This is a genomic window from Bacillus sp. JJ1533, from assembly GCF_036965045.1.
GTDB lineage: Bacteria > Bacillota > Bacilli > Bacillales > Bacillaceae_L > Ferdinandcohnia.
Genome location: NZ_JBALOV010000038.1, coordinates 1 through 103,217, shown reverse-complemented (window position 1 = coordinate 103,217; position 103,217 = coordinate 1). Strand labels below are relative to the sequence as shown.

At 37.5% G+C, this 103,217-nt stretch carries 108 protein-coding genes, 1 pseudogene and 5 riboswitches; of the genes and pseudogenes, 91 read left to right on the top strand and 18 right to left on the bottom strand.

Going from position 1 to position 103,217, the window contains the following annotated elements; genetic code table 11:
* Positions 1-274 precede the first annotated feature (274 nt).
* Complete coding sequence (locus V7138_RS20635; protein ID WP_077619272.1) at positions 275-424, bottom strand: YuzL family protein; 150 nt, start codon at positions 422-424, stop codon at positions 275-277.
* Between the two features lie 248 nt (positions 425-672).
* Between V7138_RS20635 and V7138_RS20630 the strand changes: the two genes are divergently transcribed.
* From V7138_RS20630 to V7138_RS20360, 55 genes are all read left to right on the top strand, one after another.
* Positions 673-3,057 carry a 3-hydroxyacyl-CoA dehydrogenase/enoyl-CoA hydratase family protein gene (locus V7138_RS20630; RefSeq protein ID WP_335401063.1) on the top strand — a complete coding sequence of 795 codons (2,385 nt, stop codon included), beginning with the start codon at positions 673-675 and terminating at the stop codon, positions 3,055-3,057.
* A gap of 86 nt (positions 3,058-3,143) precedes the next feature.
* Positions 3,144-4,322: an acetyl-CoA C-acetyltransferase gene (locus V7138_RS20625; RefSeq protein ID WP_335401062.1), complete on the top strand. Its 1,179-nt coding sequence runs from the start codon at positions 3,144-3,146 to the stop codon at positions 4,320-4,322.
* A 61-nt stretch (positions 4,323-4,383) separates the two neighbouring features.
* Positions 4,384-6,168: an acyl-CoA dehydrogenase family protein gene (locus V7138_RS20620; RefSeq protein WP_335401061.1), complete on the top strand. Its 1,785-nt coding sequence runs from the start codon at positions 4,384-4,386 to the stop codon at positions 6,166-6,168.
* A 180-nt stretch (positions 6,169-6,348) separates the two neighbouring features.
* Complete coding sequence (locus V7138_RS20615; protein WP_335401060.1) at positions 6,349-6,705, top strand: arsenate reductase family protein; 357 nt, start codon at positions 6,349-6,351, stop codon at positions 6,703-6,705.
* A gap of 105 nt (positions 6,706-6,810) precedes the next feature.
* Positions 6,811-7,194: a glycine cleavage system protein GcvH gene (gcvH, locus tag V7138_RS20610; protein ID WP_335401058.1), complete on the top strand. Its 384-nt coding sequence runs from the start codon at positions 6,811-6,813 to the stop codon at positions 7,192-7,194.
* Between the two features lie 148 nt (positions 7,195-7,342).
* Positions 7,343-7,588: a YusG family protein gene (locus tag V7138_RS20605; protein ID WP_335401056.1), complete on the top strand. Its 246-nt coding sequence runs from the start codon at positions 7,343-7,345 to the stop codon at positions 7,586-7,588.
* Positions 7,589-7,755: 167 nt separating this feature from the next.
* The gene (locus V7138_RS20600) at positions 7,756-8,091 is read left to right on the top strand and encodes a toprim domain-containing protein (RefSeq protein WP_438824390.1); all 336 of its coding nucleotides are present in this window, start codon (positions 7,756-7,758) and stop codon (positions 8,089-8,091) included.
* 81 nt (positions 8,092-8,172) lie between these two features.
* Entirely contained in the window at positions 8,173-8,478 is a 306-nt protein-coding gene (locus tag V7138_RS20595; RefSeq protein WP_335401052.1) for a thioredoxin family protein, read from the top strand.
* A gap of 99 nt (positions 8,479-8,577) precedes the next feature.
* The gene (locus V7138_RS20590; RefSeq protein ID WP_335401050.1) at positions 8,578-9,855 is read left to right on the top strand and encodes an MFS transporter; all 1,278 of its coding nucleotides are present in this window, start codon (positions 8,578-8,580) and stop codon (positions 9,853-9,855) included.
* 148 nt (positions 9,856-10,003) lie between these two features.
* Positions 10,004-10,106, top strand: a riboswitch (SAM riboswitch).
* Positions 10,107-10,185: 79 nt separating this feature from the next.
* Positions 10,186-11,508, top strand: a complete 1,323-nt coding sequence (locus V7138_RS20585) for an O-acetylhomoserine aminocarboxypropyltransferase/cysteine synthase family protein (RefSeq protein ID WP_335401049.1) — start codon at positions 10,186-10,188, stop codon at positions 11,506-11,508.
* A 110-nt stretch (positions 11,509-11,618) separates the two neighbouring features.
* Positions 11,619-11,724, top strand: a riboswitch (SAM riboswitch).
* Positions 11,725-11,845: 121 nt separating this feature from the next.
* Positions 11,846-12,871 carry a methionine ABC transporter ATP-binding protein gene (locus V7138_RS20580; protein WP_335401047.1) on the top strand — a complete coding sequence of 342 codons (1,026 nt, stop codon included), beginning with the start codon at positions 11,846-11,848 and terminating at the stop codon, positions 12,869-12,871.
* Positions 12,864-13,568, top strand: a complete 705-nt coding sequence (locus V7138_RS20575) for a methionine ABC transporter permease (protein WP_335401045.1) — start codon at positions 12,864-12,866, stop codon at positions 13,566-13,568. The genes V7138_RS20580 and V7138_RS20575 overlap by 8 nt, the downstream gene beginning before the upstream one ends.
* A 14-nt stretch (positions 13,569-13,582) precedes the next feature.
* Positions 13,583-14,425, top strand: a complete 843-nt coding sequence (locus V7138_RS20570) for a MetQ/NlpA family ABC transporter substrate-binding protein (RefSeq protein ID WP_335401043.1) — start codon at positions 13,583-13,585, stop codon at positions 14,423-14,425.
* A gap of 269 nt (positions 14,426-14,694) precedes the next feature.
* Positions 14,695-14,847, top strand: a complete 153-nt coding sequence (locus V7138_RS20565) for a hypothetical protein (protein ID WP_335401041.1) — start codon at positions 14,695-14,697, stop codon at positions 14,845-14,847.
* A 395-nt stretch (positions 14,848-15,242) separates the two neighbouring features.
* Positions 15,243-16,028 carry a Fe-S cluster assembly ATPase SufC gene (sufC, locus tag V7138_RS20560; protein WP_335401039.1) on the top strand — a complete coding sequence of 262 codons (786 nt, stop codon included), beginning with the start codon at positions 15,243-15,245 and terminating at the stop codon, positions 16,026-16,028.
* Positions 16,029-16,045: 17 nt separating this feature from the next.
* Positions 16,046-17,353: a Fe-S cluster assembly protein SufD gene (sufD, locus tag V7138_RS20555; protein ID WP_335401038.1), complete on the top strand. Its 1,308-nt coding sequence runs from the start codon at positions 16,046-16,048 to the stop codon at positions 17,351-17,353.
* Positions 17,353-18,573, top strand: a complete 1,221-nt coding sequence (locus V7138_RS20550) for a cysteine desulfurase (RefSeq protein WP_335401037.1) — start codon at positions 17,353-17,355, stop codon at positions 18,571-18,573. Before sufD ends, V7138_RS20550 begins: the two co-directional genes overlap by 1 nt.
* Positions 18,563-19,009, top strand: coding sequence for a Fe-S cluster assembly sulfur transfer protein SufU (gene sufU / locus V7138_RS20545; RefSeq protein WP_335401035.1), 447 nt, complete (start codon positions 18,563-18,565; stop codon positions 19,007-19,009). Before V7138_RS20550 ends, sufU begins: the two co-directional genes overlap by 11 nt.
* Before the next feature lie 57 nt (positions 19,010-19,066).
* Positions 19,067-20,464 (top strand): Fe-S cluster assembly protein SufB, encoded by a 1,398-nt coding sequence (sufB, locus tag V7138_RS20540; RefSeq protein WP_335401034.1) that lies wholly within the window; start codon positions 19,067-19,069, stop codon positions 20,462-20,464.
* 389 nt (positions 20,465-20,853) lie between these two features.
* The gene (locus tag V7138_RS20535) at positions 20,854-22,155 is read left to right on the top strand and encodes an MFS transporter (protein WP_335401032.1); all 1,302 of its coding nucleotides are present in this window, start codon (positions 20,854-20,856) and stop codon (positions 22,153-22,155) included.
* Between the two features lie 58 nt (positions 22,156-22,213).
* On the top strand, positions 22,214-23,410 hold the full coding sequence (locus V7138_RS20530) for a M24 family metallopeptidase (RefSeq protein ID WP_335401030.1): 1,197 nt from the start codon (positions 22,214-22,216) through the stop codon (positions 23,408-23,410).
* 628 nt (positions 23,411-24,038) lie between these two features.
* A complete protein-coding gene (locus V7138_RS20525) occupies positions 24,039-24,752 on the top strand; it encodes a FadR/GntR family transcriptional regulator (RefSeq protein WP_335401028.1) in 714 nt (237 codons plus the stop codon).
* Positions 24,753-24,791: 39 nt separating this feature from the next.
* The gene (gene meaB / locus V7138_RS20520; RefSeq protein WP_335401027.1) at positions 24,792-25,733 is read left to right on the top strand and encodes a methylmalonyl Co-A mutase-associated GTPase MeaB; all 942 of its coding nucleotides are present in this window, start codon (positions 24,792-24,794) and stop codon (positions 25,731-25,733) included.
* 21 nt (positions 25,734-25,754) lie between these two features.
* On the top strand, positions 25,755-27,461 hold the full coding sequence (locus V7138_RS20515; RefSeq protein ID WP_335401025.1) for an acyl-CoA mutase large subunit family protein: 1,707 nt from the start codon (positions 25,755-25,757) through the stop codon (positions 27,459-27,461).
* 37 nt (positions 27,462-27,498) lie between these two features.
* On the top strand, positions 27,499-27,903 hold the full coding sequence (locus V7138_RS20510; RefSeq protein ID WP_335401023.1) for a cobalamin B12-binding domain-containing protein: 405 nt from the start codon (positions 27,499-27,501) through the stop codon (positions 27,901-27,903).
* Positions 27,904-27,960: 57 nt separating this feature from the next.
* Positions 27,961-29,352 (top strand): phenylacetate--CoA ligase family protein, encoded by a 1,392-nt coding sequence (locus V7138_RS20505; RefSeq protein ID WP_335401021.1) that lies wholly within the window; start codon positions 27,961-27,963, stop codon positions 29,350-29,352.
* 71 nt (positions 29,353-29,423) lie between these two features.
* Positions 29,424-30,161, top strand: coding sequence for a 3-oxoacyl-ACP reductase FabG (fabG, locus tag V7138_RS20500; protein WP_335401019.1), 738 nt, complete (start codon positions 29,424-29,426; stop codon positions 30,159-30,161).
* Positions 30,162-30,251: 90 nt separating this feature from the next.
* A riboswitch (cobalamin riboswitch) is annotated at positions 30,252-30,443 on the top strand.
* Positions 30,444-30,583: 140 nt separating this feature from the next.
* Positions 30,584-31,327 (top strand): sigma-70 family RNA polymerase sigma factor, encoded by a 744-nt coding sequence (locus V7138_RS20495; RefSeq protein WP_335401017.1) that lies wholly within the window; start codon positions 30,584-30,586, stop codon positions 31,325-31,327.
* A 102-nt stretch (positions 31,328-31,429) separates the two neighbouring features.
* A riboswitch (cobalamin riboswitch) is annotated at positions 31,430-31,631 on the top strand.
* A 160-nt stretch (positions 31,632-31,791) separates the two neighbouring features.
* Positions 31,792-32,814, top strand: coding sequence for an ABC transporter substrate-binding protein (locus tag V7138_RS20490; protein ID WP_335401016.1), 1,023 nt, complete (start codon positions 31,792-31,794; stop codon positions 32,812-32,814).
* Complete coding sequence (locus tag V7138_RS20485; RefSeq protein WP_335401014.1) at positions 32,777-33,841, top strand: FecCD family ABC transporter permease; 1,065 nt, start codon at positions 32,777-32,779, stop codon at positions 33,839-33,841. Before V7138_RS20490 ends, V7138_RS20485 begins: the two co-directional genes overlap by 38 nt.
* 4 nt (positions 33,842-33,845) lie before the next feature.
* Positions 33,846-35,315: an adenosylcobinamide amidohydrolase gene (locus V7138_RS20480; RefSeq protein WP_335401012.1), complete on the top strand. Its 1,470-nt coding sequence runs from the start codon at positions 33,846-33,848 to the stop codon at positions 35,313-35,315.
* 55 nt (positions 35,316-35,370) lie between these two features.
* Positions 35,371-36,729, top strand: a complete 1,359-nt coding sequence (locus tag V7138_RS20475) for a cobyrinate a,c-diamide synthase (protein WP_335401010.1) — start codon at positions 35,371-35,373, stop codon at positions 36,727-36,729.
* A gap of 54 nt (positions 36,730-36,783) precedes the next feature.
* Positions 36,784-37,329, top strand: a complete 546-nt coding sequence (locus V7138_RS20470; protein WP_335401009.1) for a cob(I)yrinic acid a,c-diamide adenosyltransferase — start codon at positions 36,784-36,786, stop codon at positions 37,327-37,329.
* 47 nt (positions 37,330-37,376) lie between these two features.
* Positions 37,377-38,210, top strand: a complete 834-nt coding sequence (locus V7138_RS20465) for a cobalamin-binding protein (protein WP_335401007.1) — start codon at positions 37,377-37,379, stop codon at positions 38,208-38,210.
* 64 nt (positions 38,211-38,274) lie between these two features.
* The gene (locus V7138_RS20460; RefSeq protein WP_335401006.1) at positions 38,275-38,859 is read left to right on the top strand and encodes a cob(I)yrinic acid a,c-diamide adenosyltransferase; all 585 of its coding nucleotides are present in this window, start codon (positions 38,275-38,277) and stop codon (positions 38,857-38,859) included.
* Positions 38,860-38,939: 80 nt separating this feature from the next.
* Complete coding sequence (gene cbiB, locus V7138_RS20455) at positions 38,940-39,902, top strand: adenosylcobinamide-phosphate synthase CbiB (protein ID WP_335401004.1); 963 nt, start codon at positions 38,940-38,942, stop codon at positions 39,900-39,902.
* Positions 39,877-40,953 (top strand): threonine-phosphate decarboxylase CobD, encoded by a 1,077-nt coding sequence (cobD, locus tag V7138_RS20450; RefSeq protein ID WP_335401002.1) that lies wholly within the window; start codon positions 39,877-39,879, stop codon positions 40,951-40,953. Before cbiB ends, cobD begins: the two co-directional genes overlap by 26 nt.
* Positions 40,935-41,513 (top strand): bifunctional adenosylcobinamide kinase/adenosylcobinamide-phosphate guanylyltransferase, encoded by a 579-nt coding sequence (locus tag V7138_RS20445; RefSeq protein ID WP_335401000.1) that lies wholly within the window; start codon positions 40,935-40,937, stop codon positions 41,511-41,513. Before cobD ends, V7138_RS20445 begins: the two co-directional genes overlap by 19 nt.
* Positions 41,510-43,015 carry a cobyric acid synthase gene (locus tag V7138_RS20440; protein ID WP_335400998.1) on the top strand — a complete coding sequence of 502 codons (1,506 nt, stop codon included), beginning with the start codon at positions 41,510-41,512 and terminating at the stop codon, positions 43,013-43,015. Before V7138_RS20445 ends, V7138_RS20440 begins: the two co-directional genes overlap by 4 nt.
* Positions 43,015-43,806: an adenosylcobinamide-GDP ribazoletransferase gene (gene cobS, locus V7138_RS20435; protein WP_335400996.1), complete on the top strand. Its 792-nt coding sequence runs from the start codon at positions 43,015-43,017 to the stop codon at positions 43,804-43,806. The genes V7138_RS20440 and cobS overlap by 1 nt, the downstream gene beginning before the upstream one ends.
* Positions 43,764-44,390 (top strand): histidine phosphatase family protein, encoded by a 627-nt coding sequence (locus V7138_RS20430; RefSeq protein WP_335400995.1) that lies wholly within the window; start codon positions 43,764-43,766, stop codon positions 44,388-44,390. The genes cobS and V7138_RS20430 overlap by 43 nt, the downstream gene beginning before the upstream one ends.
* Positions 44,342-44,779, top strand: a complete 438-nt coding sequence (locus V7138_RS20425) for a bifunctional adenosylcobinamide kinase/adenosylcobinamide-phosphate guanylyltransferase (protein WP_335400993.1) — start codon at positions 44,342-44,344, stop codon at positions 44,777-44,779. The genes V7138_RS20430 and V7138_RS20425 overlap by 49 nt, the downstream gene beginning before the upstream one ends.
* 1 nt (position 44,780) lies before the next feature.
* Positions 44,781-45,275, top strand: a complete 495-nt coding sequence (locus V7138_RS20420; RefSeq protein WP_335400991.1) for an ECF transporter S component — start codon at positions 44,781-44,783, stop codon at positions 45,273-45,275.
* Positions 45,272-45,994 (top strand): ATP-binding protein, encoded by a 723-nt coding sequence (locus V7138_RS20415; protein ID WP_335400989.1) that lies wholly within the window; start codon positions 45,272-45,274, stop codon positions 45,992-45,994. Before V7138_RS20420 ends, V7138_RS20415 begins: the two co-directional genes overlap by 4 nt.
* Entirely contained in the window at positions 45,991-46,650 is a 660-nt protein-coding gene (locus tag V7138_RS20410; protein ID WP_335400987.1) for a histidine phosphatase family protein, read from the top strand. The genes V7138_RS20415 and V7138_RS20410 overlap by 4 nt, the downstream gene beginning before the upstream one ends.
* Before the next feature lie 173 nt (positions 46,651-46,823).
* On the top strand, positions 46,824-47,672 hold the full coding sequence (locus tag V7138_RS20405; RefSeq protein ID WP_335400986.1) for a DUF72 domain-containing protein: 849 nt from the start codon (positions 46,824-46,826) through the stop codon (positions 47,670-47,672).
* A 31-nt stretch (positions 47,673-47,703) separates the two neighbouring features.
* Complete coding sequence (locus V7138_RS20400; protein ID WP_335400984.1) at positions 47,704-49,107, top strand: bifunctional metallophosphatase/5'-nucleotidase; 1,404 nt, start codon at positions 47,704-47,706, stop codon at positions 49,105-49,107.
* 111 nt (positions 49,108-49,218) lie between these two features.
* Entirely contained in the window at positions 49,219-49,521 is a 303-nt protein-coding gene (locus tag V7138_RS20395) for a YunC family protein (RefSeq protein WP_335400982.1), read from the top strand.
* 93 nt (positions 49,522-49,614) lie between these two features.
* Complete coding sequence (yunB, locus tag V7138_RS20390) at positions 49,615-50,373, top strand: sporulation protein YunB (RefSeq protein ID WP_335400980.1); 759 nt, start codon at positions 49,615-49,617, stop codon at positions 50,371-50,373.
* 133 nt (positions 50,374-50,506) lie between these two features.
* Positions 50,507-50,690, top strand: a riboswitch (Lysine riboswitch).
* 120 nt (positions 50,691-50,810) lie between these two features.
* Positions 50,811-52,394 carry a Na+/H+ antiporter NhaC family protein gene (locus V7138_RS20385; protein ID WP_335400978.1) on the top strand — a complete coding sequence of 528 codons (1,584 nt, stop codon included), beginning with the start codon at positions 50,811-50,813 and terminating at the stop codon, positions 52,392-52,394.
* 364 nt (positions 52,395-52,758) lie between these two features.
* Complete coding sequence (locus tag V7138_RS20380) at positions 52,759-53,964, top strand: ABC transporter substrate-binding protein (protein ID WP_335400976.1); 1,206 nt, start codon at positions 52,759-52,761, stop codon at positions 53,962-53,964.
* 139 nt (positions 53,965-54,103) lie between these two features.
* The gene (locus V7138_RS20375) at positions 54,104-54,979 is read left to right on the top strand and encodes a branched-chain amino acid ABC transporter permease (protein ID WP_335400974.1); all 876 of its coding nucleotides are present in this window, start codon (positions 54,104-54,106) and stop codon (positions 54,977-54,979) included.
* 9 nt (positions 54,980-54,988) lie between these two features.
* On the top strand, positions 54,989-55,924 hold the full coding sequence (locus V7138_RS20370; protein ID WP_335401075.1) for a branched-chain amino acid ABC transporter permease: 936 nt from the start codon (positions 54,989-54,991) through the stop codon (positions 55,922-55,924).
* 1 nt (position 55,925) lies between these two features.
* A complete protein-coding gene (locus V7138_RS20365; protein WP_335400972.1) occupies positions 55,926-56,714 on the top strand; it encodes an ABC transporter ATP-binding protein in 789 nt (262 codons plus the stop codon).
* On the top strand, positions 56,707-57,411 hold the full coding sequence (locus tag V7138_RS20360) for an ABC transporter ATP-binding protein (RefSeq protein WP_335400970.1): 705 nt from the start codon (positions 56,707-56,709) through the stop codon (positions 57,409-57,411). The genes V7138_RS20365 and V7138_RS20360 overlap by 8 nt, the downstream gene beginning before the upstream one ends.
* A gap of 98 nt (positions 57,412-57,509) precedes the next feature.
* Here V7138_RS20360 and V7138_RS20355 read toward each other — a convergent pair whose 3' ends face one another.
* Positions 57,510-58,484, bottom strand: coding sequence for a M23 family metallopeptidase (locus tag V7138_RS20355; protein WP_438824389.1), 975 nt, complete (start codon positions 58,482-58,484; stop codon positions 57,510-57,512).
* Between the two features lie 251 nt (positions 58,485-58,735).
* On the opposite strand from V7138_RS20355, the gene lipA reads away from it, so the two are divergent.
* The gene (gene lipA, locus V7138_RS20350; protein ID WP_335400968.1) at positions 58,736-59,635 is read left to right on the top strand and encodes a lipoyl synthase; all 900 of its coding nucleotides are present in this window, start codon (positions 58,736-58,738) and stop codon (positions 59,633-59,635) included.
* Positions 59,636-59,809: 174 nt separating this feature from the next.
* On the opposite strand, the gene V7138_RS20345 is transcribed toward lipA, so the two are convergent.
* Positions 59,810-60,607: a YhcN/YlaJ family sporulation lipoprotein gene (locus tag V7138_RS20345; protein ID WP_438824387.1), complete on the bottom strand. Its 798-nt coding sequence runs from the start codon at positions 60,605-60,607 to the stop codon at positions 59,810-59,812.
* 108 nt (positions 60,608-60,715) lie between these two features.
* On the opposite strand from V7138_RS20345, the gene V7138_RS20340 reads away from it, so the two are divergent.
* Entirely contained in the window at positions 60,716-60,991 is a 276-nt protein-coding gene (locus tag V7138_RS20340; protein WP_335400966.1) for a YutD family protein, read from the top strand.
* 35 nt (positions 60,992-61,026) lie between these two features.
* On the opposite strand, the gene V7138_RS20335 is transcribed toward V7138_RS20340, so the two are convergent.
* Positions 61,027-61,260 (bottom strand): cytosolic protein, encoded by a 234-nt coding sequence (locus V7138_RS20335; RefSeq protein ID WP_438824388.1) that lies wholly within the window; start codon positions 61,258-61,260, stop codon positions 61,027-61,029.
* Positions 61,261-61,372: 112 nt separating this feature from the next.
* A complete protein-coding gene (locus tag V7138_RS20330; RefSeq protein ID WP_335400962.1) occupies positions 61,373-61,639 on the bottom strand; it encodes a DUF3055 domain-containing protein in 267 nt (88 codons plus the stop codon).
* Between the two features lie 156 nt (positions 61,640-61,795).
* Between V7138_RS20330 and hepT the strand changes: the two genes are divergently transcribed.
* Positions 61,796-62,233, top strand: coding sequence for a type VII toxin-antitoxin system HepT family RNase toxin (hepT, locus tag V7138_RS20325; RefSeq protein WP_335400960.1), 438 nt, complete (start codon positions 61,796-61,798; stop codon positions 62,231-62,233).
* Between the two features lie 14 nt (positions 62,234-62,247).
* The gene (locus V7138_RS20320; RefSeq protein ID WP_335400959.1) at positions 62,248-63,018 is read left to right on the top strand and encodes a TIGR01457 family HAD-type hydrolase; all 771 of its coding nucleotides are present in this window, start codon (positions 62,248-62,250) and stop codon (positions 63,016-63,018) included.
* 327 nt (positions 63,019-63,345) lie between these two features.
* On the opposite strand, the gene V7138_RS20315 is transcribed toward V7138_RS20320, so the two are convergent.
* On the bottom strand, positions 63,346-63,846 hold the full coding sequence (locus V7138_RS20315) for a phosphatidylglycerophosphatase A family protein (protein WP_335400957.1): 501 nt from the start codon (positions 63,844-63,846) through the stop codon (positions 63,346-63,348).
* Between the two features lie 141 nt (positions 63,847-63,987).
* Here V7138_RS20315 and yutH point away from each other — a divergent pair, with 141 nt between their 5' ends.
* From yutH to thrB, 5 genes are all read left to right on the top strand, one after another.
* Positions 63,988-64,992: a spore coat putative kinase YutH gene (gene yutH / locus V7138_RS20310; protein WP_335400956.1), complete on the top strand. Its 1,005-nt coding sequence runs from the start codon at positions 63,988-63,990 to the stop codon at positions 64,990-64,992.
* Positions 64,993-65,043: 51 nt separating this feature from the next.
* Positions 65,044-66,033, top strand: a complete 990-nt coding sequence (locus V7138_RS20305) for a 2-hydroxyacid dehydrogenase (protein WP_335400954.1) — start codon at positions 65,044-65,046, stop codon at positions 66,031-66,033.
* A 223-nt stretch (positions 66,034-66,256) separates the two neighbouring features.
* Positions 66,257-67,555 carry a homoserine dehydrogenase gene (locus tag V7138_RS20300; RefSeq protein ID WP_335400952.1) on the top strand — a complete coding sequence of 433 codons (1,299 nt, stop codon included), beginning with the start codon at positions 66,257-66,259 and terminating at the stop codon, positions 67,553-67,555.
* Positions 67,552-68,619, top strand: coding sequence for a threonine synthase (thrC, locus tag V7138_RS20295; protein WP_335400950.1), 1,068 nt, complete (start codon positions 67,552-67,554; stop codon positions 68,617-68,619). Before V7138_RS20300 ends, thrC begins: the two co-directional genes overlap by 4 nt.
* Positions 68,609-69,526, top strand: a complete 918-nt coding sequence (gene thrB, locus V7138_RS20290; RefSeq protein ID WP_335400948.1) for a homoserine kinase — start codon at positions 68,609-68,611, stop codon at positions 69,524-69,526. Before thrC ends, thrB begins: the two co-directional genes overlap by 11 nt.
* A 176-nt stretch (positions 69,527-69,702) precedes the next feature.
* Here thrB and V7138_RS20285 read toward each other — a convergent pair.
* A pseudogene (locus V7138_RS20285) lies at positions 69,703-70,012 on the bottom strand (NifU family protein).
* Positions 70,013-70,142: 130 nt separating this feature from the next.
* Here V7138_RS20285 and V7138_RS20280 point away from each other — a divergent pair.
* Complete coding sequence (locus V7138_RS20280) at positions 70,143-70,472, top strand: YuzD family protein (RefSeq protein WP_335400946.1); 330 nt, start codon at positions 70,143-70,145, stop codon at positions 70,470-70,472.
* Positions 70,473-70,595: 123 nt separating this feature from the next.
* On the opposite strand, the gene V7138_RS20275 is transcribed toward V7138_RS20280, so the two are convergent.
* Positions 70,596-71,663: an NAD(P)/FAD-dependent oxidoreductase gene (locus tag V7138_RS20275; RefSeq protein ID WP_335400944.1), complete on the bottom strand. Its 1,068-nt coding sequence runs from the start codon at positions 71,661-71,663 to the stop codon at positions 70,596-70,598.
* 178 nt (positions 71,664-71,841) lie between these two features.
* Between V7138_RS20275 and V7138_RS20270 the strand changes: the two genes are divergently transcribed.
* From V7138_RS20270 to V7138_RS20250, 5 genes are all read left to right on the top strand, one after another.
* Positions 71,842-72,078 carry a YuzB family protein gene (locus V7138_RS20270; protein ID WP_136381291.1) on the top strand — a complete coding sequence of 79 codons (237 nt, stop codon included), beginning with the start codon at positions 71,842-71,844 and terminating at the stop codon, positions 72,076-72,078.
* A gap of 248 nt (positions 72,079-72,326) precedes the next feature.
* On the top strand, positions 72,327-72,692 hold the full coding sequence (locus V7138_RS20265; protein ID WP_335400941.1) for a HesB/IscA family protein: 366 nt from the start codon (positions 72,327-72,329) through the stop codon (positions 72,690-72,692).
* Between the two features lie 344 nt (positions 72,693-73,036).
* Positions 73,037-74,263, top strand: a complete 1,227-nt coding sequence (locus V7138_RS20260; protein ID WP_335400939.1) for an NAD(P)/FAD-dependent oxidoreductase — start codon at positions 73,037-73,039, stop codon at positions 74,261-74,263.
* Between the two features lie 159 nt (positions 74,264-74,422).
* On the top strand, positions 74,423-74,749 hold the full coding sequence (locus V7138_RS20255; protein WP_335400937.1) for a YuiB family protein: 327 nt from the start codon (positions 74,423-74,425) through the stop codon (positions 74,747-74,749).
* A gap of 153 nt (positions 74,750-74,902) precedes the next feature.
* Complete coding sequence (locus tag V7138_RS20250; RefSeq protein ID WP_438824386.1) at positions 74,903-75,586, top strand: 3D domain-containing protein; 684 nt, start codon at positions 74,903-74,905, stop codon at positions 75,584-75,586.
* A 28-nt stretch (positions 75,587-75,614) separates the two neighbouring features.
* Here V7138_RS20250 and V7138_RS20245 read toward each other — a convergent pair whose 3' ends face one another.
* Complete coding sequence (locus V7138_RS20245; protein WP_335400935.1) at positions 75,615-76,085, bottom strand: divergent PAP2 family protein; 471 nt, start codon at positions 76,083-76,085, stop codon at positions 75,615-75,617.
* 487 nt (positions 76,086-76,572) lie between these two features.
* Here V7138_RS20245 and V7138_RS20240 point away from each other — a divergent pair, with 487 nt between their 5' ends.
* Positions 76,573-78,078: a leucyl aminopeptidase gene (locus V7138_RS20240; protein WP_335400933.1), complete on the top strand. Its 1,506-nt coding sequence runs from the start codon at positions 76,573-76,575 to the stop codon at positions 78,076-78,078.
* A 185-nt stretch (positions 78,079-78,263) separates the two neighbouring features.
* A complete protein-coding gene (locus V7138_RS20235) occupies positions 78,264-79,601 on the top strand; it encodes a Na+/H+ antiporter family protein (RefSeq protein ID WP_335400931.1) in 1,338 nt (445 codons plus the stop codon).
* 38 nt (positions 79,602-79,639) lie between these two features.
* Here the strand turns inward: V7138_RS20235 and V7138_RS20230 are convergent, their stop codons facing one another.
* Positions 79,640-80,251 carry a biotin transporter BioY gene (locus tag V7138_RS20230; RefSeq protein ID WP_335400929.1) on the bottom strand — a complete coding sequence of 204 codons (612 nt, stop codon included), beginning with the start codon at positions 80,249-80,251 and terminating at the stop codon, positions 79,640-79,642.
* Positions 80,252-80,556: 305 nt separating this feature from the next.
* On the opposite strand from V7138_RS20230, the gene V7138_RS20225 reads away from it, so the two are divergent.
* Both V7138_RS20225 and V7138_RS20220 read left to right on the top strand, forming a co-directional pair.
* Positions 80,557-81,324 carry a sulfite exporter TauE/SafE family protein gene (locus V7138_RS20225; RefSeq protein WP_335400928.1) on the top strand — a complete coding sequence of 256 codons (768 nt, stop codon included), beginning with the start codon at positions 80,557-80,559 and terminating at the stop codon, positions 81,322-81,324.
* Between the two features lie 117 nt (positions 81,325-81,441).
* The gene (locus V7138_RS20220; RefSeq protein WP_335400926.1) at positions 81,442-81,900 is read left to right on the top strand and encodes a helix-turn-helix domain-containing protein; all 459 of its coding nucleotides are present in this window, start codon (positions 81,442-81,444) and stop codon (positions 81,898-81,900) included.
* A gap of 149 nt (positions 81,901-82,049) precedes the next feature.
* Here V7138_RS20220 and V7138_RS20215 read toward each other — a convergent pair whose 3' ends face one another.
* From V7138_RS20215 to V7138_RS20205, 3 genes are all read right to left on the bottom strand, one after another.
* On the bottom strand, positions 82,050-82,211 hold the full coding sequence (locus tag V7138_RS20215) for a hypothetical protein (protein ID WP_335400924.1): 162 nt from the start codon (positions 82,209-82,211) through the stop codon (positions 82,050-82,052).
* A gap of 110 nt (positions 82,212-82,321) precedes the next feature.
* Entirely contained in the window at positions 82,322-82,753 is a 432-nt protein-coding gene (locus V7138_RS20210) for a hypothetical protein (protein ID WP_335400922.1), read from the bottom strand.
* A gap of 80 nt (positions 82,754-82,833) precedes the next feature.
* Positions 82,834-83,688, bottom strand: coding sequence for an oxidoreductase (locus V7138_RS20205; protein ID WP_335400920.1), 855 nt, complete (start codon positions 83,686-83,688; stop codon positions 82,834-82,836).
* Positions 83,689-83,804: 116 nt separating this feature from the next.
* Here V7138_RS20205 and V7138_RS20200 point away from each other — a divergent pair, with 116 nt between their 5' ends.
* The 4 genes from V7138_RS20200 to V7138_RS20185 all read left to right on the top strand — a co-directional run bounded on the left by V7138_RS20200 (position 83,805) and on the right by V7138_RS20185 (position 86,332).
* Positions 83,805-84,407: a DedA family protein gene (locus V7138_RS20200; RefSeq protein ID WP_335400919.1), complete on the top strand. Its 603-nt coding sequence runs from the start codon at positions 83,805-83,807 to the stop codon at positions 84,405-84,407.
* Between the two features lie 15 nt (positions 84,408-84,422).
* Positions 84,423-85,484, top strand: coding sequence for a PQQ-dependent sugar dehydrogenase (locus V7138_RS20195; protein WP_335400917.1), 1,062 nt, complete (start codon positions 84,423-84,425; stop codon positions 85,482-85,484).
* A 24-nt stretch (positions 85,485-85,508) separates the two neighbouring features.
* Entirely contained in the window at positions 85,509-85,892 is a 384-nt protein-coding gene (locus V7138_RS20190; protein ID WP_335400915.1) for a hotdog fold thioesterase, read from the top strand.
* A 230-nt stretch (positions 85,893-86,122) separates the two neighbouring features.
* The gene (locus tag V7138_RS20185) at positions 86,123-86,332 is read left to right on the top strand and encodes a hypothetical protein (protein WP_335400913.1); all 210 of its coding nucleotides are present in this window, start codon (positions 86,123-86,125) and stop codon (positions 86,330-86,332) included.
* A 100-nt stretch (positions 86,333-86,432) separates the two neighbouring features.
* Here V7138_RS20185 and V7138_RS20180 read toward each other — a convergent pair whose 3' ends face one another.
* Positions 86,433-87,002 carry a hypothetical protein gene (locus tag V7138_RS20180; protein ID WP_335400911.1) on the bottom strand — a complete coding sequence of 190 codons (570 nt, stop codon included), beginning with the start codon at positions 87,000-87,002 and terminating at the stop codon, positions 86,433-86,435.
* Between the two features lie 122 nt (positions 87,003-87,124).
* Here V7138_RS20180 and V7138_RS20175 point away from each other — a divergent pair, with 122 nt between their 5' ends.
* Positions 87,125-87,682, top strand: coding sequence for a DUF5366 family protein (locus V7138_RS20175; protein ID WP_335400909.1), 558 nt, complete (start codon positions 87,125-87,127; stop codon positions 87,680-87,682).
* Positions 87,683-87,702: 20 nt separating this feature from the next.
* On the opposite strand, the gene V7138_RS20170 is transcribed toward V7138_RS20175, so the two are convergent.
* On the bottom strand, positions 87,703-89,565 hold the full coding sequence (locus tag V7138_RS20170) for a transglycosylase domain-containing protein (RefSeq protein WP_335400907.1): 1,863 nt from the start codon (positions 89,563-89,565) through the stop codon (positions 87,703-87,705).
* A 366-nt stretch (positions 89,566-89,931) separates the two neighbouring features.
* Positions 89,932-90,783, bottom strand: coding sequence for an AraC family transcriptional regulator (locus tag V7138_RS20165; RefSeq protein WP_335400905.1), 852 nt, complete (start codon positions 90,781-90,783; stop codon positions 89,932-89,934).
* Between the two features lie 220 nt (positions 90,784-91,003).
* On the opposite strand from V7138_RS20165, the gene V7138_RS20160 reads away from it, so the two are divergent.
* The 8 genes from V7138_RS20160 (at position 91,004) to V7138_RS20125 (ending at position 97,975) form a co-directional block, all read left to right on the top strand.
* Entirely contained in the window at positions 91,004-91,354 is a 351-nt protein-coding gene (locus V7138_RS20160; RefSeq protein WP_335400903.1) for a Rieske (2Fe-2S) protein, read from the top strand.
* Between the two features lie 43 nt (positions 91,355-91,397).
* Positions 91,398-92,474, top strand: coding sequence for an amidohydrolase family protein (locus V7138_RS20155; protein WP_335401067.1), 1,077 nt, complete (start codon positions 91,398-91,400; stop codon positions 92,472-92,474).
* Between the two features lie 64 nt (positions 92,475-92,538).
* Positions 92,539-93,303 carry an ABC transporter ATP-binding protein gene (locus tag V7138_RS20150; RefSeq protein WP_335400901.1) on the top strand — a complete coding sequence of 255 codons (765 nt, stop codon included), beginning with the start codon at positions 92,539-92,541 and terminating at the stop codon, positions 93,301-93,303.
* Positions 93,293-94,000 carry an ABC transporter ATP-binding protein gene (locus V7138_RS20145; RefSeq protein ID WP_335400899.1) on the top strand — a complete coding sequence of 236 codons (708 nt, stop codon included), beginning with the start codon at positions 93,293-93,295 and terminating at the stop codon, positions 93,998-94,000. Before V7138_RS20150 ends, V7138_RS20145 begins: the two co-directional genes overlap by 11 nt.
* Positions 94,001-94,012: 12 nt before the next feature.
* Positions 94,013-95,251 carry an ABC transporter substrate-binding protein gene (locus V7138_RS20140; protein WP_335400897.1) on the top strand — a complete coding sequence of 413 codons (1,239 nt, stop codon included), beginning with the start codon at positions 94,013-94,015 and terminating at the stop codon, positions 95,249-95,251.
* A 25-nt stretch (positions 95,252-95,276) separates the two neighbouring features.
* Positions 95,277-96,137 (top strand): branched-chain amino acid ABC transporter permease, encoded by an 861-nt coding sequence (locus V7138_RS20135; protein WP_335400894.1) that lies wholly within the window; start codon positions 95,277-95,279, stop codon positions 96,135-96,137.
* Positions 96,138-96,142: 5 nt separating this feature from the next.
* On the top strand, positions 96,143-97,147 hold the full coding sequence (locus tag V7138_RS20130) for a branched-chain amino acid ABC transporter permease (protein ID WP_335400892.1): 1,005 nt from the start codon (positions 96,143-96,145) through the stop codon (positions 97,145-97,147).
* 57 nt (positions 97,148-97,204) lie between these two features.
* Complete coding sequence (locus V7138_RS20125; RefSeq protein ID WP_335400890.1) at positions 97,205-97,975, top strand: alpha/beta fold hydrolase; 771 nt, start codon at positions 97,205-97,207, stop codon at positions 97,973-97,975.
* Positions 97,976-98,228: 253 nt separating this feature from the next.
* Here V7138_RS20125 and V7138_RS20120 read toward each other — a convergent pair whose 3' ends face one another.
* The gene (locus tag V7138_RS20120) at positions 98,229-99,449 is read right to left on the bottom strand and encodes an MFS transporter (protein ID WP_335400888.1); all 1,221 of its coding nucleotides are present in this window, start codon (positions 99,447-99,449) and stop codon (positions 98,229-98,231) included.
* Positions 99,450-99,687: 238 nt separating this feature from the next.
* On the opposite strand from V7138_RS20120, the gene kapD reads away from it, so the two are divergent.
* Both kapD and V7138_RS20110 read left to right on the top strand, forming a co-directional pair.
* On the top strand, positions 99,688-100,311 hold the full coding sequence (kapD, locus tag V7138_RS20115; RefSeq protein ID WP_335401065.1) for a 3'-5' exonuclease KapD: 624 nt from the start codon (positions 99,688-99,690) through the stop codon (positions 100,309-100,311).
* 125 nt (positions 100,312-100,436) lie between these two features.
* Positions 100,437-101,768 carry a C40 family peptidase gene (locus V7138_RS20110; RefSeq protein ID WP_335400886.1) on the top strand — a complete coding sequence of 444 codons (1,332 nt, stop codon included), beginning with the start codon at positions 100,437-100,439 and terminating at the stop codon, positions 101,766-101,768.
* Positions 101,769-101,811: 43 nt separating this feature from the next.
* Here V7138_RS20110 and V7138_RS20105 read toward each other — a convergent pair whose 3' ends face one another.
* The gene (locus V7138_RS20105) at positions 101,812-102,195 is read right to left on the bottom strand and encodes a kinase-associated lipoprotein B (protein ID WP_335400884.1); all 384 of its coding nucleotides are present in this window, start codon (positions 102,193-102,195) and stop codon (positions 101,812-101,814) included.
* 132 nt (positions 102,196-102,327) lie between these two features.
* On the opposite strand from V7138_RS20105, the gene V7138_RS20100 reads away from it, so the two are divergent.
* Complete coding sequence (locus V7138_RS20100; protein WP_335400882.1) at positions 102,328-102,537, top strand: hypothetical protein; 210 nt, start codon at positions 102,328-102,330, stop codon at positions 102,535-102,537.
* Between the two features lie 16 nt (positions 102,538-102,553).
* Entirely contained in the window at positions 102,554-102,814 is a 261-nt protein-coding gene (locus tag V7138_RS20095; protein WP_335400880.1) for a DUF1871 family protein, read from the top strand.
* Positions 102,815-103,217 lie beyond the last annotated feature (403 nt).

Below are 103,217 nucleotides of genomic sequence, written 5' to 3'. Positions count from 1 at the left end.
ATGAAGACCAAAGTGTGGTTTGCCATGGAACAAAGATGTCTTCATCGAGGTTATGAAGACCGAAACGCAGTTTGATTTTGAACGAAAAGGTCTTCATCGGGGTGATGAAGACCAAAGTGTGGTTTGCCATGGAACAAAGAAGTCTTCATCGAGGTTATGAAGACCTTGAAACTGCTGCGATAAGTCCTTCACCATGGTTATGAAGACTCGTTCGTTCTTAAAACTTGATCCATAGGGTCTTTCAACAAGCTCGTTCACATTCATGGAATTCGACTTATTCTTCTCCACCCGTATTATGCGCCCCGTATTGTTGGTTGGTAGATTGTGTTTTTCCGCTACGAGCTCTTGTATCTGGCCCTGCATTTCCTTTTACACTAGCTGCACTAACAGCGCGTTTAGATGGGTTTTTATCAACTTTCGCCATTTGGATTGTCACCTCCGTTTTATAGAATCCCCTCTATGGCTGTTTAAATGCGAATTTACAATAAAAAGAAAAATTGTTTCGTGAATATATTGCGAAAATTTAAATATTGGTTTATATTAAGTTGTAAAGGAACTCATTCTTTTTGAGGTTCCCAATTCAATGACTTGGAAATCGAATAGGGATATTTTTTTTGAAGCAAAAATGAATGAGTGTTCATTCAAAAAAAGAATCGAAGGGGGAAACTGTGAATGGTCCAAAGCATTAAAAGAGCTGCAGTTCTTGGTTCAGGGGTTATGGGCTCAGGTATTGCTGCCCATTTAGCAAACATCGGAATACCTACCTTACTATTAGATATTGTTCCTCGTGAACTTTTAGAAGCAGAAAAAAAGAAAGGGCTTACACTTGAAGATCAAGAAGTCCGAAATCGATTAAGCAATACAGCAGTTCAAAAGTTGTTAAAACAGAAGCCGGCCCCACTTACTTCAAAGGAAAACATTGCTCTTATTACAACTGGAAACTTTGAGGATGATTTAACAAAGCTTTCAGAAGTAGACTGGATTATTGAAGTAGTTGTTGAAAACCTTGAAGTGAAGAAAAAGGTATTTAGTCAAATCGATGAAGTTAGAAAGCCGGGCAGCATCATAAGCTCCAATACATCTGGTATCTCAGTTGAAGCAATGGCTGAAGACCGTTCAGAAGATTTTCAAAAGCACTTCTTAGGAACCCACTTCTTTAACCCACCACGTTACTTGAAGCTCCTAGAAGTGATTCCAACAAAAAAAACAAGCTCAGAAGTACTCTCTTTTATGAAAAAGTTCGGTGAGGACGTACTTGGAAAAGGTGTCGTTGAAGCAAAAGACACACCTAATTTTATCGCAAACCGAATTGGAACATATGGACTGCTGGTAACCGTTCGTGAAATGCTGAAAGGCGGATATAGCATCGGTGAGGTAGACTCGGTTACTGGTCCTATGATTGGTCGACCGAAGAGTGCAACTTTCCGTACCCTTGATGTTGTTGGACTTGATACCTTTATTCACGTGGCTAACAATGTTTTCGAGCAAGTTGAAGGAGAAGAAAAAGACGTATTCAATGTTCCTGAATTCATGAAGAAAATGCTGGAAAAAGGTTGGTTAGGAAGTAAATCAGGTCAAGGCTTTTTCCTGAAAAAGGGTAAAGATATTCTTGAGTTAAACCCTGAAACACTTGAATACGAAGCACGTAAGAAACTACAAACACCTGTTACAGCCTCTATTAAACAAGTAAAAGGTACTGCGAATAAGCTAAAAACCCTTTTGTACGCGGATGATCGTGCTGGACAGCTTTTATGGAATATTACAAGCCCGGCTCTTGTCTACTCTGCGAATCTTCTAGGCGAAATTGCGGATGATATTGTCGCCATTGATGAGGCAATGAAATGGGGATTTGGCTGGCAATTAGGTCCATTTGAAATGTGGGATGCAATCGGAGTTGAAAAATCTGTCACAAGGATGGAAGCAGAAGGTGTTAAACTTCCAGGCTGGATTAAGGATATGCTGGCAAACGGTAATATCTCTTTTTATAAAAATGAATATGGCTCTGTTTCGTATTACCATAACGGTGAATATAAAGCCGTTAAGGTCAATCCAAAGAACATCCATCTTAAAACGTTAAAAGAAATAAAAGGCGTCATTAAGAAAAACAGTGGAGCTAGTTTAATAGATTTAGGAGATGATGTCGCATTATTGGAATTTACATCACCAAATAATGCAATCGGTTTCGATATTATTCAGATGATCAATTACTCGATTGAAGAAGTGGCGAAAAACTACAAAGGCCTTGTCATCGGTAACCAAGCGAAAAACTTCTGTGTTGGTGCAAACCTAGCAATGATTTTAATGGAAGCACAGGATGACAATTTCTATGACATTGAACTAGTCGTACGCAATTTCCAACAAGCAATGATGAATATCAAATACAGTGAAAAACCAGTCGTAGCAGCACCATTTGGAATGACCCTTGGTGGAGGTGCAGAAATCTGCTTACCTGCTGAGAAGGTTCAAGCTTCAAGTGAAACGTATATGGGTCTAGTTGAAGTAGGTGTTGGTGTAATCCCTGGCGGGGGTGGGAATAAGGAGCTTTATCTCAACCATCTTCAAGGTATGCCGACTGGAGTAGAAGTGAATCTTCAGAATGTCGCCAATAAAGTATTCGAAACAATTGCAATGGCGAAGGTTTCAACTTCGGCTGATGAGGCACGAACCAATAACTTCTTAACAAATGAGGACAGTGTTAGCTTCAATGGTGATCACCTCATCTATGATGCAAAACAATCAGTATTGGCATTATCAGCACAAGGTTATAAAGCACCAGTAAGGAAGAAGGTGCCAGTGGTTGGTGAAACAGGCTATGCAAATCTTCTTTTAGGCGCACAAGCGATGAAATATTCCGGCTATATTTCAGACCATGATCTTAAAATTGCGAAAAAGCTGGCATGGGTGATTGCGGGTGGCAATGTTCCATATGGTACTGAGGTAGATGAGCAATACTTATTAGATCTCGAGCGTGAAGCATTTTTAAGTCTTGTTGGTGAGCCAAAAACACAGCAAAGAATGCAACACATGCTTGTAAAAGGAAAACCATTACGTAACTAAAGTTTCATAAATAAAAGGTTAAAAGTGAGGATGAAGGATTCGAAAGAGATTTATCCGAACTTTTACCTACTTGGGAGGGAATGTGGTTGAGAGAAGCAGTCATCGTTGCCGGAGCAAGAACTCCGGTTGGAAAGGCGAAAAAAGGCACACTTGCAAATGTAAGACCTGATGATTTAGGAGCATTAGTTGTAAAGGAAACATTAAAACGTGCAGGAAATTACGATGGGAATATCGATGATTTAATCATAGGATGTGCAATGCCTGAGGCAGAACAAGGTTTAAACATGGCAAGAAATATTGGTGCGTTAGCAGGTCTTTCGCATACAGTTCCTGCAATTACGATCAATCGTTACTGTTCTTCTGGACTCCAATCCATTGCCTATGCAGCAGAAAAAATTATGCTAGGGCATTCGGATACAGCCATTGCGGGCGGAGCGGAATCTATGAGTCTTGTACCAATGATGGGTCATGTTGTCCGACCAAATGCAAGGCTTGCAGAAACAGCACCTGAATATTATATGGGAATGGGTCACACCGCTGAGCAAGTTGCAGTCAAGTACGGTATTAGCCGTGAAGATCAAGATGCTTTTGCGGTAAAAAGTCATCAAAAAGCTGCAGCTGCGATTAAGGCAGGTAAGTTTGTAGATGAAATTGTACCTGTCGATGTCACTTTTCGTCATGTCGCTGAAAACAATAAATTAGTTGAAAAGCATGTCCGATTCTCACAGGATGAAGGGGTTCGGGAAGATACAAATCTTGAAGTCTTGGCGAAATTAAGACCTGCATTCTCAGTAACTGGTTCAGTGACTGCAGGGAATGCCTCACAAACGAGTGACGGAGCAGCAGCGGTAATGGTAATGGATCGTGAAAAAGCGACTAGCTTAGGCTTAACTCCATTTGTGAAATTTAGATCGTTTGCTGTAGCAGGGGTACCACCTGAAGTAATGGGGATCGGTCCAGTAGCAGCCATTCCGAAGGCACTTAAAATGGCAGGTCTTGAACTTTCTGATATCGGATTATTTGAATTAAACGAGGCTTTTGCATCGCAATCGCTTCAAGTGATTCGTGAACTTGGACTGGATGAAGAAAAAGTAAATGTAAATGGCGGTGCAATTGCACTTGGGCATCCGCTTGGATGTACGGGAGCAAAATTAACACTTACACTGATGCATGAAATGAAGCGTCGCAACGTACAGTTCGGTGTAGTAACAATGTGTATCGGCGGCGGAATGGGTGCAGCTGGTGTATTTGAACTACTGGCATAGGTAAAAGATGCTTACCACTGGTGGTGAGCCTCAAATGAAAACTTTCTTAGGGGGAAACAATATGTCAAATGCAACTGATAAAGTCGTTTTAGGTGGGGGCTTTTTAATCGAAGATCTTGAAGCAGATCGTGTCTTTACACCGGAGGATTACACAGATGAACATAAAATGATTGCAAAAACAACAGAGGACTATGTAGCAAACGAGGTTCTTCCACAGGTTGAACATCTTGAAAATCATGAGTTTGACATTTCCGTAAACTTATTAAAAAGCGCAGGAGAACTTGGACTATTAGGTGTAGACGTACCAGAAGAGTATGGTGGTTTAGGACTAGACAAAGTAAGCTCTGCATTAATAGCTGAAAAAATGGCAAGAGCGGGTGGCTTCTCCATTTCTCACGGAGCACATGTTGGAATTGGGTCACTTCCAATTGTTCTTTTTGGTAATGAAGAGCAAAAGCAAAAATATCTGCCAAAATTGGCAACAGGTGAGTTACTAGCGGCATATGCGTTAACAGAGCCAGGTTCAGGATCTGACGCACTTGGTGCAAAGACAACTGCTAAATTAAATGCTGAAGGAACTCATTATGTTCTAAATGGTGAAAAACAATGGATTACAAACGCTGGTTTTGCTGATGTATTCATTGTATATGCCAAAATCGATGGAGATAAATTCTCGGCATTTATTGTGGAGCGTGAATTCCCTGGAGTTTCTACAGGTGCTGAAGAAAAGAAAATGGGAATTAAGAGCTCATCAACTCGCACATTAATTCTTGAAGATGCACAGGTACCTGTAGAAAATCTGTTAGGTGAAGTAGGCAGAGGTCACATAATCGCATTTAACATACTAAACATTGGTCGTTATAAGCTTGGTGTAGGTGCGGTTGGTGGAGCTAAGAGCGCGTTCGAACTTGCGGTTAAATACGCAAATCAGCGTCAACAATTCAAAACACCAATCTCAAAATTTGGATTAATTCAAGAGAAATTGGCGAACATGGCGGCAAAAATTTATGCTGCTGAATCCAGCGTGTACCGTACAGTTGGATATTTTGAAGACCGCATGGGCCAATTATCTGAAGAGGAAGTGAACAATGGTAAAGAAGTTGCTAAGTCCATTGCTGAATATGCAATTGAATGCTCCATTAATAAATTTTTCAACACAGAAGTTTTAGATTATGTTGTAGACGAAGGCGTTCAAATCCATGGTGGATACGGATTTATGCAGGAGTACGAAATTGAAAGAGCCTACCGTGATTCACGGATTAACCGAATTTTCGAGGGAACAAATGAAATCAATCGCCTATTAGTTCCTGGAACATTTCTTCGAAAAGCATTAAAAGGAGAATTACCATTACTTGAAAAAGCTACACAGCTTCAAGAAGAACTTATGATGCTGATGCCTGAAGAAGTGGGTGAAGGCGTACTTGAACAAGAAAAATACCTGGTTCGTAATGCGAAGAAGATTGGATTAATGATTGCAGGACTTGCGGCTCAAAAATTCGGTCCAAAGCTTGAAAAAGAACAAGAAATCCTAGCCAATATTGCAGATATTGCAGCAAATATCTATGCGATGGAGTCAGTTGTTCTTCGGACAGAAAAAGCCATCAAAAAAGCAGGGGAAGATAAGAATCAGCAAAAAATCCTTTATACACAAGTTTTTGTGCAAGAAGCATTCAATGAAATTGAAGCCCATGCAAAGGAAACTCTTGTTGCAACAGAAGAAGGCGATTTGTTACGTATGATGACCTCAGCATTGCGTAAATTAACTCGTTTTACGCCGGTTAATGTCATTGCGAAGAAACGTGAAATTGCTGCAACTCTAATCGAAGCTGAAAAATATACTGTTTAATACTGTGAAGAAGCCCCTTATGGTCAGGGGCTTTTTCCCTTGTAAAAAGGGTATTTCGCGTATTAAGCAGGAAAAGTTAAAGATAAGTCGAAATGTATCAGAGGTTCATTCGAATCAATTTTATTTCAATTTGTTATATGATAAAATATTTCTTGGTAGAATGATTAAGGTGGTGAGAATATGGCATTAACATTTTATTGGTATCCGAAATGTGGAACCTGTCGAAAAGCAAAAAAATGGTTTGAAGAGCATCAGGTTGCTTTTGAGGAAGTACATATTGTTGAGAATCCACCTTCAAAAGAGCAATTAAGAGAAATGTACGAGAAAAGTGGATTAGAATTAAAGAAATTCTTTAATACAAGTGGTCAAAAATACCGCGAACTTAGTTTGAAGGATAAAGTGAGTACTGCGTCAGAGGATGAGTTACTGGACCTACTTGCATCTGATGGAATGCTGATTAAGCGCCCACTCACTACAGACGGCAACAAGGTAACGGTTGGATTCAATGAAGCGAAGTTTGAAGAAACTTGGGCATAGGATGAAAGCCCTTTTTAGGGTTTTACATAACCATTTTGCTGGGGAAACTCAGGTGAAATGAGGAAGTAAATATTTTCATAAAATTGAATTGATGGAGGTTATCAAATGAGCACACCTAAAGAATTACGTTATTCAGAGGAACACGAATGGGTGAAAGTTGAAGGGGATAAAGTACGTATCGGAATTACAGATTTCGCACAATCTGAATTAGGTGATATCGTATTCGTTGAACTTCCAGAAGTTGGTGACGAGATCCAAGCGGACGAGCCATTCGGAAGTGTTGAGTCAGTTAAAACTGTATCTGAGCTTTATGCACCAATTAGTGGTAAAGTTGTCGAAATTAACGAAGACCTTGATGATAGCCCAGAATTCGTAAACGAATCTCCATATGAAAAAGCATGGATGATTGTGATTGAACCTGCAAATGCTGGAGATGTAGAAAACCTCATGACTGCTGAGCAGTATGAAGAAATGATCAAAGAAGACTAATTTACAACGAGAGAGCCAGTAAAAGGTGAATTCCTACTCTGGCTCTTTTTTTCTTGGTAACATAACCAATACAGAGCACCCCCCAAGCCGAATGAAGTTAGTCGTAATGGACATTCTAAAAGTAAATACCAAGGGAAGGGTGTTTATCATGGTATTGAAACATACTCGAATTGATGTGACTGACCGAGTAGTGGGTAAGCTTGGAAATAACGAAATGAATTTATTTGTAGAGAAAGAACCTATTGGTAAAATTCGCTTTACGAACGAAGGAGCTCAATTTGATTTAAAGCAGGGATATGAGAAGGAACAAAGTAAAATTTTCACATATGCCGATGTCCCTACTTCCCCAGATATGAAATATGTGGATTGTGATGATGAAAATGGTTGGTGTTGAAGACAGTGGCGACCCACTGTCTTTTTTCCTTAACTTTTCCAGTATCTATCACCAAAATGAATCTTTGCGATAAAATGAAGGAAAAGCAGTTGTACACATCGAATAAAGGGATAAAGCAGAAAAATGTACACATAAAGTAAGGTGATGAAATGGTGGCTTTTGATGATATGGAAAAAGTAATCATTGTTGAGGGGAGAACGGACAAGAAGAAGGTCGAAACGGTTGTGAATGAACCAGTAGAAATCATTTGTACAAATGGAACGATCGGCCTTTCAAAGCTTGATGATTTAATTGAACATTTATTTAATAAAGATGTTTATATATTAGTGGATGCTGACAGAGCGGGTGATAAGCTAAGAAAACAGTTTAAACGCGAATTTCCTGAAGCACGGCATTTGTTTATTGATAAAACCTATCGCGAGGTTGCGACAGCACCTGAACATCACATTGCAACCGTACTTCTTTCCGCAAATATTGATGTTCATGCAGAATTTTTATTGTAGGAGGATAAACATAATTCCGATGTTTATGTAAAAATCATGATACAATAAAATTCAATGAAGAAGGAAAAGGTTGTTGGAGACATGAAGGAATGGAAAGATCATGAAATTGACGCTCAAATTGCCAATACGGAACAGTTTTGGCTTTATTTATATACACCGATGTGTGGAACCTGCCAAGTAGCATCAAAAATGATTTCAGTGGTAGATGAATTACTTCCAAATGTAATCATCGGAAAAAGCGATCTAAATTATTTACCTCAAAAAGCAATCGAATGGCAAATCGAGAGTGTTCCTTGTTTGTTGCATGTGCAAGACGGAAAAGTTTCAAAGAAATACTATGCTTTCCACTCGGTACCATATTTGCTTGAAATAATATCAAATGACTAAACAACGCGCGAATTTGGCGTTGTTTTTTTATTGCTTTTTTTCTGAAAAGTTGTATGATATTTAGGGAGTCGAAACAATAAAAACATCACTGGAGCGCATATGAGTAGCATAGTTACTGGGTGGAAAACACAATACAAATCATACAATCAAAATATTAAACTATTCATTCTTACGACTATTTTTACACAGTTAGGCATGGGTATGTTCACAATCATGTATAACTTCTATGTACGAGAACTTGGCTATTCTGAGCAAACAAATGGAACAATTATTGCCATGACAGCTTTGGCGTCCGCCATCATCCTTGTACCTGCAGGTCTCATGAGTGACAAGTTTGGAAGAAAAAAAGTGATGGTACTAGGTGTGGCTGTTTCAACAATCTCTTTCTTTGCGAGAAGTATTTTAGATGTAGAACAGCTACTAGTAATGACAGCCTTTTTAACAGGTTTGTCGACGGCGTTTATTCAAGTTTCTGGTGTCCCATGGTTAGCGGAAAACTCAACGTCTGCACAAAGGGTTCATCTCTTTAGTTTTCATTCTGCCATCATGATGGTCGCCCAAGTAGTTGGAAACATCGCAGGTGGGGCATTGTCTGATGCCTTCCAATATATTTTTCATATGAGTGGACTTTGGAGTGTGAGAATCACGCTTCTAATCGCAACGATTATCTATGTTGCAGGAATTCTACCAATCATTAAAATGAATGAACAACGCAGGAAACGACCAGATAATAATAGAGTAGAATCATTTGGTCAAAAATTAAAAGCGAATAAATCACAAATTAAATTAATCGCGATGTTTGCTTTTGCACAGATGATTATCGGCTTTGGTTCCGGATTAGTTATCCCGTATTTAAATTTGTATTTTGCAGATCGCTTTCTAGCTAGTAATACAATAATCGGTATCATACTCTCTTTGGGACAAGCAGCAACTGCAGTTGCAATGATTATTGGCCCCTACATTGTCAGTAAGGTAGGAGAGGTTCGTGCAGTGGTTTATTTGCAATTATCGTCCCTTCCATTCCTATTACTTACAGGGTATACCGAAAATCTTTACATAGCAGCCATTGCCTTTTTATTTAGACAGGCATTAATGAATGCGGGGAACCCGATTCAAGCATCTCTAGTTATGGGACGTGTGAACGATTCGATGAAGGGTCTAGCCAATTCAGTGAATCAAATGGTGTTTTCATTAGGATGGGCATTAATGGGACCTGTATCGACATCAATTGTGATGATCCATGGGGCTTATTGGGGCTATGCTTATGTATTTACAATCACATCTGTCTTATATTTAATTGGGTCCCTTTATTTCCTAATTGTTTTCAGTAGAAAGTCCTTTCGTGATGAAGAAAAAACTTTCGCGAAAATATCATAATAGGTAAACTAGAAACAGTTCATTTAAAGTTGTCGAAATAAAGTATGAAATTTTGAATTCCCCATTTTTTCTAAAAATACAGTTGACTTGTAATTGAAAAAGAGTTAACATCAATTTAAAGTATTAGTATAAAAACTTCATATCGATAATCTTATCAAGAGTGGTGGAGGGAATGGCCCTATGAAGCCCGGCAACCGGTAATTTACACGGTGCTAATTCCAACAGACAATTTTTTGTCTGAGAGATAAGGAGAGAAACCATACATACACCTCTTCTTATCGAAGAGGTTTTTTAATTTGTATAAACAAAAAGGTAGAGGAGAGATTTCAAATGAGTGAAAAACAAAAAAACTATAGACCAGAAACAATCGCAATACATGGTGGCCTTGAAGCAGATCCTGTAACAGGAGCAAGAGCTGTACCAATCTACCAATCAAATGCATATAAATTTAATACTACAGAGCATGCAGCAAATCTATTTGGGCTAAAAGAAAATGGTTATATTTATACTCGTATCCATAATCCAACTACAACTGTTTTTGAAGAAAGAGTAGCACAATTAGAGGGTGGAGTTGGTGCATTGGCAGTTTCAAGTGGAATGGCTGCAATTACAACAGCAATTTTGAATATCGCGGGTGCTGGAGATGAGATTGTATCTGCTTCTACACTTTACGGTGGAACTTATAACCTATTTGCTAACACACTACCTAAATATGGAATTAAGACCCATTTGGTAGAACCAACAAATCCGGAAAACTTCCGTCAAGCGATTACTCCGAATACAAAAGCAATTTTTGCTGAAACAATCGGAAACCCAAGTTTAGATATCCTTGATATTGAGGCTGTTGCAACGATTGCTCATGAAGCTGGAATTCCGTTAATTATTGACAATACATTTGCAACACCATACTTATGTAGACCAATTGAGCATGGGGCAGATATTGTTGTACATTCTGCTACAAAGTGGTTACTAGGGAATGGAACAACGATGGGTGGAATTATTGTTGATGGTGGTAAATTTGATTGGAATTCACCAAAATTCCCAGGATTTACAACGCCAGACCCAAGCTACCATGATTTAGTCTTTGCCGATGCTTTAGGACCTGTTGCTTATATCATCAAAGCGAGAGTTCAACTTCTTCGCGATCTAGGTCCAGCTTTGAGTCCTTTTAATTCATTCCAGTTTAACCTGGGTCTTGAGACATTACATGTTCGTATGAAGGAACATATCGCAAATACGAAAAAAGTTGTTTCATATCTTAAAAATCATCCTGGGGTTGAATGGGTATTGTATCCTGGTGAAGACGATCACCCTAACAAACAATTAGCAGATAAATACCTGCCAAAGGGTGCTGGATCTGTTGTTGTATTCGGTATTAAAGGCGGAAAAGAAGCTGGAGAGAAATTAATCAATAATGTGGAGCTTTGGTCACATGTTGCAAACGTTGGCGATGCGAAGAGTTTAATCATCCACCCAGCTAGCACTACACACCAACAATTGAGTCCAGAAGATCTAAAATTATCAGGTGTTTCAGAAGACTTAGTTCGCTTATCGGTTGGAATTGAGAATATAGAAGATCTTTTAGAGGATTTAGAGCAAGCCATTAAAGCAGCAAATGGAACTAGTTCAGTTACACCTTTACCAACAATCTAACGAATTAACATTGGTACATTAGTCATGTTTTTCCATTGACACCTTACCTTGCAGGTGATAAGATAACCTTCGAGTTGTTTAGTACGATAAAAAGTAAATAAATATGATTACTCTTATTTAGAGTGGTGGAGGGATGTGCCCGATGAAGCCCAGCAACCGTCAACATCTGTTGAAAAGGTGCCAATTCACACAAAGCAAAGCTTTGGAAGATGAGAGGAAGGAATCAGATAACGGTGCCTTTCTGCTCTTTTAATTGCAGAAAGGCTTTTTCAATTAGTAATTACTTTTTATATCGTATAAACTAAACATAGTTCTCTTTAGATAGAAGGTGAATTACGTGATAACACTAAAAAATGTGAAGAAGATTTATAAGACGAAAAACAATTCTGTTACAGCAGTTAATGATATTAACTTGGAAATCAATGAAGGTGAAATTTTTGGCATTATCGGGTACAGTGGTGCTGGTAAAAGCTCACTTATTCGTTTGCTGAATGGTCTCGAAAATCCAACTGAAGGTACAGTTTCAGTTGCTGGCCATGATATCACTTCTATAAAAGGAAAAGCTTTGCGTGACGCACGTCAAGAAATAAGCATGATCTTTCAGCACTTCAACCTTTTATGGTCGCGAACAGTGAGAGAAAATATATCATTTCCACTTGAGATCGCGAAAGTTCCGAGAGCCAAACGTGAAGAACGAGTGACAGAGTTGATTAAGCTAGTCGGATTAGAAGGAAGAGAAGATGCTTATCCTTCACAGCTAAGTGGCGGTCAAAAGCAAAGGGTAGGTATCGCACGAGCACTAGCTAATAACCCGAAGGTTTTGCTATGTGACGAGGCAACATCTGCATTAGACCCGCAAACGACTGACTCAATCTTAGATTTGCTTGTAGATATCAATGAACGATTAGGATTAACGATTGTATTAATTACCCACGAAATGCACGTTATCCGTAAAATTTGTCACCGTGTTGCCGTTATGGAAAATGGCGCAATTGTTGAGCAAGGAAAGGTGCTTGATGTGTTTAAAAAGCCACAAGCTCAAATAACTAAACGTTTTGTGCAGCAAGTGACAGAGCCTGAGGAAACAAAAGAAATGATTGAGCATTTGCTTGAGCGTTATCCAAATGGAAGAGTCGTTCAGCTCACTTTTGTTGGGGAAGATGCAGAAAAACCATTAATCACTTCTTTAATCCGAGACTTTAATGTTGAAGTGAATATTTTACAAGGAAAGATTTCACAAACCCAAAATGGATCTTATGGTACATTGTTCATTCATCTTGCTGGTGGACTGAATGAGGTTACTTCAGCCATTGAATTTATTCGGAAACAACGAGTAGAAGCTGAGGTGATTGAAAATGTTTGAACAATTCCAGGAACTTCTTAAATGGGAAAAACAGGTTAAAGATTATCAAGCATTAAATTGGGGAAATCTCTGGGAAGCAACCCAAGAAACCTTATATATGACTGGGATTTCGGTGCTTGCAACCTTTATTATAGGTCTGTTTTTAGGATTGGTCCTCTTTTTAACGGATAAAGGGAATGCCTGGGAAAATTCTGTGGTAAATCGAATTGTGTCTGCACTTGTTAATATTTTTCGATCCATACCATTTATTATCCTTATTGTATTATTAATACCTTTTACGAAAATTGTAATGGGTTCAATGCTAGGACCGAATGCGGCATTACCGTCCTTAATTATAGGGTCGGCACCGTTTTACGCAAGAATGGTTGAAATTGCTTTACGTGAAATAGATAAAGGTGTAATTGAGGCTTCTCATTCAATGGGAGCAACTAATTCGACCATTATTTTTAAAGTATTAATTCCAGAATCCCTACCAGCCTTAATCTCAGGGATTACAGTGACTGCGATTTCATTAGTAGGCTTCACTGCTATGGCCGGTGTTATCGGTGCTGGTGGATTAGGTCATTTTGCCTATCTATATGGCTTCCAAAGTAACAAACCAGTCATTACATTTATTGCCACAATTGCAATATTAATTTTGGTATTTATCATTCAATTCGTGGGTGATTACTTTACAAAACAAACAGATAAGAGATAACAGGAGGAACACAAATGAAAAAATTTCTTTTTGTATTATTAATTGGATTATTTTCCCTTACATTAGCTGCTTGTGGGTCAGGTGATAAAACAGATGAGGGTGGCAACACAAAAGAAGCTGAAGGCAATAAAGAATTAATCGTTGGTGCATCAGCAGTTCCACATGCCGAAGTGCTTGAAGAAGCTAAACCTTTATTAAAGGAAAAAGGAATTGACCTTAAAATTGAAGTGTTTACTGATTACATTTTGCCAAACGTAGCCCTTCATGAAAAAGAGCTTGATGCAAACTACTTCCAAACACCTGGTTATTTAGAGTTACAATTAGAGGAAAATCCGGACTTTGATTTTGTAAGTGTTGGAGAAATCCATAAAGAGCCAATTGGAGTATATTCTAAAAAATATAGTAGTTTAAAAGAGCTTCCTGATGGTGCAAAAATCATCATGAGCAATTCATTTAGTGACCACGGTCGTATTTTGCCGATTTTTGAAAGAGAAGGTGTCATCAAACTTAAAGAGGGTGTTGGTAATCAAGCAAGGGTTGAAGACATCGTTGAAAATCCAAAAAATCTAGATTTTTCAACTTTAATTGAAGCGAAACTTCTTGCTACTTCATTTGAAAATGGTGAAGGAGACGCGGTTGTTATTAACACAAACTATGCACTTGAGGGTGGAGTAAATATCGCAGAGGATGGCATTGCCTTTGAAGGAGATGATGTGGTCCCTGCAAACTTAGTCGTTGTTAACAAAGGTGACGAAGACCGTGAAGAAATCAAGGCATTAGTTGAAGTATTGAAATCTGAAGAAATTCAGAATTTCATTGAAGAAAAATATGCTGGTGCGGTGACTACAGTAAAATAATAAATGAGAAGAAGCTTGCCATTTGGTAAGCTTCTTTTCATTTATTGATTATTTGGGAGGAATATAAAGGAATTTGCCTTAATTCTTTATCTCGTGTTGATCATAATCCCAGACAGCAAAATTAGAATAGGTAGCTTAAAATATTGCATTTTCTCGTGATTGTAGTAAAACGTTGCCAGTGGTACCATTATAACCGTGTTAAGAAAAACACATAAAAAAGAAGGGATTGATTCATTATCAATCGAATCCGTTTAAATTATACGGGCGAAATGGAAAAGGCAATGCATCAGGCACATGGGATTGGCTATGAGGATTACTGTCGAAAGTTCAAGGAACGGTTACGGGTGGAAAAAAACCGTGAACAAGAATATAAACAAGGTCGAATGATTGTTGCTCAAATTGATGGTAGAATTCATACTTAAACAAAAAGAATAGTGATTAGACCCAGTGCCCTCACACTGGGTTTTTAATATGGATACTTTATTATAGAATGAATTCATTTAATGTGAGAAAAATAAACGGGAGCTAAAAGGCTATAAATATGCATAAATCCCCTTCATCCTTACATATCTTAGTAAATTATGTTATCTTAGTGATGGACAAGTTTTAGGATAATCATTCTCAGAGTACGCTTGAAAATTCACGGTAAAAATTAAACCATCTCGTTGCCAAACGTGTAATCTTATAAGCAATGTGTAAAGGTTGATATCACTTTGAATTTGTTATAAGATTGTAATGAGAATAAAGTGAGAATAAAGTTTTGACTTAATTAGTCATTACTATACAAAATATTTTTTGTCTAATGGAGGTAGTAGTTATGGCAGGATCTACTTTAGTAATAAAGGATCTTCATGTCGAAATCGAAGGCAAGGAGATTTTAAAAGGAGTAAACCTTGAAATAAAAGGCGGAGAAATTCACGCAATCATGGGACCAAATGGTACAGGTAAATCAACTTTATCATCTGCAATCATGGGTCATCCTAAATATGAGGTTACAAGTGGTAGCGTTACTTTAGATGGTGAAGATGTATTAGAAATGGAAGTTGATGAGCGTGCTCGCGCTGGTCTTTTCCTAGCTATGCAATATCCAAGTGAAATCAGTGGTGTTACAAATGCCGACTTCCTTCGTTCTGCAATCAACGCACGACGTGAAGAAGGCGATGAAATTTCATTAATGAAATTCATCCGTACAATGGATAAGAACATGGAATACCTAGAAATGGATCCTGATATGGCCCAACGTTATCTAAACGAAGGCTTTTCAGGTGGAGAAAAGAAACGTAATGAAATCCTGCAATTAATGATGATTGAGCCTAAGATTGCAATCCTTGACGAGATTGACTCAGGACTTGACATTGATGCATTGAAGGTTGTTTCTAAAGGAATCAATGAAATGCGCGGCGAAGAGTTTGGTTGCTTAATCATCACTCACTACCAACGCTTACTAAACTATATTACACCAGATAAAGTACATGTTATGATGCAAGGACGTATTGTGAAATCTGGTGGTCCAGAGCTTGCTCAACGTCTAGAAGCAGAAGGATATGATTGGATCAAGCAAGAACTAGGAATTGAAGATGAAACTGTAGATCAAGAAGCGTAAGCGTTAGGAGGATTATTATGACAATCGATACGAAATTACCATTTGATAAAGATTATGTCAGAGGTTTTTCGTCTACTCTTGGTGAACCAACCTGGCTACAGGATCTTCGCTTACAAGCTCTTGAAAAAGCAGAAGACCTTCCGATGCCAAAACCAGATAAAACCAAAATTGATAAATGGAACTTTACTCAATTTGCAAAGCATGTTGTGGAAAGTGCTCCATATACTTCATTGGACGAATTACCTGAAGAAATCAAATCATTAATTCATGTTGAAGAGGAAAAGAATATATATATTCAACGTAATAATACACCAGCTTTTATTTCTCTTACAGAAGATGTAAAAGCAAGTGGCGTTATTTTTACAGATATTCATACAGCTGCTCGTGAACATGGTGATCTTCTTCAAAAATATTTTATGACAGAAGCTGTTAAGGTTGACGAACACCGTCTTACTGCACTTCATGCTGCACTCGTTAATGGTGGTGCTTTCGTATATGTTCCTAAAAATGTTGAAGTATCAGTTCCATTACATGCAGTATTTATTCAAGAAAACGGAGAAGCGGCTACTTTTAACCATGTAATTGTTGTTGCTGAAGATAATAGTTCTGTTACGTATGTTGAAAACTATATCTCAACAACTAACTCTGTGAATACAGTTGTGAATATTGTGTCAGAAGTTATTGCAGGCAGTAATGCGAAGGTAACCTATGGTGCAGTAGATGCATTGGCAACAGGAAATACTACCTACGTAACTCGTCGTGGTGTAATCGGCCGTGATAGCAAAATCGAGTGGGCTCTAGGTCTCATGAATGATGGCGACACAATCTCAGAAAATATCACGAATTTAGTTGGTGATGGTTCTCTTGCTGATACAAAGACAGTCGTTGTTGGCCGTGGCGAACAAAAGCAAAACTTCACCACAAGAATTACTCACCATGGTAAAAATTCAGAAGGCTATATTTTGAAACATGGTGTTATGAAAGACAGCGCAAGCTCAATCTTTAATGGTATTGGGCATATCGAACATGGCGCTTCGAAATCAAATGCAGAACAAGAATCAAGAGTATTAATGCTTAGCGAAAAAGCTCGTGGAGATGCAAACCCAATTTTACTTATTGATGAAGATGATGTTACAGCAGGTCACGCTGCATCTGTTGGTAGGGTTGACCCAGTACAATTATATTATTTAATGAGCCGTGGTATTCCGCAGAAGGAAGCTGAACGCTTAGTGATTCATGGATTCCTTGCACCAGTTGTTAACCAACTTCCAATTGAAGGTGTTAAAAAGCAACTAGTTGAGGTAATCGAAAGGAAAGTAAGATAATGAATATCCAAGATATTCGTTCCATGTTCCCTATCTTAGATCAAGAGGTTAATGGAAAACCTCTTGTCTATTTGGACAGTGCTGCAACATCTCAAAAACCTGTTACTGTTATTGAAACGCTTGATCGCTACTATCGTGAATATAATTCAAATGTACACCGAGGGGTTCATACTCTTGGTACAAAAGCTACTGATGCTTATGAAAATGCTCGTGAAAAGGTTCGCAAATACATCAATGCATCCTCTATTCAAGAGGTTATTTTTACCAGAGGAACAACAACTGCAATTAATACAATTGCGGAAAGCTATGGGCGTGAACATCTTAATGAGGGCGATGAAATTGTTATTACCTACATGGAACACCATGCTAATATTATTCCTTGGCAGCAAATTGCAAAACGTACTGGTGCGAAATTGAAATATATTCCTCTACAGGAGGATGGTTCAATTGATGTAAAGGATGTTGAAGCAACTGTTACAAATCAAACTAAGATTGTATCAGTCGTAATGGTTTCGAACGTGCTAGGAGCAATAAACCCTATAAAAGAGATTACCGAAATAGCACATCGTAATGGAGCAATCATGGTTGTTGATGGTGCACAAGCCGCTCCACATATGAAAATTGATGTGAAGGACCTTGATTGTGATTTCCTTGCTTTTTCAGGTCATAAAATGTGTGGACCAACAGGTATCGGTGTGTTATATGGCAAGAAAGCCTTACTTGAAAAAATGGAGCCAGTTGAAACTGGCGGTGAAATGATTGATTTCGTTGACCTTTACGAATCAACATGGAAAGAGCTTCCTTGGAAATTCGAAGCAGGAACGCCAATTATCGCTGGAGCCATTGGATTAGGTGCTGCAATTGACTTTTTAGAAGATATTGGGCTTGATCAAATCCTTGAGCATGAGCACAATTTAGCAAATTATGCAATGGAACGATTATCGGAAGTCGAGGGTCTAACGATATATGGACCTAAACATCGTGCAGGACTTGTAACCTTCAATATTGATGATGTTCATCCACATGATGTTGCGACAGTCTTAGATGCAGATGGTGTTGCTGTAAGAGCCGGTCATCACTGTGCACAACCATTAATGAAATGGTTGAAGGTTTCAGCTACCGCTCGTGCAAGTTTTTACCTCTATAATACCGAAGAAGAAATTGATAAACTAGTTGAAGGACTCATTAAAACAAAGGAGTATTTCAGCAATGGATTCTAACATAAATCTTGATACCTTGTACCGACAAGTGATTATGGATCACTATAAAAAGCCTAGAAATCGTGGGGTCATTCAAGAAGGTGCATTAACAATTGACATGAATAACCCGACTTGTGGAGACCGTATTCATCTTACTCTAAAAGTGGAGGATGGTGTCGTTCAAGACGCTAAATACGACGGTGAGGGATGTTCCATCTCGATGTCATCGGCATCCATGATGACTCAAGCGATTAAAGGAAAGAATATTGAAGATGCATTAAAAATGTCAAAAATCTTCTCAGAAATGATGCTAGGAAATGAATATGATGATAGCATTGATTTAGGAGATATTGAAGCACTTCAGGGCGTTTCAAAATTCCCAGCACGTATTAAATGTGCAACATTAGCTTGGAAGGCAATGGAAAAGGGATTTAAGAACGAGCAAAATGAATCGTGAGTGAACTCTCGCAGATAGTATGACGGGTGTTCCTTACAAAGAATGGAGTGAAGTTAAATGGCAAAGAAAATGCCTGAGATTGGCGATTATAAATATGGCTTTGCAGATAAAGACGTTTCTATCTTCCGTTCAGAACGTGGTTTAACAAAGGAAATTGTTGAAGAAATCTCTCGCATGAAGGAAGAGCCTCAGTGGATGTTAGATTTCCGTCTAAAATCCTTAGAGCATTTCTATAACATGCCTATGCCACAATGGGGTGGAGACTTAAATAGCTTAAACTTTGATGAAATTACGTATTATGTAAAACCATCTGAGAAATCTGAGAAGTCTTGGGATGAAGTTCCTGAAGAAATCAAAGCTACTTTTGATAAATTAGGAATTCCTGAAGCAGAGCAAAAATACCTTGCGGGTGTTTCTGCTCAGTATGAGTCAGAGGTTGTATACCATAATATGAAGGAAGAACTTACAAATCTGGGAATCGTATTTAAGGATACAGATTCAGCTCTTAAAGAAAATGAAGACATTTTCCGTGAGCACTGGGCAAAAGTAATTCCTCCAACCGATAACAAGTTTGCTGCATTGAACTCAGCAGTTTGGTCTGGTGGATCATTCATCTATGTACCACCAGGTGTCAAGGTTGATACACCACTTCAAGCATACTTCCGTATCAACTCTGAAAACATGGGTCAGTTCGAGCGTACATTAATTATTGTGGATGAAGGTGCAAGTGTACACTATGTTGAAGGATGTACAGCCCCTGTTTATACAACAAACTCACTTCACAGTGCGGTTGTTGAAATCATCATTAAAAAGGATGCTTATTGTCGTTATACAACGATCCAAAACTGGGCAAACAATGTGTATAACCTAGTTACTAAGCGTGCAGTTTGTGATGCAAATGCAACAATGGAATGGGTCGATGGCAACATTGGTTCGAAATTAACAATGAAATACCCTGCTGTTATCCTTCGTGGTGAAGGGGCTCGTGGTATGACACTTTCTATCGCAATCGCGGGGAAAGGCCAACACCAAGATGCAGGTGCGAAAATGCATCACCTTGCGCCAAATACAACATCATCGATTGTTTCGAAATCAATTTCAAAACATGGTGGTAAAGTAACATACCGTGGTATCGTTCACTTTGGACGTAAAGCGGATGGTGCTCGTTCAAATATCGAATGTGATACATTAATTATGGATAATCAGTCAACCTCTGATACAATTCCATATAATGAAATCCTGAACGACAATATCTCATTAGAGCACGAAGCAAAGGTTTCAAAAGTATCTGAGGAACAATTATTCTATCTGATGAGCCGTGGTATTTCTGAACAAGAAGCTACTGAAATGATTGTAATGGGCTTTATTGAGCCATTTACAAAAGAACTTCCAATGGAATACGCAGTTGAAATGAACCGTTTAATCAAGTTCGAGATGGAAGGTTCGATTGGATAAATTTTTAAAACCCTTGTCACAACAATAATTGTGGCAAGGATTTTTTTTGTTTCTATTCATGTATTGCTTTATTTGAATCCTACAATCCCAGTCTCCTTATAAATTTATCGTTGAAACCCTGATAGCAAAAAAAATTATTATAAGCTAAAACCTTGGTGGATGTAGTTTTCGAAATATACAATCAAATCAGTCAATTGAATACTCAGAAAATATTGACAAGTCAAATATTTAAGACTATAATTAGCTTTGAAATGTTTGACTATTTGTCAGACAAACCTGCAAATTCTTTCAAAGAAAGTTGATTCATTGCAAATTAATTTTAAAGGGGGCGGTAGTGAAAAGGTTCGGCTAGACAAATTTTAATTTTGTTAAGGGGAGTGTTTTTTTATATGGAAGTGAAAGCGCATACACCCAGAAACAACTTAGAACCTGAAAGGAAATTTAAAGCACGCTGGATTATTATGATTTTGATATTTATTAGTACAATTCTTGCTTACACCGATCGTTCTAACATATCAATCGTAGCTGTACCTATTATGGAGGAATATGGTTGGAATGAACAACAATTCGGGCTATTAGCCTCCGCGTTTTTTGCAGGATATTTATTGCTTGGTATACCTGCGGGTTGGTTGTCAGATAAGTATGGAGGAGTGAAATTATTAGGGCTTGGAGTTATTCTCTGGTCTGTATTTACAATGGCTACTCCACTTGCCTGGGGATTAACATCGATGTTAATCATTCGATTTCTTCTTGGAGTCGGAGAAGCAATTAATTTCCCTTCACACACCTCAATTGTCTCAAGATGGTCACCTATCAGTTCCAGGGGTCGCTGGCAGGGCCTGAATATGTCCGGGATGGCTCTGGGAGTTGCGATAGCTGCACCTATTACCGCATGGATTTCGTCTGATTTTGGCTGGCAATCATCATTTTATTTGTTCGGTGCATTGGGGATTATTTGGGGAGTTATATGGTTTATAACTGCTACTGATAAACCTGAAAAAAACCGTTTTATTACTAAAAAAGAGTTAGAAGAATTGGAAATTGCAGAACAGACCAGCAAACCTAAATCAGATGAGGTAGTTAAAATTCAATGGAAAAAGTTATTCCGGACAAAAGAGGTTCTAGGTATTACTATAATTTACTTTTTCCAGAATTATAATTGGTATTTATATTTGACATGGCTCCCAGCATATTTCATGAATGAAAGAGGTTTTACTCTTTTAGCAACAGGAATGTTCGCAGTTTTCCCATATTTAGGGGCATTTCTTTCAATGAATTTAACAGGATTATTTTCCGATAAACTTTCAAAAAGGGTCAGTTTAACACAAGCAAGAAGAATACCAATATATATTTCATTTATTGGTACAGGAGTATTTATGGCACTAGGTGCATACACACCTAATGAATGGGTAGCACTTGCCTATATTACTTTATCTGTAACATTCCTTGGGATGAACTTCTCCTCATTTTGGACATTGCCTATTGATATCGGTCCTAAAAGTGCAGGAACACTATCAGGTATAATGAATACCTCCGGAACTGTTGCAGGTATTATTGCACCAACCTTGACGGGTGTTCTTATCGTAGCATTTGGTTCATGGGAATTTGTTTTGTTTACGGGTGCAGGTCTTGCTATTCTAGGTGCATTATTAACCCGTGTTATGATTTCTGCTAAACAAGTTTTAGAATAATTGGTTTTAACTTTATTAATGAAATTGATATCGCTTTCATTAGTATGGAGGTCTAATAATGACTAATAATCCAACCTTGTTACATGATCGAATTCATTATTTACAATCTCAACTACAAGAAGAGGGGATTTTTGCTGCTCTTATTCAGAAACCTAGAAATTTGTATTACTATGCACAGACAAGTCAACCAAGTAATTTATGGGTTCCAGCGGAAGGTGAACCTATTCTATTCACTAGAAGAGCACATGAATTTACTCGTGAACAAACACATATTAAAAATGTAATAAATGCAGGTAATTTAAAGGAAATGAAAGCGTATTTAATTGGTTTGGATATGTTTCCATCCTTTAACCATTACATTGGCGCAGAAATTGATTTTTTACCCTATAACTTAGTAAAAAAGTTAGAAAGTACTATTGATACTGGCAAATTGATAAACATTACAAATATTATTATGGAACAGAGATTAGTAAAATCTGATGATGAAGTGCAAAAAATCCGTAATTCAGCAAAATTGTGGAAGTTGTCCCATGAAGCTATTTTAGAACATGGAAGAGCAGGACAAAAGGAACATGAAATAGCCGCTATCTTTGAGTCGGAAGCAAGAAAGAATGGCGGTGATGGTTTAGTATGGTTTCATCGATGGGATGCCTGTTTGCCAGGTGGAGGCATAGTAGCGTCGGGGGAGAATTCCTGGGTTATTTCAGGTCATGCTATGACAGTGACTGGCGTGGGGTTAAGTAATGCATTACCTTGGGGTTCCTCAAACCGCCATTTGAAAAATGGTGACCTGATGGTGTTGGATTATGGGATTTCCAAAGAAGGCTACCATAGTGATATGGCTAGAACATACTCGATAGGAAAAGCATCAATTAAACAGATAGACTTATGGAATAAATTATTAGATGTTCATTTTCAAGTAATTGATAAAGTTCGCCCAGGCATCTCGGGAGCTGAATTATATGAATTTGCTCTAAATCTCGTAAAGCAAAGAAACATGGAAGAGTTTTTTATGGGCATCGGTGATAATCGAGGTGAATATATAGGTCATTCTATAGGTTTAGAACTAGATGAATTTCCTGTAATTGGACCTAAAGCCAAAGAGCCTTTTAAAGAAAATACAGTTATCACACTAGAACCGAAATTTATGGTTCCTGAAATAGGTTCGGTAATGGTAGAAGATGATATTTTAATTACTCCAAACGGACATGAAATTATTGGGGAAGTAGGCCATGAATTATTTGAGATTAATTAGTTTTCTTTAATTTAATGCGATATTTAAGTATCGTAACCTATTAATCTAGCTGCTGGATTAAACAGCACACCCTTGAGCTAAATAAAAGATCAGCATTAGACATCATGTATCAAGAAACAAATCGTATGTTATATAAAGCTAATTTGCTTCACTCCCTTAAAACATATCAGTTTGTCATTTTTGGATACATACCTTTAATCACTATATGAGAGGGTTGTATTGATCAGAGTAAAATACATGATCGTCAGCTTTTTTTAGGTGTGTATCCCTGATATGTTTCAGCAGTGATGTCACAAGAAGAATTTTAATTTTTGAAAAATTCTGTTGACTCAGTGAACACTATTCCTTTAAGATATAATTAACAAACAAAAGATTGTCTGACAAACATACTTTTGAAAATTCCAGAAAATGCCCCTTTGTAATGAAAGCGTTTTTAAAATTTAATTAGGGAGTCTCAGTCATTCAATAATTACATTGGCGTAATATTAGATTTTTTACACTATAACTTAAAAAAAATAAAAATCATAATTCTGGGTAAAAACATTAAGAGCTTTTTTAAAAATACAATAAGTCAGACAAACATACAAACATACAATCATGTAAATAAATGTCTTAAAGGGTGTGAACCATGTTTAAGGAATTAAAAAAGAAGAAACGATTTGAAGAAATCATAGATCAAATCAAATATCTGCTTCTAAATAAAGAGTTGAAACTTGGGCAAAAATTACCTAACGAACTCGAACTTTCAGAATCTATGGGAGTTAGTCGTTCCTCGCTGAGGGAGGCATTAAAGGTTCTGAGTATCCTTGGAATTATCGAATCAAAGTCCGGTGAGGGTACTATTATAAAACAAGCGCAGCCTGAAAACTTAAAAGAGATTATGTCATTAGTAGCCGTTTCAGGAGGTTTGGATACACTTGAATTATTTGAGGCTAGAAGGATTCTTGAAAAAGCAACTGTTAGTATCGTTGCAAACCGACGAACAGAAGCTCATTTAAATCAAATTGAAAATATATTAAAAGAAATGGATAAACACTATGTAGATAGTGAGGAAGAAATGCAATCCAATTTTGATTTCTTATTTCATAAGTCAATCGTGGAAGCTTCTGAAAATAGGATGCTAGTCATTATCATTGGCGTGATTTCGGATTTACTTAGGGAACAAATACGTACCACAAGAAGTGAGTTAGCAACAACTCCACAAATATTAAAACGCTTTCAAAAGGAACATTGGGAAATATTTAATGCTATTAAAAATAAAGATCCAAATGAAGCTAGCAGGCTTATGGATGCCCATTTAAGTAATGCCCAATTAGAATTGGATTCTTTAAAAAATAAGTAAATTTAAAACTTCATTAATTAGGGTGAAGGAGGTGTTTTCTTGAAATCTATAGTCGATTCTTTTAATACGAAGGACGATGTATCATTAGGGAAATTTCTAAAGGAGGTGGAAAATAATACTCCGTTAAGTGTAGAAATTCTTAAAGAAAGTTACATTCGAAAAGGTAAAGCTCATATCATAGGGATCACAGGACCACCTGGAGCGGGTAAAAGTACTTTAGTCAGTAAAATGTGTAAGGTATTAGCCAAACAGGGGCTTTCAATAGGTATAGTTTGTGTGGACCCAACCAGTCCATTTACTCAAGGGGCATTACTAGGTGATCGAATTAGAATGCAGGAATTATCTAAATTGCCTAATGTGTTTACAAAAAGCTTGGCAACCCGAGGAAACCTTGGTGGTTTAGCCGCTTCAACTGCCGATATTGTAAATGTAATAGATGCATATGAAAAAGACGTTATTTTGGTTGAAACGGTTGGAGTAGGCCAAGTGGAATTTGAAATCATGAAAGTAGCTGACACCGTAGCCTTAGTTAATGTCCCTGGTTTAGGTGATTCATTACAAACATTAAAGGGAGGGATTATGGAGATTGCCGACCTTTATGTAATAAATCAGGCAGATAGACCGGGAGCTAATGAAAGTGTCAGAGACCTAAAAATGATGGTTAGAGAATTAGGAAAAACAGATTGGCAGCGACCCGTTCTTAAAACGATTGCTACGAGTGAAGAGGGTATTGAAGAATTAATTGAAAAAATCCATGAACACAGAGAGTATCTACAAAACTCAGAATTGTGGAAGAATAAACGAGAAGATCGAAATATTACTATATTAAAAAATATCGTTTTAGGTTTGCTCTCAGATGAAGCAAGGGAAATGATTCAATCAAATAAAGAACTGCAAGCAAAAATTGAAGAAGTTAAATACGGCAGGCTCGATCCAATTACAGTTTCTCATGAGATTGTCAATAATTTAGTTTCTAAATAAATTCAGTGGAGGTAAATTTATATGACTATTAATAATGTGGATCAGAAAGAAGCACTTTTTAATGAGGAAGTAATTAAGGAAATTGAAACTCAAAAAGAAAAATGGGCCAAGAAAACACTAAAAGACAAAGCTGGTGAAGGAGAATATTACTCCGATTCTGGTATTCCTATTAATCTACTATATACTCCAGATGATATTAAAGATATCGATTATTTAAAGGATATCGGTCTCCCTGGAGAGGAACCTTTTGTAAGGGGAGTATACCCTAATATGTACCGCGGTAGGTTATTTACAGTTCGACAAATAGCTGGATATGGGACTCCAGAGGACACCAACGAACGTTTTAAATTCCTACTTAAAAATGGTGCAACAGGTACAAGTGTTGTTCTAGATTTACCAACGATTCGTGGGTATGATTCTGATGATCCAGAAGGGGAAGGACATGTAGGAGCAGCAGGAGTAGCCATTGATTCATTGGAGGATATTGAAGCACTATATGAAGGTATCCCTATTGATGAAATTTCAAGTAATATTGTAACACACTTGCCAAGTACAACCGTAGTTGTGATGGCTATGTTTGTTGCGATGGCAGAAAAGAAAGGTATTCCATTAGAAAAACTATCAGGTACAAACCAAAACGACTTTTTAATGGAAACGACAATTGGCAGCTCTCTTGAAGTATTACCACCGAAGGCATCATTCAGATTACAATGTGATGCAATTGAATATGCTAGCAAAAATTTACCAAGATGGAACCCGGTAAGTTATAACGGCTATAACTTAAGAGAAGCGGGAACAACAGCTGTTCAAGAGGTAGCATGTGCAATAGCAAACGCAATTGCTACTACAGAGGAGTTAATTAGAAGAGGAAATAAAGTTGATGATTTTGCCAAAAGATTATCATTCTTTTGGAACTTGTTTAATGACTTTTTTGAAGAAATAGCAAAATGTAGAGCATCAAGACTTGTTTACCATGATGTAATGAAGAATCGCTTTAATGCTCAAGAACATAAATCTCAATTAATGCGTTTCCATGTCCAAACAGCTGGAATCACTTTAACTAAAGTTGAGCCACTAAATAATATTGCTCGCTCAGCTATTCAAGGTCTTGCTGCTGTACTTGGTGGCGCCCAATCTCTACACATTGATTCTTATGATGAGGCCTATTCCGCTCCAACAGAGGAGTCTGCATTAATCTCTATTAGAACACAACAAATCATTCAAGCTGAAACAAATGTGGTCAATACGGTAGATCCATTGGCTGGTTCGTATTTTGTAGAAAAATTAACTCAAGAAATGGCTCAGCGAATTCGAGATTATATCGAACTAATCGAATCCAAGGGTGGCTTAGTATCAGTAGTGGAATCAGGTTGGCTGCATAGAGAAATTTCAGATTTTGCGTACAAAACTCAACAGGATATTGAGAGTGGTAAATATAAAATAGTAGGTCTGAATTACTTTCCTACTGAAAACAGTAAAACCGATGTGGAAGTCTTTAGATATCCTGAGAATGCTGAAAAGATACAAAAAGAAAAATTAAAAAACCTTCGCCAAAAAAGGGATAATGAAAAAGTTCAGGAACTTTTAGCTCAATTGAGAGAGAAATGTCACCAAGATGTAAACTTAATGCCGTATATAAAGGAAGCTGTATTGGCTTATGCAACATTAGGTGAAATCGAAGAGGTATTCCGTGAAGAATTCGGACTATGGCAGTTCCCTCTAGTTTAATCGGACTAAAAAAACAACAATATTGGAGGTTTTCTGTATGCAAATAAAAGTAGTGATGGCTAAATTGGGTTTAGATATTCATTGGCGTGGAGCACTTGTAGTATCAAGAATGCTTAGGGATGAGGGAATGGAAGTTGTATATCTCGGAAATCAATTTCCAGAGCAAATCGTTGATGCCGCAATCCAAGAAGGAGCAGATGTAATTGGATTAAGTACTTTAGGAGGCAATCATTTAACATTAGGACCTAAAGTTGTTGAAATAGCAAAAGAAAAAGGCCTAGATGATGTTCTTATCATAATGGGGGGAGTTATTCCTGATGATGATATTCCTTTACTAAAGGAAGCTGGTATAGCGGAAGTATTTGGACCAGAGTCAAGAATAGAAGTTATGGCAAATACGATTCGAGAAAATGTCAAAAGAAAAGCATATGAGGCTAAGTAGAATCTTCACTAGCTATTTTCTTAAATCTTTATTTAAGTCGAAAAATGGAGGGATAAAATGCTGAAAAGTTCTATGATAAAGCAATGGCCACCAATGTATGACAATGATTATATTCCGGATAAAGATGAGATATATTGGGACAGAGAAATTGAAACGGCAACTAAAGAGGAACTTGATGAATTAGTACTCTATAAAATTAAGAATGTATTAAATTACGCTTACGAAAATTCCGGTTTCTATCAAAGAAAATGGAGGAAAGCAGGTTTTCTTCCTAGTGATGTTAATAGTTTAAAAGACTTTGAACATGTGCCTATTACAACTAAAGATGAGATAAGAGAAGATTTGCAGATGTACCCGCCATTTGGTTCTAATGTTTGTATCCCACGCTCAGAGGTTCACCGTATTCAGGGAACCTCTGGCACTACAGGAAAACCGACTGTCTTTTCTTTTGGTAAAGATGATTGGGATCGGATAGCTTACCAGCATGCACGTATCATGTGGAGCTTTGGTGTACGTCCTAGTGATTTAGTATTTATCGGATCACCACTTAGTTTATATATTGGAAGCTGGGGCGCTCTTATTGGCGCAGAACGTCTTGGGGCACAGACATTTCCGTTTGGGGCTGGGCAAGCAGGCCAAACAGAGAAAGCCGTTTCATGGTTAAAAGAAGTAAAGCCTACAGTGTTTTATGGCACGCCATCCTATGCTTTGTATCTAGCTGAAAAAGCAAAGAGCCTAGGAATTGACCCAAAAGAGTTCGGATTTAGAATCTTATTCTTCTCTGGAGAACCAGGTGCAGGAGTACCATCAACGAAGAGGAAAATTGAAGAGGTATTCGGTGGGATTTGCATAGACTCGGGTACAATGGCGGAAGTAACTCCTTGGATGAGTAATTCAGAATGTGAGCATCGTCAGGGAGTGCATTTATGGCAAGACGTTGTTTATACAGAAGTAGTGGATAAGGATACTAAAAAACGTGTCCCGTTTGGTGGTGAGGGAGTACCTGTTTATACCCCTCTAGAGAGGACATCCCAACCAGTAATCCGCTACTGGTCAGGTGATCTAACTACTTGGACTGATGAGCCTTGTTCATGTGGTCGTGTCTATCCACGTTTACCAAAAGGAATATATGGACGTATTGATGATATGGTAACAGTCCGAGGAGTAAATGTTTACGCTAGTTTAGTTGAAAATGTGATTAGAAGGATTGAAGGAATCGGTGATGAATTTGTCATGATTGTAACTCGTGACAATATTATGGATGAAGTAACGGTACAGTGTGAAACAATTGGAACACTTAGTGACCAGGAATTGGAAGGAAGGATCTCCAGGGAACTAAAAAAAGAGACAGGTGTGACGATTAACATTGAATTACTCCCTCTTGGAACGCTCGAAAGAACACAGTTTAAAGCAAAACGCGTAATCGATAAACGACAATTTAAAGAATAAAAAAATTATAAGGATACAGCGCTGTACATTCAAATTCTCTAAGCTTCTAAACAAGTTGGGAGTGTTAATTAATGAAATTAGATGGAAAAGTAGCACTTATTACCGGTGGTGCCAATGGAATAGGGAAAATAACTGCTAAGAAGTTTTTAGAAGAAGGTGCAAAGGTAATAATTAGCGATGTTAATGAACAAGCAGGTAACAAAACAATAGATGAACTAACTAAATACGGAGAGGTTAGCTTCTGCCGAGCGGATGTTTCAAACTCAGAAGAAGTGAACTCGATGGTTCAAGAAGTAGTAAATACTTATAAGAAAATAGATATACTCATCAATAATGCAGGAATCACTATAGACGGATTTCTCACAAAAATGGAAACAGAAGATTGGGAGAAAGTAATTGGCGTTAATTTGACTGGAGTGTTCCAATGCACAAAAGCTGTAGCTCCGTATATGATGGAACAGAATTCAGGTGTAATCCTTAACGCTTCTTCTGTGGTAGGAATATACGGTAATGTGGGACAAACCAATTATGCTGCTACAAAATCAGGTGTTATTGGGATGACCAAGAGTTGGTCAAAGGAATTTGGGCCAAAAGGAATCAGAGTTAATGCGGTGGCACCAGGTTTTATTGTAACAGATATGACCTCCAAAATGCCACAAAAGATACTGGATATGATGAAGGATAAGACACCTTTACGAAAACTTGGTAAACCAGAAGATATAGCTTCAGCATACCTATTTTTAGCTTCTGATGAAGCCAGTTTTATAAACGGTACAATACTTAGTGTTGATGGTGGTCTAGTAATGTAGGCTTTAAAATTAAGTTAACTTACTATTTTTTATAAAATATTTACAAAAACATAGGATGCTAAGTGTGAAGACTAGATGATATGAGTCTTTCATAAAATATATAAATAAGGTGTAAAGAAACTTAAAAAGGAACCTGGTGTGAATCCAGGACTGCCCTCGCAACTGTAAGTGCTGATGAAATGAGAAAACCACTGTGTAAAAATGCTGTAAGGCATTTACACGGGAAGGCTCAAAGTAGGTTGAAGCACAAGTCAGGAGACTTGCCTTGTTTATGTTTCACACTCTACGGGGGTGGAGTAGATGAACGGTACATAAAAATTTGTAGTATTATAATTTTTAATAAATTGTGCTGTTTCTAAGGTCCACCTTTAATGAAGAGTATTTTATCAGTGCGCTCAATAATTAAAGGTAAGGGGATTCTTATGATTTTAAAAGAAAAGGACACTTTGTTTAAAGCTAAGAATGACATCGATTTTATGGATGATTTATTAAGAAGTGCGGAAGCTGAAAAATTCATTAAGTATGTTATTAAATCATATACCAAAAACCCAGCCGTTTTTATGCTGCAGAACAAAGTGGAATGGGAAGATTTATACCAAGCTTGTTTAATAGGATTATTCAATGGTCTAAAAAAATTAGATTTAGACCGTGATCCAAGTGAATGGGTTAGATATTTATATTTAAGTATACAAGGAGAAATTAGAAACTTTTCGCGTTCTAACCAATCAAATTCAATTGTTATAAGTCAAAAAATTAGAATGCTGTATCCTAAATATATGACTTTTTATCACTTCTTTCGAGAAAAGTTTGGAAAAGACCCAACTATAAGTGATGCAATGAAGGAATTTCAAATCTCCCGTAATGAAGCTTTTGAATTAGTTTATGGGATGCAAGAATTAGTAAGTGTTTTCCAAGAAACAGGGGAAATAAACCAGGCGTTTATTAAAGGTCCTTTTGAAGATGTTGAGAAAAAGGTGATTAACAGTTTACTAATTAAACATTATATGCCTTGTTTAAATAATAATGAAAAAAGAGTTTTGCATCTATACTATTTTCTTGGTTTTAATAAAACTGAGATTGCCAAGATGATTGGATGTGGAAATTCTATGGTCCAGAGACACATGGTGAATGCTTTTAAGAAGATAAGGAAAATGGAAGTTAGTTAAAAGACTAGAATCACAAATGGTACGATTATTAAAATGTCTTAAAAAAGTTCGAAATTTTTGACAATAATATTGCGCTATACTATTATAATGTTAACAGTAATTAGAATACACAGACAAATAGGTTTCTTAAATAGTTTAGTAGAAATTATTTAAGATTAAAAGGGAAGTTGGTGTGAATCCAACACGGTCCCGCCACTGTGATCGATGAGGATGGTTAAATGTCCCACTGTGCAATTCTGCATAGTAAGGCTTGACCAATCGCTTAAATCGTAAGTCAGGAACCTGCCTATTTGGAGTTTAAACTTCCTCGAGGAATGGGATTGTTTAAAGTACATCAATGTTCGTAGTTCGCAGGAAAACATTATGCTTAATTTTCTGCAAGCTCATATATATGTACCTTATACGCGCCTTTCCATAGGAAGGGCGTTTTTTAATTGCTGAAAAAATCGTAGGAGGAAAAGAAAATGAAAGGCATTATTCTTAAAAGGTGGGTCTTAATCAGTATTATTTTTTTGTTAAGTATGACAATTTTAGCGGGATGTGGTGCTCAAAGCCAGAAGACGACTGGACAAGCTGAGCCTGAAGTATCTGGAGCAGAACAATCAAATGATAATCAAGATGAAAAAGAAGAGAAAAATGAAGCACGATTCCCTGTAACATTTACAGATGATGTCGATCGGGAAGTTACAATTGAAACCGAACCAGAATCAATTGTATCTATTCAAACAAGTACAACAGAGATTTTATTTGCACTTGGATTAGGCGAAAAAATTATTGGTGTATCTGACTATGATAACTATCCAGAGGAAGTTTTAGATATTCAAAAAGTTGGCGCACAAGATATGAATGTTGAACTTATCTTAACGCTTTTACCTGATGTCGTATTTGCGACTGACTATCACTACAAGAATCATCCAGACATACTAGAACAGTTTGAGGAAGCTGGTATCAAAGTTGTTATTACTGGAAGTGCTGATTCTTTTGATGGGGCTTATAGCATAATGGAAATGATTGCTACTGCGACAGGAACACAAGGAGTAGCAGAAGAAATTATTACGGATATGAAGGAACGCCTAGAAGCTATTAAAGAAAAAGCTCAAGAAGAAATTACAGATAAGAAAAGAGTTTGGGTGGAAGTATCCCCTGCCCCAGATATTTTTACAACAGGAACAAATACATTTATGCATGAAATGCTAGAGTCCATCCAGGCAATTAATGTTGCGGAAGACCAAGAAGGATGGGTGAAATTTACAGAAGAGGAAGCTGTTAACTTGAACCCAGAGGTTATTATTACGACATACGGTTATTACGTAGAGGAACCTGAAAATGAAGTGTATTCTCGTAGTGGATGGCAAGAGGTTCCAGCCGTTAAAAATGAACAAGTATTTGATGTGAATAGCGATACCGTTACAAGACCTGGCCCTCGTTTAATCGAAGGGGTGGAAGAACTTGCTGAACTCATTTATCCAGAAGTATTTGGCGAATAAAGTAATTTGGTTGTATCTATTTGCGGGAGGGCTTGTACTAGGTGCTGCCCTCCTAGGTTTATTGGAGAGTAGTGTGTCTATTCCAATTCCCATGGTTTTACATATTGTATTTGAAAATTTTCTTGGAATAGGGTGGCTTAGTGATGTTCCTAAGAATATAGAGATGATTATCTGGAATATTCGTCTTCCAAGAGTTTTGCTTGCGCTTTGTGTTGGGGCATCCTTAGCGCTAGCTGGTGCTGCTTTCCAAGGGCTTTTGAGAAACCCGTTAGCAGATCCTTATACGATAGGTGTTTCATCAGGCTCTGCTTTAGGGGCAGTGCTCGTCCTATTTTTTCAAGTGTCGATTGTTGGATTAGGAAGTTTTACACTTCCTATTGTTGCAATTGTAAGTGGGCTCGTGACATTATTAGCTGTTTTTGGTTTAGTTCGACTCAGCAACAGAAGTTTAGCCATTGAAACGATTATTTTGGCAGGAATCATTATCAGTGCTTTTATTGGAGCGCTAACGTCATTAATTATTTCGTTAGGTGACCAAGATGCCATGACACAAATTATTTACTGGTTATATGGTAGTGTGGCAATGAGAGGGTGGAGTCATGTTCAGCTAATCATCCCATTTATGATTGTCGGTTCGTTAATTATTTTTATTCATTATCGTGAACTAAATGCGCTAGCTTTAGGAGAGGAAGCTGCTGATCATATAGGGGTAAATGTAAAAAGAGGCAAAATATTCATCTTAATTGGTGCTTCCTTATTAACTGGTGCGGCTGTAGCTGTTTCAGGAACCATTGGATTTGTCGGACTGGTAATCCCTCATCTTGTCCGTTTAGTAACAGGTCCCAATCATAGACATCTCCTACCATTATCCATGCTAGTAGGGGGAGCATTTCTCATTTTAGCAGATCTTTTTTCCAGAACGATTATTGCTCCAAGTGAGCTTCCGATTGGTGTCATCACCGGTTTAATTGGGGCACCTATTTTTGCGATATTACTCGTTAAGGAAAGAATTCGTGGGAGGGGGTAGGATTATGTTAAAAATGGTAGATATTGTTGGAGGATATAATGATTCCCCGATTATCAAAGGGCTTGATTTGAAGGTGAGAAAAGGCGAGTTCTTTGCATTACTCGGACCAAACGGAAGCGGTAAAACAACGCTATTTAAAATGATTACTGGCCAACTGCCAATCCAAGAAGGGGAAATTCTACTTTCAGGAAAGAAAATCTCCTCCTATTCGAAACTTGAAAAAGCAAAAAAAATATCTGTTCTAACCCAAGAAGTCCAGATCACCTTTGACTATACGGTGGAAGAAATTATTAGTCTAGGGCGTTACCCTCACCAAAAAGGAGTACTGAAGCAACTATCCAAAGCAGATCGGGAAATTATGTTGGATGTCATGGAGAAAACAAAAATAAGCCATTATCGACATACCCCCTTTCGTATGATTAGTGGAGGTGAAAAACAACGGGTTTTATTGGCAAAAGCCTTGGCACAGGAGCCGGAAATTCTGCTTTTAGATGAGCCAACCAATCATTTGGATATTAAGCATACATTTGCGATGCTTGATTTACTAAAGGAACAACAAAAGGAAACAGGGCTAACGATTTTAGCTATCTTACATGATTTAAATGTTGCTTCCCTTTATGCAAATCGGATAGGTTTACTTGAAAAAGGTAAATTGTTAGAGGTGGGAGGGGTCGATGTATTACGGAAAGAAGACCAGTTAAAAAAGGTGTATGAGGTGGAAGTAAAGACACAATCACATCCAGTTGTCTCGAAACCCCAAATTCTTATGACACCACAACTTGTGATTACAAAACACCCTATCGACTTTAACAATTCCTATAAAATCGTGAAAAATAGTACGTATATTCATGTTCAATTTGAACATGCGTTACGAACGATTTCGAATGGAGTAATTGGAGAAGGAATTCAATGGTTAAATCAATTTTGTAATTTCCATGTTGATAAACATTACAATAGCTCTGACCCAAAAAAAGATTTGAAAGAATGGATGGAAACGTACGACATTCCTCATGAGCAGGCAGTAGGCATGATGACGGCGGTCAACCTGGAAGATATGGTGATGGAAACGAAAGTAATTGAAGGGATTCCCATGATGGTCATTGTAACTGCTGGGGTTGGAAACGCCATCGATATCACTAATGAGTTTTCTGCAAATCCTAGTAGCCAGATAGGTACAATCAATACGATGGTGTTTATTGATGCCCATTTTACGGACGGGGCACTTGTTAATGGTTATATGTCAGCAACAGAGGCAAAGGTAAAGGCTTTACAAGACCTTCATGTACGAGACCCTGAATCGAATACAATCGCAACGGGTACATCAACGGACGCCTTACTTCTTGGCCTGACACAGCAAGGAGAGGTAACTCCATATGCTGGCTCAGGAACAGTAGTTGGAAAAGGGATTGGTCAGATGGTATATCATGCAACAACAAAAGCGGTTAAGAAATATTTCAAGCGGATACAAAGTTAGCGGGTTCTCTACCGATATTGGCAATTGAAAGTTTTTCAAGGAAGAGGTGGTTATTTTGTCAGAAAGAAGAATGGTCATTGCGGGTACTAGTAGTGGAGTCGGGAAAACAACCTTAACGATTGGGATTATGGCTGCATTAAAAAAACGTGGACTTATTGTTCAAGGCTTTAAATGTGGACCTGATTATATTGATCCTTCCTATCATACAGCTGTTACCAAACGAGTATCTCGTAACCTGGATAGTTGGATGGTTTCGGAAGATAGTCTACTAGATATTTTTACACATGGAGCAAAAGGAAGCGACATTTCAATTATAGAAGGGGTGATGGGTTTCTTTGATGGAAAAAACCCAGAAACAAATGTTGGATCTACTGCGGAAATCAGTATATTAACGAAAAGCCCCGTTTTACTTGTTGTAGATTGCTCAAGTATGGCCCGTAGTGCTGCAGCAATCGTTAAGGGATTCCAAGCATTTGCAGAAGGCCCGAATATCGTAGGAGTTATCGCAAATCGAGTTGGAAGTGAAGGTCATTTTCAATTAGTGAAGACAGCTATTGAACAAGAATGCGAGATTCCTGTCATCGGCTATTTAAAACGTGAATTAGATGTGGAAATTCCAGAAAGGCATTTAGGACTCATTCCATCAATTGAAAGAGGAGATTTAGATTCATTTTTTGACAGATTAGGAGACTTGGTTCTAGAAACGATTAATATTGATAAACTACTGGAATTGTCGGTTGCAGAATCGTTACCAGCTTTAAGCGGTCCCTCGCTCTTTGACCAAAAGCAAGAAAAATCGATTAGAATCGCTGTGGCTAAAGATGAAGCATTTAATTTTTACTACCCAGAAAACTTAGAAATGTTGGAAGCGAATGGTGCGGAAATTGCTTATTTTTCTCCATTAGCTAATGATGCCCTACCAAATAATGTCGATGGGCTCTATCTTGGTGGCGGGTTTCCAGAAGAATTTGCTGAAAAGCTTGCTGCTAATCAGAGGACAAAAGAGTCGTTGAAAACTGCAATTGAAAATGGACTACCGACACTTGCCGAATGCGGAGGCTTTATGTATTTGACGAAAGCGATAGAAACAACGGACAAGTCGAAGCATGATATGGTAGGTATCATTCCAGGTGAAATACAAATGCAAACTACATTAATGGCATTAGGGTATAGAGAAATAACAGGGTTAAATGATAATTTTTTGTTAGGGAATGTTTCAGCAAAAGGCCATGAATATCATTATTCTAAATACATAGCTGCAGGTGGGGATATCCCATATGCATATGAAGCAGAGGGGATGAGGGGGATTCATAAAGAGGGATACCTTTTCAACAATGTTGTGGCAGGATTCACACATATTCATTTTGCCTCAAGCCCTGCGGTGATTGACAATTGGATTAAAAAATGCAGGTAAAATAGGGACGGTGCTCATTCGTCAATTAATTCTCAATTACAGGAGGAGAATGGTATGAGTAAGAAAAATAGAACGGGATTAACATTGGTTTATACAGGAAATGGAAAAGGGAAAACAACGGCAGCGGTAGGTTTAGCGGTACGTGGAGCAGGAAGAGGATTTAAAGTGAAAATCTTGCAATTTATTAAATCACCTCAACGTTCTTACGGGGAGCAATTATCTCTGGAAAAATTAGGGGTCGATATGGTCCAGTTAGGAATTGGATTTACTTGGTTGAAAACACCAGAGGAGCATCGGGAAGCATTGAAAAAGGCTTGGCCAATTGCTAGAGACACTGTCATGGGTGGAGAATATGATTTAGTCATTCTGGACGAATTAAACAATGCTTTAGCGATTGATAGTTTTCCAATCGATGATGTTTTACCACTAAATGAAGTAGTAGATATGATTAATAACAAACCGGATCATGTTCACCTAGTGATTACAGGAAGAGACGCGAAACAGGAAATTAGAGATGTAGCCGATCTCGTGTCTGTAGTTGATGTTGAAAAACATTATTATAATGAGGGTGTAAATGCTGTTAAAGGAATCGAATTTTAGATTAAATTTTAATCTTTACAGTTTGAGTATGAGGGAGGGGTAAATCTATGAGAATAATATCAATTTGTCCAAGTAATACAGAATTATTAGGGTATTTAGGATTAACTAATTCATTAGTTGGTGTAGATGACTACTCCGATTGGCCTGAGAGTATTAAAACACTGCCAAGGTTAGGCAGGGATTTGGACATAGACATGGATAAAGTTGAAAAATTAAATCCAGACATTGTGTTTGCTTCTCTTTCAGTTCCAGGAATGGAAAAAAATATTGAAGAGTTGGAGAAAAGATCCATACCATATACCATCGTACCTAACCCGGAAACATTATTAGAAGTTGGCGAAAGCTTATTATTTGTCGGAAAGGCAACAAATACGGAAGAGAAAGCAGAACAACTATACACGAAGTATAATTTAATACTTGAAAACTATCAACAACTATCCAAACAAGTTGAAAGTCAAAAAAGTATTTATTGGGAATGGTGGCCTAAACCTATCTTTACACCTGGAGCAAATAATTGGTTAACAGAAATGAGTGAGCTTGCAGGCGGGAGGAACATATTCCAAGATAAGCTTCAAGCAAGTGTTCAAACGGATTGGGATGAGGTTAGTAAAAGAAATCCCGATGTCATGTGTACAGTATGGGTAGGTGTACAAAAGGATAAGATTAATCCTAACGTTATCCTCAAACGTCCTCATGCAACAGAAATAGAGGCCATTAAAAGCAATAGTTTATTTATACTAGATGAACCATTATTCTGTAGACCTTCGCCTAAATTGTTGCTCGGTTTAAATAAGATAGCAAGTATACTTCACCCTGATATTTATCCATCGTTTATTGAAAATAAGGATCCTTTACTTGATGAACAAGGTGAAACCAGCTGAATAGAACATGTCAATGAAACCTATTAAAAAACGATAAAAATAGTAAATTTAAGGAGAGAAAAACATGCGTCTTTATACAAAAACTGGGGACAAAGGGCAGACAAGCCTTATAGGCGGAAGAGTGGATAAAGATAATATACGTGTTGAAGCCTATGGAACAATTGATGAAGCAAATTCATTTATAGGGAAGGCAATTGCAGAGTTGGATAAGGAATTATTCAACGATATTATTCCAGACCTTGAAAAAATTCAACACGAATTATTTGATTGTGGCAGTGAGTTATCAAATATATCAGAGAAAAGAAAACATAAATTAACCGAAGAACCCATTACTTATTTGGAAAACAGAATAGATGAATTGATTGAACAAGCACCAGAATTGGAACGATTTATATTACCGGGTGGTTCGAATGCATCAGCATCGATCCATATAGCCAGGACAGTTTCAAGGAGGGCAGAAAGATTAATTGTAACACTGATGAAAACAGAAGAAGAGGTTTCATCTATTCCGTTAAAATATGTGAATCGCTTATCGGATTACTTATTTGCTCTTGCGCGGGTGATTAACTTTCGCTTAAATGTGCCCGATGTGGAGTATGAACGGAGTGCTAAAGTTTTCCGCGGTAGCAATAAGAAGAACGAAGAATAAGGATCTATGAATAGCAATTTTAGTCCTCATAAAATGAGTAAAATTGAGTTGCAGAAATATTGTAAAAGGATTCAAGACTAATGGAAAATCATTTAATCGCAATTACAATAGCGTTTCTAATCGATCTTGTTATAGGTGATCCACCGACATGGCCTCATCCTGTTAGGTGGATGGGACGATTGATATCTATATTGGAAAAATGGCTTAATCAAGGAAAATTACGTAAGCAAAAAGGTATGATAATGATTTTTATTGTAATCTTTGTGACTTTCCTAGTAACGCTTCTGCTTATATGGATTTTTTATCGAATACATCCACTGATGGGAATCTTTGTAGAAGCACTGATAATTGCTACAACTATTTCTCAAAAGGGTTTAAAGGACGCGGCTTTAGAAATCTATTATCCTCTGAAAAAGAGAGAAATAGCGGAAGCAAGGCATAAACTTTCCTATATAGTTGGAAGGGATACAGATAACCTTCAAGAAGAAGAAATCGTCCGTGGAACCGTTGAAACAGTCGCCGAAAATACAAGTGATGGTGTGACAGCCCCTTTATTTTGGGGATTGATTGGAGGGGCTCCGCTTGCTATTGCTTATCGAGCCATCAATACATGTGATTCCATGGTTGGATATAAAAATGAAAAATACCAAGACTTTGGTTGGGCATCAGCAAAATTGGATGATTTGGTGAATTGGATACCAAGCCGTTTAACTGGTTTTGTTATTTTAGTAGGCAATAAGCCAGCCATCAGAGGTAAGCAAAATACATGGAAAATCTTATTTAGAGATGCAAAGAGACATCCGAGTCCTAATAGCGGCTGGCTGGAAGCAGCAGTTGCATCTCTTTTAGGAGTTCAGCTTGGTGGAGTCAATTTTTATAAAGGAATTATCTCAAATAGAGCAAAAATGGGAGAACCAACAGTACCGTTAAGGACAGAACATATTTTGGATACGAACAGAATACTCACTCGGACAAGCCTTTTGTTCTTAGTTGTTTTATGGATTGGAGGGATCCTGTATGAAATGGCCACTGCATGGTTCTAATCCCCAATATTTATACAAGAAGATGGGGATCCCAAAACCGAGAAATCTGATTGATTTTAGTGCCAATATTAATCCGTTAGGGCCACCTGAGATCTTAAAGAAAAGATGGTTGGAGTTTTACGAAAAGATAAATGATTATCCAGATCCAAATGCCTCTTTATTGAAAGAACAGATTGCTAGAATAACGGATCTAGATACTAAATCAATTCTTATCGGAAACGGTGGTTCCGAGCTCATCACTTTAGTAGGGAGAATGCTAGCGGGAAAAAATGTTCTCATTGTTGAACCAGCCTTTTCTGAATATGAGCAAGCCTGCGTGGCAAATGGCTGTCACATTTTCTATCATCATTTAACCGAACCGGAATGGAAGTTAGATGATAAAGAAATAGCAAGGAAACTAGCGGGTATGGATGCAGTATTCTTATGCAATCCAAACAATCCAACCGGCGTTCATTATCCACATTCAACATTAGTTAAATTATTGGAGGAATGCAGGCAAAGGAATATCACTCTCATTATCGACGAAGCATTTTATGACTTTTTGGAAGACTATACTTCGCTTGCTCCTTTCGTAAAAGAGTATACCAATTTAATCATTCTGCGTTCGATGACTAAGATGTTTGCTATTCCTGGACTTCGGCTTGGTTACTTGATTGCCAGCCAAGATATCATCGGAAAACTAGCAACCTTTCAGCCGCATTGGAGCGTCAATGTCTTGGCTATGTTAGCAGGGAATGCATGTTTACAAGATGACAGGTTTGTGGAGCGGACAAAAAAATATATACATGCAGAACGTGAAAGGTTATTTTCTTTTTTACAAAGGGAAGGGTACGAGGTTTCCCCATCTTATATTAATTTTTATTTATTACGTGATCCACAGGAAAAAGAGCCATTGTCGCTCTTTGAATTTTTGCTGAGGAGAGAAATTGTGCCTAGGCATACATTTAATTTCCCAGGATTAGAAGGAAAGTGGCTAAGATTTGCTATTAAAAGCACAAAAGACAATTCTCGGCTTATGGAGGTGCTAAAAGAGTGGAGACAACTTCCATAATTTTCATAACTGGTGGAGTACGTAGTGGAAAAAGCAGTTTTGCCGAGAAAGTAGCTATTGATAAAGCAAAGAAAATTGACGGTTCGCTTCATTACATAGCGACAGGAATGCCATCTGATCATGAAATGAAAGAAAGAATTATCCGTCACCAAAAGGATAGAAATAAAAGTGAATGTAATTGGCAGACATGGGAGCAATCAACCAATATCGAAGAATTGGCATCCTATTTTAAGGAAAATGATGTGATCCTGCTTGATTGTTTGACTACCTTATTGTCAAATGAGCTTTTTTCAGATGAAGCCGATTGGAGCAACCCCATTTTACATAAGGAGACCGTTTTTAATCGTATAGTGACAGGAATAAAAGCAATAGAGAAAAACTGTCATGATTTGGTCCTAGTCAGTAATGAGCTCTTATTTGAGCCCATCAATAGCAATGAACTTTTGTCTACGTATAGTGGGCTTATAGGGAAATTACACCAACATATGGTGGGCATTGCTAATCAAGCATATGAGGTCCAAGCAGGGCTGCCATTGTTATGGAAGGGGGATAAACAGTGAAAGGAATTATGATTCAGGGAACTGCTTCTGATGTAGGGAAAAGCCTAATTACCACCGCATTATGTCGATTATTTGCAAATGAAGGGGTGAAAGTTGCACCTTTCAAATCACAAAATATGTCCAATAATTCATATGTGACCGTTGATGGTAAAGAAATTGGGCGGGCACAAGGAATTCAGTCGGAAGCAGCTAAAACAGAAGCAACAATTTGGATGAATCCAATTTTATTAAAACCACGATCGGATTTACATTCTGAAATTGTTTTGTATGGAAAAAGGACGGAGACGTTATCCGGGAGAGATTACCGGAAAAAATTTTATAAAAAAGGACTGGAGGCTATTCAGTCTTCTTTGGACAATTTAGAAAAGGAATTTGATGTTGTAGTTATCGAAGGCGCCGGAAGTCCTGCAGAGGTTAACTTAAACGATCGAGAGCTTGTTAATATGAAAGTTGCCGAACTAGCAGATGTACCAGTTCTACTAGTTGCCGATATTGAGCGGGGAGGAGTTTTTGCAAACATCGTTGGTACTTTGGAATTACTTTCACCGGATGAGCGCAGAAGAGTACAAGGATTAATCATTAATAAATTTCGTGGGGATACTGAATTATTTCTAGACGGGGTAAAATGGTTGGAAGAAAAAACGGGAATCCCTGTTCTAGGTGTCCTTCCTTATATCGATAATCATCGGATTGATGGGGAAGATTCCTTATCAATCAAGTCCCATCTATATCGTCAAAGGAAAAAGTCCATTGATATTGCTGTCATCTCTCTTCCTTATATTTCAAATTACAGTGATATTGAGCCGTTTCTTTACGAAGAAGATGTATCGGTTCGGTTTGTAAAGGACCCGGGCGAGTTTGGCGATCCTGATGCAGTCATTATTCCAGGAACGAAAAGTACAATCAACGACCTGCATGAAATAAGAGAATGGGGATTGCATGAAAAACTTATCAATTATGTTCAAGATGGCGGTTTTATAGTAGGGATTTGCGGTGGTTTTCAAATGCTGGGCAGAGAAATAGTTGATTTGGCGGGCACTGATACTGGTAATAAGGGGGAACTAGTAAGGGGTCTAAGTCTCATTCCAGCCAGGACAACTTTTTATGAGGAAAAAGAAACGATTCGTGTGAAAGGTAATTATCATCCAAATACAAAGCTTAGTGGCAATGAACCAATAGAAGGATATGAAATCCATTTAGGTAAAACGGAGATTTTCGAGGGAGATACACACTTCCTTAAAGTGGAAAACGGTAGGGAGGAAGGGTACTACGGTCATAATGGAAAAATAATCGGTACATATGTGCATCACCTTTTCCATAATGATGAATGGAGAAACACTTGGTTGAATGAAATTCGTAAATCTAAACAGCAACCGATAAAAGAAGTTGTGTACGCTCAAAATTTGAAAGAGGAACGGTATGACAATCTTGCTACTACAATGAAAAGTCACTTGAATTGGGAAAAGATAAAAGACATTACTTATGGATGGAAAAGGAAATAATGAAGTGGATAAAAGGGTTTTTAATCAGTCTTCAATTTTTAACTGCTCTTCCAATAAAAATGTCCTTACCAATGGATAAGATTCATGTTGAAAAGAGTATCCAAACTTTTCCTTTGTTAGGTTTATTACAAGGAGTATTATACAGCTTGCTGCTGCTTGTACTTATGGAATGGACTCCTTTTTCGTTGTTGGCAACCGCTTTCATAATCTGGTTATGCACAATTATTTTATCAGGAGGAATTCATTTAGACGGGTGGATGGATGCAAGTGATGCCTTTTTTTCTTATCAAGATAAAGAGAAACGATTAGACATCATGAAAGATCCAAGAACCGGTGCCTTTGGCGTCTTATCGGTTATCATTCTATTAAGCTGCCGATTTTTATTTATCTATGAGATTCTTGCTTCTTTAAGTGCTCTCTCTTTTTTACTCATTATGTTCATTCCCTTTTTAAGTAAAGGCGTCATGGGGATGGTGTTACTAGCGGTACCAGCAGTAAGGAAAGATGGGTTAGCGTCTTATTTTAAAAAAGCGGCTAGACCAAATACGTTGAACATTTATCCTATTTATTTGGTTGCATTGCTTAGTTTAATTGCCTTTATTGATATTCATTTTATTTTACCTGTTCTTACTTTGGTAGTGGTAGCAATAGGATGTTATTTTTTTATATGCAGAAAATCTATAAAGTGGTTTGGTGGAATAACTGGAGATGTGCTTGGAGCTTCTGCAGAAGGGACGGAAAATATATTATGGTTGACACTGTGGCTATTACATTATTTCGTCATGGGCTAACGGAAGGAAATAAGCAGAAGATTTATATGGGCTGGAATGATTCTCCTTTATGTAAGGAGACAATCCAGATATTTTCCTCGTATACTTTAAAAAAGAATTACTATGACTTGTTTATTTCGAGTGACCTGCAGCGTTGTTTGTCTACAATGAATCTATTGTTTCCAAATGTAAAACCAGTTGTTCTACCTGAATTAAGAGAGATAAATTTCGGAACGTTTCAAGGAAAGACTTACGATGAACTGAAGGAAGTTAAGGAATATCAGCTTTGGATGAATAATTTATTTGCTTATTCCCCTCCAGGAGGAGAATCCTTTGAACAGTTTACAAAAAGAGTAGAAGAGGGTTGGCATAAATTAGTTGAAAAGGTACTTCAAGAGGGTTCTAAACAGGCCTTTGTTGTCACTCACGGAGGTGTGATTCGTTATCTACTGGACAAGTTTTCTTTAGATGAAAAAGAATTTTGGGAATGGAATATTCCACATGGAACGGGATATAGGTTGACGTTTAACCGGAAACAATTAAGGGGTGGTGTGCATTGCATTTCGTTACAGGAGGTGCTTTTAACGGGAAACGGGCTTGGGTGAAACAGAACTACCTGGAAGCTAAATGGATATCTTCCTACGAAGGTGAACCGTTAATGGAGAATCTCGGAGATTTACAAAGTTCAGTTGTTGTATTAGAAGGTATAGAGATGTGGGTAAAAGAAATATCTTCAAAAATGACCATCAATCAAGCCAGAGAATATTTGAGGGGCGTATTAGATGGCTGGCTAGAATGGGAAAATATGGACTCCAACCGGAAAATCATCGTCATAGGTATAGATATTACGAAAGGAATTGTTCCGATAGAGAAGGAGAATAGAAATTGGCGAGATTTAACGGGATGGGTATATCAGGATCTTTCTTTTAGGTGTGAGCGTGTTGACGTGATTTGGTATGGCCTCAATCATACGATAAAAGGTAGGGGGATTTAAAATGAGTGTTAGAAAAATGAGTTTACTAGCTTTATTTATTGCTTTATCTGTTGTCGGAGCGTCAATAAAGGTACCTGCAATTGTCGGGAGTGTCGCACTGGATGCTTTTCCAGCCTTACTTGCTTCAGTATTTTTTGGACTTGGGGCAGGAGCCATTGTCGGAGGTTTAGGACATATCCTATCAGCGCTATTTAGTGGAATGCCTCTCGGATTTCTTCATTTTATCATTGCTATAGAGATGGCTATTCTTGTTTCCGTCTTTGCTGTGTTTTTTCGTAAAGAAAAAAAACTTTTAGCGAGCATATTTTTTGTGATTGGTAATTCGTTTGTAGCCCCAATCCCTTTTATCTATTTGTTTGATTTGGCATTTTATGTTGCGCTTGTTCCCTCATTATTTATAGGTTCATTAGTAAATACAGCTATCGCTTGGGTCGCTATTCCACGTTTAAGTACAATTCTTCAAGGAATCTATTATAAAGGCGGGGTAAAGGGATGAGAGACGCACTTGTTCTTCCGTTTAGCCAAGAAGAGTTGCTTGTGGTCACAAGTGATAATAGCGGAGCGATTGGAACGAAGGAACAAGACACTGTAAAGGTTCCATATAAAACCGTTAGTTACTATTCGTTTAGAGTAGCAGTAATGGAATGCATGGTATCTGGAGCTTACCCTATTTCCGTCATTATTCAAAATTTTTGTGGAAAAGAAGCATGGGATGAGCTTGTTTCTGGAATTCAAATGGGATTGTCAGAACTACATATGGAAAACGTACCGATTACAGGAAGTACAGAAACAAATTTTTCATTAACTCAATCTGCGCTTGGAATCACTGTGATTGGGAAAAAATCGAGCTCAAATAGTGTAAAGCAAAAAAACTTACAACATCAAAATGTTGCCTTGATTGGATTGCCTTTGATTGGTGATCAGGTGGTATATGAATCGGAGGAGATTGCTCCATTATCACTATTTAAAGATATCTCGGAAATCAAGGATTTGCTTATATGGCCGGTTGGATCAAAAGGTGTTTTGCATGAATTAGAGCGGATATTTCCTGAATTAGATCGAGATAAAATAATGTCTTCCTCTAATATTGATTTCCTAAAATCAGGGGGGCCCTCTACCTCTTTTATAATTGTGTATCCATCTCAATTGGAAGGAAGTATCATGCAAATGGCTGGTAAACATTTTAGGAAAATACCGGAGGTGACAACTTATTGAAACTGTATTTTGTAAGGCATGGTGAGACAGAATGGAATGTAGAGAATAGATTACAGGGACATTTGGATTCAAAGTTAACAACGAACGGTGTTAATCGTACATTGTTACTTGCTGAAAAATTGGCAAATACTAGATTTGAATCTGTCATTTCTAGTCCAAGCCCAAGAGCAGTTCATACAGCAAAAATACTGATAGGAAATCGTCCTTTAGATATCAAACTCGATGAGCGATTAAGGGAAATAAACCTTGGAAACTGGCAAGGAAGGACTCTGAAGGAAATCAAAGAAACGGATCCACAACGATATGATTGTTATTTTCATCATCCTGAATTGTATAAACCGGATAAAATGGGAGGGGAAAGTTTTTTCGATGTAAAGAAAAGGCTAGAAGAATTTCTGGTAAATGTAGAAGAAACTTACCAAACAAGCAATCTGCTGATAGTTACACATGGTGTAGTAATCAAAGTTCTGCAATTGATTTGTAAAAACAAATTAATCAGTGCAATCTGGGAACCCCCCTTTATTGATGGAACAAGTTTGACAGTTGTAAAAATAAAGAAGGGGAAGAAGGAAATTATTATCGAGGGAAATATTTCTCATTTTGCAAAAGAGATCATTGATAGTAAAGAAGAGAATCAGGCCATTCACAATACATAGACTTAAATGATTTCCATTTGTTGGTAATAGTGTAAATACCAGAAATAAGAATACATATAATAACTCGGTTGAGATTTCTCAAACGAGTTATTTTTATACATACAGTGTATAATTTTGTTGTTAGGATTGATATAAGTTAGCACTAAACAGCAAATTTAATGGAGGTGACTCCTATGATCTACATCGGTGTAACGGGATGGGGGGACCATGACAGTCTATATGCTGCTGGAACCTCGCCAAGAGATAAATTAAAGGAATATGGTGGACACTTTCCAATTGTTGAAGTGGATGCATCCTTCTATGCGATTCAGCCTAAACGGAATGCAGATAAATGGGTGAAAGACACACCTGAATCCTTCCAATTTATTGTCAAGGCCTATCAAGGGATGACAGGACATCAACGTGGAGATATTCCATTTGAATCAAAAAAAGAGATGTTTGATGCCTTTCGTTTATCACTTGAGCCCTTTCAGAAAGCAAATAAGCTTGCAATGGTTTTATTTCAATTTCCACCATGGTATGATTGTAAACGTGAAAATGTAGACTATTTGAGATGGTGCAAGCAACAAATGGGAGATATTCCGGTGGCCCTTGAATTTCGCCATCAATCTTGGTTTTCACCACAACTGCAAGATCAAACCTTATTATTTATGAAACAAGAAGGATGGATTCATAGTATTTGTGACGAACCACAAGCAGGCTCTGGTTCAATTCCAACGGTACTTTATCCTACAAATCAAAAGAAGACCCTTGTACGGTTTCATGGGCGTAACGTTCATGGTTGGACAAAGCCAAGTGAAGGCAATTGGCGTGATGTCAGGTACTTGTACAAGTATAATAAGAAAGAGTTAGAAGAATGGGTTGACCGCATCCATCAGATTCGTAAAGAAAGTGAATCCATCTATGTGTTATTCAATAATAACTCAGGTGGCGATGCAGCGGATAATGCTAAGCAATTTATCAATATGCTGGGAATCGAATACCGAGATCTTGCCCCAAGGCAATTAGACTTTTTTAGTTAACTTAACTAGGTTTTGTAAAGGAGGTGTAGGATTGATTGAGACCGTACATATTTATCATACAAACGATCTCCATAGCCATTTTGACCGATGGCCCAGGATCACTAGATATATAACTGAGATGAGACAGTTTCACCAACAAAACAATGAAGAAATGCTATTAATTGATATTGGAGACCATATTGATCGCTTTCATCCGATATCAGAAGCTTCCTATGGAAAAACAAATGTGAAACTTTTAAATCAGCTGCAATACGATTATGCAACAATCGGAAACAATGAGGGAATTACAATGTCCTATGAGCATCTTGATTCCTTATATGAAGAAGCGGAATTCAAGGTATTACTTGCAAATCTTTTTGACCAAAATGGAAAGCTTCCAAGTTGGGCCCTTCCCTATGATATTTACATCTTGCCAAGTGGTTTTAAAATCGGAATGATTGGTTTAACCGTTCATTATATTGGATTGTATAAGCTATTAGGATGGAATATTAAAGACGCACTAGTTGTTTTGAGGGAAACACTGGATGAATTAAAGAATAAAGCAGACATGATTCTGTTATTGTCCCATTTAGGAATCAATGAAGACGAACAAATCGCCAGAGACTTCCCAGAAGTTGATGTTCTCCTTGGTGGGCATACACATCACCTTCTAGAAAACGGAAAACGAATTAACAATACACTGCTTTGTTGTGCACAAAAATATGGAAATTATATTGGTCATGTCACATTGGAAATTGATACGTTGCAACAGAAGCTAATTGGTAGTACAGCAAGTGTAATCCCAACAAAATCACTTCCAGAAAGCAATGAAACGAATAAAGTTCTGTCACAATATTTAGTGGATAGTAAACAAACTTTAAAAGAGGATGTTATCGCAGTAATCGATGAACCATTACCAAGCGATTGGTTTGCTGAAACCTCATTTTCTAGGCTTTTAGCTGAGGTCCTCCGTGAATGGTGTGATGGAGACATATCGATGGTCAATGCTGGTCTATTGCTTGACTCGCTTCAAATGGGAAAAGTAACGAGAGAAGACCTTCATCGAATCTGTCCACATCCAATCAATCCTTGTAAGGTTTGGCTAAAAGGTGATGAGCTGAAGGAAATCATTTTACAGGCTAGCACCGACGAAATGGAAAACCTAAGAATTAAGGGCTTGGGCTTTCGTGGAAAGGTTATGGGTAAAATGGTGTATGACGGAGTAGAGCTCGAAACGACAAAGTTTTCAGATGGTGTGGATCATATTATCCAAATTAAAATTAATGGAGAAGAGCTAAATCCAGATAAAACATATTCAATTGCAACTATTGATATGTTCACCTTCGGATTACTTTTCCCTGTTATACGGGACGCAAAAGATAAGAAATATTATATGCCAGAATTCTTACGGGATCTTTTAGCAAAGAAAATAAAATCCATTGGTCAAACAGTCTAATGATCCCTAGCCAAAAGATGTAGGCAAAAGATAGGTCTATAACTAGTACCCATTTCTAACACATTTCTTTTCCCACACACATAATTTAGTAGGGAAAGGAGTGTGCTAGGAATGGTCTCAATGACACCAATTTTGATTGATAATCATCAATTTACAGCCATTACTGTGAAATTACCTAAGACAAATTTTATGGCAGTCTCAAATGAAAATGGCTATATTATGTGTGGAGCTCTCGACGTTGCATTATTAAATGAAAAACTTAAAGATCGAGGCATTATTGCTGGTAGGGCTGTTGGTGTTCGTACAATCGAGCAATTACTGGATGCCCCTCTTGAATCAATCACATACGAAGCCGAGAATCGAGGAATTACAGTAGGCATGAAGGGCAAAGATGCCTTACTAAAAATGATTTAAAATCCAAACACCTGAGAAGGTATTCAAATAAAAATAATTATCGTACATCCCCTCTTACTTGCATACATATAGCATGTAAGGGGGGATTTTCGTTTGGCAAAATACAGACGTCGCCTACAACCAAGAAGGAAAGGGCCTTTACCTTTTCGTTATGTCTTTTTAATAACTATTGTTTTTTTTATCGTTTCGACGATCGTCGGTTTATTTATTATTAACAAAGCGATTGAGCCTGCACTTATGGCATATGCTGAGAATGAAACAAAAAAGGTAGCGGCTACAGTTATTAAAAATGCAATCAACAAACAAATAAATGAGGAAGAATTGATCCAAGAGGATTTGAGTATCGTTCAAACAGATGAAACGGGAAAGGTAATTAGTTACAACACACAAGTTGTCAATAGAATGGCAACAAAAACACTTGGAAATATTGAGGAATATTTAAAATACGTGAATGACGGAGATATAAGTAAACTTGAATACCCCGATTTAGAAATTGAAAAAGATGACGCAACAGGGCAAACAGGATTTGTTTTTAAAGTACCCCTTGGAGAAGCAACGAACAATGCCATCTTAGGAAACTTAGGTCCGGAAATTCCGATTCGGTTTCATATGGTGGGTTTTGGGGAAACAACGCCACAGGGGAGAATTGACGAGTGGGGAATTAATAATGGATGGTTTCAATACAATGTTTTAGCGACTGTTACCATGCAGGTTATTTTACCGTTTTCTACGGGAGAAGTAGAAATCGAAACCATCGTTCCAGTAATCAATCAAAATATATTGCATGATGTTCCTGATTTTTATAACAATGGCAGCGACTCATCACCTTCTATTGAAATACCAACAAATTAGCAACAAAAGCAAAAGGGGCTATGCAATGGAACTGGATGTAAAAAAATACTATACTAGAATAATTGTTTTATAAAGTGTAATGAATTATACTACAAAAGGAATTCTAAAAGTGAATAACACCACCTTATCGGATCGATGAGGTAGAGGTGCGGAAAATATGAGTAAACTATGTGAGGATGACAACGAGGAGCATAGTTGAAAGGACTTTTCGCCGAAGCAAAAATGAACTTGTCAACGTTATTTTTGTTGGGGTTGCCTTGAAAAAGGGTAACACTGTCATTATAGAGATGCATCTATAATGGAGAGCTACTGATCGTGATGGAGGATAACATAACATTACCAAGAGTAATGATAGTTATTTTCTATCATTACTCTTTTTTATTTTTTCTCTTACCACGTACGCTCTCCATGAAATATCAAACTTGGAGGAACACAATATGTCTGGAACCATTTATTCAATTATCCCACCGATTATTGCTCTGTTAATGGTGGTTTTAACCCGCAGAGTCCTACTTTCTCTTGGAGTCGGAATAATAGCGGCCGCAGTTGTATTGCACGGAAATGTTTTATTAAACGAAGTTGTCGGAGCTTGGCTTGAAAACATTGGTCTCACAATTTGGAATAGCTTTAAAGGAGTCGTTGTTTCAGAAGGCGCCCTTAATACATGGAATGTATATATTATCTTATTTTTATTCCTCTTAGGCATTATCACTGCTTTCATCTCGATCTCTGGTGGAAGTCGAGCCTTTGGAGAGTGGGCTCAAACAAAGGTTAAAACACGAACAGGTGCACAGCTGTTAGCTGCTGTTTTAGGGATTCTTATTTTTATTGATGATTACTTTAATGCGTTAGCTGTTGGGCAAGTAAGCAGACCTATCACAGATCGTAATAAGGTTTCACGCGCAAAGCTTGCTTATATTATCGACTCAACATCTGCACCAATATGTGTGGTCTCACCGATTTCAAGCTGGGGTGCTTATATTATTGCGATTATCGCCCCAATTTTAGTAACACACGGAATAACCGACTATTCACCTTTATCGGCTTTTATACAAATTATTCCAATGAACTTATATGTAATTTCAGCTATGTTAATGGTTTTTGCAGTTGCTGTATTTAATATTAATATTGGGAGTATGAGGGTTCATGAAAATCGAGCTATGACAACTGGCGAAGTTGTTGATCCTGAAAAGCCAGTACTAGGTGAGCTAAAACAGGAGTTACCTCAAAGTGAAAAAGGGTCTGTAGGCGACTTAGTTTGGCCTATCGTTGCATTAGTTATTGGAACAGTTGGTTCATTATTTTGGACAGGCTATGAAGCATCAGAAGGCAATGTTACCATTATTAGTGTTTTGGAAAACACGGATGTAACAGGATCTCTGTTATACGGCGGATTGTTTGGCATAGTTGTCACACTTCTTATGTTCCTTGTTCAGGTCTATGGAAAACGTGCAATTAGCGTCAGTCTTCTACCAAAAGGAATCATTGAGGGTATTAAATCTATGCTTCCAGCTGTCTATATTTTAGTATTTGCATGGGTGATTGTTGACTTAATTGGTCAGATTGAAACAGGAAAATATTTAGCAGGTCTTGTAGAAAAATCCCATTTAAATATTGCGTTTTTACCAGTTATTCTATTTGTTGTAGCGGGTATAATGGCATTCGCTACAGGCACATCTTGGGGAACATTCGGAATGATGCTGCCAATAGCAGGGGACATTGTAGCAGCATCAGATCTTAATCTAATGCTGCCGGCTCTTGCAGCTGTATTAGCCGGTTCTGTATTTGGTGACCACTGTTCACCAATTTCAGATACAACGATTCTTTCTTCAACAGGTGCAGGAAGTCATCTTATTGATCATGTAATGACACAGCTTCCATATGCAATCATTTCTGCTGTAATTGCAGCATTTGGGTATGTAGTACTTGGTTTAACCGACAGTACATTGTTAGGGTTACTTACTACAGTAGTATTATTTATTATTTTTGTAATTACAGTGAAAAACGGAGAAAAGGCATAATAAATCTATTTAAAGTCTTATAACTGAATGTAAATAAATATGTAAGAGACAAGGGATTAGAACCTTTGTCTCTTTTTTTTGAATAAGCATATATTTAAACATTAAAGTTCAAAAATGCTAGTGTAAAAAATATTTCAAAAAAGTTAACTATTGCGAAAATATTGCTTTGACAGACTAGTGGGAAAATAATATACTATGCTTATATTGAGTAGTCAGAAATATCAAAATTCCTAACATGCATATATAAATAGGAATTTAGCTGACTTTGTAAGAAGGTTAGATTATTATCTATTAATCTAGCTTTGTATTACGATCTGTAGCTACAATTACTTCAACAATCAGAAAAGTATAAGGGGGAAAGAAAATGGTTTTTAAGAAAAAAATCACTTCGGTCTTAATGGCTACAACGCTTATGACTGGAATCCTTGCCGGTTGCGGCGGAGGTTCTACAGAAACAGGATCAGAGGGCTCTGGATCTTCTAAAGGAGGAGATACAATTAAAATTGGTGCTAACCTGGAGCTTTCAGGTGGAGTTGCATCTTATGGATCAGGAATTGCTGATGGGGTAGCTCTAGCTGTTGATGAAATCAACGCAGCAGGTGGTGTTGATGGTAAACAGATTGAAATTGTTAAAGTTGATAATAAATCTGATGCAGCTGAAGCAACAAACGCTGCCATCAAATTGACTAGCCAAGATAAGGTAACAGCAATTATTGGTGCAGCTACAAGCGGTAATACCGTGGCACAAGCACAGATTGCGAATGATAACAAGACGGTTCTAATTTCACCATCTGGTACAAGCCCAACAGTAACGGTAAAAGAAGATGGAACAGTAAATGAGTATGTATTCCGTACAGCTTTTATTGACCCGTTCCAAGGAACAGTTGCGGCTAACTTTGCTCTAAATGAACTGAAAGTAAAAAATGTTGCTATTTATGCTGATAATGCAAGTGATTATGCAAAAGGTCTTGCTGCTTCATTTAAAGAAACATTCGAAGCGGCTGGGGGTACGATTGTTGCTGAAGAATCGTATGTAGCAAAGGATACTGATTTCCGTTCTACATTAACTCGTATTAAAGCTGCCAATCCTGAATATATCTTCATTCCTGGATACTATGAAGAAGTCGGCCTAATTGTTAAGCAAGCTAGGGAAATGGGCATTGATGTTCCATTAATGGGGGCGGACGGTTGGGATTCTCCAAAGCTTGTGGAACTAGCTGGAGCTGATGCCTTAAATAACACATACATCATCAATCACTATTCTTCTGGTGATCCTGATGAAACGATTCAAAAGTTTGTCAAAGCTTTTGGAGACAAATATAATGGCAAATCTCCTGATGCATTTAACGCACTTGGATATGACACTGTTTACCTACTTGTTGATGCAATGAAACGTGCGGGCAGTACTTCAGATTCAGAGAAAATTAAAGATGCTCTTGCTGCAACTAAAGATTTATCTTTAATTACTGGAACCATTACAGTTGACGAAAATCACCATCTCATAAAATCTGCATCCGTTTTAGAATATGTTGATGGTAAGCAAGAATTCAAATCTAAAGTTAATCCTTAAGATTAACCAGGAGAGATGGGGGGATTATCTATCCTCCCATTTTTCTTTCCCATATTACGTTAATTGTTCAGTTAAAGCAAAATTTCAATAAGCATCAATGCAAAGGCTTATACGCGTTTCTTAAAAGGAGTGAGAGTTCATGGAATGGGTACAGCAAATAATTAACGGTATTTCACTCGGCAGTATTTATGCACTAATCGCTCTTGGGTATACGATGGTGTATGGAATTATAAAATTAATTAACTTTGCCCATGGCGATGTTTTTATGATAGGAGCATTTGTTGGATTTTATGCTATAACAGGCTGGGGACTGGGTTTTTTCCCGGCATTACTACTGGCCATGACTGTTTGTGCAATATTTGGAGTGCTTATTGAAAGAATCGCATATAAGCGATTGCGGAATGCAACGCGAATAGCAGCATTAATAACGGCAATCGGTGTTTCCTTACTCATTGAATATGGGGTCATCTATGTTCGTGGTGCACAGCCAGAGGCATATCCCAATGTATTACCAAACAAGTCCTTTGAAATTTTTGGTGCGCAAATCAGCAGCCAATCTCTATTAATTCTTTCCGTTTCTATTATTTTAATGGTTATTTTGCAATTTATTGTTCACAAAACGAAAATTGGGAAGGCGATGCGTGCAGTCTCTCATGATATGGATGCAGCTCGTCTAATGGGAATTAATGTGAACACTACAATTTCTGCAACTTTTGCCATTGGTTCTGCGATGGCAGGAGCAGCAGGTGTTATTTTTGGTATTTATTATACAAAAATTGATCCATTAATGGGGATTATTCCAGGTTTAAAGGCATTCGTTGCGGCCGTTTTAGGCGGAATTGGGATTATTCCCGGAGCAATGGTTGGTGGGCTTGTTCTCGGTGTAGTTGAAACAGTTGTAAGTGCATTAGGTTTTTCGCTATGGCGCGACGCTGCAGCATTTATCATTCTCATTTTGATACTATTATTTAGACCATCGGGCATCTTTGGTAAAAATGCTAGAGAGAAGGTGTAGGTGAAAATGATGAAAAAGGCAAAAGGATTTTGGCTGTTTTTTATTATTTCATTCGTCGTATACGGTACGGTACAATTTCTGATTAATGCTGGGATCTTGAATCCATATTATTCAAACACACTCATCTTTATCGGCATTAACATCATTTTGGCAGTCAGCCTCCATTTAGTAATTGGGATTACCGGACAATTTTCAATAGGACATGCAGGATTTTTAGCAGTAGGGGCCTATATATCAGCCATCATGACCATGAAGCTTCAACTGCCGTTTCCCGTAGCATTATTAGTTGGCGGAATTGTAGCAGCTTTAGCTGGTCTCATTGTCGGAATACCGAGTCTTCGTTTGAAAGGTGATTATTTGGCCATTGCAACATTAGGGTTTGGGGAAATTATCCGGATTGTATTCTTAAATATTGATTATGTAGGTGGAGCAGCAGGAATGCAAGTTTCACATTTAACAACCTGGACTTATACGTTTATATGTTTATTCATTACAATCATAGTGATTATGAATTTCACCAACTCGAGACATGGAAGAGCGTGTATTTCTGTACGTGAAAATGAAATTGCAGCTGATGCGATGGGGATTAACACAACATACTATAAGGTAATTGCCTTTGCGCTCGGCTCTTTCTTTGCAGGTGTTGCCGGTGGATTGTATTCACATAACTTCTATATTATTCAGCCTACAAACTTTGGCTTCTTAAAATCCTTTGATATTCTTATTTTTGTGGTTCTTGGGGGACTTGGAAGTTTATCTGGCGCTGTTATTTCAGCTATTCTATTAACATTAGTGTCGACATTTTTACAGGATTATCCGGAAACACGAATGATTATGTACAGTCTTGTATTAGTTATCGTGATGCTATACCGCCCTCAAGGCTTAATGGGTACACGTGAAATTACGGATCTTTTCAAGTGGAAAAGCGCGAAAGGAGGCAACTAGCATGGGCCAATCACCGTTACTTCAGGTACATGACGCTGGTATACAGTTTGGCGGGCTTAAAGCGGTTTCCGGGTTTAATATGGAAATTAACCAAGGAGAGCTTGTTGGGCTCATTGGACCAAATGGAGCTGGAAAAACAACAAGCTTTAATCTGCTAACAGGTGTTTATGTTCCAACTGAAGGGGAAATTCTGTTAGAGGGTAAACGTCTTAATGGTTTGCCTCCTTATAAGGTAACACGTCTTGGAATAAGTCGTACCTTTCAAAATATACGTCTTTTTAATGAGCTATCTGTTTTAGATAATGTTAAGGTTGCTTACCATTCATTGGCAAAACATTCTATCATCAGCTCGATTCTGCGACTTCCATCTCACTTCTCAGGGGAAAAAGAGATGGAGGAAAAGTCTATTGAGTTTCTGAAAATTTTTCAATTAGAATCGTTTAAGGATGAAAAAGCAAAAAACCTTCCATATGGTAAGCAAAGAAGATTAGAAATTGCCAGAGCTTTAGCAGCTGGTCCTAAGCTGTTACTGCTTGATGAACCGGCAGCTGGTATGAACCCACAAGAGACAAATGAATTAATGGAATTAATTGCTCTTATCCGTAATGAATTAAACATAACAATTTTATTGATTGAACATGATATGAGTTTAGTTATGGGTATTTGCGAAAGAATATATGTCTTAGATCATGGACAACTAATTGCTCAAGGGACGCCAGAAGAAGTTCGTAATCATCCGAAAGTCATCGAGGCTTACTTAGGTGAGGAGGTTACAAAAGACCATGCTTAAAGTTGATCAAATCGATGTTTTTTACGGAAATATTCAAGCGCTCAAAGGTGTTTCCTTAGAAGTAAATGAGGGTGAAGTCGTTACATTAATTGGTGCAAATGGAGCTGGAAAAAGTACCCTTTTGAAAACTTTATCAGGACTTTTAAAACCCAAAAATGGAACGATTCAATATTTGGGTGAATCAATCGGCGGGAAGGCTGCTCAAGGGATTGTGAAGGCAGGAATATCCCATGTACCAGAGGGGCGACGCGTTTTTGCCAATATGACAGTCGAAGAAAATTTAGAGCTGGGAGCTTTTTTAAGAAAAGATAAAGAAATACAAAAAGATATTCAAAAGGTTTATGAAACATTTCCACGTTTACATGAACGTAGGAAACAGCTTTCCGGTACATTATCAGGTGGAGAACAGCAAATGCTCGCTATGGGCCGGGCTATTATGGCGAGACCAAAGCTTCTGCTCTTAGATGAACCATCGATGGGATTAGCTCCTTTAATGGTTAAAACAATTTTTCAAATTATCGAGGACATTAGCCGAGAAGGAACGACTATTCTCTTAGTTGAACAAAATGCACATATGGCTTTGTCTATAGCAAATCGTGCTTATGTAATTGAAACAGGACGTGTAACGATTTCAGGAACAGCTGCTGAACTACAAGCAAGCGAAGAAATAAAGAATGCTTATCTTGGCGGACATTAACCCATATTGGGTTGTTCGAGCAAGCTAATTATGAAAAGAGGGTCAAAAAAAGATCGGAAAAAAGGCTGTGGTAAACCAATTACCGCAGCCTTTTACATTTATCGTTTTCTTGCTTTTCTTTCTGCTCTTTCCCATGCACGCAGATGCGGGTAGGGGTCGAAGGACCATTCTATATAGCCATTGTCCTTATACATGCCATAATGAAGATGTGGTGGGAATTTTCCTGCTGTTCCTGGTGGTCCGTATCCAGAACTACCAACTGAACCGATGATTGTACCTGGTTCAACCACTTGTCCAATGGCAATATCCTTTGCAAATCCGTTTAGGTGAGCAAAGTAGTGATACGTATTATTGACATCGCGAATTCCGATTCGCCACCCCCCAAAACGGTTCCAGCCCTTCATTTCAATCACTCCGTATGAGGTTGCACGAACCGGTGTGCCATAGCTTGCAAAAATATCTGTACCTTCATGCATTCTTCGACCACCCCAGCCTCGCGCATCTCCCCATGTGTTTTTATAGCTGTGATTATAACCAAGTGGGACTGGGAATGCATGCTTATCTAAGTCTAAGGTTCCATATGTCGAATAGATTTTGGCAATTCCCATGATTAGGGAAACAGATTTATCCCGTTTGTAATAGTTCCATAAGCCAATTTTAAAATTATCAGGATCAGTCCCATACGCCAAAATTTGTTCGGACATTGTAAATAAAATATCCTCGTCATTTGTCTGGTCGGCAATACCATCCCCGTTGCCATCCAGACCAATTCCACCGAAAAGCTGAATGCTGTATGGGTTTGAATCATTTAGATTTGGATTTAAAGCACCGACCCAAACCTCGGGTTTAATATAGATTCCAATCAGCCCGGTTTCCTTTGGTATATCCTTGCGGACACGACGAATACTTCTTTCATATTGATCAATCGCCGCATAGTAGTACCAGGGAATCTGGGTTATTGTCTCCATTTTTGTATAAAGATTCATTCGTTCCTGAAAGATATCTTGTTGAGCCTCTGCTGCACTTGCTCTGAAAGGCAATCCGGATAAAAGTAAACAAATAACAACTACTATTCCAAGTTTTCTGTTCACGCACAAAAATCTCCTTTCTCAAAAAAATCCCAAGGATATTTGATTGTAAAGATATCTATGTTTAATAAAAAATGTTATCCAAAAATAATCTTCCTTGTTAGTTTGTTAAATCATTTTATTTTCATAATAACTAATTGTTGGAAGCTTTGAATTCATCCAATTATGCTAAATCTTGGATTCTTCATTATTTTAGGAGTATAATAGGGATAGCCTTTGCAATGGAGTGATAAAGTATGTCTAATAAAGAGGAATATCTTCGTAAGCCAGAATGGCTAAAAATAAAACTGAATACGAATGAAAGCTACACAGGCTTAAAGAAAATGATGAGAGAAAAGCAATTACATACAGTTTGTGAGGAAGCAAAATGTCCTAATATTCATGAATGTTGGGCTGTTCGAAAGACCGCTACATTTATGATTTTAGGGGATACTTGTACACGTGCTTGCCGTTTTTGTGCGGTTAAGACTGGACTTCCAAATGAATTGGATTGGGCCGAACCGGAGCGCGTTGCTGATTCTGTCGCTACAATGGGATTAAAACATGTCGTGATCACAATGGTTGCCCGTGATGATTTAAAAGACGGAGGAGCAGCGGTATTTGCCGAGACTGTTCGTGCGATTCGCAGAAAGAGTCCATTTACATCTGTTGAAGTGTTGCCATCTGATTTAGGTGGTGTGTACGATAACTTAAAGACGCTTATGGATGCAAAGCCTGACATTCTAAACCATAATATCGAAACTGTTCGACGTCTATCTGACCGCGTTCGTGCGAGAGCAAAATACGAGCGTTCACTCGAATTCTTACGTCGTGCAAAAGAAATGTATCCAGATATCCCAACAAAATCGAGTATTATGATAGGTTTAGGTGAAACAAAAGAAGAAATCATCGAAACAATGGATGACCTACGAGCAAATAATGTTGATATCATGACTATTGGTCAATACCTACAACCATCAAAGAAGCATCTAAAAGTTCAAAAATACTATCATCCAGATGAGTTTGCTGAATTAAAGGAAATCGCCTTAAGTAAAGGCTTCAGCCACTGTGAATCTGGTCCGCTTGTACGTTCTTCTTACCACGCAGACGAGCAAGTAAACGCGGCAAAAGCAAATAAACAACTTAAAGAAGCATAAAAAAGGGGGATAGCCCCCTTTTTTTGATGTTACATTTTATGAAGACCATTTTTAAAAAGATTTTGTGCCGTCTAGGAAGGACAATCCGGCCAAGATTTCATACGGAAGAGTCCTTCATTAAGGTTATGAAGGACAATCCGGTGAAAAATTCATGCAGAAAAGTTCTCCATCAACTTATTGGGTTCCTTTTCTTAACAGGTCTCTTCCGTCATCCCTCTTTTGATCTTCATTTCCTTTATTTCCAGTTGTACCAGCATTTCCGGTATCGTGTATATCTCCACCTTCAGTGTCAGTGCTTGGGTTTTTTAGGAAGTCCTGATTTTCTCTAGCCTTACGTTCATATTCAGGGTTTAATCCGCCTTCCATTTCACCATTTTCATTTTCCCCATCACTTACCTTATAACCTTGTGGAGATTTTATCATTTGTTGTATTGTGGATGTAATGATCTGATCGACATTCCGACTGTCAGAGTCGAGTCTACCGAACCTTTCAATTTGATTCATCATGTCTGGATCATCGGAAACGTAAACATGGTAAAATCTTGGGACAACGGAAAGAGCAGAACGCTTTACTTGGTCTGCAGTTAAGTTGCGATCCTTAGAATCCGTATCATACACAACAAGGACCTCTTCATCGGTAACAAGTGTCCCTACATCATTCACATTCGGAATCGTTGTACATATTTTACTAATCAAATCCGCTACTTTTTCACGATCCATCGCTGGTAAATTGTTATACACATTTGCTTGACCAGGGACTGGATTTTTTTGATGACGAACATAGCCAAAGTTCGTCATTTCCTTGCCATCGTTTTTAACACCCTGTGAATTGTATAGCTCATTTTGGTCAATTCGATTTATTGTATTTCCACTTTCATGGTATACTCCTGCATGATCGTTAGTGTCAGAAGCACCACAGCCAGTTAAAGCTGTTATTGCAAGTAAACCTGAGATGATTGTGTATTTTTTCAATCTCGACACCCCCTCAGTTGTAGGGTGGCCATTTCACTAAAAAATTCGCATAGTAATTGATGGGTTGATTGGCTATAATGGAAATATAATAAGGGGTGTGAAAAGAAAGTGATTACCATTAATAATAGTACATATGAGCTTGTCGATGAGCTAAAAGATGGATTTAATGAAGAGGCCTTTCGGGCACGATATAGCGACATCCTGGCGAAATATGATTATATCGTTGGAGACTGGGGATATGAACAGCTTCGTTTAAAAGGATTTTTTGATGATAAAAACCAAAAAGCATCCTTCGATACAAAAATCAGTACCCTATCCGAGTATTTATACGAGTATTGTAATTTCGGTTGTGCCTATTTTGTTCTAAAAAAGGTAAAAAAATAAGTACAGGCTTTGTACCTGTACTTTTTCATGTATCACTATTGATCATAAGGCGGTTCGGCATTTTCGTTCTTGTCATCATGGGTATGGTGAGCACCTGGGAACTGTCGTGGCAGGTCCTGGTGAAGGGACTTAAATTCATAATTAAAAGGTGTATAGTAACGTTGGCCTTTTTTCCATGGTGTGCTTTTATTCTGAACAGGTGCTTCCTCACCACGGGGGGAACCGGTTGGTCCTTCAGGAAATTCCTCAAAAGTCAAAAAGTCCCTCATTTTCTCCACATTTGAAAAATCAGTATACGTTACTTCTTCTTTGTCTTTTTCAACCACCTGCAAAACACCTCACTTCTTACTTATAGTGTTTTCGCAGCATTGCCCAAATATGTCAGACAATTTCATACAGAAAAGAGCGTAATTCCTCAGCTTCTTCATCGGATAACTGATAAGCATGTTCAAGATAACCGGGCTCATCTAAATCATCTCTGCCGATAATGGCAAAGCGATTGCTTAATACATTTAAGACAATTTGCTTTCCATAATATCGGTCCGATCTTATAATGGCTAAATCATAGCGCTGATTTTCCCCCATAAAGCTAACAAAACGTGTTTGTGTGTCAACCGTATCATCATATAAGAAAAAGCGTTCAGACATATGAATTCTCCTTTTAAAAAACAGCATTTACCATTATCATAACAAAGGAATACTAAATAGAAAACGAATTATTGAATTTGGCCTTCCATGAATGATCCTGAACTTTGTGGTAAAATAATAGGTGGTTGTATAGGATTATAAATAGAAGGTGATACTGTGTATTTTGTTGACCGAGAAAAGATTGAGAAGACCCTTCTTTTTTACGAAGAAAATTTAGGTTTATTAGAAGCTGAAACAAATTGGACAAGCACGCTGGCAAAAAAAGCATTTGAGCGTATTTCCCAGCTTTTAATTGAATCGATTTTAGATGTAGGGAATTCAATGATTGATGGTTTTATTATGCGTGACCCCGGTAGCTATGAGGATATTATCGATATTCTCGAGGATGAAAAAGTGGTATCAACACAAGAAGCAAATGATTTAAAAGAAGTTATTCGTTTCCGCAAAGTCATTGTTCAAGATTACCTTGAAATCAATCATGAAGAATTACTTTCAAGTTTGCAAAAAAATATAGATAGTCTAAAAAGCTTTCCAGAAGCGGTTAGATCCTATCTTCTAAATGAACTAGGACCTGTTTCCGCGTTTAAAAACTAATAAAAGGTGATTTAGTGAAAACATATAAAGGATATTTAATTGACTTAGATGGCACAATGTACCTCGGTACTGAGCGTATAAATGAGGCATGTGACTTTGTAAATGCGCTAAATGAAAAGCAAATTCCATATTTATTTGTAACCAATAATTCATCAAGAACACCAGAACAAGTTGCAGCAAAGCTTCGTGATTTTGATATTGCTTGTACGGAAGACCAAGTGTTCACAACAAGCCAAGCAACAGCAAATTATATGTATGACCTAAAAAAAGGTAACACTGTATATGTGATTGGTGAAGAAGGAATCCGTAAGGCATTAGAAGATAAAGGCTTTATCATTCAAGAAGAGAATCCAGACTTTGTTGTTGTTGGAATAGACCGTTCTGTTACATATGAAAAATTTGCTCTTGCTTGTTTAGCTGTTCGTAATGGTGCAACCTTTATTTCAACAAATGGTGATATTTCAATTCCAACTGAAAGAGGCTTTTTGCCAGGCAATGGGTCATTAACCTCCGTTGTCACTGTGTCAACGACAGTTCAGCCGATTTTTATTGGAAAGCCGGAAAAAGTAATCATGGAGCAAGCCCAAAAGAAATTAGGTATTGCAAAAGAAGACACAATAATGATCGGTGATTATTATGATACAGATATCATGGCAGGTATGAACGCTGGTATTGATACCCTTCTTGTTCATACAGGTGTTACCACTGCTGAACTTTTAAAAGGATATGACCGACAGCCTACTTACGCAATCAACAGTTTAAAGGAATGGATGGAACGAATTTAAAAAACGCTCAGGTTGAGCGTTTTTTAAATGGACAAAATAACCCCGACAATGGAACATATGCCACCAATTAAAAACAAATATATAGACTTTTTCAGGCGTCTAGTCCATCGATTTATTAGACTTCTATTTAGAACTTTACCGTCATGATTTTTAAATTCTTTTTGCATTGGTAGAGTGATGAAGAATGCAACTACAATAAAGATAAGGCCAAGTATTTTTAAAATAGGTCCATCGCACATCCACCTCGTACAAAATAATTTGTGAATTCAGTATACCATTATTAACCAATGGAAAAGACCAAATCGGAACGATTTGATCTTTTTTGCATTAATTTGTATTTGCCGCACGATGAGCTAATCGGCTGGATGCAGCTGCAGCGATAGCCCCTACAATGTCGTCTAAAAATGTATGACATTCACCCGTTGATTTGTCATTTAACCGAGCTAAAATACCAGGTTTTTTCTTATCAATGTATCCATAATTCGTAAATCCGATAGAACCATAAACGTTTACAATTGAAAAGGCAAGGATTTCGTCAACTCCGTAGAGTCCCTCATCTACTTGAATTGTTGAAAGGAGTGGTTCCTCCAGTAACCCTTTTTCAGCAAGTTTATCTAATTGAATTCCAGTTAATACCGCATTTTGGATTTCTCGTTTCGTTAGAACGCGGTCAACATTATGCACACATTCCTCCATCTTTAGGTTTGGATGGTATTTGCTTTGTAAATAGTACACAAGTTCCGCAATATCCTGGATGGTGACGCCTCTTTCCTCTAACCACTTTCGGGCAGTTCGTTCAATCTCATTCATTTTATTTTCTTCGCTCATCTCTTTCACCTAATTTCTTCTGTATTCAAAATAATTTTGCTAATATTTTCTAGTTTACCACAAGTAATGCTGTTTTGTTTCATATAGATGTTTTAACTGGAGAATTACGTTTTACATAGTATTTGCGAGAGGTGATGATTTATGAAAGATTCACTTTTTGAACATTACCAATTAAAGGTGGAACGGTCAGTACAGGCATTTGGCTATGAAGCAATCATCTATCGAAATATAGTATATTGTATTGTGCCAATATCTAAATTGGAACAGGAAGAGCTTTATGAAATGAAGCTTCTTAGTGATTATATGATACAAAAAGGGGATATTCGTGTCGGCTCGATTTTACCGACTGTTGAAGGGAATTTAAGCACTATGATCAATGATGAAGAGGTTGTTCTAATTAGATGTCCAGTTTATACTCATCGAGTCTCTAATACATTAGGTTATGAATTAGCGCGTTTTCATAAACGTGGGAGAAGCTTTCCATATCAGGTCAATAATCTAAATCGAATTGGACAATGGAAATTTCTATGGGAGAAAAGGCTAGATCAAATGGAGATATTCTGGAAGGAAAAAGTAAGGCAACATCCTGATAACCGATTTGAAACATTATTCGTTGAAGCTTTTCCATATTATATAGGATTAACGGAAAATGCGATTCAATATTTAGTCGATACCGAAATAGATGAGACACCTTCGCCAATCGATTCAGCGACGATTTGTTATCACCGATTTACGGAAAATTCATGGGATAAAGATTCATATACAAAAATTCCGACCGAATGGGTGTATGACCACTATACAAGGGACTTAGCCGAATATATCCGTGATCAATATACATCTGGGGGAAACAGGAAAAATGGGCAAATCATTCACTTCCTTAAGGAGTATGAGCGGGTCAATACACTGTCTCCCTTTTCTTGGAGACTTTTATATGCCCGGTTAGTGTTTCCGCTTCATTTTTTCGAATGTATTGAAGGGTATTATATGACGGAATCGGAGAACAAAAAAGAACAACAATTACAAAGGCTAGAAGCCATGCTAACCCATTCTAGTGAGCATGAACGCTTTTTAGCCACCTTCTTAGCAAATGTTGGAGTGAATGAAAAAAGACTAACAATTCCGAACATCAATTGGCTTCAAATATAAAGATATATGGTACTATAGAAATATGAATAAATCTTTTTAAGAGGTAACGAAATGACAAAGCCATATGTTTTCATTACGAGAAAACTACCTGAAGTAGCGATTCAATCATTAAGGGATGTAGCAGAAGTTCATATCTGGAACGACGAGGAAAAGGCCGTGCCAAGAGAAGTGCTTCTTGAAGAAGTAAAAAAAGCAGATGCTCTATTAACGATGCTGTCTGAAAATATAGATAAAGAGCTTCTTGATGCAGCACCTAAGTTGAAAGTAATAGCAAACCTTGCAGTTGGTTTTGACAATATTGACATAGAGTATGCCAACCAAAAGGGAATCGCTGTTTGCAACACACCTGATGTCTTAACAGATACAACAGCCGATTTAACTTTTGCTTTATTGCTTGCAACGGCAAGAAGAGTTGTTGAAGCAGCTGAGTTTGTTAAAAATGGCAAGTGGAAAAGCTGGAGTCCATTATTACTCGCAGGTCATGATGTGCATCATAAAACAATTGGGATCGTTGGAATGGGGAAAATTGGGGAAGCAGTGGCAAAACGTGCAACTGGCTTTGAAATGGATATTCTCTATCATAATCGGTCTCGAAATTTGGCTGCCGAGGAACGCATCGGTTGTACGTATGTAGGCTTTGATGAATTAATTGAGGCTTCTGATTTTATTGTGTGTTTAACCCCACTTACAGCGGAAACAAGAGGCCTATTTAATCAGGAGAGCTTTGGTAAAATGAGAAAATCAGCCATTTTCATAAATGTATCAAGAGGACCAGTTGTTGATGAAGACGCCTTATATCAAGCGTTAGTCGATGGCGACATTGCTGCAGCAGGACTGGACGTTTTTGCAAGGGAGCCTGTCGATGTAGACCATCCATTATTGACGTTGCCAAATGTTGTTGCATTGCCTCATATTGGGTCCTCAAGTAGGGAAACTCGAATAGCGATGATGGCACTCTGCTGCAAGAATATCGAACTTGTTTTGAAGAACAAACAACCAAAGACATTAATTAACAAAGAATGGGGACTGTCGCTAAAATAAGTTTTTCGTAGGCACCTTCGCAAATGAAGGTGCCATTTATTTTTAAGATAATTTTCTGAAGAATTTTTTTAATAAAAAAATAACCCTTTATATCAGTAAGTTAAACGTTTTCATGGAAAAAGTTTTAAAAAAAGTACTTGTAATGACATAGCATCACTATTATAATGTCTTTTATAGAAGGACAAATGTATTTCTGAGGAATACAGGAGAGGCGGAATAAAAAATGAAGAGTATTTCGGTTGGATTATTAGGATTAGGTACGGTTGGCAGTGGCGTCGTAACGATTTTAAAAAATCATCAAGATAAATTAATGCATCAAGTTGGATGCCCAATAGAAGTAAAGAAGGTATTAGTTCAAGATATTCATAAACATCGAACTGTTGAAATTGATCCATCCTATTTGACTACAAATGCAAATGATGTGATTGAAGATCCTGATATTGATGTTGTCATTGAGGTAATGGGTGGAGTAGAGGATACAAGACAATTAGTGCTTCAATCGCTACGTAATAAAAAACATGTTGTTACGGCCAATAAGGACTTAATGGCGTTATATGGGCCAGAACTATTAAAAGTTGCAACTGAAAACGGGTGTGACTTGTTCTATGAAGCTAGTGTTGCAGGCGGGATTCCAATCCTACGCGGTTTAGTCGATGGCTTTGCATCTGACCGAATCATTAAAATGATGGGGATTGTGAACGGAACAACAAACTTTATTTTAACCAAGATGAGCAAATTCGGCAGCGCCTATGAGGAAGTATTGAAAGAAGCACAGGAGCTTGGCTATGCTGAGGCAGACCCAACATCAGATGTGGAAGGACTTGATGCAGCAAGAAAGATGGCCATTCTCGCTTCATTAGGATACTCCATGAATATCGAACTGAAAGATGTTCGCGTTCAAGGGATTTCTTCTGTAACAAGCGATGATATCGAATATAGCAAGCGTTTAGGCTATGTGCTTAAGTTAATCGGCACTGCACATCGTAAGGGAGAGAAAGTTGAAGTAAGTGTTCAACCAACACTACTTCCGGAATTACACCCACTTGCAGGAGTAAATGACGAGTATAATGCGGTTTATGTGTATGGAGAAGCAGTCGGGGAAACAATGTTCTATGGACCAGGGGCAGGAAGTTTACCAACTGCTACATCGATTGTTTCAGATTTAGTGGCTGTTATGAAAAATATGAGACTTGGGGTTAATGGGCTTAGTGCTGTTTCACCTCAATATGAGAAAAAATTAAAAGACGACTCTGAGATTTTCTCAAAATACTTCTTACGTATCCACGTAAAGGATCAAGTTGGGGCATTTGCAAAAATCACATCCCTCTTCTCTGAACGCGGTGTAAGTTTTGAGAAAATCCTTCAATTACCGTTAAAGAATAAAGATTTAGCTGAAATTGTCCTTGTCACTCATCAAGCATCATTACAAGACTACGAGGAAATTTTAGTACAGCTTAGAGATCTACAAATTATCGAAGATGTGAAAAGCTCTTATCGAGTTGAAGGAGGAAACCAAGCATGAGATGGCAAGGTCTTTTACAACAATTTCGCGAATACTTACCGGTAAATACAAATACTCCAATGCTTTCATTGAATGAGGGAAATACACCATTAATTCCGCTACATTCCATTTCAGAGGATCTTGGTGTTGAATTATATGTAAAAGTTGAAGGAGCAAACCCAACAGGTTCTTTTAAAGACCGTGGTATGGTGATGGCGGTTGCGAAAGCCGTTGAAGCAGGCAGCGATACAATTATCTGTGCGTCAACTGGAAATACTTCAGCAGCAGCAGCGGCATATGCAGCTCGAGCGGGACTTCGCTGTATCGTTGTTATCCCTGAGGGTAAGATTGCAATGGGTAAATTAGCGCAGGCAGTCATGTATGGTGCTGAAATCATTTCAATCGAAGGGAACTTCGATCATGCATTAAAGATGGTTCGTAATATCAGTGAAACTGCACCAATTACTCTTGTAAACTCTGTAAACCCATATCGAATTGAAGGACAAAAAACAGCTGCATTTGAAATTTGTGTACAGCTGGACGGTGCTCCTGATGTATTGGCAATTCCAGTTGGAAATGCAGGGAATATCACAGCATACTGGAAGGGATTTAAAGAATATCACGAGCGTCATAATACCGGCCTTCCTGAGATGCATGGATTTGAAGCAGAGGGTGCAGCGGCAATTGTTAAAAATAAAGTCATTGAAGAACCTGAGACTGTTGCAACTGCAATCCGAATTGGAAACCCTGCAAGCTGGGATAAAGCTGTAGCAGCTGCAAGTGAGTCAAACGGTAAAATTGATGAGGTTTCAGATGATGAAATCCTTGAAGCATATCAATTATTAGCACGAAAAGAAGGCGTGTTTGCTGAGCCAGGCTCTTGTGCATCGATTGCTGGCGTCATCAAGCAAGTGCGCAGCGGTGAAATTAAAAAAGGTAGCAAAGTCGTTGCTGTTCTAACCGGAAATGGGTTAAAAGATCCTAATATTGCAATTGAAGCAGCTTCAATTAAACCGGTTGTATTGCCTAACGATGAAAAGGCTGTTTATGATCATATTCGAGGAGCCGTTTTACATGAAGTTTGATCAAGCCTTTCAAATAAAAGTACCAGCAAGCACAGCAAATCTTGGACCTGGATTTGATTCTTTAGGATTGGCGGTCAACCGATATTTAACTCTTCAGGTCGAACCAAGTAATCAATGGGAGTTTGTTCCGCAATCAGAGGAAATTGCAGATACGCCAACAGATAAAGAAAATTTTATCTATCAAATCGCAGCAAAGGTAGCCCAGACTTTTTCATGTGAGCTACCTTCCTGCAAGGTTTATGTAGACAGTAAAATTCCGTTAGCAAGAGGTCTTGGAAGTAGTGCAGCAGCCATTATTGCGGCAATTGAGCTTGTAAATGAACTTTGTGATCTTCAACTTACCAATCAACAAAAGCTTGAATTAGCCTGTGATTTTGAAGGACATCCCGATAATGTTGGGGCATCGTTATTTGGAGGCTTAGTCATTGGCAGCCATCGTGGAAGTGAGGACACTGATCTTATACATGTGAATGATGTAGCCTTTGATATGGTGGTTGTTATTCCTTCCTATGAACTAAAGACCAAGGATGCTCGTAATGTTTTGCCGACAGAATTATCCTATCAAGAAGCAGTAAAAGCTAGCTCCATTAGCAATGTAATGATTGCGGCTATTTTAACAAAGAACCTTGAATTAATGGGGAAAATGATGGAGCTGGATTTATTCCATCAGCAATATCGCGCAAAACTCATTCCGGAATTTAACAGCATTCATCAAGTTGCTAAGAAAGCGGGAGCATTCGGCGTTGCCATTAGTGGAGCTGGGCCAACCGTCATTTGCTTTACCGAAAGTGGACGAGGTAAACAGCTAAAGGCGGATCTCTCCCTTGTATTTGAAGGATATCAAGTCGAAGAAGTATCGATTGAGAAAAATGGCAGTACGTTAACTTCCCTTTCGGTGCATGAATAAAAGAAGCGAAACCACTTAATAGGTTTCGCTTTTTGAATTGAAACGTTCCGGTTATTGACAATACTGCCACTAAATCTGAATTACTGCCACTATTATAAAATTATGATCACAAGTCATTCACATGCATAAAAAAAATGCCCCAAAAAATTGAGGCATCGATCACATTCATTTATTTATTAGAAAACTTGTTCAACTTCGACTACACCTGGAACTTCTTCTAATAATGCGCGTTCAATTCCAGCCTTTAATGTGATTGTAGAGCTTGGGCATGTTCCACAAGCACCTAATAAACGAAGCTTAACAACACCATCTTCTACATCAACTAAATCGCAGTCTCCGCCATCACGAAGTAAAAATGGACGAAGTTTGTCTAGTACTTCTTGTACTTGCTCTTTAATATCCATAACGTTTGACTCCTTTCCTCATACCTTTATAATTATTATAATCTGTTTGATGGAAAAAATCTATTAAAACCAAGAGAAGCATTTTTCCAATTTCTAATTACATATGCGTATTGAGAAAATCTGTGATGTATTCAAAATTACTTTCAGTGTCTATTTTAACAGATTTTTAGTAAAATGAAAAAAGATACGATTGGGGAAAAGGAGAGCGAGAAATGGAAAAGCAAAAAGTTGAGATTTGTGTGTATGGTGCAGAAGTACTTTGCCCTAGTTGTGTGAACCTTCCTTCTTCAAAGGAAACCTATGAATGGCTTGAAGCAGCCTTGAGTAGAAAGTTTCCAAACCAACCCTTCGACATTACACATATTGATATTTTTGATCCACCAGGAGACGAAGAGAAAAAAACGTTTGCTCGTCGTGTTATTGACGAAGATATGTTTTATCCTGTCGTTGTGTTAGAAGGTACAGTTGTCGGAGAAGGTAGCCCAAAACTAAAAACGATTTACACGGAAATGGAGAAATACGGGTACAAGGCAGCTGAATAAATGAGTGAAAGTAGGGGCCAAAAGCCAAATGTCAGTCATATCAGTAGGTTTGTCCCTGAACGAAGTATTCCGTCACAAAACCAAAAAATCGCGGCTCCATAAATAACCGCGATTTTATAGTCATTATCCATTATGATACTTATACATCCATAATACTCCGGATTTTAACATACGTGGTACACGTCCTGTAAGTGGACGTTCGGCCACTAATCCAAAGCCTTCTTTTTTACCTAATGAACCAAGGACGCCTTTTAGCTTAATTTTAGGGAACTCAGCTGGAGGCTCCTCACCTTTCCAACGTTTTAGAAGAACCTGAACAATTTGTTCTGCCTGCCCTTCTGCAAGCTGTGCACTTGGTGCATGTGGTAAGCTTGCACAGTCCCCAACAACATAAACATGCTCATTATTTGGCAAATTGTGTTGTGGGGTTAAAACCACACGACCGCTTCCGTCTTTTTCAACATCTAAGTCACGAACAACTTTATTGGGTTGGGTACCAGCTGTCCAAACAATAACATCACTTTGGACAGGTTCGTCGTTATTATATAAGAAGTTTTCTTCGACTCTTGTAATATTAGAGTTATTAATAATCTCTATTTCGTTTTTATCAAACCAGTTTTCCACATACATACTTAATTTTTCTGGAAAAGCGGAAAGGATGTGCTTTCCTCGATCGAAAAGCTTAATATGCAAATCCGGTCTACTTTCGTGAAGTTCACTTGCTAATTCGACCCCACTTAGACCTGCTCCCACGATGGAAACAGTTGCACCAGATGGGAGATTATTAAGCCTCTGGTAGGTTTGCCTTGCGTTATCAATCGACTGGATGCTATAGGTGTATTCCTTTGCACCTGGCACATTATGATATTTATCCTCACAGCCTAATCCAATCACTAAATCATCATAGCTTATTGATTCTTCATCTTTTACATGAACCAGTTTTTCATTCAAATCAATGCCCGTAACTTCCCCAAATTTTACGTGCAAACGAGGGTGTTCTGGAAATGCTACGCGAACATGCGAATCAGAAGTGGTACCTGCGGCAAGAGCGTAAAATTCCGTTTTTAAACTATGATATGGTGCTCGGTCAAGTAAGGTGATTTTAAATCCATCGGGTAATTGATTCGGCAGCAGGCGATGTAAAATTCGCATTCCACCATACCCTCCACCAAGTATAACAAGATTTTTCATGATGATTATCCCCTTTTGTTCCTCTCTTTAGTTGAAACGTTTTCATTATTTATCTGTAATCCTTCAAATCCACATAAAGTATAGCGAAATTGTGACAAAATAACAACTCATATCCGTAAAATTGACGAATGGAAGAAAAGAGAGTACGATAAGAAATTGTAGTGAGGTGAAAATACCAGTGAATCCTATCATTGAATTTTGTGTTAGTAATTTGGCAAGTGGCTCCGAGAAAGCAAAGGAAATCCTCGAACAGGATCCAAATCTTGATGTTATTGAATATGGATGTCTTAGTTATTGCGGACAATGTTTTGAGTCACTTTATGCTCTTGTAAATGGGGATGTAGTTACTGGTGAAACAGCTGAAGAGCTTGTTGAAAACATCTATGCCTATTTAGAAGAAAATCCAATGTTCTAATACAATATTGATATAAATTTTTTAAAAAGCAGTCAGAGTACTGCTTTTTCTTGTGGAAATAAAGAAAACTCTCCATTAAATAATGAAGAGTTTCTAAAAAAAACGGGGGATAATCTCATTGTGGTCAACTAAATATTATTTTATACTAAAGGAAAGAAAAAATTTACAATGAACGGATTATTTGTATCAAACTGAATTTAACATTATACTTATAGTAATAACCTGATTTAAAGAAGGAGGTTACGAACGTGACAAATCAAGTCGTTTCTATTTCTGAAGCAGCTGCTTTTCAAATTAAAGATATGATGAAACAGAATGATGAAGAAGGCTCATACTTACGTGTTGCTGTTAAAGGTGGCGGGTGTAGTGGACTTTCTTACGGAATGGGCTTTGAACAGGAAGTGAATGAAGAGGATTTACATGATGAACAACACGGGATCAAAATTATAATCAATAAAGAAGATGCCCCGATTTTAACGGGTGTAAAAATTGACTTTAAACAATCCCTCATGGGCGGTGGATTTACCATCGATAATCCGAATGCAATTGCATCCTGCGGTTGTGGTTCTTCCTTCCGCACGGCTACCAAGGTTGGAACACCTGAAAATTGTTAATCCAAAAGTCAGGCTTATTTTAAGCTTGACTTTTTTTTGACCATTTTGTGGCAACTTTTAACCTCGCGAATTGACAATTTTCTTACAAATGTAAAAAACTGTTGTTTTTTAAATATTCTTAAGTTTAAAAATGCCCCTTAAGTACTTGAAATATCAATATAAAAGGCATATTATAGGATATGGATATTAAATAGTAAAACTTTTTGACAAATGTCTCAATCTTTTATGTCCAATCATGGTATCTTACGTGAAAGATATCACAAACTATTTTATCAATAAAACCAGACCATGCAGTTGAAAATAGGAGAAAGAGATATTTTACTGCAAAAAAAGAAAAGGTGGGCGTGATTACAGTGAGAAAGCCAAAAATCGTCGTTTTAGGTGCAGGATATGGTGGATTAACTACGATTGTTAACCTACAAAAAACATTAGGTGTAAACGAAGCTGAGATTACACTTGTTAATAAAAATGATTATCATTATGAAACCACTTGGTTACATGAAGCTTCAGCGGGTACTTTACATGCAGATCGTGTACGTTACCAAGTTGAAGATGTAATTAGTAGTCATAAAGTGAAATTTGTAAAAGGGTCTGTAGCAAAGATTGACACCGACGGAAGACGTGTAATCCTTGAAGATGATTCACAAGTTGAATATGATTATTTAGTTGTGGCATTGGGCGGAGAATCTGAGACATTTGGAATTAAAGGTTTAAAAGAACATGCATTTACGATTTCGAACGTTAATACAGCACGTCAAATAAGAGAGCATATTGAATATCAATTTGCTACTTATAATACAGAAGAAGAAAAAGACGATACCCGTCTTACGATTGTTGTTGGTGGGGCAGGATTTACTGGAATTGAGTTCTTAGGAGAACTCGTTAACCGAGTTCCTGAGCTTTGCCGTGAATATGATGTTGATCAAAATAAAGTGAAAATTTATTGTGTTGAAGCTGCACCAACTGTATTACCAGGCTTCGACCCTGAACTGGTTGAATATGCTGTGAACCACCTTGAGAAAAAAGGTGTAGAATTTAAGATCGGTACGGCAATTAAAGAAGGAACACCAGAAGGAATCATCGTTGGTAAGGATGATGTTACTGAAGAAATTAAAGCTGGTACTGTCGTTTGGGCAGCAGGCGTACGCGGTAACAGTGTAATCGATGCCTCTGGTTTTGAAGCAATGCGTGGACGTGTGAAGGTCGACAAACAGCTTCGTGCACCAGGACATGACAATATTTTCTTTGTTGGAGATAGCTCATTAGTTATTAACGAAGAAATCAATCGCCCATATCCTCCAACTGCACAAATTGCAATGCAACAAGGTGCATTGGTTGCGAAAAACATCGCTGTTCTAGTTCGTGGACAAGGTGAGCTTGGCGAATTTTCATTCGATAACAAAGGAACTGTATGTTCACTAGGTGAGCATGACGGAATCGGTGTTGTATTTGGAAGGAAAATCTGGGGTTCTAAAGCAGCATTCATGAAAAAAGTAATCGATAATCGTGCACTATTCATCGTGGGTGGTCCATCACTTGTTCTGAAAAAAGGTAAATTAAAGTTCTTTTAAGATTGTGTAAAGGAATGTGGGGAGACTCACATTCCTTTTTTTTAGCCATCTATCCAAAGTGAAATCAATTGACTTAAGTTCTATTCCTCTAGTAAACTAGGAGGGGATTTGTCCGTCGCTTTAGACGCTTGTGTATTTGTTACTAGGAGGTAAGTGGCCATGTCACTTAGTTTTTTACCGATTTTATTAATTTCGATGCTATTGTTTTTTGTATTATTTTTTGGAATTGGATTCATCCTTAATATGCTTTTACGGATGTCGTGGATCATGGCTATTATCTATCCGATTATTGCGATAGCCATTATTCAAGAGGTTTCCTTTCTCGACTATTTCACCTCCCCTGGAACTGCATTTCGCTCTTTGGGGACCAGTATTATAACGTTAGCCCCATTAGATATTGCGATTCTGCTGAGCGGTCTTGCTGGTGCAATTTTATCAGGAGTGGTCATTAAGCTCCTCCGCAAAAAAGGATACAGAATGTTCTAGAAAGTCACTTTCATATAAGTAAGATGAGAAGAAACGTAAGGATTTTGAGATAAAATCCTTACGTTTCTTTTATTTGGAATCAATTTCCACCCTAAAACGAATAATTTCAAACCAAATTGGAAAGAAATAGAGTCGTGAGAGGAGTGGAAAAATGTGTTTCATTTGAACACAATTCTAAGAAGAAGTGCAATGACAATACTAGTGGCTTTTGCACTATTTACGACGTTCCAATCTTTTTCAGGAGTACAAACAAAAGATCTTACAAACTGGGCAAGCGACCACATAAAAGAGAGATCGCAAACAGTTGTGATGAAAGGTATAGGATTGGCTTCAAAATTCATCTTTTTTACTCATGGAAATAAAACGGTTATGGCTTCGAGTGTTGAAAGTACAATACCAATCGAAGAGGCTATTGATTTTTCGAAATACCCGACAAAAACAGTTGTCGCGACTGGATACACCGCAGGAGTTGAATCAACAGGTAAAGATGCGAACCATCCCTCTTATGGGATTACCTACTCAGGTGTGAAGGTTAAGCGTGATCTGTATTCTACAATTGCTGCAGATTTAAGCGTCTTTCCGATTGGAACGATTCTATTTATCCCCGATTATGGGTATGGTGTGGTTGCTGACAAAGGTGGAGCCATTAAAGGGAATAAAATTGATTTGTATTATGAAACAGTTAATGATGTTTATAATAAATGGGGGAAGAAAACCCTTGATGTTTATGTGATTAAAATGGGTGATGGTAAAATATCTGAAGAAGAAATTGCAGCAATGAATGAGGATAAATCGATGCAGGTCTTCCGTCAACAAATATTAGGTGAAAAAAGTTAACAGGCTAAAATGATTAGCCTGTTTTATTTTATAAAATATGCAGAACTAAAGTTAATAAGATCCCTGTTAAACCGCCAAAAAATACTTCGATGGGCTTATGCCCTAATAGCTCTTTTAACTCTCTTCTTTTTCCTGCCTCATCAAGCCTTGGCCAAAGTTTTGCATCCTCCGCAAATTTTTGAAAATCCGCAACTAGTTGGTTTAAAACAGTAGCCTGCTCGCCAGCATGTCTGCGAACACCTGAGGCATCAAACATAACGATGACAGCAAATACGGTCGAGATTGCGAAAAAAGGTGAACCAACTCCTTGCTCAAGGGCAATCCCAGTTGTTAAGGCCGTTACTGCAGCTGAATGTGAGCTCGGCATACCACCAGTGCTCGTAATCAAAGACCAATCAATTTTTTTGGTCAAAATAAAATGCAGAGGGACCTTAACAAATTGCGCAAATCCAATTGCAGCAAGGGCCGCCCATAGGGGGAAATTTGTAAAAAGCTCCATGTAAACTACGTCCTCTCGTTAAAAAAATACGCTTGTTTTTTATTTAATTAAAAATGTCTTTCAAGGAAATATAAATTTCATTTTATGAGAATCATGGGTAAAATATGCACTTATAGCTTTCTACTATTATAAAAGAATTTACTGTAGCCTGCAAAATAAAATCTTAATCAATGGTTGTAAGATGAAATATTAACTTTATTGAGCAGAAGTCCTTTATCTATATAAGTGGTCGGATGAATGTAATAAGAGTATACTATTCAGTGGGGGCGACCAGGCTGAATAAAGTTAAAGCCTCCGGCGGATGCCACAGATTTTAAAAGGAAACTTTTCGAGCATAAGGTCAAAGACTAAGATCGCCACATCCTGTGGCAACGTCTTTGTGACCCACATCGTGTGGGCCTAAAAAATCTGGACGCAAATACGCCAAGGCGTATTTGTTAACTCGAAGTTTATAATATAAAGGTGAAATATAGTTGGAGGTGTTGAGATGTTTACTGTAAAAAATGAAGTTAAGGTGCAGGATGCACATGAAGCCATACTAATTGGTTTATATGCGAAAAATCAAAAGACAACCGGGCTAACACAAGAATTAGATTCTTTAGTAGACGGTCAAATTACAGTGCTTTTAAAAGAAGGAGATATATCAACAAAGCAAAATATCGTTTCAAAAGTACATACTTTAGGAAAGGCTCCTATCAAACGTGTATATTTTCTCGGACTGGGAAAGGAAGATGTGCAATCCTTCGAATCACTAAGAGAAGCCTTCGGAAAGGCTGTTAAAGAAATTGATGATGCAAAAATTGGAAGCTTCGCCGTTGGTTTAGATTCCTTTGTAACAGAAGCGGTAGGTGTTCATGATGTTGCTCACGCATTTGGGGAAGCACTTGCATTGTCTACCTATCATTTTGCTGATTATAAGCAAAAATCAAACGAACCAGAAAAGAAAGTTGAAAATGTTGTCATATATACAGATGCTGATGCAGATGAGGTTGAGGCAAGTTTAACAGTAGGATATGCATATGGACAAGGTACAAACTCCGCAAGAACACTTGTTAATCTTCCAGGAAATATGCTAACCGCAACAGATTTAGCAAATTATGCAACTGAAATAGGAACAAAGTATGGGTTTGAGATAGAAATCCTCGAAAAAGAAGACATGGAAAAACTGGGTATGGGTGCACTTTTAGCGGTAAATAAAGGTTCAGTAGAGCCACCCAAAATGATTGTCCTTAAATATCAAGGTAAAGAAGACTGGGAGGATGTCGTAGGTCTGGTCGGAAAAGGGATTACCTTTGATACAGGCGGTTATTCGATCAAGCCAAAGGACGGCATTGTTGGTATGAAGTCGGATATGGGTGGTGCTGCAGCTGTATTAGGTGCGATGGAAATTATTGGCGAGCTTCGACCTGAAAAGAATGTTATTGCTGTCATCCCATCAACCGATAACATGATCAGTGGTGAAGCCTTTAAGCCGGACGATGTCGTGACTTCAATGAATGGCAAAACCATCGAAATTCTAAATACAGATGCAGAAGGTCGTCTTGCGTTAGCAGATGGGATTACATATGCGAAGTTCCATGGGGCCTCTTATTTAGTTGATGTCGCAACATTAACGGGTGGAGTGATTGTAGCATTAGGAAATGATATAACGGGTGCAATGACAAATAATGAAGACTTCTTTGAAGAAGTGTTAGAAGCTTCAATCGAAGCCGGTGAACCAATCTGGCGCCTACCTATTACAGAAAACCATAAAAAGCGTGTCCGTAAAAGCCAGGTGGCAGATTTGAATAATTCCCCAGGCCGTGACGGTCATGCGATTTTTGCCGGTACTTTCCTTGGTGAATTTGCAGAGGATACACCTTGGGTACACCTGGATATTGCTGGTACAGCAACAACTACATCTGCTCATAACCTAGGACCTGCAGGGGCAACTGGGGTTATGGTCCGTACGCTTGCAACTTTAGTAGAAAGATTTGGCGAAACAAAAGAATAATTACTAGGAAGTCTACCAAAGAGTAGGCTTCTTTTATTTATCCCTACCAAACACCCTCTCTCACAAAAAAATTCCATTGACGTTTTCAGCTAACCTATGATAATGTAGTTTAGGAATTTAGCTCTCTACCAATTTAACAAACTAAAGCAAGAGTAAATAAATTTCTACAAGAAGGAGTTCACACCATGAATGCAGTTGTTATAGCCGTGCTTGTTATGCTAATTTTAAGTTTATGTCGTATCAATGTAGTAGTTGCTCTTGCAGTGGGGGCGATTGTCGGAGGACTTACCGGTGGTCTTGATGTCGCAACGACTGTTTCAGCGTTTACGGATGGATTAGGCGGAAATGCCACAGTTGCATTAAGCTATGCACTACTCGGCAGTTTTGCAGTAGCCATTTCGAAAACAGGATTACCAGATGCAATGGTGGATCTTGCAATAAAAATGGTTGGGCAGCAAGGAGATAGCAAACGTAAAACCTATTCAAAGGTTTTGATTATCCTTATCATTTTAGCCATTTCTATTTCATCTCAAAATCTTGTACCTGTTCATATTGCATTTATTCCTATTTTAATCCCACCTTTATTAAAGGTATTTAATGAGCTTGAAATTGATCGTCGATTGGTCGCTACCGTTATTACATTTGGTTTAACAGCGCCTTATATTGCACTACCGGTCGGATTCGGCGAGATTTTCCATGGGCTCTTACAACAGTATATGCTTGAGAGTGGATTAGAGGTAACCAAAAGAGACATTCCAGTCGCCATGTTGATCCCAACCGCAGGGATGGTTGTTGGATTACTTGTCGCCATCTTTTTTTCTTACCGTAAGCCGAAACAATATAAAACAATTGAAATAACAAACGACTCAAATACAAAAACAAATTATACTAAAAAGAGTATTACCTTCGCTTTTCTTTCTGTGTTAGTGACATTAGGTGTACAGTTAACACTTTCACAAATTTATGATGTAGATGGCATGATTCTGGGAGCATTAGCTGGTATCACAGTGCTTTATTTCAGTGGCTCAATGAAAGTGAGTCAAGCTGATGAAGTGATCACTGGCGGGATGAAAATGATGGCATTCATTGGTTTCGTTATGATCACAGCTTCTGGGTTTGCAGCTGTAATTAATGCAACAGGAGATGTTGAAGAGCTTGTAAAGCAGTCAGCAGCTCTAATGAATGGAAATCAATCACTTGCAGCGTTAATGATGCTGATTGTAGGTCTATTAGTTACTATGGGGATTGGATCTTCTTTTTCAACCATTCCAATCATTGCAACTATTTTTATACCGTTATGCATGGAGCTAGGATTTAGCCCTATGGCGACAATTGCCATCTTTGGTACAGCTGCAGCATTAGGTGATGCCGGTTCTCCAGCTTCAGATAGTACGCTTGGTCCAACTGCTGGATTAAATGTGGATGGTCAGCATAATCATATTTGGGATACATGTGTACCGACATTTTTACACTATAATATTCCACTGATCATATTCGGCTGGATTGCAGCAATTGTCCTATAAAGAACAGCCCCACGAAAACTTCGTGGGGCATTTTTAATTTAAGAGGCTTTTGTTGAAATTGGATTCACTGCATTTCTAGTTACGGCACGATATATTCTAGGAGAAATAACTGCAGCAAATATAGTAAAAGCAAGATCCTTAACAATAAACCAAGCCATTACTGCCCAAGCAGCTCCGTAGCTCATTTTAACCTCTAACCAAAAGTTTAATGCGAAATACATATAGTTTGTTCCAATGAAATAATTCATGAAAAGACCAACAAACGCAGCGAACATGAATGTCTTTAATGTTGGTGCTCCATTTGAATGTTCAATTACTTTTCCGGCGAAAAAGGCTGTTGCAATAAAAGAAATAATAAATCCACCCGTACTTCCAATGATGGGGGCTACTCCTGCTTCAAAGCCTGAAAAAACAGGTGCTCCTGCAAGCCCAATGAGCATATATACAATCATTGAAATGGCTCCTAATCGGCTCCCAAGTAAAAGCCCTGCTAATACAGCAAAAAAGGTTTGCATCGTTAATGGAACCCCTGCAACCTGTAAAAACGGTACCATTGATGTAATGTTAGCACCTATTGCCATGAGGGCTGCAAACATCCCGATATATGTAATTTCTAATGCTCGGATACGTGGTTTCGAAACTGTTGTCATTATATGTTAACCTCCACTTTATTGTAGTTAACAAAATGGTAAAGCAAGATTATTTATATGTCAACAAAAAAATGAAACAAGTTAACAAAGAAAAACCAATTTATCGAGTCATATCATTATGAACTCGTTGATAAAATATTTGTAGAAGTTTTCTTTTTCAATTTCAAATGTTTAAAAAAGCAATCCGTACTAGTCAAATTGTTATAGTTAAAAAATATCTTTGCTGTCCAAAGCAAGAAAAATGTGTCAAAAGGGATGTCCTGTAAATATAATGCCCATATCCGAAAATGTTGGGAGCGGTCGGAATGAGTATTGGAATTGTATTAATGGGCCTTTTTGTCGGTTTTTTGGTTGGATTAACAGGTGTAGGTGGAGCGGCATTATTAACCCCATTTTTAATCCTGATCGGAATAAACCCGCTAATTGCAGTAGGAACAGATTTTGTCTATAACTCAATCACAAAATTTTTTGGATCTGTCCAGCATTTTCGGCAGAAAACAATAAATTTTAAGCTAGTAAAATATTTGGCTATCGGCAGTGTTCCTAGTGCCATTATAGCGGTAGTTACATTACATTTTGCTGGGGGAGATAAACTCCTGCAAGGAGAAATTGTGAAGCACGCACTCGGGTATGTACTAATGATGGTTGCAATTGCAACCGTGATCAAAACATTATTCAGTTCTCGTTTTTCACAGAGCTCCTACAGTCTAAAGCCCATTGAGGATAAAGCAAAAGCCACTATACTCCTAGGTGCAATTCTTGGTTTTATAGTCGGATTAACCTCCGTTGGTTCTGGGTCGCTTTTTGCACTAGCGATGTTATTATTTTATCGATTACGAGCCTCTGAATTAGTTGGAACAGATATCGCACATGCATTTATTTTAGTCACGGTGAGCAGTCTTTTTCACGTTGGCTTTGGGAATGTTGACTTTCTCTTAGTTACAAATTTACTCTGTGGTTCAATTCCAGGAGTAATTATTGGAAGTTCATTGTCAGCAAAGGTTCCGATGAAACCATTGCAAACGGTTATAGGGATCATTATTTTTATAAGTGGTTTGAAATTAATTTATTAATCCCTTGGTTATCCGTAGGAAAAATTGCGAACTTATAAACCTTAGTGTAAAATTACACTAAGGTTTTTGACTTTCTCTTTGTAAAAGAGAAGGTGAAAGGTGAAATAGGTGATTTCGATGGACAAGGAACAATTAACGCAAATGATATCTGAAAAAATGAAGCTAGTCCGGATTGAAAAAGGATATACACAGGATAAAATGGCTGAAGTTTTGGGGATTTCAAAAAAGACGTTAGTACAAATTGAAAAGGGAAGAATTCAAGCGGGTTGGACATGTATCGTAGCCGTTTGTGCATTATTTCGCGATAGTGAGATCATTCAAACAACATTAGGGGGGGACCCTGTAGATGTTATTGAAATTATTGGACGAAACGGAATTGATCGTGCGAAAGAACGTACAATGGGTGGTAAAGTGTGGTGGAAGGACCTTAAAAAAGAAGGGAGATTTCGTCTCCAACAAAATGTCATAAGTCAACATTATCGTATTTTAGATGAAGCTAATTTTAGGTGGTATTCTTCGTTTGATAAAGACGAAGCTTTAAACAGGTTAGAAGAAATTTCAAATGAATCCAACTAAAAACGGGGCACAACCTACTTTGCCCCATTTTTCTTTTTCTTTGCAGTTTTACTCTTTGAATACGTAGATGAAGTTAAGTTATTATTCATTGCTGCTTCTTCGTTTAGTTTTTCGTTTTTGGCCATTTAACTTCCTCCATGTAATGCTTGTTAGTGATCAATCGAAAAATCATCATAGCGTTCGTTTAGATACTCATTTTCGCCAGTTGCGAAATTTATATTTCGAAGATCAAGCTCAGGATCGAGTTGATTCACGAGCTGTTCGTCCTTGCTTTGAATATATCTTAGTGTGTCTCTGTCTCTATCTTTCATTGTTTTTACCTCCTCGTGATTTATCATGTCCTAAACCATAATCATTTCATTCTTGTAATTAAAAAAAGAACGATAGGCAAATTTTTACCCTCGCTCTAAATAAGTGTTTATCATCGCCATCTTAATGCAATTGTTAAAAGACTGGATTTGGAGCCTTTTACACTAGCTTCTAATTGAAGATTTAAACCATCAGGATTAAAGGTCGCTTTAACTTTCGACTGAATACCTGTTGATTTTAGCAGACGATCTACTTCCTTATCATTTGATGCCTGAGCAGCTGCCATTACTTCTTTCGCAAACTGCCTTGATTCAGCTAATTTAGAAAGGATTAGGCTGGCATCTTTCATAAGAATTCTCATTTCTGTTGCTGATTCCTTAAATAGTGTCGGGTCAACTTCTGGAAACTTACGATAATCTGTGTATGGATAATACGGAACTGGGTCAGGAAATATGGTATGACTTGTGATGTTTGAGTAATACCCTGGATACAAAACAGTTCTTGGTGGTCCTTGACGTCCATAGATAAACGGATAATGGTACAACGATAGACCTCCTTATCAAAAATTCTCTTACAATATATGTTAATTTTTTGATAAGGTGCATTTTGATTAATACTTAAGCCTTATTTCCTCTGAATGCCAAGCATTCTAAAAACAACTGCCTCCCACATCTTCCAAGGTAATGAATTTTTAAGAAGAATGGACAATCTTGTCCCTTTTCCAATCGGATAGCGAAGTTTTGTTAAGGAAGGCTTTAAAGCGAGCTTAACGATGAATTTTGCAACTTCAATTGGGTTCCCATAGGATGCATGATTATTTTCAAGTCTTGCTTCAATTTTTTTCATCATTTCATAATAAGGAGATGTGGGAAGCGTTGATTTTGTGGCGATTTTTTTACCACTGCTCCAAATATTTGTTTGAAACGACCCAGGTTCAATAAGGGCTACATGGATACCGAAAGGTCTTATCTCAAGCTGTAACGATTCACACCAGCCTTCTAAGGCGTATTTAGACGCAACATAAGGGGAGAGGCCTGGGAATCCAATTTGTCCACTAATGCTACTGAGATTTATGATTTTTCCAGATCGTTGCTGTCTCATAAAGGGGAGCACTAGCTTAGTCACTTCTATCAGCCCGAAGAAATTCGTTTCAAATTGTTCTTTGTATTCAGATATTGATATTTCTTCGGCAAATCCACCTGTAGCAAATCCGGCGTTATTTAACAAAACATCGACTCGCCCAAGCTTTTGAAGTGTTAGTTGAAATGCTTGTAAAGAATAAGCATCTGACACATCCAACTGACAAAAAATAAGATTCTCTTTTAAGGTTAAATCATTGATTTGATTCAGTATCTGTTCTTTTTTATGTAAATTCCTCATGGTCGCCACAACAAAGAATCCCTTTTTTAAAAATTCGATTGCACTTAATAGACCAAATCCACTCGATGCACCGGTAATAATCACGATGGGTTTCTCCACGATTTTCTCTCCCTTATATAAATTACAAAAAAGTTTCTAATAATATCCATTTAATCTTATAATAGATAAGGATAAGTATCTATAATTAACTGCGCAGCCGGTGAAGGCGGGATAGAATGGATATAAATGAACTTGTATCAATCATTCAGGAAAATGGATATATGGGACTTTATTTGTGGTTATGGGTAGGTGCATTTGTGATTCCGATTCCCAATGAAGTGATTGTATCCACGATAGGATTTTTTGCTGCTGAGGATGTTTTTGTACCTTGGAAGATTTTTATGGTGACTTACCTGGGAATTCTAACGGCTGTCACAACAAGCTATGTAATTGGGCGCTTTACAGGACATGCGATGGTTCTCCTCCTTACTAAACAAAACAAAACGAGAAAGAAGATTGCTCGTGCATTATCCATTATTGAAAAGTACAATACGTTCGCATTGTTGTTTTGCTACTTTGTTCCAGGCTTTCGTATTTTATTTCCGTTCTTGTTTGGCTTTAGTAAATTCTCTTTTCTAAAATTCGCATCTACCCTGTACACGGCTATTCTTATTTGGGTTTCCTTGATTTTTGCAGTCGGATATTATGCAGGGGAAGAATTCATTGAAGCGTTTATTAAATATTACGATATTGCCATTGGTGTAGCTGTAACAGCGCTAATGGGATATATAATGGTTAAAATAAGAAGGAATCGAAAGCTCCGAAAGCTTTCGCATTGAGAGGGTGAACGAATCTTGAAAAAGCTGTCCTTGTTTCTCCTATTCATCATAACTGTTGGCTGCTCAGTGGAAAAAAACTTTGAGGAGCCTGTACAAGAAACCGTTTCAAACCCAACTATTATTGCTTCAAATCTGACGATACCATGGATGATTACAAAAACAGATGGAAGCTTCTTCATTCCTGAACGGATTGGTAAATTATCTGAAATCGAAGAGACATCTGGAAAGGTAACTCCCCAGCAATTAAAGCTTCAAAAAGAAATTTTGCAGGAAGGGGAGGGAGGCCTTTTAGGCTTTACTCTTGCACCAGATTTTCAAACCTCAAACAGCGTCTTTATGTATCATACATACCAAGAAAATGAAAAAGTTTTTAATCGCGTCATCCATGTGGAAAGAAACGGCACTACTTGGGTGGAAAAAAGGGTATTGCTTGAAGGTATTCCAGGAGGAAGAATTCATAATGGCGGCCGAATTAAAATAGGACCTGATCAAAAGCTTTATGTTACTACTGGAGATGCAGGAGACCCGCAAAATGCACAAGACTTAACAAGTCTAGCTGGAAAAATTTTGCGGTTGAACCTAGATGGCTCGATCCCAAATGACAACCCCTTTCCGGATTCATATGTCTACACATACGGTCACAGAAACCCACAAGGGCTAGCGTGGGATGAAAAAGGAGCTTTATACAGTACTGAGCATGGACAAAGCGCCCATGATGAGATTAATTTGATAGAACCAGGCAAGAATTATGGCTGGCCAATTATCGAAGGAAGTGAAACAGATTCCAACATGGTCACGCCGATTTTTCATACGGGTGAGGAAACATGGGCCCCTTCGGGCATTGATTATGCAAACGGCAAGCTTTATATTGCCACATTGCGCGGCTCCAAGGTGAGAAGCTATGAAATTGCGACAGGAAAGATTGAAGTCATTCTCGACATTAACAGCAGGATGAGGGATGTCTTTATTGAAGAAAACACACTTTATACAATAACAAATAACAAGGATGGGCGCGGGAATCCGAAGGAAGATGATGATAAACTTCTTTCTATATCATTGTCAGGAATTCGAAAATAGATAACCAAGATTGGGAGGAGAAACATGATAAAAAATACATTAATCGAAGCATTGGGGATTACAATTGAAGAAGTAACACCAGAGCGGGTAATTGCAACTATGCCGGTAGATGAGCGTACTCGTCAGCCATTTGGCGTATTACACGGTGGTGCATCTGTTGCCTTGGCAGAAACGGTTGCAAGTGTCGGTGCATACAATCTCGTTGACAAAGATACAGAAGGTTGTGTCGGACTTGAAATTAACGCTAATCATATTCGTGCAAAAAGAGACGGGGTTGTAAAAGCAATCGGTATCCCACTTCATAAAGGGAAAACAACAATGGTTTGGGACATAAAAATCGTTGATGAAGAAGAAAACCTCATTTGCGTATCACGCTGCACCATGGCTGTAATAAAATTGAAAAAATAACTCCAATTTGGGTTAAGGAACAATTAAAGGAAGTTAGGTCACAATTATTACAGGTAAGGGAATTGTTCCAAAGAACTAGGGAACTATTTTTCAAAGGTAGGGCAGAATCACCCCATATAGCAACCAGCAAATGTAAACAGCGAGGAGATTAAAAGTCCTCGCTGTTTTTTTCTTCTTTTTGTATAAAAATTCCTACTAAAATGAATGCTAGTTGCAAGAGGTGATGTTTTGTGAACGCAAAAAAGGGAGTACTGGCCATCGCTATTTTTGCCATCCTGTTTATTGGTACGTGGATCATCCATGAACAAACAAAAAGAGAATATGTTGAAAGACAAGTAGAAAATCAATTTCACATACAAACAATCGATCCTTCACAAACGGAGGAAACAACGATTTATCCAAAATTTAAGCCTCGTGAATATATTCGAATTGTTCGTTGATAAAAGAACATAAGGTGACAGCAGGGTATTCACTGCCGAAGCGATTGGCTTGACTCAAGAGCTAATCGCTTCAAAAAAAGGATGAGAAAAATATCTCATCCTACATCAAGCTATTATTTCGTACCATAGGAACTGGAATGGCTTTGTTATGGAACATCATGGTTAGCATTGGCACGACAAGGAATCCTAGAATCACAAATAAGCTGAATAATAAGTTTGATGTTAACGTAAGTCCACCCTTATAGCCTGCGTCCATATAATCGGTAAAAAGGGAATTAATTTCTTGATCTTCAGGGAAGTTTCCTAGCATGAGAAATTCCTGATTGTCGACATCATAGTAAAAAAATTCATGCTTTTGGATATAGAAAATGCTGTCGCGTTTTAGTTTATACGACACATGCCCCACTACGACATTTGCTGTATAAGTATCGATTTCCTCTTCGTTTTCCTTTGTCTCTGGATCATCTGCTGTTACAATCTTGGTGATTTCGGTTTCCTTTGAAATGGAATTGACTACTTTTGCAGACCCGTTATCATAATAATTAATTTCCTTTAATTTCTCATTTACTGCTTTTGTAAAATTTGATTCCCCTGAAGCACCGGCAGAACTTACGAACGTGAAAAATACGAAACCACAAACAAGCAAAATAAATAAAAACCCTTTTTTCATAGAACCCCTCTTTCCTCAAAAAGTAGCATTTACTCTATATGTATTTTAAAAAAATAGATTTACTACAAAAAATGTATGGTACAATCGAAAAAGTAATTTAATAAAAAAACAGAGGAATCGAAATGAAAAATACCTATTTTACAAGTTACTTTCCACTCATTTCTATTATCCTATTTAGTGTTTCGCTTGCGATTTTAACGGAATTAAAAACGTTAGAGTTATTAAAACAAATCGGAATTTACCGTGGGATGCAGGAGTTTTTTTCACCAACGTGGATTAACTTTGCGATCTTTTTTGTGTTTTTCTTATTCTATTTCATGGTGTTTGCTGCCTTAAAATTAATTGCCAATACATTGCTTGAGCTATCTCTATTGTTTTTCACAAAGGATAGCAAGGGGGAAAGCTTGCCGAAAATACGGGCGGGATCTTTTTTCTATCTCGGTGGAGGTACACTATCATTAGCGTTTGTCCAATCCTTCTACGGGATTGTGCTTGTGCTTTTATTAGCAACACTTGGTTATTTTATTTTCTTTGTTTATAAAATTCAGGACACATTAACCTTTGGTGGACTGATTGGGCTCGTCTTTTTTCATACCCTAAGTTGGTTTACCTTTTTTATGACGGTTACCTATGTAAGCATTCAGTTATACAACGGTATCATTGCAAGTTTACCCATTTAAAAAGCAAGCGAGCACATCTTTTAATGGCTCGCTTTCATCATATCCTTCCAAATAACCATTTGGGGTTTTCGTGATTCCATATAGGAAATGCTTTTATTTTGATCATTTCCAACCCACACACCTGCGGTATAGTGATCCGTGAGACCGATAAACCAAAGGTCTTTTACATCATTCGTCGTTCCAGTTTTTCCACCGATATAACTACTTGAAAAATAAGCAGGTTTACCTGTTCCTGATTTAACAACATCCTCAAGCAAGGTTCTTACCTTTTGATTAGTAGATTCACTCCATACCGCAACTGGTTGTTCATCCCATTCATAAAGAATATTTCCTTGTAAATCAGTTACCCTTGTAATGCCCCGAGCTTGAATAAATTGTCCATTGTTTGCAAATGTTGCAAAGGCATTTGTCATCTCTAGTGGAGACATTCCATATGTAAACCCACCTATGGCTGCTGGTAAATGATGATCTTCTTTCACAACATTTGAAAAATGAAGCTTGTCTAAATACGAAAACGCATGTTCAATCCCAGTTCTTTCAAGCAATCTAACTGCAGGGGTGTTGTACGAATATTTAAAAGCTGTTCGCAGGCCAACATTTCCATATTGTCCGCCCCCATAATTTCGCGGGCAATACCCATTTTTACAATAGTTATTAGCATTAACCGTCTGTGAAATGGAGGAACCTGTTTGATCAAAATAAGGCGCATAAACAAGCAATGGCTTAATCACGGAGCCTGGTTGTCGAAACGCTTGAAAGGCGCGATGGAACGAAAATTTTTCATAGTTTTTTCCGCCAACGATAGCGACGATTTGATTCGTCCTATTGTCGATAACCGCTGCGGCTCCTTGAACATTATCATATGGCAAATGGCGCTTGAGAGCTTGTATGGCTTCTGTTTGTACAGTTGAATTTAACGCTGTTTCAACGATGATTCCGGACTCAAGAACCTCTTTTACCTTAGTATCTAGCCGTTTTCGAAGATCTTCAATTTCGCTATCAGCAGCCGAATTGAGCTTTTCAGTAAAGCCTTCTTTTTCAGCTATTAATTTTTCAAACTCATGATAAATATAGGTTGTATAATCTGGATAAAGGTCGATTTTTTCACTCATGGCAAGCTCAATCGGTTCCTGTACGGCCTTTTCATATTCTTCAGCAGTGATGGTACCTGCCTTTACCAAACTTTGTAAAATACGTTCCTGCCTATCCTTCGTATTTGAAAAATGCGTAACCGGATTATAGAGAGATGGATTATTCGGAATTGCACATAAAAAGGCTATTTGTGCTAATGTCGCATTCTTAATCGACTTGTTAAAATAAAGCTGGGAAGCCGTTTCAATTCCATATGCTCCATTTTGAAAGTAAATCGCGTTAATGTACAACGTTAAAATTTCCTCTTTTGTAAGAGTTCGTTCTAATTGATACGAATACAAGAGCTCACTTAATTTACGATTATAGGTTTTTTCATTTGTTAAATAGAGATTTCGGGCGAGCTGCTGGGTGATGGTACTGCCTCCTTGATCAATTGAGTCATTCTGCAGGTTAATGAGAGCTGCTCGACCAATTCCGGAAATATCAAAACCTACATGCTCATAAAAATGCTGATCCTCAATGGTAATAAACAAATCCTTCACAATTTGCGGAATCTCTTCAGCTGGTATTATTATCCGATTTTCATGATGACGGATCTCTGAAATCACATTTCCTGTGGTGTCCTTCATGTAGCTTGTTTGTGTTAACCCAACATCATCAATTGGAATTTCCTCATCTAGAACTGCTGTAAAGCCCTTCGTATTCTTCAACTCACTATGCACTTTGTATAACATAAACAAAAATAGCAGTAACAAAATAAAGGTAATAAAATAGCCTGTTTGCCTTCTCATAAAAAAACACTCTCTCAATGTATAAATCTAATTTGTGTATTTTTTTTACAAAAATAATTTAAGTATATATATTCTATTCGAAGTTGTATGTACAGAATATATCATAAAACTTTTTCGGGAGCACCAACAGAGTTTGAGAAGAGTTTGAATTAGACATCAAATTGACAATTAATTAGGTTTTTGTTGGTTCTTTCTTTTTATGGCCACGATTTATTCTATTCGTACTTTTTTCAGGAACTTTAGTTCTTGCTCAATGCCAAATATTTAAGTCCTAAATTGTTAATTTATTAAATTATAAGGGCATTTGAATATTTTTAATCTAATTAGTTGTCGTTATTTTAATGAGTAATATACAAGTGTGACTAATTAATAGTTATTATTCCTTTTGCGATAGGCTGTAGGGGATATCCCGTAAAATTCAGTAAATTGTTTTGAAAAATAGTGAATTGAATCGTACCCTAATTGCTCCGAAATAAAGGTGATTGATTTACGACTTTCGTTTAGAAGTATAGCAGCCTTTTTCATTTTTATTGAAAGAAGGTATTGCTTAGGCGATTTTCCGGTTTCTTTTTTAAAGAGTTTATAAAAATGTGATTTTTCCAAATTGCATTTTATACACCATTCCTCATAACTAAGATTACGCTCTGGAAAACGCTCCATTTCATTCATTATTTGTAAAATTCGATAATCACGTGGTTCCTTGTTCTGTATAATGTTGTACAAGTTTAATATAAGTGTGTACATCAAACTGTTAGTAATTTCTTCACTGTAAAAGTTTAATTTTGATGAGTTATCGAGTTGTAAAAAAAGTTCAACCAAATCGGGAAAAGACTTTAAACAGGTTCTTATTGGTATCCGATCTAATTCCTCACAAGGCTCCGTTTTTGTCATTAAAGATAGGATGGGTGTATCTGGAAAAAAAACATGACGTGGTAACGCCTTGGTAGGCTGCATCCACAAATCGAAATAAATACTATAGGATTCAAGAGATGTATTTTTATCATGAAGAAAGGAATGGACTTGTCCAGGACGTATGAATATTAGTGTATATTTTTCTACTTTATAAATTTTTTTGTTAATATTCATAAAGCCGTTTCCTTCAATAAATAAGTGGAGTCCATAGGAGTAACCAATTCTAGTTGTTTCTAACTTACTACCGTGATATCTCCAACGAACCATTTGTCTTACATATGGTTCAATTTCAGCAAGTGATTTCATGATAACACCTCATAATTTTAGCGGAATTTCGTATAAAAAATCGGAAATTTCTTAAAACAAAAAATATTAAATCAATGATACAATAACCAATATAACAATGTAAAGGAGGTTATTATGTTAAAAACGATAAAATATTTATTAACATTTACCACTTATAAAAAAACTCTTAATTTGGTAGCATGCTAGTTTTGTAAACGCTTAATAAATAAGGAGGATAACAATGAGTGAACATTTTGTTGCTGATGTTGAAAGTATACCTGATGGTAAACATGTCATCGTTAATGTTGAGGGGCGCAATATTGGGATTTATAGAATAAAAGACGAATTTTTTGCCTTGTATAATAGATGTCCTCACGAGGGTGCACAGTTATGTAAAGGTCGAGTTTGTGGGACCACTCTTCCTTCTCGAGTATACGATTATGAATTTGGAAGAGAAGGAGAGATATTACGTTGTCCAATGCATGGCTGGGAATTTGATATAAAAACTGGAAAATCATTATTTAGTGAAAGGGTAAGAACAAGAACATATAAGGTCAATATAAAAGAGGGAAAAGTTTGGATCAGTCTTTAATTATTAGGGGGGATAAATAGTGAGTACAGTATTGAATAGTAAGATGGAAAAAGAATTGAAAAAAAAGCAAAAGGTTATAGATATTGATGTACACAATGATTTTGCACATCCTTTAGTTTTAGCAGAGTACCTTCCAGAACCGTGGAGATCTAAGGTACTTTTTGCAGGAGATCTAGGTATTCTAGTACATGGTTATGGAAGTCCGGTTGGAGTAAAACGCCGAGACTGTATGCCTCCAACTGGCGGACCAGCAGCTTCTGACCCAGACTATTTGGTTAAGGACCTAATTGAACCATTTAACATGGAATATGCAATACTTACCGGTGCTGATACTTTAACTATTTCATCGTTACACAACCCTGATTATACAGCCGCGATATGTTCAGCATACAACGACTATGTAATTGAAGAATGGCTTCCCCGACATAAATCATTTAAAGCTGCAATTTTTGTGTGCACCTTAGATCCCCAGCAGGCGGCCAGAGAAATAGATAGACTTGCTGGTCATCCAGATATGGTAGAAGTCCTAATAAATACGGGAACGCGTTCTCCATTAGGTCAGCGTCAATATCATCCAATCTATGAGGCGGCTCATAGACATGGACTCCCTGTAGCTACACATATAGGAGGGGAAGGAATAGGAAGTTCAGCTGGACCAACTGCTGCAGGTTATCCATCAACTTATTTAGAATGGCATACATGCGCACCACAAGCCTCGATGACCCATTTAGTAAGTTTAGTTTGCGAAGGAGTATTTGAAAAGTTTCCAGATTTAAAAGTAATTATTAAAGAAGGTGGAATAGCATGGTTACCGCATTTAATGTGGAGGCTAGATAAAAATTACAAAGGATTGCGTTCAGAGGTTCCTTGGTTAAAAAGGCTTCCAAGTGAATATATACGTGATCATTGTTATTTTTCTACACAACCAATTGAAGAACCACAAAATCCAAAAGATTTAATTATGTTGCTTGATATGATTGATGCAGAAAATTTCTTATTATTTTCAAGTGATTATCCTCATTGGGACGGGGATGTACCGACTGAGATTTTAAAACTTCTACGTCAAGATGCAAGGAATAAAATATTCTATGAAAATGCCAAAAAAGTTTATAATTTATAAAATTTCACTCATTTAATAGTATTTTAAGTGAATATTAACTGGTTATAATACGGGGAGGAAAATTATGCTTGAAATCGAGGGAGTTACTAAAAAATTTGGAGGGTTAACGGCAGTTAATGCCGTTTCCTTTACAATGAAAAAAGGAGAAATTCTTGGTCTGATTGGTCCAAACGGTTCAGGAAAAACTACTATGTTTAATATAATAACTGGTTTCCTAAAACCTACAGAGGGCACTGTTAAATTTAATAATGAGATTATCTCTGACGGCTCGCCTCACGAAATAGTATATAAAGGAATATCCCGAACCTTCCAGATTACAAGTTTATTATCAGAGAGAACGGTGGAAGAAAATATTCTTTTCGGACTATTTTCTAGAGTAAATACGGGCTTCTTAAATTGTCTTTTTCGAGGAAAAAAATATCATGAACAGGAAGAAACTGCATCACAAAGGGTGGAAGAAGTTCTAAAATTAATTGGACTACAATTCCGTAAAAAGGAGTTAGCTAAGAATATTGCATCGTCAGAACAGCGGAAATTAATGATAGGAATTGCATTAGCCCGTTCCCCAAAACTCCTATTATTAGACGAGCCAGCTGCTGGAACATCAAGGGAGGAACAACAAGAACTGATTAATATGGTGCAAAAAATCAGAGATAAAGGAACATCTGTTCTCGTCATTGAACATCATATGCATTTAATTATGAATCTATGTGACCGAATTGTAGCTTTTAATTTTGGGGAAAAAATAGCTGATGGAATACCAATGGAGATTCAAAACCACCCGGCCGTAATACAGGCGTATCTTGGGAGGAAAAATGATGCTTCTTAGGGTTAAAGGTCTAAAAGTTGCTTATAAGGGAATTGAGGTTGTACATGGAGTAGATTTTACTGTGAAAGAGGGGGAAATTACTGTCTTAATTGGTTCTAATGGGGCAGGGAAATCCTCTATTATAAAAGCAATAATGGGACTGATTTCCAAACAGCAAGGTGAGCTTTTATTTTTAGATAATAATTTATCAAGCCTATCACCTAATAAAATGGCAGCACTTGGAATTTCTTTATGTCCTGAGGGGAGGCAGCTTTTCCCTGAAATGACAGTGACTGAAAACTTAGAAATGGGTGCATTCGCGCGAAAAGATAAAAAGGAAATTAAAAAGGATATTGAAAGAATGTTCGATCGCTTTCCACGCCTTGGTGAAAGAGCGAATCAAAGAGCGGGAACTCTTAGTGGCGGTGAGCAGGAAATGGTGGCAATTGCAAGAGCTTTGATGGCTAGGCCAAAACTTTTGATTTTGGATGAACCATCATGGGGGCTCGCTCCTCTAATGGTAGAGGAGGTAATGAAAATAATAAAGGAGATTAATAGCGAAGGTACAACAATATTACTTATTGAGCAGAATGCTAGTATGGCATTAGCAATCGCGGATAATGCATATGTTCTTGACGTTGGTAAAATAGTTATTGAAGGCACAGGGAAAGATTTAATAGAAAACGAAAAAGTAAAACAAGTTTATCTTGGGGTATAGAAGGAGGCCAATATGAGGAAAATTAGTTGGTTCACACTTGTGACATTTATTTTGATTAGTTTAGTTTTATCGGCTTGTAGTAGTAATTCTAGTGGGAATGGAGAGAATGTTTTAGTAATAGGTGAAGTAGATTCACTCACTGGTCCTGCATCAATTTACGGTGCAGCACAAAATGAAGCAATAAAAATGGCTGTCGATGAAATAAATGAAGATGGCGGGATTAGGGTTGGCGATAAACAATATAAGCTAAAACTAAATTCATATGACGATAAGGGAGATGCAAGTGAAGCTATTTCCTCGGTAAGAAAATTAATTGACAGAGATGGAGTAAAATTCATTGTAGGTTGGGCTAGCAGTACGCCGACTATGGGAGTTGCACAAATGATAGGATCTGAGGATGCTTTGATGATTGTAGGAAATGCAGGGGATCAAAATATCACAATGCAAGGTGTAAGTAACATTTTCCGAGTACGCTCCCCTGGAGGAGTAAATGGTGCATCGACTGGAACATTTTTTGCAGAACAAGGATATGAAAAGGTTGCCGTTCTTGGGCAGTTGAAAGACAGCTATTATGAGCAGGTCTATAAACATTTTAAAACCAACTATACCGCTAATGGTGGAACCATAATAGGAGAGGAAAGTTTTAGTCTTGGTGACCAGGATATGTATACGCAACTTACCAAATTAATTAACTTAAAACCAGATGTAATATACACACCTGGATATGCAGAACAAGTAGCATTTGTTATTCGTCAAGCTCGGGAATTGGGCTATACCGGAAAAATAATTACAGAAGCGGGTGGTTCAGAAGAACAATATCTTAAAGTTGCCTCAAACGACCAAATGAAGGATGTTATGGAAGTTCGTATTATTGGGGCTACACAAGGTGCCCTTAATGAAAGTGGGCTTAAATTTGTGGAAAATTATCAGGAGAGGTATGGTAAGTCTCCAAATACGGCCGCGATTTATGGATACGATACTGTTTATGTATTAAAGGCCGGCTTAGAAAAGGCTGGAAGTCTAGATGTTGATAAAGTGAGTGAAGCTATTAGAAATATGGAGCCTCCGTCGGATTTGGCTTGCTTATATGTTCCGATTGATGGGAAAATGTTTGACGAAAATGGTCAGGGTTATGTAAAGAATGTTGAAATTCAATGGAATGATGGAAAATGGGAATATATTGCGGATGTTGAAACTGATGCTAAACAGTACTCTGAATACATGTCTACATTAATTAACCAGAATAAGTAGTAATGGGAAGGGTGGTGCTTGGAACTTGGTAGAATTAACGCAACAACTATTAAATGGTCTGGTAATCGGAAGTTTCTATGTGCTCATTGCGATGGGACTTTCCATTATATATGGTATCTTAGAAATACCACATTTCGCTCATGGATCTGTAGCAGTTATAGGGGGCTACTTTAGTTATATCCTAACTTCTCAATATAATTTACATCTATTATTATCAATCGTAATTAGCATGATATTTGCTGCTTTGGTAGGTATACTGCTTGAGAGAATTGCCTATCGTCCTGTAAAAAATGCACCTCCTATTAATGCATTTATCATTGCTCTTGGATTGATGATGGTTATCGATAATGGCCTTACAATCATTTTTAGTCCGGATCAAATCATTATTCCATCAGAATATAATCAGGTTTATTCTTTTCTAGGGGTTAGTATTACTAATCTAAGATTATATTTATTATTTAGCAGCATTTTACTAATACTATTTCTTTATTTATTTATTAATCGTACCAAAACTGGTAAAGCGATTAGAGCAGTTGCTCAAAATAGAGAAGCAAGCACAATTGTTGGAATTAATACAAACCGAATCACTTCTATTGTATTTGGGCTAGGTTCGGCACTTGCAGCATCTGCAGGTGTTTTTATGGGTGTCTTGTTCTCATTATATCCAACGATGGGGGGACACTCCGTGATGAAGGGTTTTGCTGTAATAATCCTAGGGGGGCTTGGTAGCTTTCCGGGAACAATAATAGGAGGAATGTTAATAGGTATAACAGAAAGTCTCGGGTCTTCAATATTTTCTTCCTCATATAAGGATATTTTTGCTTTTCTAATTATGATTACGATTTTGATGTTTAAACCACAAGGTTTATTTGGAAGTAAGGGGTGAGTAGCTTGAAGCACAAGAAAATAAATATTGCCTTTATTGCACTGGCTATTATTATAGCGTGTATTATTCCCTTCTTAGGACTGAAACCATACTATATTCATTTATTCTCATTATCCTTAATTTGGGTTATTATGACTCAAGGTCTAAATGTGATACAGGGATATACAGGATATGTATCTATTGCACAGGCATCATTTTTCGGTATCGGTGCTTATTCAAGTGCTTTACTAACAACAAAAGTAGGTTTAACTTTTTGGATGTCACTTCCTCTTTCAATTATTATTGCTGCGATTGTGGGTTATGTCGTAGGAATTATAGCTTTGAGAACAAAGGGACATTATTTTTCTATTATTACAATGGCATTGTGTATGGTAATTTGGATTCTAATGGTAAACTGGGATAGTTTGACTGGTGGAGAGTCTGGAATTTCAAATGTTGTTTCTCCTGAACCTATCTTAGGAATAGGATTTTCAACTAGAACAAACTACTATTACCTTATTCTTATACTTACCCTAATTTCTATATTTGTTATTTATAGGCTAATTCACTCTAAAATTGGTCGTGCTTTACAAACAATCAGAGAAAATGAACAGTTGGCACAAGCAATTGGAATTTCCTTATTTAAGTATAAATTGCTTGCGTTTATAATTAGTGCTTCATTTGGCGGACTTAGTGGAGTTTTATATGCTCATTATATAGGGTTTGTTAATCCTGGTCCCTTTACTGTGGATTACTCATTAAATGCAATCTTAGCTGTAATTTTAGGTGGCAGTGGAACTATCATAGGTCCAATTATTGGATCGTTTTTGATGATTTTTATACCAGAATATTTAAGAATGGCTGAAGAATTTAGGTTTGTTATTTATGGGCTTATGTTGATTGTTATTACAATTTTTCTTCCAAAAGGGATTATTCATGTATTGCAAATATTATTTACCTCAGTAATAAATAATACAAAAAAATTTTTATATAGGAAGCCGGTTGAAAAGAGTTTTAATAGTAAAATCTAAAATTATTAATCACTATTTTGGCTGGTAGATATGTCTTCTAAAAAAGGGGTGATGGAATTGCCTATAATTAATGTGAATGGAGTTAGAATTAATATAGAGGATACGGGTGAAGGTCCTCCGTTGATTCTACTCCATGGTTTAGGGGGAAGTAATTTATATTGGAAATCCGAAATAACTCAATTAAAAGAGCACCATCGTGTGATTGCTCCGGATTCTAGAGGACAAGGTAAGTCAGAAAAAGTATCAAATTATACATTGTGTGATCATATTAATGATACTCTGGCAATAATAGATAAACTTAATATTAAGTCATGTTTTCTATTGGGGATATCGGCAGGGAGTTATATTGCTCAAGGAGTCGCTATTGCAGCACCTAATAGAGTAAAGAAGCTAATTTTAGTCGCACCCAAGTCACATGGGGATACTTCCTCAACACAATTGTTTTTTGAAAAACATAGAGAAAATATTAAGGGATTAAACGAGCAAGAGAAACAGAAATATCTATATAAACATATTTATTACAACCAAGAAACAATTTCTAAATCACCCTTTTTTGCTGCTCAAGAACAACTGCCTGTAGAACAATTTGAGGCAGCAAATAGAGCATTAATAGGTTTTGATTTTCGTTCAAAATTATCAAGAATCACAGCCAAGACTTTAGTTGTTAGTGGACGACATGATATTTTAAATTCATCTGATGCAGGAAGGGAATGTGCTACACTAATTCCGAATGCAACTTTTATAGAAATGGATAAATCAGGTCACGGACCAAATGTAGAGGAACCAGAACACTTTATGAAAATAGTAAAAAATTTTTTAAAAGATTAAACTATAGCATTTATTTTGGATAGAATTGTAGTCGAGAAAAAGGAAGGAGCTATTTTATAATCAATAACTCCTTCTTTTCAAATTTCAATATTTATGATTCTACTTTTAATAAAGTAATAGTTGGATTACCCCAAGCATTTACTTCAGCCTTCTCATTGATATATGATTTAGTTAATATTCCACGCTCTAAAGCTAGGTATAATATAAAAAAATTAAGTCGCCCGCAAAAAGCAGATGGCATCTGCCATCTGTATTATGCAGCCTTTTGAGTGGATTTTTCAGAATGTCGTATCACACTTTGCCATAAAAGAATTGCTCCTGTTAAAAACAGCCCGCTTGTTACGAAAAAGACGGTAGCTATTCCGAAAAAACCACTGAGAATTCCACCGGTTATCGGGCCAATCACATTTCCTAAAAACCGAAAACTGACATTATAGCCTTGAACTTCACCCTGCATAGATAGTGGGGAAACCTGGCGAATGTAGGCTGTCATGCACGGAATTAAGCCCCCAACCGCCATGCCGAATAAAAATCTACATAGAACAAGCTGCCATAGTTCATTAACAAGACCTTGCGGAATAAACAGAATTGAGCATGCAAGGAGAAGAAGCGTTAAAATTTTTTCATGACCAATCAGGTCCCCTAATTTTCCCCATTGCCTCGTAAATAATAAATTGCCAAATCCAGTTGCTGAAAATGCCATACCAGCTAAAAACACAATATTGCTACTGTCAGTTATGTGTGTAACATATAATGCTAGTAAAGGCTGGATGCTGAAATTGGCTACCTGTATCAACGTTGATATAAGCATGATGGTTAATAATACAGGGTGTTTGAAGATATGGATTAGTACCTCTCTCCGTGTAAACTTTTTGACAGTCGTACTTGTTTCATTTGACCTTACCTCTTTGATACCCACACCAACTAGAATGACTGCACCCATAATCACTACAGCGGTGAGGACAAAGGTATATTGAAAACCAACCGCATCTGCAAGCAATCCCCCTAATAATGGACCAAATAAAGCTCCGGATACATTCCCCATCTGTAGCGTTCCTAATGTTTTTCCGGCAATTTCCTTAGGTGTTTGTGCGGATATGAGGGCAAGGGAGGTAGGGATAAACCCAGTAACTGCGCCCATGAATAGCCTTAGGAAAAATAATTGCTCAACCGTGTTCACATATCCCATTAAAAAGATGCTGATGGCAATGCCAGTTCCCGTAATTAACAGAATCTTTTTGTAGCCATTCCGGTCACCAAAACGTCCCCAGAGAGGTGAAATAAAAAAAGCCGTGACAAAGGTTGCTGCAAAAACTAAGCCGGCCCACCGTTGCACAAAGCTATCTGAGTATTCACCAAAAGTTTCGATGTATAAAGACAGAAATGGCATTATCATTGTCGCACTGGCAGCAACAAAAAAATTAGCAAACCACATGATCAACAGATTTCGTTTTGCTGTTTGAATAAATAACACCTTCTCAACACGAATATTTCGATTTACTAAATAGTATAAAATATTATTCTAATTTATTGAAGGGTAAAAAGCATATATATTATAAATATATTCTGAAAAATGAAGGGAATCATGTTATAATAATGAAAAAAGCTGTTCGTCTTCATTTAGCGGTCTTCAGCAAATGTCCGGTTGTTTTATAAGTAAAAAGGAATCATTTTTCATTGTTTTAAGAACACGAAAAGGAGGTTTAGGAGTGGTGGATATTCAGCATCAATATTTGTTCATTGACTTTGAATTTACAATGCCTGAGGGAAAAAGCAATCCACAAGGATTTTACCCGGAAATAATTGAAGTTGGTCTTGCCTCTGTGAAGAATCAGAAAATAATCGACCAATACTCAGCCTATGTAAAACCCATAAAATTTCCTAGACTAACAGAACGATGCAAATCATTTTTAAACATATCCCAAGAACAAGTGAATAATGGGATATCGTTTCAAGAGCTAGTGAACAAGCTTGGTGAATATGAAAAAACATCTTCAAGCACGATCATCACATGGGGAAATATGGACATGAAGGTTCTTCGTCATAATTGTCAAAGGGCCGGGATCCCATTTCCCTTTAAGGGTAAACAAAGGGATTTGTCGATGGAATATAAACGTTTTTTCGGGGACCAAAATCAGACAGGTCTTTGGAAGGCTGTTCAGGAGTATGGGAAAGAAGGGACGGGCAAACATCATTGTGCCCTTGATGATGCACTTACAACCTTTAATATATTCAAGTTAGTTGAAAATGATAAACGTTATTTGGCAAAACCGGAGCCAACAACAATCGGTGATCGTGTTGATTTCTCGAAAGTCTTAAATAAATTTGCATTATAAAAACCAATTCGCTAAAAAAGTGAATTGGTTTTTATTTTTGATACGTACTGTCGAATTTTTACAATTGAAACGAAAAATAATCGCATCCCGATAGGATATCCTAATGAGAAAAGGAGGGATGCTCAATGTTTATTGGCCATAAAATAGAAAATCCACAAACCCTTTACCTATATATAGATCCCGGGTTGCAGGAGTTTTCTAGTGAACTAGGTACACAAGAACAAGGGAAAAAGCTCTATTTTAACGAAAGCATTCGAATGTATTTAAAAGAAAAAGTCCCGAATGTAAATCCTGCTATTGTGAAAGTCATGATGGGAACTGTGGTCATTGCTACTGTTTCATTAGTAGGGGGCCATCATTCCTCAACCGCAGAAGCAGCTAGTAATGGTCAAACAAGTAACCAAACTCAACAAGCTACTCATACCGTTGCAAATGGAGATACCTTATATGGGATTGCCAAGCAATATAATCTTTCTGTCTCCCAACTAAAACAACTGAACCATCTAACGGGGGACATGATCTACCCTGGGCAGACACTTGTGATCAGTGAAGCACCACCACCAACTACGACTGCAACCTATACCGTAACTCGTGGTGACACCCTATATTCCATTGCAAACTCCTATAACATGAGTGTGGATCAATTAAAGCAATTAAATAACCTTACTTCAAATACGATTCAAGTTGGGCAAACCTTACAGGTGGTCGGTACTGCACCACCATCCACACAAATTCAAGCACAAACATATACGGTCCAACCTGGAGATTCATTATACTCGATTGCCCAGCGAGCGAACACTACCGTAGACCAACTCATGAAAAACAACAATCTAACCTCATCGTTAATTTATGTCGGTCAGACATTACAGTTAGGAAGTACAGCAATAACCCCGCAGCAAAAGGTAGCAACTTCTACCTATACCGTTAAAGCTGGAGACACCTTATATGCAATTGCACGCAATTATGATATGAGTGTTACTGAACTAAAGAATATGAATAATCTTACAAGCAATAGTCTTTCCATTGGACAAGTATTGAAGGTGACAGGAAATGCACAGGCAGAATCAAATATACAAAATAGGGAACAAGTTCTGAAAGACCTCGTTTCAGACAGCTATAATTTTATTGGAATCCCATATCTTTGGGGCGGAACTACTACGGCTGGATTTGATTGTTCGGGGTTTGTTTCGTTTATGCATAATAGACATGGAATTGACATTCCGAGGAACACATCGGCTGGCTACTATACAATGGGGACTACTGTCTCAAAAGCAAATCTCCAACCCGGCGACTTAGTCTTTTTTGCAGTCAACAATACAGGACAAATTTCTCATGTCGGTTTTTATGTAGGCAACAATGAATTTATATCTGCCACTTCATCGAAAGGAATTGCAGTGGTTTCAATGGATAACTCGTATTGGTCTAAGTACTATGTAGGGGCTAAGCGAGTATATTAATAAGAAAAACCTACGGAAATGAGACTTCCGTAGGTTTTTATCGTTATTTAAAATAATCCATCTCTAATACTTTCATGTTCTCCATGCTACGCATTGCCCATTCCGTGCCTTCTGCTTCTAATTCATTCATGGTCTTATCCACGGCTACCCTTAAAGAATCCTTATAATCCGGTACATCTCCTGAAAATGCACGAACCATCTTTTTTGGTACATTTGTCTGCTCATTAAAAGCAAGCGCTCTTCTCTCTTGGAAAAAAGGTACATTTGGATCCTTAGGAGAATGAATGTCCCCCTGCATTGGATGCTTAAGGACAGCTTTAACCTTGACAAGATAGTGCTCAGGTTTAATTGCTGTAACTTCGCCAATATATTTGCCTGTCTTATAAATTCCTGTGACTATGTCCCCGATTTTATACTCATCAGACATTATAATCACTCCTTTGCAACTTTCTACTACTGTCATTATAACCGACCAAAATCAAACAAGCATCTATAACCCACCCAAAGGTTTATGATATAATATTTAGAGTTAGTATTATCGGTTGAAAGGTGTGTAAAAATGCTGCTTTTACCAATATTAAATATGTTTCTATACTTTCCTGAGGATAAATCAGAATATATTCCTGCTGGAATAAAACTAGCCATTTGTATAATTGTTGCGATTGTCGTGTTTCGTTTAATTATCAAGCATTCCAAAAAGGAACAAGCAAAAGCCGAAGAGTTTGAAAGGCAACTTATGAATCAAGATAAAAATAATAGTATGAAGTAATCTTTTAGGTGATCATATGGAAAACCAACATGCAAATGTACAAATGATGATGATGCTTCAAGAATGGGATCCACTCGGTTATGGAATCGGCTCCTATGAAACCGAAGCTGTGGATGTCTTGCAGATGGCTCATCAATTTGATGACAGTGGGAAATTAGCCAGAAAAATACAGTCGATTTTTGAATTCTCGTTCGAGGAAATTATTCCACTTAAAGAATGTGAGAATATGGCTCTAAAACTCTTAACCATTAAAAATAATATGATATGTGAACGATAAAAAAGATGGGGCAACCCATCTTTTTTGTTTTAGAGAAGAAGGATAAGGTTTTGGAGCGGGAGGGGGGTAGGAAACATTGTGGGAGTTAGTCAAAATACAACTTTAATTTGTACGAGAATTGTGTAAAACTCTCTAATCAAGTCTTAATGTGGTGGTGATTTTGAAAAGAAGAAGGGAGTCCAGTCAATCAAGTCCAAATGAAGCAGTCAATTGGACAGGAAGAACTGGAAAAAAGTCAATCATGTCCGAATGAATCGACCATTATGACAGGAAGAGTGAGAAACTCCTCAACCGAGTCCGAATGAATCGACCATTTTGACAGGAAGAGTGAGAAACTAGTCAACCGAGTCCGAATGAGTCAGCCATTTGGACAGTATGAAAGAGAGTCCAGTCAGTCGAGTCC

Coding starts and splice junctions, on each gene's coding strand:
- V7138_RS20280 (WP_335400946.1), top strand. CDS start 70,143: ATGGAAAAGCAAAAAGTTGAGATTTGTGTGTATGGTGCAGAAGTACTT.
- V7138_RS20480 (WP_335401012.1), top strand. CDS start 33,846: ATGTTAAAAATGGTAGATATTGTTGGAGGATATAATGATTCCCCGATT.
- V7138_RS20380 (WP_335400976.1), top strand. CDS start 52,759: ATGGTTTTTAAGAAAAAAATCACTTCGGTCTTAATGGCTACAACGCTT.
- V7138_RS20490 (WP_335401016.1), top strand. CDS start 31,792: ATGAAAGGCATTATTCTTAAAAGGTGGGTCTTAATCAGTATTATTTTT.
- V7138_RS20145 (WP_335400899.1), top strand. CDS start 93,293: ATGCTTCTTAGGGTTAAAGGTCTAAAAGTTGCTTATAAGGGAATTGAG.
- V7138_RS20525 (WP_335401028.1), top strand. CDS start 24,039: ATGTTTAAGGAATTAAAAAAGAAGAAACGATTTGAAGAAATCATAGAT.
- V7138_RS20330 (WP_335400962.1), bottom strand. CDS start 61,639: ATGTCTGAACGCTTTTTCTTATATGATGATACGGTTGACACACAAACA.
- lipA (WP_335400968.1), top strand. CDS start 58,736: ATGTCTAATAAAGAGGAATATCTTCGTAAGCCAGAATGGCTAAAAATA.
- V7138_RS20230 (WP_335400929.1), bottom strand. CDS start 80,251: ATGACAACAGTTTCGAAACCACGTATCCGAGCATTAGAAATTACATAT.
- V7138_RS20590 (WP_335401050.1), top strand. CDS start 8,578: ATGAGTAGCATAGTTACTGGGTGGAAAACACAATACAAATCATACAAT.
- thrB (WP_335400948.1), top strand. CDS start 68,609: ATGAAGTTTGATCAAGCCTTTCAAATAAAAGTACCAGCAAGCACAGCA.
- V7138_RS20275 (WP_335400944.1), bottom strand. CDS start 71,663: ATGAAAAATCTTGTTATACTTGGTGGAGGGTATGGTGGAATGCGAATT.
- V7138_RS20605 (WP_335401056.1), top strand. CDS start 7,343: ATGGTATTGAAACATACTCGAATTGATGTGACTGACCGAGTAGTGGGT.
- V7138_RS20220 (WP_335400926.1), top strand. CDS start 81,442: ATGGACAAGGAACAATTAACGCAAATGATATCTGAAAAAATGAAGCTA.
- V7138_RS20550 (WP_335401037.1), top strand. CDS start 17,353: ATGAATATCCAAGATATTCGTTCCATGTTCCCTATCTTAGATCAAGAG.
- V7138_RS20620 (WP_335401061.1), top strand. CDS start 4,384: ATGTCAAATGCAACTGATAAAGTCGTTTTAGGTGGGGGCTTTTTAATC.
- V7138_RS20365 (WP_335400972.1), top strand. CDS start 55,926: ATGGGCCAATCACCGTTACTTCAGGTACATGACGCTGGTATACAGTTT.
- V7138_RS20160 (WP_335400903.1), top strand. CDS start 91,004: ATGAGTGAACATTTTGTTGCTGATGTTGAAAGTATACCTGATGGTAAA.
- V7138_RS20495 (WP_335401017.1), top strand. CDS start 30,584: ATGATTTTAAAAGAAAAGGACACTTTGTTTAAAGCTAAGAATGACATC.
- V7138_RS20600 (WP_438824390.1), top strand. CDS start 7,756: ATGGAAAAAGTAATCATTGTTGAGGGGAGAACGGACAAGAAGAAGGTC.
- V7138_RS20305 (WP_335400954.1), top strand. CDS start 65,044: ATGACAAAGCCATATGTTTTCATTACGAGAAAACTACCTGAAGTAGCG.
- V7138_RS20315 (WP_335400957.1), bottom strand. CDS start 63,846: ATGAGCGAAGAAAATAAAATGAATGAGATTGAACGAACTGCCCGAAAG.
- V7138_RS20370 (WP_335401075.1), top strand. CDS start 54,989: ATGAAAAAGGCAAAAGGATTTTGGCTGTTTTTTATTATTTCATTCGTC.
- V7138_RS20630 (WP_335401063.1), top strand. CDS start 673: ATGGTCCAAAGCATTAAAAGAGCTGCAGTTCTTGGTTCAGGGGTTATG.
- V7138_RS20375 (WP_335400974.1), top strand. CDS start 54,104: ATGGAATGGGTACAGCAAATAATTAACGGTATTTCACTCGGCAGTATT.
- V7138_RS20420 (WP_335400991.1), top strand. CDS start 44,781: ATGAGTGTTAGAAAAATGAGTTTACTAGCTTTATTTATTGCTTTATCT.
- V7138_RS20225 (WP_335400928.1), top strand. CDS start 80,557: ATGAGTATTGGAATTGTATTAATGGGCCTTTTTGTCGGTTTTTTGGTT.
- V7138_RS20615 (WP_335401060.1), top strand. CDS start 6,349: ATGGCATTAACATTTTATTGGTATCCGAAATGTGGAACCTGTCGAAAA.
- V7138_RS20190 (WP_335400915.1), top strand. CDS start 85,509: ATGATAAAAAATACATTAATCGAAGCATTGGGGATTACAATTGAAGAA.
- V7138_RS20430 (WP_335400995.1), top strand. CDS start 43,764: ATGGTTGACACTGTGGCTATTACATTATTTCGTCATGGGCTAACGGAA.
- V7138_RS20395 (WP_335400982.1), top strand. CDS start 49,219: ATGGTCTCAATGACACCAATTTTGATTGATAATCATCAATTTACAGCC.
- V7138_RS20165 (WP_335400905.1), bottom strand. CDS start 90,783: ATGAAATCACTTGCTGAAATTGAACCATATGTAAGACAAATGGTTCGT.
- fabG (WP_335401019.1), top strand. CDS start 29,424: ATGAAATTAGATGGAAAAGTAGCACTTATTACCGGTGGTGCCAATGGA.
- V7138_RS20460 (WP_335401006.1), top strand. CDS start 38,275: ATGCGTCTTTATACAAAAACTGGGGACAAAGGGCAGACAAGCCTTATA.
- cbiB (WP_335401004.1), top strand. CDS start 38,940: ATGGAAAATCATTTAATCGCAATTACAATAGCGTTTCTAATCGATCTT.
- V7138_RS20635 (WP_077619272.1), bottom strand. CDS start 424: ATGGCGAAAGTTGATAAAAACCCATCTAAACGCGCTGTTAGTGCAGCT.
- V7138_RS20575 (WP_335401045.1), top strand. CDS start 12,864: ATGTTTGAACAATTCCAGGAACTTCTTAAATGGGAAAAACAGGTTAAA.
- V7138_RS20200 (WP_335400919.1), top strand. CDS start 83,805: ATGGATATAAATGAACTTGTATCAATCATTCAGGAAAATGGATATATG.
- V7138_RS20300 (WP_335400952.1), top strand. CDS start 66,257: ATGAAGAGTATTTCGGTTGGATTATTAGGATTAGGTACGGTTGGCAGT.
- V7138_RS20175 (WP_335400909.1), top strand. CDS start 87,125: ATGAAAAATACCTATTTTACAAGTTACTTTCCACTCATTTCTATTATC.
- V7138_RS20570 (WP_335401043.1), top strand. CDS start 13,583: ATGAAAAAATTTCTTTTTGTATTATTAATTGGATTATTTTCCCTTACA.
- gcvH (WP_335401058.1), top strand. CDS start 6,811: ATGAGCACACCTAAAGAATTACGTTATTCAGAGGAACACGAATGGGTG.
- cobD (WP_335401002.1), top strand. CDS start 39,877: ATGAAATGGCCACTGCATGGTTCTAATCCCCAATATTTATACAAGAAG.
- V7138_RS20505 (WP_335401021.1), top strand. CDS start 27,961: ATGCTGAAAAGTTCTATGATAAAGCAATGGCCACCAATGTATGACAAT.
- V7138_RS20140 (WP_335400897.1), top strand. CDS start 94,013: ATGAGGAAAATTAGTTGGTTCACACTTGTGACATTTATTTTGATTAGT.
- yutH (WP_335400956.1), top strand. CDS start 63,988: ATGAAAGATTCACTTTTTGAACATTACCAATTAAAGGTGGAACGGTCA.
- V7138_RS20535 (WP_335401032.1), top strand. CDS start 20,854: ATGGAAGTGAAAGCGCATACACCCAGAAACAACTTAGAACCTGAAAGG.
- V7138_RS20170 (WP_335400907.1), bottom strand. CDS start 89,565: ATGAGAAGGCAAACAGGCTATTTTATTACCTTTATTTTGTTACTGCTA.
- V7138_RS20335 (WP_438824388.1), bottom strand. CDS start 61,260: ATGAGGGACTTTTTGACTTTTGAGGAATTTCCTGAAGGACCAACCGGT.
- sufD (WP_335401038.1), top strand. CDS start 16,046: ATGACAATCGATACGAAATTACCATTTGATAAAGATTATGTCAGAGGT.
- V7138_RS20245 (WP_335400935.1), bottom strand. CDS start 76,085: ATGGAGCTTTTTACAAATTTCCCCCTATGGGCGGCCCTTGCTGCAATT.
- V7138_RS20150 (WP_335400901.1), top strand. CDS start 92,539: ATGCTTGAAATCGAGGGAGTTACTAAAAAATTTGGAGGGTTAACGGCA.
- V7138_RS20255 (WP_335400937.1), top strand. CDS start 74,423: ATGTCACTTAGTTTTTTACCGATTTTATTAATTTCGATGCTATTGTTT.
- V7138_RS20510 (WP_335401023.1), top strand. CDS start 27,499: ATGCAAATAAAAGTAGTGATGGCTAAATTGGGTTTAGATATTCATTGG.
- cobS (WP_335400996.1), top strand. CDS start 43,015: ATGAAGTGGATAAAAGGGTTTTTAATCAGTCTTCAATTTTTAACTGCT.
- V7138_RS20100 (WP_335400882.1), top strand. CDS start 102,328: ATGCTGCTTTTACCAATATTAAATATGTTTCTATACTTTCCTGAGGAT.
- V7138_RS20235 (WP_335400931.1), top strand. CDS start 78,264: ATGAATGCAGTTGTTATAGCCGTGCTTGTTATGCTAATTTTAAGTTTA.
- V7138_RS20470 (WP_335401009.1), top strand. CDS start 36,784: ATGAGTAAGAAAAATAGAACGGGATTAACATTGGTTTATACAGGAAAT.
- V7138_RS20215 (WP_335400924.1), bottom strand. CDS start 82,211: ATGAAAGATAGAGACAGAGACACACTAAGATATATTCAAAGCAAGGAC.
- V7138_RS20095 (WP_335400880.1), top strand. CDS start 102,554: ATGGAAAACCAACATGCAAATGTACAAATGATGATGATGCTTCAAGAA.
- V7138_RS20385 (WP_335400978.1), top strand. CDS start 50,811: ATGTCTGGAACCATTTATTCAATTATCCCACCGATTATTGCTCTGTTA.
- V7138_RS20105 (WP_335400884.1), bottom strand. CDS start 102,195: ATGTCTGATGAGTATAAAATCGGGGACATAGTCACAGGAATTTATAAG.
- V7138_RS20595 (WP_335401052.1), top strand. CDS start 8,173: ATGAAGGAATGGAAAGATCATGAAATTGACGCTCAAATTGCCAATACG.
- thrC (WP_335400950.1), top strand. CDS start 67,552: ATGAGATGGCAAGGTCTTTTACAACAATTTCGCGAATACTTACCGGTA.
- V7138_RS20155 (WP_335401067.1), top strand. CDS start 91,398: ATGGAAAAAGAATTGAAAAAAAAGCAAAAGGTTATAGATATTGATGTA.
- V7138_RS20515 (WP_335401025.1), top strand. CDS start 25,755: ATGACTATTAATAATGTGGATCAGAAAGAAGCACTTTTTAATGAGGAA.
- sufU (WP_335401035.1), top strand. CDS start 18,563: ATGGATTCTAACATAAATCTTGATACCTTGTACCGACAAGTGATTATG.
- V7138_RS20530 (WP_335401030.1), top strand. CDS start 22,214: ATGACTAATAATCCAACCTTGTTACATGATCGAATTCATTATTTACAA.
- sufB (WP_335401034.1), top strand. CDS start 19,067: ATGGCAAAGAAAATGCCTGAGATTGGCGATTATAAATATGGCTTTGCA.
- V7138_RS20110 (WP_335400886.1), top strand. CDS start 100,437: ATGTTTATTGGCCATAAAATAGAAAATCCACAAACCCTTTACCTATAT.
- V7138_RS20565 (WP_335401041.1), top strand. CDS start 14,695: ATGGAAAAGGCAATGCATCAGGCACATGGGATTGGCTATGAGGATTAC.
- V7138_RS20585 (WP_335401049.1), top strand. CDS start 10,186: ATGAGTGAAAAACAAAAAAACTATAGACCAGAAACAATCGCAATACAT.
- V7138_RS20240 (WP_335400933.1), top strand. CDS start 76,573: ATGTTTACTGTAAAAAATGAAGTTAAGGTGCAGGATGCACATGAAGCC.
- V7138_RS20405 (WP_335400986.1), top strand. CDS start 46,824: ATGATCTACATCGGTGTAACGGGATGGGGGGACCATGACAGTCTATAT.
- sufC (WP_335401039.1), top strand. CDS start 15,243: ATGGCAGGATCTACTTTAGTAATAAAGGATCTTCATGTCGAAATCGAA.
- V7138_RS20360 (WP_335400970.1), top strand. CDS start 56,707: ATGCTTAAAGTTGATCAAATCGATGTTTTTTACGGAAATATTCAAGCG.
- V7138_RS20415 (WP_335400989.1), top strand. CDS start 45,272: ATGAGAGACGCACTTGTTCTTCCGTTTAGCCAAGAAGAGTTGCTTGTG.
- V7138_RS20180 (WP_335400911.1), bottom strand. CDS start 87,002: ATGAAAAAAGGGTTTTTATTTATTTTGCTTGTTTGTGGTTTCGTATTT.
- V7138_RS20465 (WP_335401007.1), top strand. CDS start 37,377: ATGAGAATAATATCAATTTGTCCAAGTAATACAGAATTATTAGGGTAT.